The organism is Kocuria sp. NBRC 114282 (genome assembly GCF_030268385.1).
Lineage (GTDB): Bacteria > Actinomycetota > Actinomycetes > Actinomycetales > Micrococcaceae > Kocuria > Kocuria palustris.
The window spans coordinates 402,053-517,395 of record NZ_BSQO01000003.1; the positions used below are offsets into that span (position 1 = coordinate 402,053).

The 115,343-nt window shown below is 71.2% G+C and carries 90 protein-coding genes (2 of these 90 running past the window's edge); 27 read left to right on the forward strand and 63 right to left on the reverse strand.

Annotated features, from left to right (window positions below; all coding sequences use genetic code 11):
- The 3 genes from acnA to QSJ40_RS07935 all read right to left on the reverse strand — a co-directional run.
- Window positions 1-1,257, reverse strand: the beginning of a protein-coding gene (gene acnA / locus QSJ40_RS07925) for an aconitate hydratase AcnA (RefSeq protein ID WP_251715241.1). Its footprint begins 1,425 nt before the window's first position; only the first 1,257 of its 2,682 coding nucleotides appear in the window; its start codon is at window positions 1,255-1,257; the stop codon falls past the left edge of the window.
- A 184-nt stretch (window positions 1,258-1,441) separates the two neighbouring features.
- A complete protein-coding gene (locus QSJ40_RS07930) occupies window positions 1,442-2,911 on the reverse strand; it encodes a class I SAM-dependent RNA methyltransferase (RefSeq protein ID WP_058872221.1) in 1,470 nt (489 codons plus the stop codon).
- A complete protein-coding gene (locus QSJ40_RS07935) occupies window positions 2,908-5,073 on the reverse strand; it encodes an APC family permease (RefSeq protein WP_235586834.1) in 2,166 nt (721 codons plus the stop codon). Before QSJ40_RS07935 ends, QSJ40_RS07930 begins: the two co-directional genes overlap by 4 nt.
- A gap of 58 nt (window positions 5,074-5,131) precedes the next feature.
- Between QSJ40_RS07935 and QSJ40_RS07940 the strand changes: the two genes are divergently transcribed.
- Window positions 5,132-5,860: a potassium channel family protein gene (locus tag QSJ40_RS07940; RefSeq protein ID WP_024290333.1), complete on the forward strand. Its 729-nt coding sequence runs from the start codon at window positions 5,132-5,134 to the stop codon at window positions 5,858-5,860.
- Window positions 5,857-6,606 (forward strand): potassium channel family protein, encoded by a 750-nt coding sequence (locus QSJ40_RS07945; protein WP_058872219.1) that lies wholly within the window; start codon window positions 5,857-5,859, stop codon window positions 6,604-6,606. Before QSJ40_RS07940 ends, QSJ40_RS07945 begins: the two co-directional genes overlap by 4 nt.
- 21 nt (window positions 6,607-6,627) lie before the next feature.
- Here the strand turns inward: QSJ40_RS07945 and QSJ40_RS07950 are convergent, their stop codons facing one another.
- The 4 genes from QSJ40_RS07950 to dut form a co-directional block, all read right to left on the reverse strand.
- Entirely contained in the window at window positions 6,628-7,440 is an 813-nt protein-coding gene (locus QSJ40_RS07950) for a DUF3159 domain-containing protein (RefSeq protein WP_058872218.1), read from the reverse strand.
- The gene (locus QSJ40_RS07955) at window positions 7,437-7,910 is read right to left on the reverse strand and encodes a hypothetical protein (protein ID WP_006214891.1); all 474 of its coding nucleotides are present in this window, start codon (window positions 7,908-7,910) and stop codon (window positions 7,437-7,439) included. Before QSJ40_RS07955 ends, QSJ40_RS07950 begins: the two co-directional genes overlap by 4 nt.
- Window positions 7,907-8,671 carry a DUF3710 domain-containing protein gene (locus QSJ40_RS07960; protein WP_024290331.1) on the reverse strand — a complete coding sequence of 255 codons (765 nt, stop codon included), beginning with the start codon at window positions 8,669-8,671 and terminating at the stop codon, window positions 7,907-7,909. The genes QSJ40_RS07955 and QSJ40_RS07960 overlap by 4 nt, the downstream gene beginning before the upstream one ends.
- A 100-nt stretch (window positions 8,672-8,771) precedes the next feature.
- Window positions 8,772-9,200, reverse strand: coding sequence for a dUTP diphosphatase (gene dut, locus QSJ40_RS07965; RefSeq protein ID WP_036307953.1), 429 nt, complete (start codon window positions 9,198-9,200; stop codon window positions 8,772-8,774).
- Between the two features lie 148 nt (window positions 9,201-9,348).
- Between dut and QSJ40_RS07970 the strand changes: the two genes are divergently transcribed.
- Window positions 9,349-9,795: a DUF3093 domain-containing protein gene (locus QSJ40_RS07970; protein WP_006214888.1), complete on the forward strand. Its 447-nt coding sequence runs from the start codon at window positions 9,349-9,351 to the stop codon at window positions 9,793-9,795.
- Window positions 9,796-9,922: 127 nt separating this feature from the next.
- On the opposite strand, the gene QSJ40_RS07975 is transcribed toward QSJ40_RS07970, so the two are convergent.
- A complete protein-coding gene (locus QSJ40_RS07975) occupies window positions 9,923-10,225 on the reverse strand; it encodes a DUF4193 domain-containing protein (RefSeq protein WP_006214887.1) in 303 nt (100 codons plus the stop codon).
- 389 nt (window positions 10,226-10,614) lie between these two features.
- Here QSJ40_RS07975 and sepH point away from each other — a divergent pair, with 389 nt between their 5' ends.
- Window positions 10,615-12,231, forward strand: coding sequence for a septation protein SepH (gene sepH / locus QSJ40_RS07980; RefSeq protein WP_285730013.1), 1,617 nt, complete (start codon window positions 10,615-10,617; stop codon window positions 12,229-12,231).
- An 83-nt stretch (window positions 12,232-12,314) separates the two neighbouring features.
- Here sepH and QSJ40_RS07985 read toward each other — a convergent pair whose 3' ends face one another.
- From QSJ40_RS07985 to QSJ40_RS08000, 4 genes are all read right to left on the reverse strand, one after another.
- A complete protein-coding gene (locus tag QSJ40_RS07985; RefSeq protein WP_206390643.1) occupies window positions 12,315-13,544 on the reverse strand; it encodes an alkaline phosphatase family protein in 1,230 nt (409 codons plus the stop codon).
- A complete protein-coding gene (locus QSJ40_RS07990; RefSeq protein ID WP_204781852.1) occupies window positions 13,541-14,131 on the reverse strand; it encodes a DUF5998 family protein in 591 nt (196 codons plus the stop codon). The genes QSJ40_RS07985 and QSJ40_RS07990 overlap by 4 nt, the downstream gene beginning before the upstream one ends.
- A gap of 94 nt (window positions 14,132-14,225) precedes the next feature.
- On the reverse strand, window positions 14,226-16,055 hold the full coding sequence (locus tag QSJ40_RS07995) for a serine/threonine protein kinase (protein WP_081609523.1): 1,830 nt from the start codon (window positions 16,053-16,055) through the stop codon (window positions 14,226-14,228).
- A 7-nt stretch (window positions 16,056-16,062) separates the two neighbouring features.
- Window positions 16,063-18,807 (reverse strand): bifunctional acetate--CoA ligase family protein/GNAT family N-acetyltransferase, encoded by a 2,745-nt coding sequence (locus QSJ40_RS08000; protein WP_006214882.1) that lies wholly within the window; start codon window positions 18,805-18,807, stop codon window positions 16,063-16,065.
- A gap of 118 nt (window positions 18,808-18,925) precedes the next feature.
- Between QSJ40_RS08000 and QSJ40_RS08005 the strand changes: the two genes are divergently transcribed.
- The gene (locus QSJ40_RS08005) at window positions 18,926-21,475 is read left to right on the forward strand and encodes a DNA gyrase/topoisomerase IV subunit A (protein WP_285730023.1); all 2,550 of its coding nucleotides are present in this window, start codon (window positions 18,926-18,928) and stop codon (window positions 21,473-21,475) included.
- The gene (locus QSJ40_RS08010; RefSeq protein WP_006214880.1) at window positions 21,472-22,029 is read left to right on the forward strand and encodes a GNAT family N-acetyltransferase; all 558 of its coding nucleotides are present in this window, start codon (window positions 21,472-21,474) and stop codon (window positions 22,027-22,029) included. The genes QSJ40_RS08005 and QSJ40_RS08010 overlap by 4 nt, the downstream gene beginning before the upstream one ends.
- Before the next feature lie 59 nt (window positions 22,030-22,088).
- Here QSJ40_RS08010 and cydC read toward each other — a convergent pair whose 3' ends face one another.
- The 5 genes from cydC to QSJ40_RS08035 form a co-directional block, all read right to left on the reverse strand.
- Window positions 22,089-25,931: a thiol reductant ABC exporter subunit CydC gene (gene cydC, locus QSJ40_RS08015; protein WP_285730026.1), complete on the reverse strand. Its 3,843-nt coding sequence runs from the start codon at window positions 25,929-25,931 to the stop codon at window positions 22,089-22,091.
- A 55-nt stretch (window positions 25,932-25,986) separates the two neighbouring features.
- Window positions 25,987-27,057: a cytochrome d ubiquinol oxidase subunit II gene (gene cydB / locus QSJ40_RS08020; RefSeq protein ID WP_058872210.1), complete on the reverse strand. Its 1,071-nt coding sequence runs from the start codon at window positions 27,055-27,057 to the stop codon at window positions 25,987-25,989.
- A gap of 11 nt (window positions 27,058-27,068) precedes the next feature.
- On the reverse strand, window positions 27,069-28,634 hold the full coding sequence (locus QSJ40_RS08025; RefSeq protein WP_058872209.1) for a cytochrome ubiquinol oxidase subunit I: 1,566 nt from the start codon (window positions 28,632-28,634) through the stop codon (window positions 27,069-27,071).
- A gap of 247 nt (window positions 28,635-28,881) precedes the next feature.
- Window positions 28,882-29,922 carry a malate dehydrogenase gene (locus QSJ40_RS08030; protein ID WP_285730030.1) on the reverse strand — a complete coding sequence of 347 codons (1,041 nt, stop codon included), beginning with the start codon at window positions 29,920-29,922 and terminating at the stop codon, window positions 28,882-28,884.
- 182 nt (window positions 29,923-30,104) lie between these two features.
- Window positions 30,105-32,213 carry a DNA gyrase/topoisomerase IV subunit B gene (locus QSJ40_RS08035; RefSeq protein ID WP_058872207.1) on the reverse strand — a complete coding sequence of 703 codons (2,109 nt, stop codon included), beginning with the start codon at window positions 32,211-32,213 and terminating at the stop codon, window positions 30,105-30,107.
- Window positions 32,214-32,594: 381 nt separating this feature from the next.
- Here QSJ40_RS08035 and QSJ40_RS08040 point away from each other — a divergent pair, with 381 nt between their 5' ends.
- Window positions 32,595-32,792, forward strand: a complete 198-nt coding sequence (locus QSJ40_RS08040; protein ID WP_006214873.1) for a DUF7455 domain-containing protein — start codon at window positions 32,595-32,597, stop codon at window positions 32,790-32,792.
- Window positions 32,793-32,890: 98 nt separating this feature from the next.
- Here QSJ40_RS08040 and QSJ40_RS08045 read toward each other — a convergent pair whose 3' ends face one another.
- The 7 genes from QSJ40_RS08045 to QSJ40_RS08075 form a co-directional block, all read right to left on the reverse strand.
- A complete protein-coding gene (locus QSJ40_RS08045) occupies window positions 32,891-33,424 on the reverse strand; it encodes a GyrI-like domain-containing protein (RefSeq protein WP_006214872.1) in 534 nt (177 codons plus the stop codon).
- 138 nt (window positions 33,425-33,562) lie between these two features.
- Entirely contained in the window at window positions 33,563-34,270 is a 708-nt protein-coding gene (dhaL, locus tag QSJ40_RS08050) for a dihydroxyacetone kinase subunit DhaL (protein WP_285730038.1), read from the reverse strand.
- Between the two features lie 10 nt (window positions 34,271-34,280).
- Window positions 34,281-35,276 carry a dihydroxyacetone kinase subunit DhaK gene (locus tag QSJ40_RS08055; RefSeq protein ID WP_271403692.1) on the reverse strand — a complete coding sequence of 332 codons (996 nt, stop codon included), beginning with the start codon at window positions 35,274-35,276 and terminating at the stop codon, window positions 34,281-34,283.
- A 159-nt stretch (window positions 35,277-35,435) separates the two neighbouring features.
- The gene (locus QSJ40_RS08060) at window positions 35,436-37,055 is read right to left on the reverse strand and encodes an RNA polymerase sigma factor (protein ID WP_271403693.1); all 1,620 of its coding nucleotides are present in this window, start codon (window positions 37,053-37,055) and stop codon (window positions 35,436-35,438) included.
- Between the two features lie 237 nt (window positions 37,056-37,292).
- Window positions 37,293-38,591 (reverse strand): hypothetical protein, encoded by a 1,299-nt coding sequence (locus tag QSJ40_RS08065; RefSeq protein WP_285730042.1) that lies wholly within the window; start codon window positions 38,589-38,591, stop codon window positions 37,293-37,295.
- Window positions 38,592-38,690: 99 nt separating this feature from the next.
- The gene (locus QSJ40_RS08070) at window positions 38,691-39,923 is read right to left on the reverse strand and encodes an MFS transporter (RefSeq protein WP_239546386.1); all 1,233 of its coding nucleotides are present in this window, start codon (window positions 39,921-39,923) and stop codon (window positions 38,691-38,693) included.
- A gap of 59 nt (window positions 39,924-39,982) precedes the next feature.
- Entirely contained in the window at window positions 39,983-40,903 is a 921-nt protein-coding gene (locus QSJ40_RS08075; protein ID WP_006214866.1) for a PAC2 family protein, read from the reverse strand.
- Between the two features lie 327 nt (window positions 40,904-41,230).
- Here QSJ40_RS08075 and QSJ40_RS08080 point away from each other — a divergent pair, with 327 nt between their 5' ends.
- The 4 genes from QSJ40_RS08080 (at window position 41,231) to QSJ40_RS08095 (ending at window position 47,262) form a co-directional block, all read left to right on the forward strand.
- On the forward strand, window positions 41,231-42,874 hold the full coding sequence (locus QSJ40_RS08080) for a leucyl aminopeptidase (protein WP_285730047.1): 1,644 nt from the start codon (window positions 41,231-41,233) through the stop codon (window positions 42,872-42,874).
- Window positions 42,875-43,075: 201 nt separating this feature from the next.
- Window positions 43,076-44,443, forward strand: a complete 1,368-nt coding sequence (gene lpdA / locus QSJ40_RS08085) for a dihydrolipoyl dehydrogenase (RefSeq protein WP_271403696.1) — start codon at window positions 43,076-43,078, stop codon at window positions 44,441-44,443.
- 90 nt (window positions 44,444-44,533) lie between these two features.
- Window positions 44,534-46,747 carry a 2-oxoglutarate dehydrogenase, E2 component, dihydrolipoamide succinyltransferase gene (gene sucB, locus QSJ40_RS08090; protein WP_285730051.1) on the forward strand — a complete coding sequence of 738 codons (2,214 nt, stop codon included), beginning with the start codon at window positions 44,534-44,536 and terminating at the stop codon, window positions 46,745-46,747.
- A 167-nt stretch (window positions 46,748-46,914) separates the two neighbouring features.
- Complete coding sequence (locus QSJ40_RS08095) at window positions 46,915-47,262, forward strand: hypothetical protein (protein ID WP_006214862.1); 348 nt, start codon at window positions 46,915-46,917, stop codon at window positions 47,260-47,262.
- Between the two features lie 138 nt (window positions 47,263-47,400).
- Here QSJ40_RS08095 and QSJ40_RS08100 read toward each other — a convergent pair whose 3' ends face one another.
- Window positions 47,401-49,266, reverse strand: coding sequence for a hypothetical protein (locus QSJ40_RS08100; protein ID WP_285730054.1), 1,866 nt, complete (start codon window positions 49,264-49,266; stop codon window positions 47,401-47,403).
- Window positions 49,267-49,338: 72 nt separating this feature from the next.
- Here QSJ40_RS08100 and lipB point away from each other — a divergent pair, with 72 nt between their 5' ends.
- The 3 genes from lipB to QSJ40_RS08115 all read left to right on the forward strand — a co-directional run bounded on the left by lipB (window position 49,339) and on the right by QSJ40_RS08115 (window position 52,106).
- Window positions 49,339-50,043 carry a lipoyl(octanoyl) transferase LipB gene (gene lipB, locus QSJ40_RS08105; RefSeq protein WP_024290309.1) on the forward strand — a complete coding sequence of 235 codons (705 nt, stop codon included), beginning with the start codon at window positions 49,339-49,341 and terminating at the stop codon, window positions 50,041-50,043.
- An 86-nt stretch (window positions 50,044-50,129) separates the two neighbouring features.
- Complete coding sequence (gene lipA / locus QSJ40_RS08110; RefSeq protein ID WP_006214859.1) at window positions 50,130-51,140, forward strand: lipoyl synthase; 1,011 nt, start codon at window positions 50,130-50,132, stop codon at window positions 51,138-51,140.
- Window positions 51,141-51,320: 180 nt separating this feature from the next.
- Window positions 51,321-52,106 carry a DUF4191 domain-containing protein gene (locus QSJ40_RS08115; RefSeq protein ID WP_285730058.1) on the forward strand — a complete coding sequence of 262 codons (786 nt, stop codon included), beginning with the start codon at window positions 51,321-51,323 and terminating at the stop codon, window positions 52,104-52,106.
- A 68-nt stretch (window positions 52,107-52,174) separates the two neighbouring features.
- Here the strand turns inward: QSJ40_RS08115 and QSJ40_RS08120 are convergent, their stop codons facing one another.
- Window positions 52,175-52,615 (reverse strand): RDD family protein, encoded by a 441-nt coding sequence (locus tag QSJ40_RS08120; protein ID WP_053447494.1) that lies wholly within the window; start codon window positions 52,613-52,615, stop codon window positions 52,175-52,177.
- 227 nt (window positions 52,616-52,842) lie between these two features.
- On the opposite strand from QSJ40_RS08120, the gene glnA reads away from it, so the two are divergent.
- On the forward strand, window positions 52,843-54,267 hold the full coding sequence (glnA, locus tag QSJ40_RS08125) for a type I glutamate--ammonia ligase (RefSeq protein WP_285730061.1): 1,425 nt from the start codon (window positions 52,843-52,845) through the stop codon (window positions 54,265-54,267).
- Window positions 54,268-54,424: 157 nt separating this feature from the next.
- On the opposite strand, the gene QSJ40_RS08130 is transcribed toward glnA, so the two are convergent.
- The gene (locus tag QSJ40_RS08130; protein WP_285730063.1) at window positions 54,425-57,736 is read right to left on the reverse strand and encodes a bifunctional [glutamine synthetase] adenylyltransferase/[glutamine synthetase]-adenylyl-L-tyrosine phosphorylase; all 3,312 of its coding nucleotides are present in this window, start codon (window positions 57,734-57,736) and stop codon (window positions 54,425-54,427) included.
- 20 nt (window positions 57,737-57,756) lie between these two features.
- A complete protein-coding gene (locus QSJ40_RS08135) occupies window positions 57,757-59,100 on the reverse strand; it encodes a glutamine synthetase family protein (protein ID WP_053447497.1) in 1,344 nt (447 codons plus the stop codon).
- A gap of 143 nt (window positions 59,101-59,243) precedes the next feature.
- Between QSJ40_RS08135 and panB the strand changes: the two genes are divergently transcribed.
- A complete protein-coding gene (gene panB, locus QSJ40_RS08140; protein WP_053447498.1) occupies window positions 59,244-60,155 on the forward strand; it encodes a 3-methyl-2-oxobutanoate hydroxymethyltransferase in 912 nt (303 codons plus the stop codon).
- Window positions 60,156-60,290: 135 nt separating this feature from the next.
- Here panB and QSJ40_RS08145 read toward each other — a convergent pair whose 3' ends face one another.
- A complete protein-coding gene (locus tag QSJ40_RS08145; RefSeq protein ID WP_285730070.1) occupies window positions 60,291-60,503 on the reverse strand; it encodes an SPOR domain-containing protein in 213 nt (70 codons plus the stop codon).
- 214 nt (window positions 60,504-60,717) lie between these two features.
- On the opposite strand from QSJ40_RS08145, the gene map reads away from it, so the two are divergent.
- Both map and ppgK read left to right on the forward strand, forming a co-directional pair.
- Entirely contained in the window at window positions 60,718-61,626 is a 909-nt protein-coding gene (map, locus tag QSJ40_RS08150) for a type I methionyl aminopeptidase (RefSeq protein ID WP_137802314.1), read from the forward strand.
- A gap of 29 nt (window positions 61,627-61,655) precedes the next feature.
- On the forward strand, window positions 61,656-62,564 hold the full coding sequence (gene ppgK, locus QSJ40_RS08155; RefSeq protein WP_231861258.1) for a polyphosphate--glucose phosphotransferase: 909 nt from the start codon (window positions 61,656-61,658) through the stop codon (window positions 62,562-62,564).
- Window positions 62,565-62,766: 202 nt separating this feature from the next.
- On the opposite strand, the gene nrdR is transcribed toward ppgK, so the two are convergent.
- The 24 genes from nrdR to dinB form a co-directional block, all read right to left on the reverse strand.
- Complete coding sequence (nrdR, locus tag QSJ40_RS08160) at window positions 62,767-63,375, reverse strand: transcriptional regulator NrdR (RefSeq protein WP_053447501.1); 609 nt, start codon at window positions 63,373-63,375, stop codon at window positions 62,767-62,769.
- A 2-nt stretch (window positions 63,376-63,377) separates the two neighbouring features.
- Window positions 63,378-64,826: a histidinol dehydrogenase gene (gene hisD / locus QSJ40_RS08165; RefSeq protein ID WP_285730076.1), complete on the reverse strand. Its 1,449-nt coding sequence runs from the start codon at window positions 64,824-64,826 to the stop codon at window positions 63,378-63,380.
- A gap of 62 nt (window positions 64,827-64,888) precedes the next feature.
- A complete protein-coding gene (dnaE, locus tag QSJ40_RS08170) occupies window positions 64,889-68,440 on the reverse strand; it encodes a DNA polymerase III subunit alpha (RefSeq protein ID WP_006214845.1) in 3,552 nt (1,183 codons plus the stop codon).
- 125 nt (window positions 68,441-68,565) lie between these two features.
- Window positions 68,566-69,516 (reverse strand): RluA family pseudouridine synthase, encoded by a 951-nt coding sequence (locus tag QSJ40_RS08175; RefSeq protein ID WP_259870221.1) that lies wholly within the window; start codon window positions 69,514-69,516, stop codon window positions 68,566-68,568.
- Complete coding sequence (gene lspA / locus QSJ40_RS08180) at window positions 69,513-70,178, reverse strand: signal peptidase II (RefSeq protein ID WP_251715353.1); 666 nt, start codon at window positions 70,176-70,178, stop codon at window positions 69,513-69,515. The genes QSJ40_RS08175 and lspA overlap by 4 nt, the downstream gene beginning before the upstream one ends.
- Before the next feature lie 127 nt (window positions 70,179-70,305).
- Window positions 70,306-70,986 carry a DivIVA domain-containing protein gene (locus QSJ40_RS08185; protein WP_259870225.1) on the reverse strand — a complete coding sequence of 227 codons (681 nt, stop codon included), beginning with the start codon at window positions 70,984-70,986 and terminating at the stop codon, window positions 70,306-70,308.
- 286 nt (window positions 70,987-71,272) lie between these two features.
- A complete protein-coding gene (locus QSJ40_RS08190) occupies window positions 71,273-71,569 on the reverse strand; it encodes a YggT family protein (protein WP_006214841.1) in 297 nt (98 codons plus the stop codon).
- A gap of 5 nt (window positions 71,570-71,574) precedes the next feature.
- Entirely contained in the window at window positions 71,575-72,216 is a 642-nt protein-coding gene (locus tag QSJ40_RS08195; protein WP_259870231.1) for a cell division protein SepF, read from the reverse strand.
- 275 nt (window positions 72,217-72,491) lie between these two features.
- On the reverse strand, window positions 72,492-73,208 hold the full coding sequence (locus QSJ40_RS08200; protein ID WP_259870233.1) for a purine nucleoside phosphorylase YfiH/LACC1 family protein: 717 nt from the start codon (window positions 73,206-73,208) through the stop codon (window positions 72,492-72,494).
- A gap of 358 nt (window positions 73,209-73,566) precedes the next feature.
- Window positions 73,567-74,823 carry a cell division protein FtsZ gene (gene ftsZ, locus QSJ40_RS08205; protein WP_285730089.1) on the reverse strand — a complete coding sequence of 419 codons (1,257 nt, stop codon included), beginning with the start codon at window positions 74,821-74,823 and terminating at the stop codon, window positions 73,567-73,569.
- A 249-nt stretch (window positions 74,824-75,072) separates the two neighbouring features.
- The gene (locus QSJ40_RS08210) at window positions 75,073-76,086 is read right to left on the reverse strand and encodes a cell division protein FtsQ/DivIB (protein WP_285730090.1); all 1,014 of its coding nucleotides are present in this window, start codon (window positions 76,084-76,086) and stop codon (window positions 75,073-75,075) included.
- A complete protein-coding gene (murC, locus tag QSJ40_RS08215; protein ID WP_082330944.1) occupies window positions 76,086-77,543 on the reverse strand; it encodes a UDP-N-acetylmuramate--L-alanine ligase in 1,458 nt (485 codons plus the stop codon). Before murC ends, QSJ40_RS08210 begins: the two co-directional genes overlap by 1 nt.
- A complete protein-coding gene (gene murG, locus QSJ40_RS08220) occupies window positions 77,533-78,666 on the reverse strand; it encodes an undecaprenyldiphospho-muramoylpentapeptide beta-N-acetylglucosaminyltransferase (RefSeq protein ID WP_278857003.1) in 1,134 nt (377 codons plus the stop codon). Before murG ends, murC begins: the two co-directional genes overlap by 11 nt.
- Before the next feature lie 48 nt (window positions 78,667-78,714).
- On the reverse strand, window positions 78,715-80,091 hold the full coding sequence (ftsW, locus tag QSJ40_RS08225) for a putative lipid II flippase FtsW (protein ID WP_285730095.1): 1,377 nt from the start codon (window positions 80,089-80,091) through the stop codon (window positions 78,715-78,717).
- Window positions 80,088-81,617, reverse strand: a complete 1,530-nt coding sequence (gene murD, locus QSJ40_RS08230) for a UDP-N-acetylmuramoyl-L-alanine--D-glutamate ligase (RefSeq protein ID WP_006214832.1) — start codon at window positions 81,615-81,617, stop codon at window positions 80,088-80,090. Before murD ends, ftsW begins: the two co-directional genes overlap by 4 nt.
- The gene (gene mraY / locus QSJ40_RS08235) at window positions 81,614-82,780 is read right to left on the reverse strand and encodes a phospho-N-acetylmuramoyl-pentapeptide-transferase (RefSeq protein ID WP_053447509.1); all 1,167 of its coding nucleotides are present in this window, start codon (window positions 82,778-82,780) and stop codon (window positions 81,614-81,616) included. Before mraY ends, murD begins: the two co-directional genes overlap by 4 nt.
- Window positions 82,777-84,249 (reverse strand): UDP-N-acetylmuramoyl-tripeptide--D-alanyl-D-alanine ligase, encoded by a 1,473-nt coding sequence (locus tag QSJ40_RS08240; RefSeq protein ID WP_285730097.1) that lies wholly within the window; start codon window positions 84,247-84,249, stop codon window positions 82,777-82,779. Before QSJ40_RS08240 ends, mraY begins: the two co-directional genes overlap by 4 nt.
- A complete protein-coding gene (locus QSJ40_RS08245; protein WP_285730099.1) occupies window positions 84,246-85,925 on the reverse strand; it encodes a UDP-N-acetylmuramoyl-L-alanyl-D-glutamate--2,6-diaminopimelate ligase in 1,680 nt (559 codons plus the stop codon). The genes QSJ40_RS08240 and QSJ40_RS08245 overlap by 4 nt, the downstream gene beginning before the upstream one ends.
- A gap of 207 nt (window positions 85,926-86,132) precedes the next feature.
- Window positions 86,133-87,986 (reverse strand): peptidoglycan D,D-transpeptidase FtsI family protein, encoded by a 1,854-nt coding sequence (locus QSJ40_RS08250; RefSeq protein WP_053447511.1) that lies wholly within the window; start codon window positions 87,984-87,986, stop codon window positions 86,133-86,135.
- The gene (gene ftsL, locus QSJ40_RS08255; RefSeq protein ID WP_285730102.1) at window positions 87,983-88,801 is read right to left on the reverse strand and encodes a cell division protein FtsL; all 819 of its coding nucleotides are present in this window, start codon (window positions 88,799-88,801) and stop codon (window positions 87,983-87,985) included. Before ftsL ends, QSJ40_RS08250 begins: the two co-directional genes overlap by 4 nt.
- Window positions 88,798-89,787 carry a 16S rRNA (cytosine(1402)-N(4))-methyltransferase RsmH gene (rsmH, locus tag QSJ40_RS08260; RefSeq protein ID WP_285730104.1) on the reverse strand — a complete coding sequence of 330 codons (990 nt, stop codon included), beginning with the start codon at window positions 89,785-89,787 and terminating at the stop codon, window positions 88,798-88,800. The genes ftsL and rsmH overlap by 4 nt, the downstream gene beginning before the upstream one ends.
- 380 nt (window positions 89,788-90,167) lie before the next feature.
- Window positions 90,168-90,599 (reverse strand): division/cell wall cluster transcriptional repressor MraZ, encoded by a 432-nt coding sequence (gene mraZ, locus QSJ40_RS08265; protein WP_024290281.1) that lies wholly within the window; start codon window positions 90,597-90,599, stop codon window positions 90,168-90,170.
- 584 nt (window positions 90,600-91,183) lie between these two features.
- A complete protein-coding gene (locus QSJ40_RS08270; RefSeq protein WP_006214824.1) occupies window positions 91,184-91,582 on the reverse strand; it encodes an SCO2097 family morphological protein in 399 nt (132 codons plus the stop codon).
- 120 nt (window positions 91,583-91,702) lie between these two features.
- Window positions 91,703-92,992, reverse strand: coding sequence for a DNA polymerase IV (gene dinB / locus QSJ40_RS08275; protein ID WP_285730106.1), 1,290 nt, complete (start codon window positions 92,990-92,992; stop codon window positions 91,703-91,705).
- Window positions 92,993-93,127: 135 nt separating this feature from the next.
- Here dinB and QSJ40_RS08280 point away from each other — a divergent pair, with 135 nt between their 5' ends.
- Window positions 93,128-94,264: a polyprenyl synthetase family protein gene (locus QSJ40_RS08280; RefSeq protein WP_006214822.1), complete on the forward strand. Its 1,137-nt coding sequence runs from the start codon at window positions 93,128-93,130 to the stop codon at window positions 94,262-94,264.
- 111 nt (window positions 94,265-94,375) lie between these two features.
- Here the strand turns inward: QSJ40_RS08280 and QSJ40_RS08285 are convergent, their stop codons facing one another.
- Window positions 94,376-94,759 carry an Rv2175c family DNA-binding protein gene (locus QSJ40_RS08285; protein WP_024290277.1) on the reverse strand — a complete coding sequence of 128 codons (384 nt, stop codon included), beginning with the start codon at window positions 94,757-94,759 and terminating at the stop codon, window positions 94,376-94,378.
- Between the two features lie 150 nt (window positions 94,760-94,909).
- Here QSJ40_RS08285 and QSJ40_RS08290 point away from each other — a divergent pair, with 150 nt between their 5' ends.
- Window positions 94,910-96,064, forward strand: a complete 1,155-nt coding sequence (locus QSJ40_RS08290) for a lytic transglycosylase (RefSeq protein ID WP_285730107.1) — start codon at window positions 94,910-94,912, stop codon at window positions 96,062-96,064.
- Window positions 96,065-96,158: 94 nt separating this feature from the next.
- Window positions 96,159-98,507: a protein kinase domain-containing protein gene (locus QSJ40_RS08295; protein ID WP_285730108.1), complete on the forward strand. Its 2,349-nt coding sequence runs from the start codon at window positions 96,159-96,161 to the stop codon at window positions 98,505-98,507.
- Between the two features lie 79 nt (window positions 98,508-98,586).
- Here the strand turns inward: QSJ40_RS08295 and QSJ40_RS08300 are convergent, their stop codons facing one another.
- Both QSJ40_RS08300 and QSJ40_RS08305 read right to left on the reverse strand, forming a co-directional pair.
- Entirely contained in the window at window positions 98,587-99,948 is a 1,362-nt protein-coding gene (locus QSJ40_RS08300; protein ID WP_051452783.1) for a class II 3-deoxy-7-phosphoheptulonate synthase, read from the reverse strand.
- A 210-nt stretch (window positions 99,949-100,158) separates the two neighbouring features.
- On the reverse strand, window positions 100,159-100,863 hold the full coding sequence (locus QSJ40_RS08305; RefSeq protein WP_024290273.1) for a lysophospholipid acyltransferase family protein: 705 nt from the start codon (window positions 100,861-100,863) through the stop codon (window positions 100,159-100,161).
- A 196-nt stretch (window positions 100,864-101,059) separates the two neighbouring features.
- Between QSJ40_RS08305 and QSJ40_RS08310 the strand changes: the two genes are divergently transcribed.
- The 3 genes from QSJ40_RS08310 to QSJ40_RS08320 are packed head-to-tail and all read left to right on the forward strand — an operon-like array spanning window position 101,060 to window position 105,019.
- Window positions 101,060-101,536: a hypothetical protein gene (locus tag QSJ40_RS08310; protein WP_285730109.1), complete on the forward strand. Its 477-nt coding sequence runs from the start codon at window positions 101,060-101,062 to the stop codon at window positions 101,534-101,536.
- A gap of 57 nt (window positions 101,537-101,593) precedes the next feature.
- Window positions 101,594-103,651, forward strand: a complete 2,058-nt coding sequence (locus tag QSJ40_RS08315; protein WP_285730111.1) for an AMP-dependent synthetase/ligase — start codon at window positions 101,594-101,596, stop codon at window positions 103,649-103,651.
- A 9-nt stretch (window positions 103,652-103,660) separates the two neighbouring features.
- Complete coding sequence (locus QSJ40_RS08320; protein WP_285730113.1) at window positions 103,661-105,019, forward strand: MFS transporter; 1,359 nt, start codon at window positions 103,661-103,663, stop codon at window positions 105,017-105,019.
- A 205-nt stretch (window positions 105,020-105,224) separates the two neighbouring features.
- On the opposite strand, the gene QSJ40_RS08325 is transcribed toward QSJ40_RS08320, so the two are convergent.
- Window positions 105,225-106,679, reverse strand: a complete 1,455-nt coding sequence (locus tag QSJ40_RS08325; protein WP_006214813.1) for a mycothione reductase — start codon at window positions 106,677-106,679, stop codon at window positions 105,225-105,227.
- 140 nt (window positions 106,680-106,819) lie between these two features.
- On the opposite strand from QSJ40_RS08325, the gene QSJ40_RS08330 reads away from it, so the two are divergent.
- On the forward strand, window positions 106,820-107,629 hold the full coding sequence (locus QSJ40_RS08330) for a ParA family protein (RefSeq protein WP_006214812.1): 810 nt from the start codon (window positions 106,820-106,822) through the stop codon (window positions 107,627-107,629).
- A gap of 168 nt (window positions 107,630-107,797) precedes the next feature.
- Here QSJ40_RS08330 and QSJ40_RS08335 read toward each other — a convergent pair whose 3' ends face one another.
- The 5 genes from QSJ40_RS08335 to QSJ40_RS08355 form a co-directional block, all read right to left on the reverse strand.
- The gene (locus tag QSJ40_RS08335) at window positions 107,798-108,364 is read right to left on the reverse strand and encodes a MerR family transcriptional regulator (RefSeq protein WP_040560965.1); all 567 of its coding nucleotides are present in this window, start codon (window positions 108,362-108,364) and stop codon (window positions 107,798-107,800) included.
- A 167-nt stretch (window positions 108,365-108,531) separates the two neighbouring features.
- The gene (locus QSJ40_RS08340; RefSeq protein WP_053447522.1) at window positions 108,532-109,071 is read right to left on the reverse strand and encodes a bifunctional nuclease family protein; all 540 of its coding nucleotides are present in this window, start codon (window positions 109,069-109,071) and stop codon (window positions 108,532-108,534) included.
- A gap of 43 nt (window positions 109,072-109,114) precedes the next feature.
- Window positions 109,115-109,900, reverse strand: a complete 786-nt coding sequence (ftsR, locus tag QSJ40_RS08345; protein WP_006214809.1) for a transcriptional regulator FtsR — start codon at window positions 109,898-109,900, stop codon at window positions 109,115-109,117.
- Between the two features lie 78 nt (window positions 109,901-109,978).
- Window positions 109,979-110,437, reverse strand: coding sequence for an FHA domain-containing protein (locus tag QSJ40_RS08350; protein WP_053447523.1), 459 nt, complete (start codon window positions 110,435-110,437; stop codon window positions 109,979-109,981).
- A gap of 141 nt (window positions 110,438-110,578) precedes the next feature.
- On the reverse strand, window positions 110,579-111,220 hold the full coding sequence (locus QSJ40_RS08355) for a TetR/AcrR family transcriptional regulator (RefSeq protein ID WP_206390608.1): 642 nt from the start codon (window positions 111,218-111,220) through the stop codon (window positions 110,579-110,581).
- Window positions 111,221-111,342: 122 nt separating this feature from the next.
- On the opposite strand from QSJ40_RS08355, the gene QSJ40_RS08360 reads away from it, so the two are divergent.
- Window positions 111,343-112,704, forward strand: a complete 1,362-nt coding sequence (locus QSJ40_RS08360) for a YhgE/Pip domain-containing protein (protein WP_285730122.1) — start codon at window positions 111,343-111,345, stop codon at window positions 112,702-112,704.
- Between the two features lie 97 nt (window positions 112,705-112,801).
- Window positions 112,802-113,437 (forward strand): DNA-3-methyladenine glycosylase I, encoded by a 636-nt coding sequence (locus tag QSJ40_RS08365; protein WP_285730124.1) that lies wholly within the window; start codon window positions 112,802-112,804, stop codon window positions 113,435-113,437.
- A 73-nt stretch (window positions 113,438-113,510) separates the two neighbouring features.
- Here QSJ40_RS08365 and QSJ40_RS08370 read toward each other — a convergent pair whose 3' ends face one another.
- On the reverse strand, window positions 113,511-115,343 hold the 3' portion of the coding sequence (locus QSJ40_RS08370; protein ID WP_285730126.1) for an ATP-binding cassette domain-containing protein. The gene runs 576 nt beyond the window's last position; the window shows 1,833 of its 2,409 coding nt (coding positions 577-2,409); its start codon lies beyond the right edge, outside the window; it ends in the stop codon at window positions 113,511-113,513.

The window sequence follows — 115,343 nt, forward strand, 5'->3', positions numbered from 1 at the left end:
GTTCTCCAGCTCGAACTCGCGGCCGTCCTCCATGGAGACGCCGGCCGACTCGGGGGTCTTGTCCGAGACGTAGTTCTTCACGTCGCGCTCGAAGGTGCCCTTGGCCTTGTCCAGCTCGATGCGGTCCTGCGGGCGCTTGGGCCCGGAGATCGACGGCACGACGGTGGACAGGTCCAGCTCGAGGTACTCGGAGAAGCGGGTCTCCTCCTGCGGGTCGTGCCACAGGCCCTGCTCCTTGGCGTAGGCCTCGACCAGGTCGATCTGCTCCTGGGGGCGGCCGGTCAGGCGCAGGTAGTCCATGGTGACGTCGTCGATCGGGAAGATCGCGGCGGTCGAGCCGAACTCCGGGGACATGTTGCCGATGGTGGCGCGGTTGGCCAGCGGCACGGCCGCCACGCCCTCGCCGTAGAACTCGACGAACTTGCCGACGACGCCGTGCTTGCGCAGCATCTCGGTGATCGTGAGCACGACGTCCGTGGCGGTGGCGCCGGCGGGGATCTCGCCGGTGAGCTTGAAGCCCACCACGCGCGGGATCAGCATGGAGATCGGCTGGCCGAGCATGGCGGCCTCGGCCTCGATGCCGCCGACGCCCCAGCCCAGGACGCCGATGCCGTTCTCCATGGTGGTGTGGGAGTCGGTGCCCACGCAGGTGTCCGGGTAGGCGCGATTCACGCCGTCGACCTCGCGGGTCATCACGACGCGGGCCAGGTTCTCGATGTTGACCTGGTGCACGATGCCCATGCCCGGGGGCACGACCTTGAAGTCGTCGAACGCGGTCTGGCCCCAGCGCAGGAACTGGTAGCGCTCGCCGTTGCGCTGATACTCGATGTCCATGTTGCGCTCGATCGCATCGGCGTTGCCGAAGGAGTCGATCTGCACGGAGTGGTCGATGACCAGCTCGGCGGGCGAGAGCGGGTTGACACGGGCGGCGTCGCCGCCGAGGTCCTCGATGGCCTCGCGCATGGTCGCCAGGTCCACGATGCAGGGGACGCCGGTGAAGTCCTGCATGATCACGCGGCCGGGCGTGAACTGGATCTCGGTGTTCGGCTGCGCCTCCGGATCCCACTCGGCCAGGGCCTTGATGTGCTCCTGCGTGACGTTGGCACCGTCCTCGGTGCGCAGCAGGTTCTCCAGCAGGATCTTGAGGCTGTAGGGAAGGTTCTCGGCCCCCTTCAGCGCCTTGAGGCGGTAAATCTCGTACTGGGTGCCATTGACGTCAAGGACGTCCTTGGCCCCGAAGCTGTCCACGGTGCTCATGTGCCCGGAACTCCTCTCGCCGCGGTGGTGGATCGCCGAGCGCGGAACGCTGTCGGAGCCTCGGTCGAGGGCCGGACAGCTGCAGCGCGGGTTCGGCGGACTCCTGCCAATATATCCCCATCCGGACACGGATTTCTCGCCGAACCTCCCGTTCGGGCTCGATCTATGGTAAGTAAGGCGACCCTCAGCTGCGCTCGAGGACGGTCACGGTCTCGAGGTGATGCGTGTTCGGATACAGGTCCAGGCCGCGCAGGCTGCGCACCTGCCAGCCGCGGTGGCGGAACCGAGCCAGATCGCGCGCGGCAGTGGCCGGATCGCAGGACACGCTCACGATCCGGCGCGGCTCGAGGGCTGCGATCGCATCCACCACGACCTTGCCGGCACCGGCGCGCGGCGGATCCAGCACGACGACGTCCGGTCGCCGCGAAGGCACCGACGACGCTGCGCCGCGCCGGCCCCGCGACGGACGGCCGCCGCGTCGCCTCCGCTGCGGGATCCGCACCAGCTCCGGCCAGCGGCGGGCCAGGACGTCCTCGACGGAGCCGGTGACCGCCTCGACCTGTGGGTACTCGCCGAAGCGGCGGGCCGCATCCGTGGAGGTCAGCGGGGAGCCCTCGACGGCGAGCACCGAGCCGGCCTCCCCCACGGCCTCGGCCAGGGCAGCCGTCAGCAGCCCCGCGCCCGAGTAGAGATCGAGGGCGTCCTCGCCCGCGCTCAGCCCGGATTCCTGCTCGACGAGCCCCAGCAGATGCTGGGGCGCACTGCGGTGGACCTGCCAGAATCCGCCGGCGGAGACCTCCCAGGTGCGCTGCCCGATCCGTTCGATGGTGCGTCCGGTCCCGCTGAGCACCAGGGGCTCGCGGCGCGGGGAGCCGGCGGAGGTGTCGGCGCTGAGCACGAGTCCGATCTCCCCCTCCCCGCCGGCCCGGGCGTGGGCGACCTGCAGAGCCGGCAGCGCGTGCTCGCGCAGACGCCGGACGAGGTCCTCGTCGAACGGGTGCGCGGCGGTGACGACCACCGTGGGGGCGTCTGCAGAAGGACCCGCCAGATCGAGCCGTGTCGCCCCGGACCAGTCGATCTCGCCGATCCGCAGGGCGCTCAGCGCGGGAGTCATCAGGGGGAAGTCCTGGACTGGCACGAGCTCGTCGCTGCGGTGGGGATGCATGGCGGCCCGGCCGTGCTCATCGACCGCGAAATGGGCGCGCGTGCGCCAGCCCAGTCCGTCGTCCGTCTCCCCCGGCAGGGCTTCGACCCTCGGGTCCAGCGCCTCGAGCTGCTCTGGCTCGAAGCCCCCGATCCCGCCGAGCAGCTCCCGCAGGACCTCGGTCTTCAGCCGTCGCTGCAGCTCGAGCTCCAGGTGCCCGAGCTCGGCCCCGCCGACGGGAGCGCGCCCGGAGGCCCAGCTCAGCATCGAATCTGCCGGCTCCCAGGGATGCCGCGCCCGGCGCCCCTGCACCGGGGAGAGCACCTCGACCACATCGCCGCGCCAGAACCGCGCCTCGTCCTGGGCCTCGCTCAGCCGCACGCGCACCCGCTCGCCGGGGGCCCCGTGACGCACGAACACCACGCGTCCCTCCTGGGTGCGCGCCACGGTGTGCCCGCCGTGGGCCAGCGGTCCCAGCTCGAGCTCGAGGTGCTGAGGGCTGTCGGTCATGCGTCGTCTCCATCGGTCGGTGCGGTGCGGGAGCTGGCACCCGGGGTCTCGCGGTCGGCTGGGCGGCGGCGCCGTCGTCGTGGGGTGCGGGAGCGGGCGGCCAGGGCCTCACGGTCGGCCCGGCGCCGGCGTCGGCGGCGGGCGGCGCGCCGGGTGACTTGGGCGGGGGCCTCTGATGACTGCTCGTGCGGGGCGTCCTCGTCGGAGGAGACCTGCGCGCCCAGGGTGTTCAGGTGCCAGGGCACGGAGGCGATCATGACGCCCCGCTCGTGGCGCAGGCGGCTGCGCAGCGCTCCTGTGGCCTGGTTGTGCAGGAAGCGCTCCCAGGAGGTGGAGACCACGTACTCCGGCAGATAGACCACCACCAGATCGCGCGGCGAGCGCCTGCGGACCCGGCGCAGGTGGTCGATGACCGGCTGGGTCGAGCTGCGGTAGGGCGCATCCAGCACCCGCAGCGGCACGGGGATCTCCAGGCGCTGCCACTGCTCCAGGATCCGGGCGGTGCGCGCGGCGGAGACATCCACCACGAGCGCCTCGAGCGTGGAGGGCCGCGAGGCCCGGGCATAGGCCAGGGCGCGCATGTCCGGCTTGCGCACCGACGGCACGATCAGCATGGCGTGCACCCGCGAGGGCAGCGCCAGCACGGGTGAGTCGGGAGCCAGCTGGAGGGCGTCGTCGACGGCGTCGTAGTGCCGTCGGATGCCGCTCATGAACAGCGACAGCGCCACGATGCACACCACGGTGATCCAGGCGCCCTGGGTGAACCGCGTGGTCATGACCACCACCAGCACGGCGGCCGAGATCACCGCGGCCAGCACGGCCAGCCCCAGCGAGGCCACGATCCGGCGCCGCCCGGAGACCGTGGGCTCGGCGCGCCGGTGGCGCCGCCAGTGCCGGACCATGCCGAACTGGGTGAGCGTGAAGGACACGAACACGCCCACCACGTAGAGCTGCACGAGGGCGTTGACGTTGGCGCCGAATACGGCGGTCAGCACCGCCGCCACCACCAGCAGCACCACGATGCCGTTCGTGAACGCGAAGCGATCGCCGCGAGCGGCGAACTGCCGCGGGAGGCTCGAATCCCGTGCCAGCCGCGAGGCCAGCGCCGGGAAGCCCGTGAAGGCGGTCGAGGCGGCCAGCACGAGCACGAGCACGGTTGCCAGGATCACGACGTAGTACAGCGGCGTGTCCAGGCCGAAGATCGCCCGGGCGAGCTGCCCGAGCACGGGGTTCTGATAGAAGTCCGCCTCCGGGGCGTGGCCGTCCATGCGCAGCTGGCGCTCGGGATCCAGCACGAGCTGGACCCCCGTGGCGCGTGCGAGGTACACGGTGCCCAGCAGCAGCACGACGGAGAGCACGCCCATGACGGTCAGGATGATCCGGGCGTTGGCGGCCCGCGGGCGGCGCAGGAACGGCACGGAGCCAGCCACCGACTCCACGCCGGTCACCGCGACAGCACCCGAGGAGAACGCCCGCAGCACCAGGATCGCCAGGGCCATGCCCGTCCAGCCGCCGTCGGGGACCTCCACCGGCAGGACCTCCCAGTCCGCGGAGGCCGCGCGGTCCAGGGTGCCGGTGGCCGACTGGTACAGGCCGGTGCCGATCATGGCGAGCAGCACGGCCACGAACAGGTACGTGGGCACGGCTGCGGCGCGGCCCATGAACCGCAGCCCGCGCAGGTTCAGGAGCCCGGCGATCAGGATCCCGGCCAGCGCGATCTCGAGCCGGAAATCGATCAGCCCCGGGAACGCAGCGGCCAGGTACTGCGCCGCGGCGGACATGGACACCGCGACCACGAGGGTGAAGTCGATCATCAGCGACGCGCCGACCACCACGCCGGCGCGATCGCCCAGGTTGGAGGTCGCGATCTCGTAGTCGCCCTGTCCGGACGGGTACGCGCGAAGGTTCTGCCGGTAGGCCAGCACGATGATCACGGTCACGACGACGACGGCCAGGCCGACCCACGGCGAGAGCAGCACGGCGGAGGCCCCGGCCAGGGCCAGCGTCAGCACGATCTCGTCCGGGGCGTAGGCCACCGAGGACAGGGAGTCCGCCGAGAACACCGGAAGCCCCGCGCGCTTGGACAGGGCCGTGTCCTCGTAGCGCTCGTTGTGGTAGGGCCTGCCCACCAGAGCGGTCCGCAGCGCGCGCAGTTTCGTCACGGGGACAGGTTAGTGGCTCGGCAGGCCCGGCCCGCCCGCGTGACCTACCCTTGGCCCCATGCCGCATTTCGTGATCATGGGCGCCGGACGCGTCGGTGCGATGACAGCCCGGGCCCTCGAGGACTCCGGGCACACCGTCGCCCTGATCGACCAGGACGAGCAGGCGTTCCGCAAGCTGCACGGCTCCTTCGGCGGCGAGTCCATCACCGGTCACGGCTTCGATCGCGACGTCCTGCGCCGGGCCGGGATCGAGCGCGCCTACGCCTTCGCGGCGGTGTCCTCGGAGGACAACTCGAACATCCTGGCCGCCCGCGTGGCCCGCGAGACCTTCGACGTGGCCCACGTGGTCGCCCGCATCTACGACCCCGCCCGCGCCGAGTTCTATCAGCGCCTGGGCGTGCCCACGGTGGCTGCCGTGCGCTGGACCGCCGATCAGGTGCTGCGCCGGCTGCTTCCCGAGCAGTCGATCTCCGGGGACTTCCAGGAGGCCTCGGGCCGCCTGCAGCTCGGCGAGCTGACCCTGCACGAGGGCTGGGCCGGGCTGCGGCTGTCGGCCATCGAGAAGGCCGTAGACGTCCGCGTCGCGTTCATCACCCGCTTCGGCGAGGGCGTTCTGCCCGGCGCCCGCACTACCTATCAGAAGGGCGATCTGGTCCACGCGATGATGCGAGTCGATGAGATCGACGACATCGTGCGCGTCCTGGCCGCGGAGCCCTCCCCCGAGATCCGCGATGCCGGCCAGGAGGGCCTGCTCGGACCCGTCGATTCAGCGGAGGCACGACGATGAAGGTCGCCGTCATCGGAGCAGGGGCCGTGGGCTCCTCGATCGCCCGCGAGCTGGCGCGCAGCGGTCACGAGGTCCTGATCATCGACGAGAAGCCGGAGGCCGTGGGCCGGGTCGATGCTCCCGGCGCCAGCTGGAGCGTGGGCGATGCCTGCGACCTGCGCGTGCTGGCCGATGCCGGGCTGGACGAGACCGAGGTCGTGGTGGCCGCCACCGGCGACGACCGCGTGAACCTGGTGGTCTCGCTGATGGCGCGCTCGGAGTTCGGCGTGCCCCGCACCGTCGGGCGCGTGAACAACCCCCGCAACGAGTGGCTCTTCGACGACTCCTGGGGCGTCGACGTGGCCGTGTCCACGCCGCGGCTGATGACCGCGCTCGTGGAGGAGGCCGTGGAGATCGGCGACGTGGTGAGCGTGCTGACCATGCAGCAGGCCTCGGCCTCGTTCAGCGCCTTCACGGTGCCTTCGGATCACCCCTCGATCGGCTCCCGCGTGGGCACCGTCCCGTGGCCGGCCCAGGCCGTGCCCGTGGCCATCCTGCGCGACGGCCAGCCGCTGGCCCCCAGCCGCGACGACGTCATCGAAGCCGACGACGAGCTGTTCTTCCTGGTCTCCGGGACCGGTGAGGACGAGCTGAGGCAGCTGCTGGGCTCGGCGACGCACTCCCGCGCTCAGCAGCTGCCCTGGGCCCCCGAGGACCCGTTCGAGGAGGAGATCCCTGGCGAGCCCTCCGGCCCCGCGCTCCAGTGACGCGGGCCGCGCCCGCCGTCCTCAGCGGGTGATGTCGGGATCCTTCGGCTCGCGGGGCTCGGAATCGGAGCGCTGCAGCGCGTCCTCCGGAACATCGGGAACCACTGCCGCCGGGCGCGAGATCAGCCACGCGATCCACAGCACCGCCGCGTACAGCGGCACGCCCATGGCCAGCCGGGCGATGCCCAGCCCGGTCACGTGATCGGTCAAGTACAGCGGCACCTGCACGATGAGGCGGGCGGCGAACATGGCCACGAGCAGGCCGGTGGCGAGCCGGTAGCCGCGCATCCGGTGCGGGTCCTGGCGCCAGTCCATCCCCTCGCCGCGCACGAAGCCGAAGAGCACGCCCAGCAGCGGCCACCCCACGACGATCGACAGGGCCAGGCCGAGGAAGTACGCCAGGTTGATCCACAGTCCGGTCACGTAGTAGTCGATCGCATCGCCGCTGCGCCAGGCGAAGAAGGCGCAGACCAGCACCCCGATCAGACCGGCCAGCGCCTGGATGAGCGTCTGGCGCTGCACCAGGCGGGCGATCGTGAACAGCGCGGCAGCGCCCAGCGCGCAGATCAGCGCGGCGGCCAGCGACTGGCTGAAGATGTAGACGCCCAGGAAGACGGCACCGGGCACGATCGCCTCGGCGAACCCGCGCCAACCGCCCACGGCGTGCAGGACGTCGAGCTGACCCGTCTCGCCGCGGCGTACGCGGGATCTCTGGGCGTAGGCCGTCATGGACTGCGCCAGCGTGGGGCGCTGCTCGGGCGTCGGGTCCTGATCGCGGGCCTGCTCCGGTTCGTGCTGCGGGTCCTGCTCGGGACCCGGGGCCGGCGTGGTCATGACGAGGTCCTCCGGGCGATGATCTCGAAGCGCGGGTTGAAGATGGTGGGCTGGTCCCCGGCGCTGCACAGCAGCCCGGAGCACGACAGCTCCGTTCCGGCGCGCACGCCGGGCACGGAGCGCTGGCCCTGCCAGACCAGGCGCAGCAGGGTGGGCCGGCCCTCCGGGTCGCTGCGGTCCTGGACCAGCAGCAGGGCCTCGCTGGCGGGACGCTCGGTGGCCGCTGCCACGCGGATCTCGGCGACCCGCCCCGTGGCGCGCACGCGTCGGCGCGCGCCGCCGCGCGAGGCGCGGTCCTCGCCGCACGCCGCCCGAGCCTCGGCCAGCGAGGCCGCAGGCTCCTCCAGCGCCACGATGCGCGGGTGCGAGGCCGTGACCGGTGCCGGACCGGGGTGCAGGCAGTCCTCGGCAGCGGTCTCGTGATCGCTGCCGAGCCGGGAGTCGGCGTCGCCGGTGGCTTGGGTGCTCATCGCGTCTCGGTGATCTCCGGCCCGCGCTGTGGCGGCGCCTTCGGAGCGGGACCGCCTGCGGCTGAGCCGGTGCCCTGGGACTGACCCTGGCCCGAGGCCTGCCGGCGGACGGCGCGCCGCTTGGCCACGGCCTTGGGCTCCACGCCCTCGGGGACCTGCAGCGGCAGCAGATCGCGCGGGGGCATGGGGTCCCCGCCGCGACGCACGATCACGGTGCGGATCAGCTCGTCGAACTCGGCGGAGGCCGTGGGCTCGATCGCCGCCGGACCGGAGATCACGGCGCGCAGGAACCAGCGGGGGCCGTCGATCCCGATGAAGCGCGCCGGCCGGTAGCCCTTGGTGCCGTCGCTGGTGGTCGCGGGGAAGCGGGCTCGCAGCTCGGTGCCGAACGGGCCCTCGACGGCCTGCGGGGCGCCGTCGCTGCGCTTGAGCGAGTCCACGAGGTCCTTGCGGATCTCCGCCCAGATCCCGGTCGTGCGGGGGGCGGCGAAGGCCTGCAGCTGCACGGTCGAGCCCTTGTGATCCAGGTTCACCGCCCGCGGGCGGTTGCCCTTCTCCGTGACCTCCAGGCGGATGCCGATCCCCTGCTGCTGCTGGATCAGCAGCGAGCCGAAGTCCATGCGCCCCTCGCGGTCCTCGATCTCCGAGATGTCCCACGGCCCGCGGGCGCGCACGTCGTCCTGCGCCTCGGCGCCGTCCTGCTCGACCTGCTCCTCTGCCGGAGCCGTGGGCTCGGCGTCCTTCTTCTTGCGTCCGAACACGTCGGTGCCTCCTCGATGCGTCATGCGCCGCCCGGTCGGGGCGGCGGTGCCCGGGAACGGCCCGGAGCCTGTCAGTGGCCGCGCGGGGCGCGGCGCGTACTCAGCGGGTCCCGGAGGACCCGAATCCGGTCTCGCCGCGGTCGCTGTCCTCGAGCTCGTCGACCTCGACCAGCTCGACCGTGCCGACGCGCTGCAGCAGCAGCTGGGCGATGCGGTCGCCGCGCTCGATGCGGAAGGGCGTGTGCAGATCGGTGTTCAGCAGCGTGACCATGATCTCGCCGCGGTACCCGGAGTCCACCGTGCCCGGCGCGTTGAGGACGGTGATGCCGTGCTTGGCGGCAAGTCCCGAGCGCGGATGGACCAGGCCCACCCAGCCGACGGGCACGGCGATGGCCAGCCCGGTGCCGATCAGGGCGCGGGCACCGGGATCGAGCACGGCATCGGAGCTGGCGCGCAGGTCCAGCCCCGCATCGCCGGGCTTGGCATAGCGAGGCAGCGGCAGATCGGCGTCCAGCCGGCGCACCTGCATCCGCAGCGCGGCGGAGTCGTCGTGGTCCTGGGGGCGTGAGGGGTCGGTCAGCACAGTGCCCCACTGTAGACGCCGCGCCGCCTCCAGCCACTCGGGAACGGGACCCGGTCGTCCGGCCGAGCCATCCGCTCATGGGATGATGGTGCCCATGACTGACGACGAGGTGCTCTACCGGGAGAAGCTGAACCCGGCGTGGTGGATGTGGCTGCTGTTCCTGGGCCTGGCCGGCTCCGTGGTGATCGCCCTGGCCCCCATCGCGACCTGGCTCGGGATCCTCGGCGGTGTCATCGCGCTGATCCTGGCCCCCGTCATCGTCTACTCCCGGGCCTCCTCGATCGTGGTCACCGAGGATCTCCTGCGGGTGGGCCGGGCGAGCATCGAGCGCCGATTCGTGGGTGAGGTGGAGGCCTTCACCGATCCCGACGACGTCCGCCGCGTCCGCGGTCCCGAGCTGGATGCCCGGGCCTACATGAACTTCTCGGCCTCGGCCTCGGGAATGTGCCGCATCGAGATCATCGACCCCGTGGATCCCACCCCGTACTGGCTCACCGCCACTCGCCATCCGCACGAGCTCGCCCAGGCCCTGGTCGGCTGAGGCCCTCGAGCCGACGGGCGCGCAGACGAAACAGCCCTCGACCGCCGCGGCGGTCGAGGGCTTCTTCTGTCCTGTGCGGGTCTCAGGCTTCAGCGGCCTGCGATCCGGCAGTCAGTCTTCGTCGGATTCAGCCTGCGCACTCCACGCAGATCTTCATCCCGTCCTTCTCCTCGGCGATCTGGGAGCGGTGGCGCACCAGGAAGCAGGACCCGCAGGTGAACTCGTCCTCCTGAGCCGGAAGCACCACGACGGAGAGCTCCTCGTGGGACAGATCGGCACCGGGCAGCTCGTAGCTGTCAGCGGCCGTGGCCTCATCGTCCTCGTCCGCATTGGGGTGCTGGGTCTCGTTGCGGCGAGTCTTCAGCTCCTCGATCGAGTCTTCCTTGAGCTCCTCCTCCTGCTTGCGGGGAGCGTCGTAATCAGTTGCCATATGTGATCCCTAATCCTTGCAGTGAAGACGTCGACATGAGGCGCGGCGACAGCCGGCCGCGGTCCGTGGAGGGCGGGCTCGCGGGCGCATACCTGCCTCACGTGAGGAGGATTGTTCACTATGGGCCTCGGAAAGACCAATGCGTCCGCTCACGACAGAATTGTTGCCGGTCGGTTGCCTCTGTGCGGCTTCCAGCCGGCTCCGAAGGGTCCGTGGAGTCCGGGCGCAGCGCGCCGTGCAGGCCACCGATGCGCGCAGTCTGCCCACGACCACTAGACTCTGCGCAGATGCGGACCGGGACGCGTCCGCCGGCTGGGCCGGCACCGGCTCCCCCGAGAGGCGGAGCCGACCACGGCGTCCCCCGGAGCAAGAGACCTGCGGAAGGCTGGATGAGCATGGACGAGCTGCGCCTGGAAGGCGTCCACGACGACGGCGAGCACCTGGTGCTCAGCGACTCCTCCGGACGCCGCAGCCTCCTGGCAGTGGATCAGCAGCTGCGCCAGGCGGTCCAGCGAGCACGCCGCGTCCCGGCGCGCCGCCAGCGCCAGGGCGCTGACTTCGGCCCCCGCGACATCCAGGCCCGGTTCCGTTCGGGCGCGTCCGTCGAGGAGATCGTCGAGGAGTCCGGCTGGGAGCCGGAGCGCGTGCGCCGCTACGAATGGCCGATCATCGCCGAGCGCTCGCACATGGCCCGAGAGGCCCAGAAGGTCGAGCTCGGAGCGCGCCGCACCGAGGGCTACCGCTCCGCCTTCGACAGCGCGCCGCTGAGCCTGGCCCAGACGCTGCAGTCCCGTGCCCCTCAGCTCGGGATCGCCCCCACCTCCTTCGACTGGGATGCCTGGCAGCGTCCCGATCTGCTGTGGACCGTGGCCGTGCGCTTCCGGGTGGTCGATCCCGCCAAAGCGCCGCAGGACCTCGTGGACCAGCAGTCGCTGGCGCAGTGGGTCTTCAACCCCGCCAACCTCTCCGTGAGCCCTGAGCCCGGCTGGGCCCAGCACCTCACCGGGGACGACGAGCCCGAGGCCCCGCGCGACGATGTCTTCGGCCAGCGCCGCCCGGCGGCTTCGGCAGCCGCTGTCGGCACCGCGAGCGACGACGCCGCCCGTCCGTCCGCCTCGAGCCAGACTGCCGCCCCCACGGCCTCCTCCACCGAGGACGCCCATCCGGGCACCTCCGACGGCGACGCCTCGTCAGCTCCGAGTGCCGACGAGCCCGCCCCGGCGGCGCAGGGCGGATCGCACCCGGGTGCCGATCGCCTGCACCGCGAGGACGAGGCCCGCACCACCGAGGAGCTGCTCGAGGTCCTGGAGACCCGCCGCGGCCAGCGCCTGGGGGCCGACGAGGGCTCCGACGACCAGCTCGCAGAGATCCTCGGCCGCTCCATGGGCCACGTGGACTCCCGCCCGCGCCCGATCTCCGCACCGGACGATGCTCGGCTCTTCGACCGGACGATCCAGCCGGGCCACCGTGCCCAGCCCGAGTCCTCCGCCGGCGGCGACCCCGTCGAGCCGGCCGAGTCGGCGGACCAGGACCGCAGCGCCTCCCCCGCCGAGTCCCAGGAGGACGCGCGCATCCAGCGGCCGGTCGATCAGGACCGGCCGTCGGAGCCGGTCGAGGACTCGGATCCCACGCACCACCACGAGGCCACGATCCACCACCTGGGCCGGGCGGATGCCGGTGCCCCGCAGCACCACGCCGACATCGTGGAGATCACCGACGAGGACACCGAGCCCGCAGCGCCTCGCTTGAGCACCGTGCGGTCCGAGCCTGCCGCTGACGATCACGAGGACTCCGCCTCCGCTGCCGACGATCGGCGCGACGCTTCTCGGGAGCAGCCCACCCAGGCTGCGGCCTCCCCGCAGGATCAGCCCGAGGACGAGTCGCAGGTCAGCCAGCAGGACGGCGATCGTCGTCCTCGCCCGCGCGGTCGGGTCGGCGGCGCCAAGCGCACCCGGTCGTCCGTGCCCAGCTGGGACGACATCGTCTTCGGCGCCAAGAACGACTGAGGACCCTCCCGGGATGCGCATCGGCCCCCTGTCTCCTCGAGGAGGAAGGGGGCCGAACGCCTGTCGGAAGCTCGTCTGCGGCCTCAGGCCAGGCGCAGCAGCGGGACCCTGGTCTCGGCCGGCGTCACGGCGCCGTGCTGACCGACCATCTGCAGCGTCTGCGGACCGATGCGGGAGAGGTCATGCAGCGCCAGGTCATCCTCCAGCGGCGTGATCACCAGGTCGCCGATGCGTCCCACGACCTCGGGGCGCAGGTCCTCGACGGGGCCGAACCAGCCGCCGTCGAGCAGCTCCTCCCGCGTCTGAACACGCACCCGCTCCCCCAGCTCCGAGGCCTCCCAGCGCTGACGGACCCGCTCCTGCAGCTGCTGACGCTGCTGCGCGGACTCGCAGGGCTCCAGGTGCAGCTGGAGGCAGCGGGGCTCACCGGCGCTGGTGCGGACGTCGTCGAGCAGACCGGGCACCTGGGTGAGATCCACGCGGCCCTCTCGGGGGACGTCGACCATGCCGTGATCGGCGGTGAGCACCACGGAGGTGGACCCGGGAAGGCGCGCGCACAGGCGGCGCAGGGAGCTGTCGAGCTCCTCCAGCTCGTGGATCCACTCTGAGGAGCCCCAGCCGTGGCGGTGCCCCGTCTTGTCCAGGTCGTCCCAGTAGAAGTACATGAGTGCGCGCTGACCGGCCCGCAGGTTCTCCTGGGCCGCCTTGGTACGGGCGAACACGCCGTCCGCTGCCACGAAGCGCCCGCCGCGCAGCGCCGCTCGCGTCAGAGCCGAGTCCTGGAACTTGCCGCGACTGACCGTCACGGCGTCCAGGCCCTGCGCCTCGAGGCGCTGCAGCACGGTGTCGCGCGGCTGCCACACGAGCGCATCCACCCGCGGATCCCAGCCGCCGAGCATATTCACCGTCTGCCCCAGCTGCGGGGAATAGGAGTCGTAGCCGGTGAGACCGTGCACGCCCACCGGCAGCCCGGTGCCCAGCGCCGCCAGCGACGAGGCGGTCGTGGACGGGAAGGCGGCGTCGAGCTCGCCGAGGTCCTCGGCACCGCGCAGGAACGGGGCGTACGAGCTGCGGGCCTCGAGCTGCTCCAGCCCCAGCCCGTCCACCAGCACGACCACCATGCGCTGGGAGGCCGGCAGCCCCAGCACGTCCTCGAAGCCCTCGGCCCCGATCGCTGCGGCCGCCGAGGTCATGACGTCGGCGATGCTGCGGGATCCGTAGCGAGGAGGGCGCGCGATCGCGGCCTGAGGCTCCTGCTCCGGCGGGACGGCCCAGAAGTCCGCCCCGGCTGAGTCGCCGGCGGAGCCGGTCATCGTCCGACCCGCTCCACGGCGCTGCGGCGCAGGCTGCGGGCGAACTCGCGGGCGCCCTCGACCGCCTCGACGCCGTCGGCCTCCGCGCTGATCCGCAGAGCGACGTCCTGCACGGCGCTGACTCCCGTGTAGCCGTGGTCGGCCTCGCACTGGGGGTCCTCGCAGCCGGCCGGCTGCAGATCGATGTTCCGGGTGCCGGTCCAGGCGATGTTGAGGTTGACCTCGCTGATCGGGTGGCCGGTGCGGTACTGCTGCGGCTTGTAGTACGCGTAGGTCAGCGTCACGGAGTTCACCCGGGAGGCGGCCACGGACTCGGTCGAGGCCAGGGCCAGCACCTCCTGGCCCTCCTGGTCGTACTCCTGATCATCGACGTGCGTGATGTGCAGCAGGCCCTCTGCGAGCACGAGCACTGTGATGTGGCGGTGGACCTCATCGCGGTCGAAGGTGGTCTCCAGCTGGACCAGGTGCGACTCCGGGGCCGCCCCGTCCAGGGCGTCGGCCATCACGTCGATCACGAGCTGCGGGTAGTAGCCGGCGCGCTCGATGTCCTGGCGCAGCTGCTCGCCGCGCGGTCCTGACTGCGTCATCTGCCTGGTTCCCTCCTGAAGGGACGTGTCTGCGAGTTGCGAGAAGGGCGCTGCTCGTGCTGTGGATCCTCGCCCTGTCACCGCCTGCCGGGGATCAGCCGCCGAAGGAGTTGCCGCCGGAGCCGCCGAGCTGCGTGCCGCCCATGCCGCCGTCCTCGGGGTCCTGGGTGACGTACGTGGTGGGAACGCCGGTGGACTCCTCCGTGCCGCTCGAGGTGGGATCGGTCGGGGGCGGGTCCTCACTGCCCCCGGGGCTCATCAGCACCACGATCAGGATCGCGGCCGCGAGGAGCACCGCGCCCACGCAGCCGATGACGACCCAGCCGCCGGCGCCGTTGACTCCCATGAACGACAGCGGACCGCTCTTGGCGCCGGAGCCCGACGACCCCGCGGCCGGGCTCCCTGAGGCACCCCCGGAATAGGCCGGCGCCGCCGTGTAGCCGGTGGTCCGGGAGGCGCCGCCAGCAGGGGCGCTGCCCAGGGACGCACCGCCGAGCGGCACCTGCGCCCCGGGGGCGGTGCTGGGGCTCGAGGGCTGCTCGCGCAGGGTCGCCCCGGCGCTTCCTCCCGCAGCGCCCGGCACGTGGGCGGGCTGATCCTGCGGGCGGACGGGGACCGAGGCCGGCGTGTGGGCGCCGGCCCACGAGATGCTGCGCTGAGGGGCCGTCGCACGGCCCGAATCCGCGACCGGGACGGTGCCCAGCAGGGCCGCTCGGCTGTGCTGGCCCTGCGGCAGCGGACCCAGCACGGCAGCGCTCGCCGTCCCGCCGCCCACGGGCGGGGCCTGCGCCGGGACTTCGCGGCCATCGCCGCCCAGGCCCGAGGGCATGCCGCTCAGCGCCGTGCCGGCCGGGCCTGAGCTGGGGCCGACGAGCGGCACGCCACCGGGCGGAGGCGTGCCGAAGCCTCCGCTGAGGCGGCCGCCCGCGGGGGCATCGATCTGCTGGGCGCCGGGCTGCTGCGGGACGAGCGTGGTGCTCGGGGTGCGCTCTCCGGCCTCACCGGACTGCGAGATGTTCTCCCCGGTGCGCTCCTGCTTGGGCGGCTCGGCGTGGCCCGAGACGATGTCCTGCCAGGCCTCCGGCAGCGGGTCCAGGGTCTGGAAGATCTCGAAGGTCTCGCCGTCGCGGGTGGTCGCCTGCCCGAAGTCCTCCTCGGCAGAGGACTCGAGCCGCTCCATCAGCGACAGGGCGCCGTCGTGGCGCACCGCGGGATCGGGGTCCAGCAGCGCCGCCACCTCGGCACCCAGCAGGGAGTCCTCGCCGAAGGCCTCGAGGGCATCCTCGGGGGTGGGGGTGATGCCGCGCTCGGCGTCCGGGCGGACCATGCGCATGGCCACCACGCCGGCGGCGAAGAGGTCCTGCGAGGGATCCGGATCCGCTCCCCCGAGCAGCTCGGGGGCGATGTAGCCGGGTGTTCCCACGACCGTGCCGATGCGGGTCAGGCGGGCGTCCTCGCCCTGCGTGGCGATGCCGAAGTCGGCCAGTCGAGCCAGGGGACGCCCCGTGCCCGTGGCATCCATCATGAGGTTGGCGGGCTTGACGTCGCGGTGGATCCAGCCCTCCGCGTGCACGAACTGCAGGGCCGAGATCAGCTGGCGCAGGATCTCCTCGGCCACCTTGTCCGAGAAGGCGCCGTGGTCCTGGATCGCGTTCTCCAGGGTGCCGCCGTCGCTGAGATCCATGGCGATCACGACGTGCTCGTCCTCGGCCGCCCAGCCGTAGGGGGCCAGCACATGCGGGTGATCGATCTTCACGGACTGCTCGCGCACGAAGCGCAGGAGGTCGGCGGAGTCGCGCTGGCGCAGGACCTTTGCGGCGCACACGTGGTTGCGCCGCTGGTCCCAGGACCGCCAGACCGTCCCGGAGCCGCCGCGGGCGATGGGATCGATGAGCGTGTACCGGCCGGCGATGGTATCGCTCATGGCCCGCTCACCTCCGCATCGCTCGTCGTGCACTGTCCGTTCGGTCCTGGGCGTTGCCCAGTCGGATGTCGGCATCCAGCACCGTCAGCCGCTGACTGGACAACAGTACCGGGTTCAGCTCGAGCCGGGCGATCTGCGGGTGGCGATCCTTCAGCAGCGAGACCCGCATGATCAGCTCCTCGAGCCGTGCGACGTCCAGCGGCGGCTGTCCCTCGTGGCCGAAGAGCTTCCGCGCGGCCTTGGGCTCGCGCACCATGCGACGGATCTCCAGATCGGTCAGCGGCGGCACGCGATGGGCCAGGTCATCCAGCAGCGACACGGCGTCTCCTGAGACGCCGAAGGAGAGCACGGGGCCGATCAGCGGGTCCTCCGTGGCCGTGAGGACCACGGCCTGGCCGGTGGGTGCCATGGCCTGGACGTCCAGCTGCTCGGTGCCCGCGCCGACCTCCCTGCGCATGGAGGTCGCAGCCTCGCGCAGCTGCTCGGGCGTGTCGATGCTCAGACGCACGCCGCCCAGATCCAGGCGCCTGCGCAGATGCTCGTCGGCGGCCTTGAGGACCACGGGGTAGCCCATCCGTGCCGCGGCGGCCAGGCCGTCGTCGATGTCCGTGAAGCGCGCGGTGGGCAGCACCGAGATGCCGTAGGCGCCCAGCAGCTGCGCCGTCCGCTCCCGGTCCAGGCGCAGCAGCATCTCGCCGCGCACCTCCTGCGACCAGCGCTCGATCATGGCCTCGGCGCCCTCGGCGTCGATGTCCTCCGGGACGGTGACCAGATCGTCCTCCTCGTCGCGCCAGCGGGCCCAGCGCTGCAGGCCGTGCAGCGCGGAGACGGCCGTCGACGGCGCCTGGAAGACCGGCAGCGTGCGGCCCTGCGGGTCCGTGTGCACCCGCGAGGAGGCGCCGCCGGCGATATCGCCGGTGACGGCCAGCACCACGGGCTTGGCGGCGCGCTCGTCGTCCTCGCCCCGCTGCGCGATCGCGGCGCACACGGCGTCGGCGAGCTCGTCGCCGGAGATGCCGCGGATCGGCATGGTCGCGACCACCACGGCGTCGCTGCGCGGATCCGCCACGGCCTCGGCGACCTCGCGCACCAGGGCCTGCAGGGCCTGCTGGCCGCCCATGGAGGTGTCCACGCGGTCGCGCAGGCGGGCCAGCGGCATCTGCAGCCCCGTGGCGGTGTCCTCCATGAGCCTGGCCAGTGCCATGGCGTTGGAGACCAGGGAGGTGCGCTGACCGCGCGGCAGCGGCTGGGAGGTGCCCACCACCGCGGTGTCCATCAGCAGATCGGAGGTGGGCACCCGGATGACCCCGGCCTGGTCGAGCATGGCATCCAGCGCCCCAGCGGGGGCCTCGGTGGTGCGGCCCGTGTGCCCGGGCGGCAGGCGCAGCCCGGCGACGTCCGACTTGGCGACCACGACCGGCTTGGTCAGGGCCAGGCGACGGGCGATGCGCGAGAACTTGCGGGGGTTGCCGAAGGACTGCAGGGTCAGCCCGCACACCGCGGTGGCCTGGTCGTCCTCCCAGAACTGCATCATGTCGTTGCCGGAGACGTCGCCGCGGTTGCCGGCCGAGACCATGGTCGACACGCCCACGCGATGCCGCAGCGCAGCCGAGGTCTGCAGCATGCCCAGAGCGCCGGACTGGCTGAACAGCCCCAGGGTTCCCTCCCCCGGCACGGCCGGCAGCACCGTGGCGTCCATGGAGATCTCCGCGCTGTGGTTGACCACGCCGAGCGAAGCCGGCCCGACGACCCGCATGCCGTGGCGGCGGGCGACGGCCACGAGCCGCTGCTGGCGCTGGGCGCCCTCGCGGCCGGACTCCGCCCAGCCGCCGGTCATCACCACGACCGCGTGGGCACCGGCGCGCCCGCACGCCTCGACGACCTCGAGCACCGCGTCCATGGGCACCGTGACGATCGCCAGGTCCAGCTCTCCGTCGATGTCCTCGAGGCTCGCAGCGTACGTCATGCCCTCCTGCTCGAAGGGCGTGGGGTTCACGCCGTAGAGCCTGCCCGTGTACCCGCCGGCCACCAGGTTCGCCACGACCGTGTGCCCGCCGTTCGTCGGATCCGACGACGCGCCCACCACCGCGATCGAGCTCGGGGTGAGCAGCCGGGCGGTGGAGCGGGCCTCGGCGCGGTGCTCTCGCGAGGCCATCACGGACAGGGACCGCTCCGTGGGGTCGATCGAGAAGTCGAGGGCCACCACGCCGTCGTCGAAGCGCCGGGCGACGTCGTAGCCGGCCTCCACGAACACGTTCAGCATCGAGCGGTTCTCGGGCAGCACCTCCGCCGTGAAGCGGTCGATGCCGTTCTCCCGGGCGGCGGCCGCCAGGTGCTCGAGCAGGATGGATCCGATCCCGCGGCCCTGGTGCGCATCCGAGATCAGGAACGCGACCTCGGCCTCCGGGGCGCTGCCCGCACGGTCGTAGCGGCCCACGCCGATCAGCTGCGTGCCCAGCAGGATCACGAAGCACACGCGGTTGCGGTGATCCACCGTGGTGTAGCGGGCCAGCTCGCGGCGGGTCAGCGTGGTCTTGTGGGAGAAGAACCGCAGGTAGATCGTGTTCTCGGACTGCTGGTGGAACATGTCCAGCAGCAGCTGCTGATCCTCCGGGCGGATGGGCCGCAGGTGCGCGGTGGCGCCGTCGCGAAGGACGACGTCCGCCTCCCAGTGCTTGGGATAGCCCGGGTCGGGCGCGGCCTGCTGGCCGGAGGGCTGGGGGCTGTCGGCGGGTGCGGTATCCGGGACCATAGACTGAAGGCTACAGAGGATGCGCTCCCGAGCACTGGTCTCGGGCAACAGTTCCGCGCGCGGTCTCCGCGCGCATCGATCGCGGCGCCGGACCGCGGCTGAGGAGAAGCACCACCCCATGGCCCCACGCAGGAGCAAGGCCCAGAAGTCCGCGCTCGACGAGCTGCCCGCGGACTTCGAGGGCAACGTCGTCGACATCGACGTCACGCGGGAGATGGAGGACTCGTTCCTCGAGTACTCGTACTCCGTGATCTACTCCCGGGCCCTGCCCGACGCCCGCGACGGCCTCAAGCCCGTCCAGCGGCGCATCCTCTACATGATGGATGAGATGGGCCTGCGCCCGGATCGCGGTCATGTGAAGTCGGCCCGCGTGGTCGGCGAGGTCATGGGCAAGCTGCACCCCCACGGCGACTCCGCGATCTACGACGCCATGGTGCGCATGGCCCTGCCCTTCGCCCAGCGCATGCCCCTGGTGGACGGGCACGGCAACTTCGGCTCCCTTGACGACGGCCCGGCGGCCTCGCGCTACACCGAGGCCCGGCTGGCGCCGGCGGCGCTGCAGCTCACGGCGGATCTCGGCGAGGACGTCGTCGACTTCGTGCCCAACTACGACAACCAGTTCATGCAGCCCTCCGTGCTGCCGGCCGCCTACCCGAACCTGCTGGTCAACGGCACCACCGGCATCGCGGTCGGCATGGCCACGAACATGGCCCCGCACAACCTGCGCGAGGCCGTCGCCGGCGCGCGCCATCTGCTCGAGCACCCCGAGGCGAGCCTCGAGGACGTCATGAAGCACATCCCCGGACCCGATCTGCCCTCCGGCGGTCAGATCGTGGGCCTGGACGGGATCCGCGACGCCTACCGCACCGGCCGCGGCTCCTTCAAGACGCGGGCCGCCGTCTCGATCGAGCAGGTCACCCCCCGCAAGCAGGGCATCGTGGTCACCGAGCTGCCGTACATGGTCGGCCCGGAGAAGGTCATCGACCGGATCAAGTCCGCGGTGCAGTCCAAGAAGCTCACCGGCATCTCGGACGTGGTGGATCTGACCGACCGGACCAAGGGGCTGAACCTGGTCATCGAGATCAAGAACGGCTTCAATCCGCAGGCGGTGCTCGCGGCGCTGTACAAGCACACGCCGCTCGAGGAGTCCTTCGGCATCAACAACGTGGCCCTGGTCGACGGCCGCCCGCAGACGCTAGGGCTGCTCGAGATGCTGCGCGTGTACAACCAGCACCGGCTCACGGTCGTGCGCCGTCGCACCGCGCACCGCCTGGGCAAGCGCCGCGACCGGCTGCACCTGGTCGAGGGCCTGCTGATCGCGATCGTGGACATCGACGAGGTCATCCAGATCATCCGCGGCTCGGATCAGACTGCCGAGGCCCGCGAGCGCCTCATGACGATCTTCGATCTCACGCAGCTGCAGGCCGATCACATCCTCGAGCTGCGCCTGCGCCAGCTCACGAAGTTCTCCCGGATCGAGCTCGAGCGGGAGAGGGAGGAGCTGGAGCGGGAGATCGCAGAGCTCGAGGCCATCCTGGCCTCCGAGGACCGGCTGCGCGAGGTCGTCTCCGGCGAGCTCGCCGCCGTCGCCGAGCTGCTGGGCGACGACCGCCGCACCCGCCTGCTCGAGGCCGATGAGGCTCCCGCGCTGCTGGCCGCCCCCGCCGCCAAGGCCGCGGCCGGGCCCGCGCTGGAGATCGCCGACGACCCCTGCTGGGTCTTCCTCTCCAGCACCGGGCGCATGGCGCGCACGAACGACCGCACGCCGCTGGCCGAGCCGGGGCGCCGGCTCAAGCACGATGCCCTCCGCTCCGTGGTGGCCACCTCCGCCCGCGGGGAGATCGGCGCGCTGACCTCGAGCGGTCGGATGATCCGCGTGCCCGTGATGGACCTTCCGGCGCTGAGCTCCTACGACGGCGCGCCCCGGCTCGAGGAGGGCACCGCCGCCAAGGACTTCCTGTCCCTGGCCAAGGGCGAGCGCCTGATCGGACTCGCCGCGCTGAACGAGATCGTGGCCATGGGCACCCGTCAGGGTGTGGTCAAGCGGCTGAACGCGGATCACCCGCTGAACCGCGACGACTGGGAGGTCATCAACCTCAAGGACGGCGACGAGGTCGTGGGCATGGGCCCGGCTCCCGACTCGGCCCAGCTCGTGTTCATCACCGCGCAGGCCAAGCTGCTGACGTTCTCCGCCGAGCTGGTGCGCGCCCAGGGCCGCACCGCCGGCGGCGTCGCGGGCATCAAGCTCGCCGACGACGACTCCGTCGTGTTCTTCGGGCCGGTGGCCTCGCAGGATCCCGACGCCCGCGTGGTCACCTACGCGCGCTCTTCCGAGGCCCTGCCAGAGATGGGCGGCTACTCCGTGAAGGTCACTCCCCTGTCCGAGTACCCGTCCAAGGGCCGCGCGACCGCCGGTGTGCGCTGCCAGCGGCTGCTCAGCGGAGAGACCGGCCTCGTGCTCGCCTGGGCCGGGCACGGGCCCGCCAAGGCGGTCTCCGCCGCCGGCGTGGCCCGCAGCCTGCCCACCGAGTTCGGACGCCGCGACGGCTCCGGCGTGGGCGTGGAGCAGCTGCCGGACGCGATCGGCCCTGCGTGGAGCCCGGTGTCCTCCGCCGCGTCCGCTGCCGAGGGCGCCGACGGCGATGTCGAGAGCGAGGAGCAGGCTTGAGCCCCGAGCAGCCCCAGGTCGTGATCGAGCGCGCGGAGCTGGACGATGCCGCCGCGCTGCACGAGATCGCCCGGCGCACCTTCGTGCACGCCACGCCCGAGGATGCCGACCCGGCCGCGATCGACGAGTTCGTGGCCACGAGCCTGTCCGAGGAGGCCTTCCGCGGCCACCTGGACGCTGCGGCCAGCCGGGTGCTGATCGCCCGCCAGGAGCGCACGCCGATCGGCTACGCCCTGCTGCTGCTCGACAAGGCCCTGCCCGATGACGACGGCCTGGACCGCTCCCAGCCGCTCGTGCAGGGCAGGGGCCTGTTCCTGTCCAAGTTCTACCTGCTGCCCGAGGCGCGCGGCACGGGAGCCTCCACCGCCATGATGCGGGAGTGCTTCGAGCTGGGGCGGCGGATCGGCGCCGATTTCCTGTGGCTGCAGGTCAACGACCGCAACGAGCGCGCCAACGCCTTCTACGAGCGCGCCGGGCTGCAGCGGGTAGGGACGGCCACGTTCCAGCTCGGTGCTCAGGTGCACAGCGACTTCCTGCGCGCCGCGCGGCTCTGAAGCCCGTCCGAGGCGGCCTCGTCTGAGCCCTGCCCCTCCCAGGACGAGCAGAGCCCTGCTCAGCTCAGCCGGGTCAGGGCATCGCAGCGGCGCACGTCCTCCGGCCGGTGCGAGATGATCACCACGCCCTGGGCGTCGGCCGCATGCGCGCCATCGTGCAGGGCGGCCATGACCTGACGTGCTGTGGGCGCGTCCAGGTGCGCCGTGGGCTCGTCCAGCAGCAGCACCGGCGAGCGCGTGAGCATGGCGCGGGCCACGGCCAGTCGCTGGCGCTGTCCCCCCGAGAGCCGCTGGCCGCCTGCTCCCACCTTCGTCTCGAGGCCCTCGGGCAGACCGGCCGCGAATCCGCCCAGGCCCACCCTCTCCAGCGCCTCGAGCATCTGCGCGTCGGTGGGGGCTTCCGCACGCTCCCGGGCCAGGGAGAGGTTGCCGCGCAGGGTGGAGTCGAAGATGTATGCGTCCTGCGGGCACCACGCGGAGACACCGCGCAGACGCTGCGACGGCATCGGCTGCCCGTCGAGGCGGATCGTCCCGGAGCTCGGTGGGAGGAAGCCCAGCAGCACGGCCAGCGCGGTGGACTTGCCGGAGCCCGACGGCCCCGTGATGCCCCACCAGCGTCCCGGACGGATCTGCCCGCTGAGCCGCGAGAAGGCATCGCGGTGCATCCCGGGCCACCGAGCGCTGAGCCCCTCCAGCTCCAGGCGCTCGAACCCGTCCACGATGCCGTCCCGCGCCCCCGGCTCGTCCGTCTCCTCCGGCCGAGCGAGATGCGCAGCAGGCTGGGTCCGTCCGACCGCCCGCACCAGTGCTGCGAAGTGCGGCCACTGGCGCGCCGCCTCGAAGCCCTGGGCGACCGGCTCCACCATGGCGGTGCACAGCAGCACGGGGATCGCGGCCACGGCGGCCGAGACCTCCCCCGAGGCCACGGGCCCCCAGGCCAGGGGCACGACGGCGATCGCGGCCGCGAACCAGATCAGCACGGCGAGCCCCTCGCCCAGGCCGCTGACCCAGGCCGCGCGCTGGGCGGCGCGCCGCCCCCGGTCGTCCTGGGCTCGCACGGCGGCACCCACGGCGGCGCCCAGCTGCGCGACCCGCAGATCCGGTGCGGCCTGCAGCGCCCGTGAGCTCAGGCGCAGCGCGGCCGCCGCGGCCTCGTGCTGACGGGCCTCCGCGCGCGCGTCGAGCCCGCGCAGCAGCGTCGGCCCCGCCGCGGCGCTGAGCACCGCCGCGCCGGCGACGGGTGCCACGGCCTGAGGGACCGTGAGCAGGCAGACGACGACGGCTCCCGCGAGCACCGGGCCCAGCGCGGCGAGGGGAAGCAGGATCCGGGGCAGCGCATCGCGCAGGTCCTCGATATGGGTGATCAGCCGGTCCAGGAAGACCTCCCCCGTGAGCATGGCGCGCAGCCCCAGCGCTGTGCGGCCGGTGGCCTCCCATGCCCCCAGGCGCAGGCGCCCGGCTGCCCGGAGGGCGACGTCGTGGCTCATGAGCCGCTCGAGGTAGCGCAGCACGGCACGCCCCAGACCGAAGAAGCGCACCCCGGTGACCGCGACCAGCAGGTACATCATCCCGGGCTGCTGTGCCGCCCGCACGATCAGCCAGCCCGACAGCGCGGTCAGCGCGGCGCCGAAGCCGATCGCGGCCACGGCGAGGGCTGCGCTGAGCACGGCCCGGGACCAGGAGATCCCGCTCAGGCGCAGGACCGTGCGCACCGTGGCGAAGGGTCCTGGCAGCCGCTGCCCGCGGTCGTCCGGCTGCTCGCCCGGCGCGTCCGCCTCCGCAGCGTGTCCGCGCTGCACTGCGTTGGTCTCGACGGGGTCCGCGTTCTCATGGGGTCCGGAGCACGACGGCCGCCGATCGGAGTCCGGGAGGACCCGGGCCCCCCGTGCCGAGAGCTCGAGGCGGTGATCGGCGTCGCCGATCAGGCCCTCGTCGTGCGTCACGACCACGACGATCGCACCGGCCCGTGCCATCCCCCGCAGCCCGGCGGTGATCATGCCGGCGGCGTCCTGGTCGAGGTGGGCGGTCGGCTCGTCGACCAGCACGGTGACGGTCTCCCCGGGGCTGGTGCGCTCCAGCGCCTCGACGGAGGCCATGCAGCGGGCGACGGCCAGACGCCGGGCCTGGCCCGCGCTCAGAGCCTCCGGGGCGAGCTTTTCCAGACCGGACAGCCCGACGCCGGCCAGCAGCGACGCCGCGCGCGTGCGGCCTGCGAGCACCGACGGTCCGCTCGGCCCCTCCGTCAGGGCATGCTCGGAGGAGCCCGGCTCCGGCTGCGCACCGCGACTCGGGATCGTGGGCTGCGCCTCGAGGAAGGCCGCCGCGTGCTCGGGCGCCAGGCACAGGGCGATCTCATCGAGCGCCGTCCCCGCCACGAAGGCCGGCGCCTGAGGCACCAGGCGCACCGGGCCGGGCAGCACGATGCGCCCGTCGATCACGCCGGCGGCCGCGGGGTCCTGGTGCCCCGGCTCGGCGCCCGAACCGGACCGGTCGCGCCGATCGGCGCCACGACGAGGAGCCCGAGGGATCAGCCCGGCGATCGCCGAGACGACGGTGGTCTTGCCGGCCCCGGACGGGCCGCTCAGCGTGGTGATCCGCCCTGCCGAGGCGCTGAGATCCAGCGGCCCGATCGTCTCGGCGCGGCCGTCGTGGCGGACTCGCAGCCCCTCCACCAGCAGCTGAGCGGGCTGCCCCTCAGTCGCGACCGCTGCGGTGCCTGCCGATTCCGGCCGCTCGGCCGCGGAGGCCCGCTCGGTCGCCGGCTCTCCGGACGGGCTCGACAGCAGCCGTTCGGAGCGGCGCAGGGCCTCGACGCCCTCCTGCGACTGGTGGTAGGCGGTGCCGACATCGCGCAGGGGCTGATAGCACTCCGGGGCCAGCAGCAGGACCATCACGGCGGTGTCCAGGCCCATGCCGCCCTCGACCAGCCGCACGCCGATGAACACGGCCACCAGAGCTACCGACAGCGTGGTGATCAGCTCGAGGGCCAGCGAGGACAGGAAGGCCGAGCGCAGGGTCTGCATGGTGCTGCGACGGTGCTCGTCGTCCAGATCCGCGAGCGCGCGGGCCTGGGCGCGGTCGCGGCGCAGGCCCACGAGCACGGGCAGCCCGCGAGCCAGCTCCACGATGTGGCGCGACAGGCGCAGCTGGGCGTCCTGCGCGCGCCGCGTCTGATCCTGCGTGGTGCGCCCGATGAGGATCATGAACACGGGCACGAGCGGCAGCGTCAGCGCCACGATCAGGGCGCTGACCCCGTCGTGCAGCAGGATCCACAGCCACAGCACTGCCGGAGCGACCCCGGTGGCGACCATGGCGGTCACGGCGCGGACGTAGTAGTCGTCGAGCGCCCCGAGCCCGCGCGAGACCAGCACTGCGGCAGCCCCCGCGTGGTCCTCGGGCCCGGCCGACGGGGCCTCGGAGCCGGTGGTCGACGATCCGCTCTCGAGCAGGCGCAGGATCAGGCGCGAGCGGATCTGGGAGATGGTGCCGGCAGCGCCACGACGGGCTGCCACCGCGGTGCCCCACTGCGCCAGTGCCCGCAGCGTCGCGCCGAGCGCGGCGAGCCAGAGCCCGGGCCAGCTCCACCACGGGCCGTCGCCGAGCCAGGCTCCCGGAAGCAGTCCGTCGATGCGGACCAGGCCGGTGCCGATGAATTCGGCCAGTCCCTGCGAGCTGGTCGTGCCCTGCGCGGCCTGGGCGGCGAAGCCGTCGGCGGCCAGGGCCGCGATCAGGGCGCCGAGCCCGGTGGCGAAGGCGATCATGCCCAGCGTCCGGACCAGGCTCAGCGCACCCAGCAGCGGCAGGATGCGACGGGCCTGCGGGCCCAGCGGCGGGCGGCCCGAAGCGCGGCGCGCGGCTCCCGGCTGCTCAGGGCCCAGCCCGCCGTCGCTCGGATGCTGCACACCGGGCTGCTCGGGAGAGCTCGCCCCGGCAGCGGTGTGCTGCGACGCGCTGCGTTCAGGCACCGGCGCGCGTGGGCATGGTGGTCAGATCCGCATGATCGCCGCCGGAGGGCAGATGCTCGGCGCGCAGGCGTCGTCGGAAGACCCAGTACGTCCAGCTCTGATACGCCAGCAGGAACGGGACCCCGAAGCCGGCCACCCACGTCATGACCGTGAGCGTGTACGGCGAGGAAGAGGCCGAGGTGATCGTCAGATCGGGCGCGCCGGCCAGTGTGGTGGGCAGCACAGCCGGGTACATGGCAGTGAACACGGCCAGCAGGCCGAGAGCCGCGAACCCGGCCATCCCGGCGAAGCTCCAGCCCTCGCGCCGGCGCGTCCCCGCCAGCCAGGCCGCCGCGACCGACATCACCGCCAGGCAGGTGCACAGCCAGGACAGCGTCGAGCCGGTGGCCAGCTGCACCACGACGACCAGGGCGGCCAGCGGCAGGACGCCCGCGGGCAGGGCGCGCACCAGGAGCGCGCCGGCGCGCTCGCGCACGGGCCCGTCCGTCTTCAGGGCCACGAAGGCCAGGCCGTGGATGAGGCAGAAGCCGACCATGCCGAGCCCGCCGAGCACCGCCTGCCAGCTCAGCCACGACAGCAGCCCGCCTACGCGGTCGCCGTTGTCGTTCAGCGGAAGCCCGGTGGCGGTGATGCTCAGCAGCGCGCCGATCAGGAACGCGATCGCCAGGGAGGACCACGCGGTGATGGCGTTCCAGCGCCGCGACCACGCCTCCGAGGAGCCCTTGCCGCGGTACTCGATGGACACCGCGCGCAGGATCAGCGCGATCAGGGCCAGGGTCAGAGGGAGGTAGAGCCCGGAGAACAGGGCCGCGTACCAGTGCGGGAAGGCGGCGAAGGTGGCCGCTCCGGCGGTGACCAGCCAGACCTCGTTGCCGTCCCACACCGGCCCGATCGTGTTGAGCAGCACGCGCTGCTCCCGGTCGTCACGGGCAAAGATCCGCCCCATGAGCATGCCGACGCCCAGATCGAAGCCGTCCAGGACCACGTAGCCGATCCAGAAGAAGCCGATGACGAGGAACCACGCCGTGGCCAGACCCGGCTGTCCCGCGAACTGCTCGAACATCTCTCGTCTCCTCAGTAGGCGAAGGCCAGGACGTCGTCCCGGGAGCCGTCGTCGTCGTGGTCCTCGTGCTCGACCAGCTCGGGCATGGCCGCGACCACGCCGGTGCGCACGTACTTGGCGATCAGCGCGACCTCCACGACCATGAGCACCCCGTACAGCAGCAGGAGGCTGCCGAGCGAGAACAGCAGCTCCCCGGCCGTGACGTTCGGCGAGACCGCGGCTTCGGTGAACATGAAGATCCGCTGATCCAGCGGCAGGTCCGGATTGGGTGCGACGACGAAGGGCTGCCGGCCCATCTCCGTGAAGACCCAGCCCGCCACATTGGCCCCGAACGGGGCCAGGATGCCCACGACGCCCAGGCCCATCAGCCCCTTCGACAGGGGCACCGTGCCCTTGCGCGTGAGCCACCAGGCACCGGCGCAGGCCACGGCCGCCAGACCGCCGAAGGTGATCATCAGGCGGAAGCCCCAGTAGGTGACCTCCATGAGGGGCTGGTACTCGATCTGCTCACCGGCTCGGTCGCCGTAGAGCTCGTCGTCGGCCAGGTTCGTGCCGTACTCCTGCTCGTACTCGGGCTGCAGCGTGTTCAGCCCCGCCACGTCGGTCGTGAAGTTGTTGTAGGCCAGGAAGGACAGCAGGCCGGGCACTTCCAGGAGGGTGTGCACGTTGTCGCAGGACGCGTCGCCCGGCGAGCCGATCGTGAGCACCGAGAACGCGGTGCCGTCGTGGCAGGCCGCTTCCGCGGAGGCCATCTTCAGGGGCTGCTGGTGGATCATCAGCTGCGCCTGCGCATGTCCGGAGAACGCCGTCCCCAGGAAGCCGATGATCCCGATGAGGATCCCCACGCGCAGCGAGCGCCACCACACCCGGTAGTCGGTGCGGTCGCGTCCCCCGGTGGGCAGCTCCCCCACGACGACGACGCCGTCGGCATCCACGGTGTCGAGGCCGTCCGCCCGGCGGCGCCACAGCTTGTACCAGGCGATGCCCAGCAGGAAGGACCCGGCCACGGCGATCGCCCCGAACAGGGTGTGGATGATCGCCACCACCGCTGTCGAGTTCGTCAGCACGGCGCCGATGTCATTCAGGATGGGGCGGCCGTCGATGATCTCGTAGCCGACCGGATGCTGCATCCACGAGTTGGCCACGATGATGAAGAACGCCGAGAGCCACGAGGCGATCACCGCCATGGCGAGGCAGGCCGCGTGGACCGCCGGGCGCAGCTTGTCCCAGCCGAAGATCCACAGGCCCAGGAACGTGGACTCCACGAAGAACGCGAGCAGTCCCTCCATGGCCAGCGGGGCGCCGAAGACATCGCCCACGAAGCGCGAGTACTCCGACCAGGCCATCCCGAACTGGAACTCCTGGACCAGGCCCGTGGCCACGCCCATGATGAAGTTGATCAGGAAGAGCTTGCCCCAGAACTTGGTCAGCCGCAGGTCCTCCGGGCGGCGCCTGCGCACCCACTGCAGGTTGAACCACACCACGACGGCGCCGAGTCCCAGCGTCAGCGGGACCATCATGAAGTGGTAGACCGTGGTGATCCCGAACTGCCACCGAGCGATCTCGACGATGTCCATGCGACTCCTCGCGGGGCCCTGCCGGCGGAGCGCCGGGCGGAGACGGGCCTCGCCTCAGATGCTCCACAGTCTAGGCTCGCCGATGGTTCGAGCGGTCCGCGAGCCGGGCTCTGAGGCTGTCTCGTCGCTCACACCCGCGCCGTCCCAGGTCAGGGCATCGTCGGTCGTCCCAGGCGCGCCATCGCCGTGGCAGCTCCGGCACTCTTCATGCGCCGCAGCCGTCCCGGCGCGCGGGTCCAAGCGCGGCTCAGCTGCGAGGACCCAGCAGTCCCGCTGCCGCCACCGCATCGCGCTCTGCGACCAGCTCGGCCACCGAGCGGTCGATGCGCTCGCGGGCGAAGTCGTCGATCTGCCAGTCGGGCACGATGGACCACTGCCCGTCGGCGCAGGTCACGGGGAAGGAGCTGACGATCCCCTCCGGGACGCCGTACGAGCCGTCCGAGGCCACGGCCATGGAGGTCCACGAGCCCTCCGGGGTGCCCTGGCTCCACAGGCGGACGTGGGAGATCAGGGCATGGGCGGCCGAGCCCACCGACGAGCCGCCGCGCACCTCGATGATCTCGGCGCCGCGCTTGGCCACCGCCGGGATGTACGTCTCGGCGACCCACTGCCGGTCCAGACCCCGATCCGCCAGAGCCTGGACGGCAGGGCTGCCGGAGACGACGGCGCGCGAGAGGTCCGCGAACTGGGTCGCGGAGTGGTTGCCCCAGATCGCGACGCCGTCGATGTCGGCGGCCGCCCGGTCGCAGGCCTGAGCCAGCTGGGCCTGGGCACGCAGGTGATCCAGCCGCGTCAGGGCCGTGAAGCGCTGGGCCGGCACCTCAGGAGCATGGGAGGCGGCGATCAGCGCATTCGTGTTGGCCGGATTGCCCACGACGACGGCGCGGAAGCTGTCCTGCGCCCCCGCGGCGATCGCGCGCCCCTGCTCCGAGAAGATGCCGGCGTTGGCCTCCAGCAGATCCGCGCGCTCCATGCCCTTGCTGCGCGGCCGGGCGCCGATCAGCAGTCCGAGCTCGCTGCCGTCGAAGGCCTGCACGGGATCGTCGAACACGTCGACGGAGGCCAGGAGATCGAAGGCGCAGTCGCTGAGCTCCATGGCCACGCCCTCGGCGGCCCGGGCCGCCTGCGGCAGCTCGAGCAGGCGCAGCCGCACCGGCTGCTGCGGCCCGAACAGGTCCCCGGCACAGGCGCGGAACAGCGCGGCGTAGCCGATCTGCCCGGCGGCACCCGTGACGGTGACGGTGATCGGGCGGGGGTCCTGGGTGGTCTCGGGGCCGGTCGTGTCCATGGCTGCTCCTGCACTGGGCTGGGTCGGTGTGGCTTCAGCGTAGGTCGCGGGAGCATCGGCAGGCACGGCGTTGCACGATCTGGGCAGCGAGGTCTTGCAGACCGACCCCGCCATGCGGCGAGCCGAGGGCGCAGCCGCGCTCGCCCGGTCGGGCTGCGGCCCGGCCAGGCCGCCGGTCGTGCTCAGGCGTCGATCTGCTCGGCATCCAGTCGCGCGGCGCCCTCGATGATGAAGTCCCGGCGCGGGGCCACCTCCGAGCCCATCAGCAGCGCGAAGGCGCGCTCGGCCTCCTCGGCCTGGCTCATGGTCACCCGGCGCAGCAGCCGGTGGCGGATGTCCATGGTGGTCTCCGCCAGCTGATCGGCATCCATCTCCCCCAGGCCCTTGTAGCGCTGGATCGGCTCCTTGTAGGAGCGGCCCTCCGACTCGAGGCGGGACAGCAGGCGGTGCAGCTCGGCCTCCGAGTAGGTGTAGACCATCTCGTTGGCCTTCGAGCCGCGGTTGATGATCTCCACACGGTGCAGCGGGGGAACGGCCGCGTAGACCTTGCCGGCCTCCACGAGCGGGCGCATGTAGCGGTAGAACAGCGTCAGCAGCAGCGTGCGGATGTGGGCGCCGTCCACGTCGGCGTCGGTCATCATGATGACCTTGCCGTAGCGGGCGGCGTCGAGATCGAACGTGCGCCCCGAGCCTGCGCCGATGACCTGGATCAGGGCCGCGCACTCGGCGTTGGCCAGCATGTCCGGCAGCGACGCCTTCTGGACGTTGAGGATCTTGCCGCGGATGGGGAACAGCGCCTGGTAGGCGGAGTCACGAGCCATGCGGGCGGTGCCCAGCGCGGAGTCGCCCTCCACGATGAAGACCTCGGAGCGCTGCACATCGGTCGAGCGGCACTCGACGAGCTTGGCGGGCATGGACGAGGTCTCCAGGGCGTTCTTGCGCCGCTGCGTCTCCTTGTGCAGGCGAGCCGAGATGCGGGACTTCATCTCACCGACGACCTTCTCCAGGACCTGCCCGGCCTGGTTCTTCTGCTCCCGCTTGCCCGACGTCAGCGCCGCCGTGAGCTCCTTCTCCACGACCTTGGAGACGATCTGGCGCACCGCCGGGGTGCCCAGCACCTCCTTGGTCTGGCCCTCGAACTGCGGCTCGGCCAGGCGCACCGTCAGCACGGCCGTGAGCCCGGCCATGATGTCGTCCTTCTCGATCTTGTCGTTGCCGGCCTTGAGCTTGCGCGCGTTCGCGGCGATCTGCTTGCGGAAGACCTTCACCAGCGCCTGCTCGAACCCGCTGACGTGCGTGCCGCCCTTGGGCGTGGCGATGATGTTCACGAAGCTGCGCAGCTCGGTGTCGTAGCCGATCCCCCACCGCAGGGCGACGTCGACCTCGCACGTGCGCTCGACGTCCTTGAGCCGGGACTGACCGGAGTCATCGAGCACGGGCACCGTCTCGGTGAAGGTCCCCTCGCCCTGGAAGCGCCAGACATCGGTCACGGACTCGTCCGAGGCCAGGAACTCGGCGAACTCGGAGATGCCGCCGTCGTGCTGGAAGACCTCCTCGTGGGAGCCCATCTCACCGGCCGTGCCCGGAAGGCGGCGCTCGTCGCGCACGGTGAGGCGCAGCCCCGGGATCAGGAAGGCGGTGGTGCGGGCGCGGCGGACCAGCTCCTCATAGGAGAACTGGGCGTCCGGGGTGAAGATCTGCTTGTCCGCCCAGTAGCGCACGCGGGTCCCGGTCACGCCGCGCTTGGCCTTGCCGACGACGTCGAGCTCGGATCCCGAGACGAACGGCTCGAAGGGCGCCTGGGGGCTCGGGGCGCCCTTGTCCTCGAAGCGCCCGGGCTCCCCGTGGCGGAAGGACATCTGGTAGGTCTTCCCGCCGCGATCCACCTGGACGTCCAGGCGCGAGGACAGGGCGTTGACCACCGAGGCGCCCACGCCGTGCAGACCGCCGGAGGCCGTGTAGGAGCCGCCGCCGAACTTGCCGCCGGCATGCAGCTTGGTGAACACGACCTCCACGCCGGACAGCCCGGTGCGCGGCTCCTTGTCGATGGGCACGCCTCGGCCGTCGTCGTGGACCTCGACGCAGCCGTCCTTGTGCAGCACCACCGTGATCTGCTGGCCGTAGCCGGCCAGGGCCTCGTCCACCGAGTTGTCGATGATCTCCCAGAGGCAGTGCATGAGCCCGCGGCCGTCGGTCGAGCCGATGTACATGCCCGGGCGCTTTCGCACAGCCTCCAGGCCCTCCAGCACCGAGAGGTGGCGGGCGTTGTACTCGGAGGTCGAGGGGGTCACGACGGGAGAGCTCCTGCGGTTCGACGGCATCGATCGTGCCTGCGGCTGCCGGCCGCGGCCGGGGGTGGGGCGGCCGCCCGGCGGCGCACGGGCGACCCCACTCTAGACCGGCTCGGCGACACCGCGCGGGCCGCTGCCGTTGCGATCGACGACGGGTCCCCACCGTGACGCGGCGCTCACCGGATGCGCGGTGGGCGAAATCGCGTGCCGCTGGGAAGCTTCCGGGGGCTCGGCGTGGTTCTATAGTCCGAACCGCCGCACCCCCGCCTCGGAGGACCGAGCGCATCGGATGCGCGGTATCGGCCCAGCGTCGATGCTGGACCAGACGAATCCGTCGCGGACATCTCACGATCCGACGGACTCCGAGCACGAGGAGGAATCGTGAACACCACGCTTGAGACCCCAGAACTGAACGCCACCCACCGCTGCGACGCCTGCGGCGCCCAGGCCTACGTCCGTGTGGTCCTCGAGTCCACCGGCGGCGAGCTGCTCTTCTGCGCTCACCACGCCCGTGCCAACGAGGACAAGCTGCGCCCCATGGCCGCCCAGTGGCAGGACGAGACCGAGCGCATCTCCTGAACGCTCAGGATCCCCTGCGGCGCGGGCGCTGAGCCGGCACGAGGGCCCCGTTCACCGGTCGGTGAACGGGGCCCTCGCCTGTGCCGGAGGCCTCGGGCTCAGCCCAGCCGCGTGAACAGGTCGGTGCGCAGGTCCACCGGATCCATCTCCGGGCTCGGCTCGGTGACGTAGACCTCCCAGAACGGCAGCTCGGGGGTCTCACCGGCGGAGGCGACCTGACCCATGAACCCGGCCCAGGCGGTCGACAGCTGGTCGAACCCGCCCAGGTGGGAGATCCGCGCCGCTCGTCCTCCCGGCAGCCACGACGGCTCCAGCCGCACTCCGTCCGCGGCCTCGATCACGGACTCGCTCGGCTCGGTCAGGGGCATGCCGACCTCGAAGTCCGCGGTCTCGTCCGGGGCGCGGTGGTACAGGGCGAACGCCGGTCCGCTGGGGGTCAGCCCGTGCTGCGCCATGGCCGGGAAGATCGCGCGGAAGGCGGTGTCGAAGACCTCCGGCATCCGGTCCATCGGCTGGCCGTGGACCTTCAGCACCAGCGTGGGGACCTGCTGGGCCTCGAAGACCTCGAGGCTGGTCACGGGCTCCTGGCTCAGGCCCATGGGCGATCCGAAGGGGGTGGATTCCTGCGTCATGGGTCTCTCCTGTATCTCGTGCCCCCACAGCGCGGGCGGCTTCCGGATGCGGCGGGGTTCTGGGCTCATGCTAGGTCGTCGTCCCGGTGTCGCAGGAGAGGGCCCTCCCCCTGCGTCTGCGCCGGAAAGGCCCGTCCCTCAGACGAGCCAGGCGGTGTCGACCTCCCGCGGGTGCTGCTCGCCCCGACCGGCGTCAGCGGCGGCACGAGCCGCGCCCAGCACCAGTGCCATGGCCGCGGCGCCCGGGTCGATCACCCCCTGCGAAGCCTCTCCCACATAGCTGGCTCGACCGCGTCGGGCGAGGCTCTCAGCACTGCTGCGAGCGCCCTCGACCGCAGCGGCCTCGCCGGCTTCGAGGACGTGCTGCGAAGGCTCGCCGTCGTGCAGACTCCGGCGCATGGCCTCCACTGCGGGAGCCAGGGCATCGACCATCGTCTTGTCCCCGACCTCGGCCTCGCCGTAGCGCTGCACGATCGCCTGCCCCGCAGCCAGGGCCTCGACGAGCTCCTCCACCTGCGGAGTGCCGTCCGCCTCACCGGCCTTGGCCAGCTCTCGGAAGAACACGCCGAACAGCGGACCGCTGGTGCCGCCCACGGCGAGCCAGCCGCGATACAGCGCGCTCAGCCACTGCCGGTAGGTGCTCGGCTGCTCCTGCTCGGTCTCCCTGTCCAGCTGCGACAGCGCGCTGCGCACGCTGGTGCCGAAGTCGCCGTCGCCTGCTCGACGGTCCAGCTCGCCGAGGGCTTCGGCGTTCTCGCCCAGCAGCCGCTGCACGCCCTGCACGAATCGGCGCCCGAAGTCCTCGCCCAGGCCCTGAGCCGTCCCGGAACTCTCCTGCTCGGTCATCTTCTGCTCCTCACCAGGTCAGGGCGGGGGTGCGCACGGGGGCGTCCCACAGCTGACGGGTCTGCGGATCCAGCGGCATCAGCGTGATCGACACGCCGTGCATGTCCAGGCTCGTGACGTACGAGCCCACGAGCCAGCGCCCGACGGACAGTCCTTCGCCGCGGAGGCGATGGTGCGCCGCTCGCGCCACGAGGCTCAGCTCGAGCTGCGTGGCCGAGCCGAGGCCGTTGACCACCACGAGCAGCTCCTGCCCCTGCTCCAGGCCCAGCTGCTCGAGCAGCGGGTCGAGCAGCTGGTCCGTCAGCCCGTCGGCGTCGGTGAACTCGCCACGGCGGGCCGCGCGCTCGCCGTGGATGCCGACGCCGAGCTCGACCTCGTGGTCCTCGAGCTCGAACTGGGGGCGCCCGTCCGCCGGCGGGGTGCCCGCGGACAGCGCCAGGCTCATGGTCCGCGCCGAGGCTGCGGCGCGGCGGCCGATCTCGGCGACCTCGCTCAGCTCGGCTCCTTGCTCGGCTGCGGCCCCGCACAGCTTCTCCACGATCAGGGTGGCGGCGGTCCCCCGGCGGCCCGGTCCGCCGTCCGGGGAGTCGGTGGCCAGGTCGTCGTCGACCAGCACGATCTCGGTCTCGATGTCATCGTCGCCGGTGATCTCGTCCGCGATCCGGAAGTTCAGGACGTCGCCGGTGTAGTTCTTGACGATCTGGACGACGCCGCGGCCCGAGTCGGCGGCGCGCGTGGCCTCCAGGACCTGCAGCGCGGTGGGGCTCGTGAACACGGCGCCCGCAACGGCCACGTCCAGCATGCCGCGCCCGACCATCCCCGCGTGCAGCGGCTCGTGCCCGGAGCCCCCGCCGGAGACCAGTCCGACCTTGTCCTGAGCGGGCTCGCGGCGGCGCACGTAGCGGTGCTCGGCCTCCAGCTCCAGCAGCTGCGGGTGGCTGAACACGAGGCCCTCGAGGGCCTGCGGCACCAGCTGATCGGGATCGTTGACGATGCTTCGGCGCATGGCCGCTCCTCACCTGAGGTGTTCTCTCGGTGCTGCGGATCCTACGGGCGGCCTCCGACGGCGCAGCGCCCGGGGGATACCACGACGGCCCCCTCTCCGCCGCTGGGGCAGCCGGAGGGAGGGCCGTCGGAAGGACGCTGCGCGCTCAGCGCAGGAGGATCAGTCCAGGTAGTCGCGCAGGACCTGCGAGCGCGAGGGGTGGCGCAGCTTGGACATGGTCTTGGACTCTATCTGGCGGATCCGCTCGCGGGTCACGCCGTAGACCTTGCCGATCTCGTCCAGGGTCTTGGGCTGGCCGTCGGTGAGCCCGAAGCGCATGGCGACCACCCCTGCCTCCCGCTCGGAGAGTGTGTCGAGCACCGAGTGCAGCTGCTCCTGCAGCAGCGTGAAGCTCACGGCGTCGGCGGGCACGACGGCCTCGGAGTCCTCGATCAGGTCTCCGAACTCGGAATCGCCGTCCTCGCCCAGCGGGGTGTGCAGGGAGATGGGCTCGCGGCCGTACTTCTGGACCTCGACGACCTTCTCCGGCGTCATGTCCAGCTCCTTGGCCAGCTCCTCCGGGGTGGGCTCGCGGCCCAGGTCCTGGAGCATCTGGCGCTGGACGCGGGCCAGCTTGTTGATGACCTCGACCATGTGCACCGGGATGCGGATGGTGCGGGCCTGATCGGCCATGGCGCGGGTGATCGCCTGGCGGATCCACCAGGTGGCGTAGGTCGAGAACTTGAAGCCCTTGGTGTAGTCGAACTTCTCGACGGCGCGGATCAGGCCCAGGTTGCCCTCCTGGATCAGATCCAGGAAGAGCATGCCGCGGCCCGTGTAGCGCTTGGCCAGGGAGACGACGAGGCGCAGGTTGGCCTCGAGCAGGTGGTTCTTGGCGCGCTTGCCGTCGTGGATGACCCAGCGCAGGGCCTTGCGGTCCTCCTTGGACAGCTTGTCCGCTTCCTCGCCCTTGTACTTGTGCTCGGCGAACAGGCCGGCCTCGATCCGCAGGGCGAGATCGACCTCCTGCTCGGCGTTGAGCAGCGCGACCTTGCCGATCTGCTTCAGGTAGTCCTTGACGGGATCGGCGGTCGCGCCCGCGGAGACAACCTGCTGCGCGGGGGCGTCGTCATCGTCGTTGTTGGACAGCACGAAGCCGCGGACCTTGTCCGACTTGGACTCGGTCTCCTTGCCCGTGGGCTTGGCGATGACCTCGGTGCCGGAGCGGGCCTTCTCGGCGTCGTCGCCCTGGACGACGACGTCCTCGCCCTCCTCCGCGGAATCATCGGCCTCATCGGCCGAGTCGAGGTCCTCTCCCGAGGCGTCCTCGTACTCGTCCGCGCTGTCCTCCGGCTCGGCCTGGGCCGCCTTGCGGCGGGTGGTCTTGGGCGCGGCCTTGGCGGCGGTCTCGTCGGACTCGGCGGCCTTGGCCGCCGTCTTGCGCGTGGTCGGCTTCTTGGCGGCGGTCTTCTTGGCCGGAGTCTTCTTGGCCGGGGCCTTCTCAGCCTCCTCCAGCGACTCGGTCTTGGCCTCCGCCTCAGCACCGGTCTCCGGGACCGAGGCCTTGGTGGCCGTGGAGCGGGACGCGGTCGACTTGGAGGCAGCCGACTTGGCGGCGCTCGACTTCGCCGCGGACGAGGTTGTCTTGCGCGCGGCGGTGGTCTTCTTGGCCGCAGTCGTCTTCTTGGCGGCGGACTTGGCCGGGGCTGCGCCCGTGGACTCCGCACCCGCGGTGTCGACCTCAGCGGGGTCGCTCGCGCTCGCAGCGGCAGCCGACTTGTTCTGGGCAGCAGGGGACAATGTTGACCTTTCCTCACTAGACGAAGCGCCCGACTCACCGTCAGAACGCCTATGACCCTGTCAAGCCCTCGGCTCGCACACACACGCGCTGCCAAGGATCCTGAAGGGCCTACCGTGGGATCCAACCAGAGGTCGCTGCCTTTTGTTCCGTGAATCGCGGATGTCGCAGATCTTTTTTCTGACATCGCTGGAGCGCGCCCCACGGCTTCCGTCCGAACACCGGCAGGACCTCGGGGCTCAGCTGCGACGATGCCAGCTGCGCTGCGGATCTCCCGCCCAGCTGGGCAGCGGATGCTGGGTGCCCAGAGCGCGCAGTCGTGCCACGCCCAGGTGCCCCGGCACGGCCTCCGCAGCCAGCTCGAGCCACTGGGTCGCCCGCGTCCCCCGGGCGCGAAAGCGCTCCAGATGCGCGGTGGCCACCCACAGCCAGGCCTCGGCATCGGCACCGGCCGGCGATCCGGGCCCCGCTTCAGCGGCGCCGTGCAGCAGGTCCAGCAGCAGCTCGAGCACGCCCTCGCACTGCTCGACCCGCTCCCAGTCGGGCGTCCCGTCCCACTGGCCCTTGAGCACCTCGATCATCCAGCCGAAGTCCTCGCCGTGGCTCGACCCGTGCACCATGGCCTGCAGCTGCCACCAGGCCCTCAGGGCGCGTCCGTGCTGGCCGGTGAGCACGGACACCGCGAGCGCGTCCGATCCCAGCGGATCCGCCAGGCAGACCAGCAGCTGCGCCTGCGCGGCCGAATCCAGCACCGAGGCCCGTTCGGCGGCCGTGCCCGGGGAGCGCTCATCGAACAGGCGCTGCCAGGCCTCCAGGGAGTCGGCCACCTGGGGTCCGACGTCGCGGTGGAGGCACTGGGCGGCACCAGGTCCGGCCGCGCCGCGGCGCAGGCTCCATCGCCGCTGGAACTCTCGGACCAGGCCCCGGCAGTCCTCTACCCGCAGCTCGCTGCGCTCCGGCTCGGCGCGGACGGACCGAGTCGGGGCCGGCTCGTCGACCGTGCTTCCGGTGACCACCAGCGCCGTCCACACCGCGCTCGAGCGGATCTCCTGCACGTCGCGGCCGATCCGGGGCTCGGAGTCCTCCAGATCGAACCACTGCCGCGGCCCCACCTCCCAGCACCCGGCGATGCTGTGCCCGGACAGGGCCGCGGCCTCCCCCACGGCGTCGACGACCTGCTCGCACTGCCGCGCGTCCAGGGAGGACCCGTCGGTGAACAGTGCTAGGTAGAGGCGGTCGCCCACCGGATCGTGCTCCAGCAGGCGGCACAGCTCGGCGATCCATTCGAGCAGCGTGAGCTCATCGGCGAGCACCCGCTCCTCGGGCAGGTCCACGCGCAGGCACGGGCCGGGCTCCGAATCGGTCGAGGTCAGCAGCACCGCCGAGCGCTTGGGCCACTGCCCCAGCGTGTGCGGCATGATCGCGAGGATGTCCGCGGCGGTGCGCGCCACGGGCGTGAACGGGTCGCGGCCGACGTCCTGCCCGGAGTCGGCGCGGGAGGAGGGAGTGGGATCGCTGTGCGCGGCGTCTGTGCTCATGGGCCCAGCGTCGCCGTCGGGGCCGGCCACCGGGTCCGGAAGCCGACGACCGTGGAGATCCCGCCCCGCGCGGCTGCGCAGACGGAGGCTGTGGAGCCCTCAGACCGCGCTGGCGCCGTACTTGCTGCGGACCCGGCGGGTGAACAGCAGGCAGAAGGCCGAGCCCCCGGCCGTCACCAGCAGCTGCGTGGCCATGGCCACTCGGAACGACGCCGGCGAGTACAGCTCGTCGGTGATCCCCAGCGCCAGCTGCAGATCCAGCGCGGCACCGATGAGGAAGATCGCGATCAGGGCCGCCACGAAGCCGCCGACATTCGCGATCCCGGTGGCGGTGCCGGCCCGGCGCACGGGGATGAACGACTGGATCACGTTGAAGGCGAGCATGGAGGCCGGCAGCGAGATCGCGATCAGCACGACCGCCGCGACCACCACCAGGAACGGCGCATGCCCGGGCCACAGCAGCAGCACGAGCCACGCGGTCGCACCCAGTCCGATGATGGTGAAGGACAGGCGCATCCGGCGATCGGGCGCACGCGAGACGATCCCGCCGAGCACGAGGCCCACGACGATGTTGGCCAGCACGAAGAACGTCATGACGAACGACGCCTCCCCCATCGACAGGCCCTGGGCGTGCTGCAGATAGGGGTAGCCCCACATCAGTCCGAAGACGTTGCCGGTGAACTGGATCGTGAAGTGCAGCCAGAACGCGAGTCCGATGGAGGGATCGCGCAGGCAGCGCTGCACCTGGATGCGCACCCTGCGCAGGGTCGTGGGCCGCTCGCTGCGGGCCGAGCCCTCCGGGGAGTCGCGCAGGAAGGCCAGCACGAGGACCAGCGTCAGCACGGACAGTCCTGCCATCGACAGGAACGACGGGACCCATCCGGCCGCCGAGAGCAGCAGGCTGAACGGCACGACCGACAGCAGCTGGCCCAGGTTGCCGACCGCGCCGACGGCCATGGTGACCATGGGCGAATAGCGCAGCGAGAACCACGCCGGGACGATCTTCAGCACGCACACGAAGGTCATGGCATCGCCGGCGCCGACGAACACGCGAGCCAGAACGCCCACGCTGATCGACTCGGCCACGGCCAGGATGAGCTGTCCGACGATCATCAGCCCGGCGCCGATGGCGACCATCCGCCGGCTGCCCAGCCGATCGACCAGCACGCCGACGGGGATCTGCATGCCGGCGTAGATCAGCACCTGCAGCATCGTGAACAGGGACAGCTCGGAGGCCGCGGCGCCGAAGCGGTCCGCGGCCTGGGTCGAGGCCACCCCGAAGCTCGTCCGCTGCGCCACGGCGATCATGTAGGCGAAGACGCCCACCCCCATGACGAGGAAGGCTGTGCGCGAGTCGCGCTGCGGGAGGGGACGACCAGACGCAGCGCCCGTCACAGGTCGTCAGACTCCGAGCGCTGCGCCAGGAAGGCCTCGGCGGCCGCCCCGATCTCATCGGCATCGGGCAGCTCGTCGGCGTCTCCGGCCAGCAGGGAGCGCGGCTGCGCGCCCTCGACGGCCTCGTCGTAGCGCTGCTCGAGCTGGGAGATCACGGCCTGGATCTCCGGCGACTCGGCCACCTGCTCCTCGATGCGCTGCAGGGCATCGCGGGAGTCGTCGCGCAGGGCGTCGGTGGGCAGGGTCAGGGCCGTGGCCGCGGAGAAGTGCTCGAACGCGGTCACCGCGATCTGCGGCAGGACGGCTTCGGCCATGTACTGCGGGACGTGCACCGAGAAGCCCACGTGGTCGATTCCGGCCTCGGCAAGGCGGATCTCGAGCTGCTGGGCGACCGAGGAGCTCATCTCGATGATCGGCAGCTTGGAGAAGCCCGAGCCCACCAGATCCGTGCGCGAGCCGTGCGGGGTCACCAGGAAGGGTCGGGTGTGCGGAACGGGCATGGGGAATCCCGTGACGTCGGTGACGATCGAGGTCTCCATGCGCTGCACGAGGTCCATGACCGCGTCCAGGAAGCGCTCCCAGTGCAGGTCCGGCTCCGGCCCGGAGAGCACCGTGAAGTGCTGGCCCAGAGGGTCCGTCACCAGGTGCAGGGCCAGCTCCGGGCCCTCGATGCGCTCGAAGTGGTCCTGGACGAAGCGCACGTGCGGGCGCCGGGCCCGGTAGTCGTGCAGCTGGTCGGAGTCGAACCTGGCCAGGACCTCCGAGGGCAGTCCCCCCAGCAGGGTCTCGCGGACTTGCTCGGCCAGGTGCCCCGCATCGGCGTAGCCGGACAGGGCCACGATCATGGGAGCGCCGTGCAGCCGGGGGTCATCGAGCAGGCTCCCGTTCGCCATGTACAGCTCGGATGCATCAGCCACAGTTGCTCCTCCATCGACGTGCCGTGCGCCGCGCCCCTCCACGGGCACGGGCGCTTCAGCAGGATGCAACGGCCCCGCAGGCGTTTTCTATTCCGTGCGACGGCCGAGCCACCAGTCTCGCACCCCTGAGGAGCAGCGCCCATTCGCCGTGCCCCGTCCGAGGCGCCCGCTACCCTCGAGCACATGACGCAGCGGCTGGACGCTCCGGCCCCGCTCCGGGCATATCGCCCGGAGGCAGGCCAGGCGCACCGCACCGCTGCAGGAACCGATCCCCGCCCCGATCGCGCGCCGCGCGCCGATCACCCTCCAGAGGAATGAGGACAGTCCATGGCCCGCACCCCCTCCAGCTCTCCCGCCCGCCGACGCCCCGGCGCCGAGACCCCGCCCGCGCTCATCGACCTCGTCCCCCCGGGCGGGCTGAGCCTGACCAGCAGCACCAAGAAGCTGTCCTCCCTGTCCGCGGACGCTCTGGTGCTCGGCGTGGAGAAGACCCCCGATGGCCCCGTCGTGGCCCTGCCGCTGGAGGCCAAGGGCCTTCCCGCCGATCTGCAGCTGCAGGCGGAGGCGCTGCGCGTCTCCGGCGCCGCAGATGAGGTCCGCACCCTGCCGGCCCCGTCGGGCTCGGCCTGGCCGGTCATCGTGCTGAGCGGGCTGGGCGACGGCCGCGAGACCGACTCGCGCGCCGAGTCGCTGCGCCGCGCCCCCGGTGCGGCCGCACGCGCCCTGACCGGTCGCGAGCACGCCGTGTTCGCTCTGCCGGCCCAGGACGTGGCAGAGGCCGCCGCCGTGGCCGAGGGCGCAGCGCTGGGCGCCTTTACGTTCACCGCCCAGAAGCACGCGACCCGCAAGCCCAGCGACTCCCCGCTGCGCCGTGCCACGATCGCCGCGGCGGGCCTTCCCACGGACGAGCTCGCTCCCGCTCTGACCCGCGCGGAGAACCTGGGGCGGGCCGTGGCACTGTCGCGCACACTGACCGATCTGTCCCCGGACACGGTGTATCCGCACAGCTTCGCCGAGCTGGCCCGCGATCTCGCGGCCGCGACCTCCACCGGGGCCAAGGGCCGGCTCTCGGTCGAGGTCCTGGCCGAGGACGAGCTCGCCGCCGGCGGCTACGGCGGCCTGATGGGCGTGGGCCAGGGAGCCGCGCACCCGCCGCGCCTGGTGCGCATCGGCTGGGAGCCGGCCAAGCCCGTCGACCATGTGGCGCTGGTGGGCAAGGGCATCACGTTCGACTCCGGCGGCCTGTCGCTGAAGCCCGGGGCGTCCATGATGACCATGAAGTCGGACATGTCAGGGGCCGCCACCGTGCTGGCCACGGTGCTGGCCGCCGCCGAGGCAGGGCTTCCCGTGGCCACCACGGGCTGGCTGTGCCTGGCCGAGAACATGCCCTCGGGCACCGCCACCCGCCCCGGCGACGTCCTGCGCATCCGCGGCGGGCGCACCGTCGAGGTCCTGAACACCGACGCCGAGGGCCGGCTGGTGCTGGCCGACGGCCTCGTCGCCGCCCGCGAGGAGGATCCGGGCCTGCTCATCGACATCGCCACGCTGACGGGTGCTCAGATGATCGCCCTCGGCAAGCGCACCGCGGGAGTCATGGGCGATGACGATGCCGTCGAGGCGCTGCTGTCGGCCTCGGTCGACTCGGGCGAGTCCCTGTGGCCCATGCCGCTGCCGCATCACCTGCGCGCCTCGCTGGACTCGCACGTTGCCGATCTGAAGAACATCGGCGATCGCGAGGGCGGGATGCTGGTGGCCGGGCTGTTCCTGCAGGAGTTCGGCGGCGCCGAGCACACCGACTCGGCCGATGATCTGCGCCCCGAGGGCCCTGCCGGCCCCTGGGCGCACCTGGACATCGCCGGACCGTCGTTCAACGAGGACTCCCCGTGGGGCTATACCCCTCGCCAGGGCACGGGCATGGGTCTGCTGACCCTGTTCCGGACCCTCGAGCTCGTGGCCGGACGACCGGTCTGAGCAGACTCGAGCACGCTCGCCGTGTGAGCAATGCCGCTCGGCCTCCGGGCAGGCCGTGCGGCACGGTCGTCACCCGCATGGCGCGCGCGTGCGACGGGGCTAGACTGACGAACAGAACCGAGGCCTCTGCACGGCATGTCAGGGGCACGCACGGCGACGACGCCGGGCGCACGTGGAACAGATCGCAAGGGAGCGTCATCCGTGGCAGACAACGAATTCGACATCCTGGTGCTCGGCGGAGGCTCCGCCGGCTACGCCGCAGCTCTTCGCGGAGTCCAGCTGGGCTTCAGCGTCGCGCTGATCGAGAAGTCCAAGCTGGGCGGCACCTGCCTGCACTGGGGCTGCATCCCCACCAAGGCGTACCTGCACTCCGCCGAGCTGGCCACCGAGGCCCAGAACTCGGAGAAGTACGGCGTGAGCATCGGCGAGGTCTCCGTGGACATGGCCAAGGTGCGCGAGTACAAGGACAGCATCGTCGCCGGCAAGTTCAAGGGCCTGCAGGGACTCATGAAGTCCAAGAAGGTCACCGTCGTGGACGGCTTCGGCAAGCTCACCGGTGAGAACACCATCGACGTCGACGGCACCACCTACACCGGCAAGCACATCATCCTGGCCTCGGGCTCCTACTCGAAGACCATGGGCATCGAGATCCGCGATCGGGTCATGACCTCCACCGAGGCCCTCGAGATCGACTGGACCCCCAAGTCCGCGATCGTGCTGGGCGGCGGCGTCATCGGCTCCGAGTTCGCCTCCATGTGGAACTCCTTCGGCGTGGACGTCACCGTCATCGAGGGCCTGGATCACCTGGTCCCCAACGAGGACCCCGCCATCATCAAGAACCTCGAGAAGGAGTTCAAGAAGAAGGGCATCAAGACCAACCTGGGCACCTTCTTCGAGAAGGTCGAGCAGGACGACAACGGCGCCAAGGTCACCCTCGCCGACGGCAAGGTCTTCGAGGCCGACGTCGTCCTGGTCGCCGTGGGCCGCGCCCCGCGCACCGAGGACATGGGCTACGAGGACCTCGGGATCCCCATGGACCGCGGCTTCGTCACCCCGAACGAGCGCCTGCACACCGGCGTGGGCAACATCTACGCGATCGGCGACATCGTCCCGGGCGTGCAGCTGGCCCACCGCGGCTACCAGCAGGGCCGCTTCGTGGCCGAGGAGATCGCGGGCCTGAACCCGATCCCCGTCGAGGACATCAACGTCCCCAAGGTCACGTTCACCGAGCCGGAGATCTCGTCGGTGGGCTACACCCAGCCCAAGGCCGAGGAGAAGTTCGGCAAGGAGAACATCGAGACCTTCGAGTACAACCTGCTCGGCAACGGCAAGTCCTCGATCCTGGGCACCGGCGGCATCATCAAGCTGGTCCGCGAGAAGGACGGCCCGATCGTCGGCTTCCACGCGATCGGCAAGCGCATCTCGGAGCAGATCGGCGAGGGCCAGCTCATCGTCAACTGGGAGGCCTACCCGGAGGACGTCGCGCAGTTCGTCCACGCGCACCCCACCCAGAACGAGGCCCTCGGCGAGGCCGCCATGGGCCTGGCGGGCATCCCGCTGCACGGCTGATCAGGCCACCTCGGCCGGCGACGCTGCTGACAGCGTCGCCGGCCGATCACCAGCACTGCATCGACCTGACGTCAGAAAGAGAATCTGAACATGTCTGAAACCGTGAACCTTCCTGCACTCGGTGAGTCCGTCACCGAAGGCACCGTGACCCGCTGGCTCAAGGAGGTCGGCGACGAGGTGGCCGTCGACGAGGCCATCGTCGAGATCTCGACCGACAAGGTGGACACCGAGGTCCCCTCCCCGGTCGCCGGTGTGATCGAGGAGATCCTGGTCCAGGAGGACGAGGACGTCGAGGTCGGCGCTCCGCTGGTCGTCATCGGCGACGGCTCCGGCTCCGGCAGCTCCGACGACTCCAGCGACTCCGCGGATGACTCCGCCGAGAAGGAGGAGCCGAAGGCTGAGGAGAAGTCCGAGGAGAAGCCCGCCGAGGAGGCCCCGAAGGCCGAGGCCAAGAAGTCCTCCGGCGGCTCCGGCACCGAGGTCACCCTGCCCGCCCTGGGCGAGTCCGTGACCGAGGGCACCGTGACCCGCTGGCTCAAGGAGATCGGCGAGGAGATCGCCGTCGACGAGCCCCTGCTCGAGGTCTCCACCGACAAGGTCGACACCGAGGTCCCCTCCCCGGTGGCCGGCACCCTGCTCGAGATCCGCGTCCAGGAGGACGAGGACGCCGAGGTCGGCCAGGTCCTGGCCGTGATCGGCGACGCAGACGCCGCCGAGTCCGCCGACGACTCCAGCGACTCCGCGGATGACTCCGCCGAGAAGGAGGAGCCGAAGGCTGAGGAGAAGTCCGAGGAGAAGCCCGCCGAGGAGGCCCCGAAGGCCGAGGCCAAGAAGTCCTCCGGCGGCTCCGGCACCGAGGTCGCCCTGCCCGCCCTGGGCGAGTCCGTGACCGAGGGCACCGTGACCCGCTGGCTCAAGGAGATCGGCGAGGAGATCGCCGTCGACGAGCCCCTGCTCGAGGTCTCCACCGACAAGGTCGACACCGAGGTCCCCTCCCCGGTGGCCGGCACCCTGCTCGAGATCCGCGTCCAGGAGGACGAGGACGCCGAGGTCGGCCAGGTCCTGGCCGTGATCGGCGACGCAGACGCCGCCGAGTCCGCCGACTCCTCGGATGACTCCTCCGATCAGGGCAAGAGCGAGGAGAAGTCCGCCGAGGAGATCGAGGACGCCGCGACGTCGTCGTCGACCCCCGAGGCCACCGACAAGGCCGCCGAGGACAAGACCTCCGGCGAGGCCAAGAAGGACGAGAAGTCCGCTCAGGACCAGAGGTCCGAGAAGGCGCAGGCCGCCAAGACCGAGTCCGCGCAGCAGAAGGCTCCGAAGCAGGAATCCTCCGCCGCCTCCGGCTCCGGTGAGGCCTCCGGCTACGTCACCCCGCTCGTGCGCAAGCTCGCACGCGAGAAGGGCGTGGACCTCGCCTCCGTGAAGGGCACCGGCGTGGGTGGTCGCATCCGCAAGCAGGACGTTCTGGCCGCTGCGGAGTCGGGCGCCCAGTCCCCGGCCTCCTCCGGCTCGGCCCAGCAGGGTGGTGCGCAGATCGCCGACAACGGCGAGCCGACCACCATCCAGCCCGTCTCGGACAAGCGCGGCACCACGGAGAAGGCACCGCGCATCCGCATGACGATCGCCAAGCGCATGCGCGAGTCGCTGCAGGAGTCCGCTCAGCTGACGCAGGTCACCGAGGTCGACATGACCCGCGTGGCCGCTCTGCGGAACAAGGCCAAGGCCCCGTTCCAGGCGAAGCACGGCGCCAAGCTGACCTACCTCCCCTTCTTCGCCCAGGCCGTGGCCGAGGGGCTCAAGGCCAACCCGGCCCTGAACGCCACGTTCAAGGAGGACGAGAAGGAGATCGTCTACAACGGCTCCGAGAACCTGGCGATCGCAGTGGACACCCCGCGCGGTCTGCTGGTCCCGGTCATCAAGGAGGCTGGCGACATGCAGCTTCCGGGCCTGGCCCAGAACATCGCCGACCTCGGCTCCCGCGGTCGCGACGGCTCGCTCAGCCCTGACGACCTGACCGGCGGCACCTTCACGATCACGAACCTGGGCTCCTTCGGCGCGCTGTTCGACACCCCGATCATCAACCAGCCCCAGGTCGCCATCCTGGGCACGGGCACGATCGTGAAGCGCCCCATGGTCATCCAGGACGCCGACGGCAACGACGTCGTGGCCATCCGCCACATGTGCTACCTGTCGCTGACCTACGATCACCGCATCGTGGACGGCGCCGACGCCGGCCGCTTCCTCCAGGGTCTCAAGGCCCGTCTGGAGGAGGGCCGCTTCGAGGGCTCGCTCGGCCTGTGAGCTGAGTCCGCCCCCGCTCGGCAGCGCGTCGAGCGAGCGTCTCCTGCAAGGCCCCGCACCGTCCCACGGTGCGGGGCCTTCCCGCATCGCGACGGGTGGCTGAGATCACCGGCTGCCTCGAGGAATCGGTGACAGGGTGTCGTCAAACTGCGGTTAGTGTGGATTCCATGGCATTCGTGTACTCCCTCCTGGTCCTCGTCCATCTCTTCGGCGCCGCCGTGATCATCGGCACCTGGATCGCCACGTTCCGCAAGCCGACGGTGACCGGCTGGCAGTTCTGGTCGTCCGTGGCCATGCTCGTCTCCGGTCTGCTCCTGATGGGGCTGCTCGAGATGGGGGACGGCCCCGTGAACCACCTCAAGCTCACCATCAAGCTGATCATCGCCATCGCGGTCTTCGCCGCGGCCCTGATCGGTCGCCGGAAGATCGCCAAGGGCGAGCCGGTCTCGACCGGCATCGCCCACGGCGTGGGCGGCTCGGCCCTGATCAACATGGTGATCGCCGTCCTCTGGTGAGCCGCACGCGGGCACACGAGCCCCGCTGAGCAGTGCACCCGTGAGCCGGGACCGAGCAGATCGGTCCCGGCTCGCCGTCATCACAGGGTCGCCGCCGCCTCCGGCTCGAGGCGATCTCGGGCCTCCGACATCTCCGGCTCACATCGGCGTGACGTCGAGGAGGCGCCAGGCGCCGTCGTCGCCTGCCACCATCTCGATGCTCACGTCCTGGCGCAGCGTGGCCTCACCGGCGGCCTCCGGATCCAGGCCGCTGCCCGTGGCCTCCACCGTGCCGGTGACCGTGGCGGTTCGCTCGGATGGACTGGCTTCGGCGCGGTCGGCGCTCGGGTCCGAGGCCGACGGCTGCGCATCGGCGAGCGCCATCTGCAGGTCCTCGAACGCTCCCGAAGATCTCGCCTGGTCCAGGGTCTCCAGGTCATCGGCCAGATCGGCCGCTTCCGGGAGGTAGACCGATTCCAGCAGGTCGCGATCTCCCGTGCGCAGCGCATCGGCGCGCAAGGCGATCAGCGCGGCCGCGGCGTACTCCGGACTGTGCTGAGCGCTCACAGCTTCCGGCTCGGTCGCCGCTCCGGTCTCGGACGAGACGGACTCCCCCGGTGCTGCCTGCGTCGGGTCATCGCCGCCGGCAGCCGGCTGGTCTCCGACAGCAGCGCCCGGAACCTGCTCGGCCGAGCCGACGGCGCTGGGGATCTCGTCTGGCGGCCCGGTGACGACCTGCCACCCGGCCAGGGCAGCGGCACCGATCACGACCGCGGCCGCTCCGGCGAGCACGCGACGCGGGCGTCGCGATTCCTCAGACGCGGCGGCTGACGGACGCGCACGACCTCGGGCCGGACGAGCCCTGCCCCGGTCCGCACGATCGCTGCTCACGAGCTGAGGCCCGCCGCCCCTGCCCTGCTCCCCGCCACCTCGTCGAGTGCTTCCTCGGAGACTTCGAGCGCTGCGCCGCCATCTCTCCGGCTCACGTGCCTCGGCACGCAGCAGCCGGACGGTGGGATCATCGCGCTCCTGTCCTTCCGGGAGGGGCTCGGCTTCATCTGCGGACAGAGGGCCGAAGTCGCCCGCGCCCTTCGCCGCAATCGGTCCTTCGACAGCGGGCCGGCCCATCCGCGTCACGTCGGCAGGCCCGGCCCCTGTGGGGCCGGAGCGCGCTGGCTCATCCCCTGTCGCCTCGGCCTCCGTCGCCTCGAACCCCGCCGAGCACGACGCTGCAGGCCGCAGCAGCAGCTCCAGCTCCGAGGCCGTGAGCATCCCCGAGCCGGTGGCCATCCCGGTACCGGCACGAGCCGTCGGCCCGGCGCGCTCCCCCGTCCCGGCTGAGCCCTCCCCCTCCTGCTGCGCCGCCCGGTCGAGCACGAGGTCCAGGGCGTCGGCGGCTTCCGGATCGAGCAGCGGGTGGGTGCTGCGCAGCGGCGCACGAGTGCGCGCAGCGCTGGGTCGTCGCCCGGTGAGCACCGTGACAGCGGCCGAGGCGAGCAGGACCACGTCGGCGCGGCTGAGCCGCGCCAGCTCAGCCCCAGCCGCCGTGTGGGCGCCGGAGGACGGAGAGACCAGCAGCGCCCACCCTCCGTCACCGGACCTGAGCACGTCCTGCAGCCGCAGACGCCCGAGCACTGCGCCGGAGGAGTGCAGCCGCCGCAGGGCGAGGGCGAGATCGGCTGCCATGCGCACGGTCTCATCCTGCTCGACCATCCCAGAAGCCTCCAGCAGGCTCGCAAAGGATTCACCGAGGTCGTCGGGCCCGGAGTAGAGCACGGCGGTGCCGTCGTCGATCACCGCCCGCGGGAGCACGAGCCGCTCGCTGTCCAGGTCTGCAAGTGCGTCCACGAGCTCGGCCCAGCCAGAGGCGTCGTGCGCGTCCGCAAGCGCGAGCCGTCCGAAGGACTCTCCGGTCTGCAGGTGCGTGAGCCGCTGCCCGCCGGCCGGCGCCCACGGGCCATCGAAGCGCAGAAGCTCCCGGAACGGATCGTGGTCCTGAGCGGTGCCCGTCTGGTTCTCATCCATGCGCCCAGCATGCTGTCAGCGAAAGGGCGTCTCGAGTTATCCACATCCGAGCACCAGGCGTACCCTGGTGACATGTCCCTTTCCATCGAGTCTCTCGGCATGGCTCCGGACCTGGTTCCGTACCGACCCGCGCTGGAGCTGCAGCGGATCGTCCACGGCGACGTCGTGGCGGGCACCCGGGCCAACACGGTCCTGCTGTGCGAGCACGAGCCGGTCTACACGGCAGGTCGGCGAGCCGCCGCCGAGGAGTACCCCACGGATGGGACCGAAGTGGTCGAGATCGGCCGCGGAGGCAAGATCACCTGGCACGGCCCCGGGATGCTCGTGGTCTACCCGATCATGAAGCTGACCACCCCGATCGACGTCGTGAAGTTCGTGCGGAACATGGAGCAGCTCGTGCTGTCCGTGCTGCGACGGCTCGGGCTGGAGGCCGTCACGGTCGAGGGCCGCTCCGGAGCCTGGATCCTCGCCGACGAGCGCGGCGGCGATCGCAAGATCTCGGCGATCGGCGTGCAGGTCTCCAAGCGCACCACCATGCACGGCATCGCGATCAACTGCAGCAACGACCTCGAGGCGTTCCGCAGCATCATCCCGTGCGGGATCTCGGACGCCGGCGTGACCACGATCAGCCGCGAGCTCGGCCGGACCGTGACGCCGTCGGAGGTCAAGGACCTCGTGATCGACGAGCTGATCCTCCGCGAGGCCGATCTGTGCGAGGTCTCCGAGATCCCCGCAGACGCCGCACCCCTGCCCTGGCCCGCCGCGAGCGCGGCCTGAGACGCATCAGCCCGCGCCACCGCGCGGACCGAGCACCGACAGACTGACCCGGTCCTCACCCAGGACAACAGACGAGGAGAACGCCGATGACCATCGCCCCCGAAGGCCGCCGCCTGCTGCGCGTCGAAGCCCGCAATGCCGAGGTCCCGGTCGAGAAGAAGCCGGACTGGCTCAAGAACACCGCGCGCACCGGTCCGGAGTACACCAAGCTGAAGTCCATGGCCCGCAGCCAGGGCCTGCACACGGTGTGCGAGGAGGCCGGCTGCCCCAACATCTACGAGTGCTGGGAGGACCGCGAGGCCTCGTTCCTCATCGGCGGCTCGGTGTGCACCCGTCGCTGCGACTTCTGCGACATCTCCACCGGCCGTCCCGAGCCCCTGGACCCGGAGGAGCCCCGCAAGGTCGCGGAGTCCATCCGCGACCTCGACCTGCGCTACGCGACCGTCACCGGCGTGGCCCGCGATGACCAGGAGGACGGCGCGTCGTGGCTCTACGCGGAGACCATCCGCGCCGTGCACGAGATCTCCCCGAACACCGGCATGGAGATCCTGATCCCCGACTTCAAGGGCCGCCCCGAGTCCCTGCAGGAGGTCGTCGACGCCCAGCCGGAGGTCTTCGCCCACAACCTGGAGACCGTGCCGCGCATCTTCAAGAAGATCCGCCCGGCCTTCACCTACGAGCGCTCCCTCGAGGTCCTGAACTTCGCCAAGGACCAGGACCTGATCACCAAGTCCAACCTGATCCTGGGCATGGGCGAGACGGACGAGGAGATCTACGAGGCGCTGTGCGACCTGCGCGACTCCGGCTGCGACATCATCACCCTCACGCAGTACCTCCGCCCGTCCAAGCTTTTCCACCCGATCGACCGCTGGGTCAAGCCCGAGCAGTTCGTGGAGTACAGCGAGATGGCCGAGGAGATCGGCTTCCTGGGCGTCATGGCCGGGCCCATGGTCCGCTCCTCCTACCGCTCCGGGCGCCTGTGGGCCCGGGCCATGAAGAAGCTCGACCGCGAGATCCCCGAGCACCTGGCCCACATCACCGATGAGGGCTCCGCCGCGCAGGAGGCCTCGACCCTCATGGCCAAGCTCGGCCGCTGAGTCCGAGCTGTCGGTGCCTGCAGCGCACCGTCGGTCCGGCAAGGGCCCGCCGACGCATCGCGTCGGGCGGGCCCTTGCCGCCTCCCTCAGCCGCTAGACTGGCCCCGCTCCGCCGCCCCTCGCGCACCAGCGTCACGACCGGGCGGCCATCCGCAGCATCCCGACCACGAGGAACCATCCGTGTCTGATCGCACTCCCTCCCGCAGCAAGGGCGCCTCCGCTGCCGATCCCAAGGCCGCCAAGGCCAAGGCCAAGCAGGAGCAGCGCGAGGCCAAGGCCAAGCGGAAGGCCGAGCGCGGTCCCGGGCCTTTCGCCCAGATCAAGCAGGTCTTCCAGATCACCAAGGAGCAGGACCCGAACATCACCCTCAAGCTCATCGCCCTCGGGCTGGGCGTGCTGGTGGTCTTCCTGCTGCTGGGCCTGCTGCTCAACAACTGGATCACCTGGCTGCTGATCGGCATCCCGTTCGCCATCCTGGTGTGCTTCTGGTTCCTGTCCCGACGGGCGGAGAAGGCCGCCTTCGCCCGCATCGAGGATCAGCCGGGCGCCACGGGCGCGGCTCTGTCCACGTTGCGCCGCGGATGGATCGTCGAGGAGCAGCCGGTGCAGATCGATCCGCGCAATCGCGACCTGGTCTTCCGCGCCATCGGCCGCCCCGGTGTGGTGCTGGTGACCGAGGGCCCCACCGGCCGCGCCCGCAAGCTCGCCGAGAAGGAGCGCCGCCGCGTGGGACCGCGCGTGCGCAATGTCCCGATCCACATCATCGCCGCCGGCCCGCGTGAGGATCAGGTGCCGCTGAACCAGGTCTCCAAGCACATCCGCAAGCTGGAGAACAAGCTGACCAAGCAGGAGGTCTCGACGGTGCACCAGCGCCTGTCGACCCTGCGCTCCGACCAGCTGCCGATCCCCAAGGGCGTGGACCCCATGCGCGCCCGCCCCGATCACAAGGCGCTGCGCGGCCGCTGATCCCGCTCCGAACGCGCGAAGAGGCCCCGGATGTCACCGACGTCCGGGGCCTCTTCGCGTGGTCGTGCTCAGCGGATGCGCACCAGCACCGTGCCGATCAGGCGATCGTTGAGCCCGCGCTGGTCGCGGTCCATGATCAGCGCCGGGATCACCAGGGCGAGGAGCACGGTGCGCACGAACGCCCTGGCGAAGCCGATCGGGCGGCCATCGAGGGTCTGGACCTGCATTCCCAGGACCAGGTGGCCCACCGAGTGGCCCATGAACCCCACCGCCAGGATGGTGAGCACCAGCCAGATCCCGGTGATGCCGAGGTTGACCCACTCGTAGGGCAGCAGCGCCCAGGCCAACGCCACCGCGATGCCCCAGTCGATGCACAGGCCTCCCACGCGGCGGATCAGGCTGGGAATCGAGCCGGGCCCGTCCTGGGGTCGCCCCAGACCCTGTCCCGGGTAGCCCGTCTCTGCGTCGGCAGGGGCGCTGGGGCGGCGGACGTCGTCGTGCTCGGTCATCCGCTCAGCCTACCGGGGCAGCCGCGGCGGCTCCGGCGGATCCTGCGCGCTTCGGGCGTGCTCGGAGGCTCGGCCGATAGGATGAGATCCGAAACACCCGCGAAACACGAGGGTCACGGCTGGGCAACGGCGCCTCCGTAGGGTCGAAGACGATCCGCTAGGGGCTCGGCCCGTCGTGCGGAAGACCGCTGACAGGGCGGCCGCCCCACACCATGAAGGAGTACGCAGTGTTCAAGACAGCAGAAGAGGTCCTCGCCTTCATCAAGGAGGAGGACGTCGTCTTCGTCGACGTCCGGTTCACCGACATGCCGGGGGTCCAGCAGCACTTCAACCTCCCCGCCAAGGCCGTCGACGACGACTTCTTCGTGAACGGGCAGCTCTTCGACGGCTCCTCGATCCGCGGTTTCGCCGGCATCGCCGAGTCCGACATGCAGCTCATCCCGGACGTGGCCACGGCGTTCGTGGACCCGTACCGCATCGAGAAGACGCTCAACGTCACCTGCTCGATCGTCAACCCCCGCAGCGGCGAGCCCTACCACCGCGATCCCCGCGGCGTGGCCGAGCGCGCCGAGGCCTACATGCGCTCCACCGGCATCGCGGACACCGCGAACTTCGCCTCCGAGGCCGAGTTCTTCATCTTCGAGGACGTCCGCTACGACGTTCAGCCGCAGGGCTCCTTCTACGCCGTGGACTCCGACGAGGCCCCGTGGAACTCCGGTCGCCGGGAGGAGGGCGGCAACCTGGCCAACAAGACGTCCCTGAAGGGCGGCTACTTCCCGGTCTCCCCCACGGACAAGCAGGCGGATCTGCGCGACGCCATCTCCGTGACCCTGGACGAGGTCGGTCTGGAGGTCGAGCGCGCCCACCACGAGGTCGGCGCTTCCGGCCAGGCGGAGATCAACTACCGCTTCGACACCCTGACCCACGCGGCCGACGACCTGCAGAAGTTCAAGTACGTCGTGAAGAACACCGCAGCGGCCTGGGGCAAGACCGCCACCTTCATGCCCAAGCCGGTCTTCAACGACAACGGCTCCGGCATGCACTGCCACCAGTCGCTGTGGAAGAACGGCGAGCCGCTGTTCTACGACGAGAAGGGCTATGCCGGGCTCTCCGACCTGGCTCGCTGGTACATCGGCGGGCTGCTCGAGCACTCCTCGTCCGTGCTGGCCTTCACCAACCCCACGGTGAACTCCTACCGCCGCCTGGTGAAGGGCTTCGAGGCCCCGGTCAACATGGTCTACTCGCAGGGCAACCGCTCCGCCGGCATCCGCATCCCGATCACCGGCACCAACCCCAAGGCCAAGCGCCTGGAGTTCCGCGCCCCGGACCCCTCCTGCAACCCGTACCTGGCCTTCGCCGCGCAGCTGATGGCCGGCCTGGACGGCATCCGCAACCGCATCGAGCCGGCGGATCCGATCGACAAGGACCTCTACGAGCTGCCGCCCGAGGAGGCCAAGGACATCAAGAAGGCTCCGGGCTCGCTCGAGGAGGCGCTGCAGGCGCTGGAGGAGGACCACGAGTTCCTGCTGCAGGGCGATGTCTTCACCGAGGACACTCTGTCCTCCTGGATCGAGTACAAGCGCGAGATGGAGCTCAAGCCGCTCTCGCTCGTCCCGCACCCGCTCGAGTTCAAGCTCTACTACGGAGTCTGATCCCTCAGCAGCACCACGGCAGGGGCCGCGATCGTCGAGGCGATCGCGGCCCCTGTTGCTTTCTGCGAACAAGCCGGCGCATCAGCTGCTGCTGAGGACCCCGCGGGCCCGACGGCCGACGGAGCTAGGCCCTCGCCGACGATCGGGTGCGGTCTGCTCAGAGGCCGTAGAACAGCCGCTCGAAGACAGCGCGGGCCTGGCGCGTGGTGCGAAGGTAGTCATCCTCGAGCAGCTCGGAGCTGCCCGGCGGATAGCCGCACCACCGCGCGACGGCCTCCATGTCCTGGCCCGCCGAGGGCAGCACGTCCGAGGCCCGGCCGGTGCGCAGCACGTTGCCGTTGCGGATGGCCGTGCACAGCTTCCAGGCCTTGGCCAGGGCGTGGGCGTCCTCCGAGTCCATCAGCTCGGCCTGCACCGCGGCCTCGAGCCCGTCCAGGGTGGAGGTGGTGCGCAGGCCGGGATGCTGGTGGGCGTGCTGCAGCTGCAGGGTCTGCACGAGCCATTCGACGTCCGAGAGACCCCCGCGACCCAGCTTCACATGCCGGGACGGGTCGGCACCGCGCGGCAGGCGCTCGTTCTCCACCCGAGCCTTCATGCGTCGGATCTCATTGAGCTGGCGCTCGGTGAGCTCCGCCGGGTAGCGGTAGGGATCGATCAGCTCGGTGAACCGCTCAGCGAGCAGATCCGACCCCGCCATGGGCCGGGCTCGGGTGAGCGCCTGGAACTCCCAGGTGTCCGCCCAGCGGCTGTAGTACTCGGCGTAGGACTCCAGCGACCGGACCATGGGACCGGAGCGCCCCTCGGGACGCAGATCGTTGTCGATCTCCAGCACGCGCTCGGCCACGATCGGCGGGTCGCAGGGCCGCTTGAGCAGCTGGACCATCCGCTCGATCACCCGCGCCGCCTGCGCCCCCGGTTGCTGCGGCGGGGCATCCTGGGCGGCGGCTTCGGAGTCCGGGGCGTCATCGGAGGCCGCAGCCTCGTCGGAGGCGCCCGACAATGCATCGTCGTATTCCGCGGTGTCGTCGGTGCTCGCGTCCTCCGCGTCCTCCGCAGCATCGGCCGCCTCGGGGGCCGCGGCATCGTCCGGTCGGGAGATCAGCCCGTGCTCATGGCGGTCAGGATGCTCGTGGCCGTCTTCGCAGGGGACGTAGACGTAGAGGACATCAGCGTCGGAGCCGTAGCCGATCTCGCGACCGCCCTGGCGCCCCATGGCGACCACGAGGACGTCGGCCGCCCAGGGCACTCCCTGCTCGCGGTGCAGCTCCCGCTCGGCGGAATACAGGGCGCCGAGCACCGCAGCGCGGTCGATGTCCGACAGCGCCGCGACGACCTGCTGGACATCGATCAGCCCGGCGGTGTCGGCCAGCGCCACGCGCAGCGACTCCCTGCGCCGCATCAAGCGGATCATGCGCACTGCGGACTCGGCATCCGGGTGACGGCCCATCTGCGCGTGCGTCTCCGCCCACAATGTGGCGAAGGTCCGGGGCTTGAGCTCGGCGTCCGTGCCCAGCCACGCGGTGGCCTCCGGCAGCGTCTCCAGCATGTCCGAGATGTAGCGCGAGGAGGAGAGCACGTGGCACAGGCGCTGCGCCCCGGTGTTGGAATCGCGCAGCATCCGCAGGTACCAAGGCGAGGTGCCCAGCTCCTCCGACACGCGCCGGAAGCCGAGCAGCCCGGCATCCGGATCCACGCCTTCGGCGAACCACTCGAGCAGCACCGGAAGCAGCGTGCGCAGGATGCTGGCCCGGCGGCTGACGCCCCGAGTGAGCGCCTCGAGGTGACGATGGGCAGCCTTGGGGTCGCGGTAGCCCAGCGCCTTGAGGCGGTCTCGGACCTGGTCCTGGTTCAGCTCGACGCCCTCGAAGGAGGTGTTGGTGATCGCGGCCAGCAGCGGGCGGTAGAAGATCCGCTCGTGCATGCCGCGCACGGCCCTGCGCGTCTTGTGCCAGCGCTCCATCAGGTCGTCGCCGCCGGTGCGGGCACCCGTCCTGGGCGGGTGCATGGCGGCGGCGATTACGGCCAGCTCCGCGGTGGAGGTCGGCATCAGGTGGGTGCGACGCATGCGGAAGAGCTGGATGCGATGCTCGAGCAGGCGCAGCCACCGGTACTGGGCGCCGAACTCCTCGGCATCCTCACGGCCGATGTACCCGGCGTTGGCCAGGGCCGCCAGGGAGTCCGTGGTGGCACGGGTGCGCACGGACTCGTCGCCGCGGCCGTGCACCAGCTGCAGCAGCTGGACGGTGAACTCGACGTCGCGCAGGCCGCCGGGGCCGAGCTTGACCTGGCGGTCCCGCTCCTCGGAGGGGATGTTGTCCATGACGCGCCGGCGCATGGCCTGCACCGAGGACACGAAGCCCTCGCGCTGGCTCGACTCCCACACCATGGGCGAGATCGCCTCGGAGTAGCGGCGGCCGAGCTCCTGGTCCCCCGCCATGGGCCGGGCCTTGAGCAGCGCCTGGAACTCCCAGGACTTGGCCCACTTGCGGTAGTAGCGCACGTGGGAGTCCAGTGTGCGCGACAGCGGCCCGTCCTTGCCCTCGGGGCGCAGGTTGGCGTCGAGTTCCCACAGCGGGGCCTCCGGGCCGTTGGACATCACAGCTCGGGCGGTCCCGCTGGCCAGGGCCGTGGCCAGCACGGCTGCGCGGTCGTCGTCGATCGGCTCGTGGCCGTCCTCGCCGCCGAACGGGTCGACGATGTCGTGGACGTAGACGACGTCCACGTCCGAGATGTAGTTCAGCTCCCGGGCCCCGCACTTGCCCATCCCGATGACGCTGAGCCGGATGCGCTCGAGCTCCTCCGGGTCCGCCTGGGTGGACCCGCTGCCGGCGTGGATCTCAGCTCGGGAGACGGCCAGCGCGGCCTCGATGGCCGCTGCGGCCAGATCCGCGAGCTGCCGCCCGACGGCCGGCAGGTGCTCGACGGGATCGGCGGCGCCCAGATCGCCCAGGGCGATGCGGATGAGCTGGCGGCGGTACTCGACGCGCAGGGCTGCCGCGCCGTCATCGCCTATGGACTGCGCGACGGGCGTGTCCGCCTCCGGGTCGGCGCCCACGCTGCGCAGGAGGCTCGAGCGCAGCTCGTCGGCGGAGATCTCCTCCGGCTCGGGGTCGAAGGGACCATCGAGCAGGTCCAGGTGCTGCGGGTGCGACTCGAGGAAGCCGCCGAGGGCCTCGGAGCAGCCCAGCAGGCGGATCAGCGTCTGCGCCTGCTGCGGGTCCTTCAGACGGGCAGCGGCCCGGGGCTCGGCCTCGATCAGTCGCACCAGGCAGCGCACGGCGGCGTCCGGGGAGCCGGTCTGCTCGAGCTGCCCGAGCAGGGGCTCGAGCTCCACGCCCTTCAGCTCGCCGAAGCCGAGCCAGCGCCGGGCCGTGCGCACGTCGTCGAACCCGGTCTTGACCAGGCGCCGGTCCGCGAGCTTCTCGAGCGCCTCCGGAAGGGCGGTGGGAGCGTCCTGTTCCTGGCTCATGTGCGAGCGCCTTCCGTTCTTCAGAGCAGGCCGAGATTGGTCTCGAGCTCGTAGCGGGTGACCACCGTGCGGTAGGAGTCCCATTCCGCGCGCTTGTTGCGCATGATGTGCCCGAAGACCTGCTCGCCGAGCAGATCGGCCATGAACTCGGACTCCTCGGCCAGTCGGATCGCCTCGTGCAGGGAGCCCGGCATGGGCTCGTGCCCGGCCACGCGGCGCTCGGCGCTGGACATGGCGCTCAGATCGTCCGACTCGACCTCAGGCAGCTCCAGCTCGTCCTCGATCCCGCGCAGGCCGGCGGCCAGCACGCCGGCGTAGGCCAGGTACGGGTTGGCCGCCGAGTCCAGGCCGCGGTACTCGATGCGCGCGGACTGCACCTTGTCCGGCTTGTACAGCGGCACCCGCACGAGTGCGGAGCGGTTGTTGTGGCCCCAGGAGACGTAGGAGGGAGCCTCATCCCCGCTCCACAGCCGCTTGTACGAGTTCACGAACTGATTGGTCAGGATCGCCATCTCCGGGGCGTAGCGCAGCACGCCGGCGATGAAGTGCCCGGCCACGCGCGAGAGCTGGAACTCGGCACCCGCCTCGAAGAACGCGTTGGTGTCGCCCTCGAACAGGGAGAAGTGCGTGTGCATGCCCGAACCGGGGTGATTGCCGAACGGCTTGGGCATGAAGGTCGCGTACGACTCGTGCTTGAGCGCCGACTCCTTGACGATCGTGCGGAACGTCATGATGTTGTCCGCGGTCTGCAGCGGATCGGCGTAGCGCAGGTCGATCTCGTTCTGGCCCGGGCCGGCCTCATGGTGGGAGAACTCGACGGAGATGCCGACCTCCTCGAGCATGAGCACGACGTCCCTGCGGAAGTTCTGCACCACGCCGCCCGGGGTGTGATCGAAGTAGCCCTCGCTGTCCACCGGCGTGGGCTCACCCGTGGCAGGATCCAGGCGCGAGGACTCCAGGAGGTAGAACTCGATCTCCGGGGAGGTGTAGCAGGTGACGCCCTGCTCGGTGGCCTTGGCCAGCACGCGCTTGAGCACACCGCGGGGATCCGCCATGGACGGCTCGCCGTCCGGGGTGAGGATGTCGCAGAACATGCGGGCCGTGGGCTGATCCTCACCGCGCCACGGCAGGATCTGGAAGGTCGAGGGATCCGGCTGAAGGAGCATGTCCGACTCCGTGACCCGCGAGAAGCCTTCGATCGAGGAGCCGTCGAAGCCCAGTCCCTCCTCGAAGGCCGACTCGACCTCCGCCGGGGCGAGCGCCACGGACTTGAGCGTGCCCGTCACGTCCGTGAACCACATGCGCACGAAGCGGACGTCGCGGTCCTCGATGGTGCGCAGCACGAACTCCTGCTGACGGTCCATGGGGTCTCCTTAGGCTCGAGAGCTCGCCCGCGAAGGCGAGGGGCCGTCGCCGATGACGACCCGGTGCGGTGCCGGATCACAGCATATCGGCCGGCTCGGACGGCGATGGGGGCGCGCCGTGTCCTGCGCGTACCCTGAGTCGCATGACTGATGCAGCTTCCTCGGATCACGCCGCAGATCGCCCGGACACCGCGCCCTACCCCAACAGCGCTTCCGTTCCCGCGGGCGCCGCCGAGCGCAGCGCACCGGGGCTGCGCAGCGTGGGCCGGGTGCGCACCCGGCACCTGCAGGAGGCCAAGGAGACCGGCGAGCGCTTCACGATGCTCACGGCCTACGACGCCATGCTCGCCGAGATCTTCGACTCCGCGGGCATCGACACCCTCCTGGTCGGCGACTCGGCCGGGAGCACGGTCTTCGGGGAGTCCTCGACCCTGCCGGTGACACACGAGCAGATGATCATGCTCTCGGCTGCGGTCTCCCGCTCCGCCCGTCGTGCCCTGGTGATCGCCGACCTGCCCTTCGGCTCCTACGAGGAGTCCCCGCAGCAGGCCGTGCGCTCGGCGGTGCGGCTGCTCAAGGAGGGAGGGGTCCACGCGGTGAAGATCGAGGCGGACGTCGCGCTGGCCGAGCACGTCCGCGCCGTGGTGCGCGCGGGGATCCCCGTGATGGGCCATGTGGGCTTCACCCCGCAGTCCGAGCACGCCCTGGGCGGCTACCGCGTCCAGGGCCGCGGCGAGGCGGCCCGACGGGTCCTCGACGACGCTCTGGCCCTCCAGGAGGCCGGGGCGTTCTCCGTGCTGCTCGAGATGGTCCCGGCGCAGACCGCGCAGGAGGTCGACGCCGCTCTGGACGTGCCGACCGTGGGCATCGGCGCAGGGGCTGCGACCACCGGGCAGGTGCTCGTGTGGCAGGACCTGCTGGGTCTCAACGGCGGACGCGTCCCGCGGTTCGTGCGTCAGTACGCCGCTCTGCGCTCCACGATCACCGACGCCGTGACCCGCTATGCCGACGACGTCCGCGACGGTTCCTTCCCCGGCCCCGAGCACACCTTCTGAAGCTGCCCCTGAGCAGGTCCGAGCCGGCCAGGCACGTGGCCTGAGAGCTCAGCTGCGAGGCACGGGACGACGAGGGCCCCGACGGCAGCGCTGCCGTCGGGGCCCGTCCACGTCCTCGGAGCAGACGAAGCCCGCTCAGTCGTCGCGGAACTCGCGCTCCTTCTCGTCCCAGGCCCTGGACTTGGCCGCCGCGGTCTCCAGCGCCTTGCGCGCCTCGGCCTCCGAGGCGTACGGGCCCAGCAGCTGGCTGTAGTCCGACTGCTGGCCCTGCTCGATCTGACCGCTGCTGAGGTTGTACCAGTACTCCATGAGGCGACCCGCCTTCCCGGTGTCGTCGTGCGGCCGCATGGCTCCAGGGCCCTGCGGCCGGCTCGCTGCGCGAGCACTTCCGCTGCCAGTATCCCCCACCGTGATCCGCACGGCCTGCTCCGTCCGCGGCACGCCGCCCCGTTGCCCGGTCGACCGGTCCCGCAGCGGCGTCGGCCCGGAGAACTAGGCTGGGAGGAAGACCACCCGACGCAGCGCCGTCGAGAACCCCTGACCAGAAGGAGCGCCGATCCCCGTGTCCAGCCCGTCCCACAACCTCCCCGCCGAGCCCGGCGCCGCCCCGCTCGGACGCCTGCGCCCCGGAGCCATCGGGAAGTCGCGCCAGGTGCCCGGCGGCATCGTCCGGCCCGAGTACGTGGGCAAGAAGGATCCCGACGAGGGCAAGTGCTCGAACATCTACACCCCGGAGGAGATCGAGCTGGTGCGGGCCGCCGGCACGATCGCCGCCGACGCCCTGCAGGAGGCCGGGAAGGCCTGCGTGCCGGGCACGACCACCGATGAGCTGGACCGCATCGCCCACGAGTACATGTGCGATCACGGGGCGTATCCGTCCTGCCTGGGCTACCGCGGCTTCCGCAAGTCGATCTGCACCTCGCTCAACGAGGTCATCTGCCACGGCATCCCGGATTCCACCGTGCTCGAGGACGGCGACATCATCAACCTCGACGTCACGGCCTACAAGGACGGGATGCACGGCGACACGAACGCCATGTTCCTGGTGGGCGAGGTCGACGAGCAGTCCCGCCTGCTCGTGGAGCGGACACGGGAGTCGCTGAACCGCGCCATGAAGGCAGTGCGTCCGGGCCGCGAGATCAACGTCATCGGACGGGTCATCGAGAAGTACGCCCAGCGCTTCGGATACGGCGTGGTCCGCGACTTCACGGGCCACGGAGTGGGCCACGAATTCCACACCGGGCTGATCATCCCGCATTACGATGCCGCGCCCTCCTATGCCACGGAGATCGTTCCGGGCATGATCTTCACCATCGAGCCCATGCTCACTCTCGGATCCATCCAGTGGGAGCAGTGGGACGACGACTGGACGATCACCACCGCCGACAGGCGGCGCACCGCCCAGTTCGAGCACACCATGGTGGTCACCGAGGACGGCGTGGATGTCCTGACGCTGCCCACGGCCGCCTGAGCCTGCACCGCCCATCGAAGGGAGCCGACATGGCCGCCAAGAAGACCCCCGCCAAGCCCGCGGAGAAGATCACCGCCGAGGACGTCGTCAAGGACTCGGGAGTCCGCGACGATGACACCACTCCCCCGGCCCCGTCCGCGGGCTCGGCCTCGAGCGCGCGTCGCTTCATCGGGATCGATGTCGGCGGCACCGGCATCAAGGGCGGGATCGTCGACCTGGAGGTCGGCGATCTGATCGGGGAGCGCTACCGCATCCCCACGCCGCAGCCGGCCACGCCGGAAGCCGTCGGCAAGGTCATCGGCGAGATCGTCGCCGTGCTGCAGGACCGCGAGGGTGCCCCGGAGCCGGGATCGCCCATCGGCGTGATCGTCCCGTCGATCGTCAAGAACGGCGTGACCAAGCTGGCGGCCAACATCGACGAGTCGTGGGTCGGGGCGAACATCGCCGAGACCTTCTCCGAGACGCTGGGCCGTCCGATCGCCGCCCTCAACGACGCCGACGGCGCCGGCCTGGCCGAGGCCCGCTACGGCGCCGGCAGGGGCGTCGACGGACTGGTCATCATGCTCACCCTGGGCACGGGCATCGGTGCCGCCCTGATCATGGACGGGCATCTGGTGCCCAACGCCGAGCTCGGGCACCTGGAGCTCGACGGCCACGACGCCGAGACCCGGGCCTCGGCCGTGGCGCGCGAGCGGCAGGAGCTGTCCTTCAAGAAGTGGGCCACGCACCGCCTGCAGCCCTATTTCGAGCACGTGCAGATGCTGTTCTCCCCCGACCTGTTCGTGGTCGGCGGCGGCGTGTCCAAGAAGTCGGACAAGTTCCTGCCGCTGCTCGAGCTCGAGACCCCCGTGGAGGTGGCTCAGCTGCGCAACAACGCGGGCATCGTGGGCGCCGCCCTGTGGGCCGAGGAGGATCAGCGCCGCCACGCCGCGGGCTGAGTCCGGCTCCCTCCCGACAGCGCTCGGGCCCCGGCAGCATCCGGGCATTGCAAAGGCCCGTCAGGGTTCGCGGCTTCCCCTCCGCAACCCCTGACGGGCCTTATGCATTGACTATACAGGCCGTCTCCGGTCCCCTGCAAGGCGGTGATCGCCGAGGGCGGAACCCGCGGCGCAGCCCCAGGTCAGGCCCGGGATGCTCCCGTCACAGCAGCCGCTCCTGCTCGGGGCTCTGCTCGGTCTCCGGAGGCTGAGCGGCCCGCCTGCGCTCGGCCGACGTGCGCCGCTCGGCGGAGGCGCGCCGCTTGGAGCGCCGCGGCGCGGCCACCCCGTCATCCACGAGCGCCTGCTGGCCGTTGGACTGGGCGGCGCGCTCGGAGCGCAGCACCTCGATCGCGTTCTCGAAGTCGTCCAGGTCGCTGAAAGCCTGGTACACGGAGGCGAAGCGCAGATAGGCCACCACATCCAGGCGGCGCAGCGGCTTGAGGATGGCCAGCCCGACCTCGTCGGCCTCGATCTCGGCGATCCCGGCCCCGCGAACCGACTCCTCGACCTCCTGAGCCAGCTTGGCCAGGTCGTCCTCGTTCACCGGCCGGCCCTGGCATGCCTTGCGCACGCCGGAGACGATCTTCTGGCGCTCGAACGGCTCGGTGACCCCCGAGCGCTTGATCACCGAGATGGTGGTGGTCTCCATGGTGGAGAATCTCCGCTTGCACGCGGCGCACTGGCGGCGGCGCCGGATCGCGGCGCCGTCGTCGGTGGTGCGCGAGTCCACGACCTTGGAGTCGGGGTGGCGGCAGAACGGGCAGTGCATGCTCAGCCCTCCGTGTCGGCGGCGGGCTCGGCGGAATCCTGCGCGCGCACCGTGACGGCCACGCCGTGGTTGGGCAGGTCCTCTGCCTCGGCCAGCGCCGAGATCGCCGGCTCCAGGTGCAGCAGGGCGTTCCGGTCGTACTCGATGATCTGCACGGCCTTCATGAAGCTCGTGGTGCACAGTCCCTGGGCGTGCACGGCAGAGCCACCCGTGGGCAGCACGTGGTTGGAACCGGCCGCGTAGTCCCCCAGCGGCACCGGGCTGTACGGGCCCACGAAGATCGCCCCGGCATTGCGCACCCTGGCCGCCACGGCGCGCGGATCCTCGGTGTGGATCTCGAGGTGCTCGGCGGCGTAGGCATCGGCCACGGCGATCGAGGCCTCGAGGCTGTCGGTGAGCACCACGCCGGACTGCTCGCCCTCCAGCGCCGTGCGGATGCGCTCGGCGTGGCGCGCCGTGCCGGCCAGCTCCACGATGGCCTCTGCGACCTGCTGCGCGATCCGCGGGCTGTGGGTGATCAGCACCGACCCGGCCAGCGGGTCGTGCTCTGCCTGGGAGATCAGATCGGCGGCCACGTAGCGCGGCTGAGCGGTCTCATCGGCGATCACGGCGATCTCGGTGGTGCCGGCCTCGGCATCGACGCCCACGACCGAGCGCAGCTGGCGCTTGGCGGTCGCCACGAACAGGTTGCCCGGCCCGGTGATCGTGTGCACGGGCTCCAGGACGTCACGGCGGTCCTCGCCCTCGTCGACCACGCCGTGGGCCATGGCGGCCAGGGCCTGGGCCCCGCCGATCGCCCAGACCTCGTCCACGCCGAGCAGCCCGGCGGCGGCCAGGATCGTGGGATGCGGCAGGCCGCCGAACTCGGCCTGCGGCGGCGTGCACAGCACGACCGACTCGACGCCGGCGGCCTGCGCGGGCACGACGTTCATCACGACCGACGAGGGGTAGACGGCCAGACCGCCCGGGACGTAGAGGCCCACGCGCTGCACCGGGGTCCATCGGTGGACCAGTCGTGCTCCGGGAGCGACCTCGATCTCGGCATCGGCCGGGCGCTGAGCGGCGGCGAAGGCGCGGCAGCGCTCGATGGCCGATTCGAGACCCGCGCGCACGGCCGGATCGAGCTCGCGCACGGCCTGCTGGATCTGCTCGGGATCCACCTTGAGGCGTTCCTGGGCGACCCCGTCGAAGCGCTGGGCGTAGTCCCGCAGGGCCTGCGCGCCGCGCTCGCGCACGTCCGCGATGATCGCCCGGACGGTGTCGTCGGCGTCCTGACGGGCGACGTCGGTCTGCCGAGGCACGACGGCGCGCAGCTGCGCCCAGGCCAGGTCCTGGCCGCGCAGATCGATCGTGCGCAGGACGGGACCGGCCCCGTTCCCGGCGCGGTCCTGGGACGAGGCCGCAGCAGCGGGGTCGGCGGAGGGCACGGGGTTCTCAGGATTCGCGTTCACGGCGTCCATTCTAGGCCCCGGCGATGATGGCCCCGGGAGCACCGGCCCCCTCTGCGACGGGCTCAGCCCTCCAGGCAGGCGGGGCCCAGCAGGACCTTCAGATCGCCGAAGAACGCCGGTCCGGCCTCGACCCGGTACTGCGGCGGCAGCTGCCAGACCTGCGTGGCCCGCTGGGTGCCGACCCGAAGCCGGACCTCGGAATCGCCGCGGTGGCTGCGCAGCACCGAGGCGAGCTCCCCGACGGTCTGCTCGTTGAGCCGGCGCTCCGGCACCGTGATCGTGACCGGACCGGCGTGGCCCTCCGGGTGGATCTCCGGCAGGGTCAGCTCCATGGCGGACATGGACACGGAGCCGTCGTCGCGCTTCTGCACGCGGCCCTTGATCGAGCAGATCAGGTCCTCGGCCAGCACTCCCGCGATGGGGGCGTAGACCTTGCCGAAGAACATGATCTCGACGGAACCGGACCGGTCCTCGAGCTCGATCCGGGCATAGGCGTTGCCCGAGGACTTGGCGATCCGGCGCTGGACCGAGGTGATCATGCCGGCGACCGTGACGATCGCCCCGTCCGGCTTGCCGCCGTCCTCGGAGAGCACCTGCTGCACCGAGGTGTCCGAGTGCTCGGCCAGCGCCTGGTCCAGCCCGCGCAGGGGGTGATCCGAGACGTAGAGCCCGAGCATCTCGCGCTCGAAGGAGAGCATGTCCTTGCGCTCCCACTCCGGCAGGTCAGGGACCTCGACCTGCAGCCCCTCGCCCTCCGACTCGGCGGTGTCCCCGCCCATGGCGAAGATGTCGAAGGTGAACTCGCCCTTGGCCTCGTTCTTCTTCTGGGACACGACGTCGTCGATGGCCTGCTCGTGGACGTCCACGAGCGCCCGGCGGGTGTGCCCGAGCTGATCGAAGGCCCCCGACTTCACGAGCGACTCGATCGTTCGCTTATTGCACACCACGAGCTCGACCTTGGAGAGGAAGTCGTTGAAGGACGTGAAGGCCCCCTCCGACGTGCGAGCGCGCACGATCGCCTCCACCACGTTGGCGCCCACGTTGCGCACCGCGGCCATGCCGAAGCGGATGTCCTCCCCCACGGGCGTGAAGTTCACGACGGACTCGTTGACGTCCGGTGGCAGCACGGTGATGCCCATGCGGCGGCACTCGTTGAGGTAGAGCGCGAGCTTGTCCTTGTCATCGCCCACCGACGTCAGCAGCGCGGCCATGTACTCGGCCGGGTAGTGCGCCTTGAGGTAGGCCGTCCAGTAGGAGACCAGTCCGTAGGCGGCGGTGTGCGCCTTGTTGAACGCGTAGTCGGAGAACGACTCGAGGACGTGCCACAGGGTGTCGGCGGCCTCCCGGGAGTACCCGTTCTTCTCCATGCCGCCGAAGAAGAAGTCCTTCTGCTTGTCCAGCTCGGACTTCTTCTTCTTGCCCATGGCCCGGCGCAGCAGATCCGCCTGGCCCAGGGTGTAGTCGGCGACCTTCTGCGCCACGGCCATGACCTGCTCCTGATACACGATCAGGCCGTAGGTCAGGTCCAGGATCTCGGCCAGCGGCTCCTCGAGCTCCGGGTGGATCGGGGTGATCTCCTGCTGGCCCGTCTTGCGCAGGGCGTAGTTGATGTGCGAGTTCACGCCCATGGGGCCGGGGCGGTAGAGCGCCAGCACAGCGGAGATGTCCTCGTACTGGTCCGGGCGCATCATCTTCAGCAGCTGGCGCATGGGGCCGCCGTCGAGCTGGAAGACGCCCAGCGTGTCGCCGCGGGCCAAGAGGTCGTAGGAGGCCTTGTCGTCGAGAGCCAGCCCCTCGAGGTCCAGGACGAAGCCGTCGCGGTTGTGGGTGATGTTCTCCAGGGCGTCGGAGATGATCGTGAGGTTGCGCAGCCCCAGGAAGTCCATCTTGATCAGCCCGAGCCCCTCGCACGTGGGGTAGTCGAACTGGGTGATGATCTGCCCGTCCTGCTCGCGGCGCATGAGCGGGATGATGTCGATCAGCGGGTCCGAGGACATGATCACGCCGGCGGCGTGCACGCCCCACTGGCGCTTGAGCCCCTCGAGGCCCTGGGCCGTCTCGAAGACCTTCTGCGACTCGGGGTCCTCCTGCAGGACCTCTCGCAGCTCGGCGGCCTCCTCGTAGCGCTTGGCATCCTCGTTGTAGACATCCGCCAGGGAGATGCCCTTGCCCATGATGTCCGGCGGCATGGCCTTGGTGAGCTTCTCGCCCATGGAGAACGGGTAGCCCAGCACGCGCGAGGAGTCCTTCAGCGCCTGCTTGGCCTTGATGGTGCCGTAGGTGACGATCATGGCCACGCGCTCGTCGCCGTACTTCTCGGTGACGTAGCGGATGACCTCCGGGCGGCGACGATCATCGAAGTCGATGTCGAAGTCCGGCATGGAGACGCGCTCGGGGTTCAGGAAGCGCTCGAAGATCAGCCCGTGCTCCAGGGGGTTCAGCTCCGTGATGCGCATGGCGTAAGCGACCATGGAGCCTGCGCCGGAGCCGCGCCCCGGACCCACGCGGATCCCCTGGGCCTTGGCCCAGGTGATGAAGTCGGCCACCACCAGGAAGTACCCGGGGAAGCCCATCTGCAGGATGATCCCCTTCTCGTACTCGGCCTGATCGCGCACCTCCGAGGGGACGCCGTCCGGGAAGCGGAACTCCAGGCCGCGGTCGACCTCCTTGGCGAACCAGGACTCCTCCGACTCGCCCTCCGGGACCGGGAAGACGGGCATGAACTTGCCGACGGTCTCGTCGAACTCGACGTGGCAGCGCTCGGCGATCTCCAGCGTGTTGTCGCAGGCCTCCGGGTAGTCCCGGAACAGATCCCGCATCTCCGCGGCCGACTTGAGGTAGAACTCGTCGGCATCGAACTTGAAGCGCTTGGGATCGGCCAGCGTGGAGCCGGACTGCACGCACAGCAGGGCGGCGTGCGCCTTGGCGTCCTCGGCATTCGTGTAGTGGAGGTCGTTCGTGGCGACCAGGGGCAGCTGGAGGTCCTTGGCCAGCTTCATGAGGTCCTGGTGGACGTCCTTCTCGATCCCCAGGCCGTGATCCATGATCTCGCAATAGAAGTTCTCGGGGCCGAAGATGTCCCGGAACTCGGCGGCGGCGTCGATCGCCTCCTTGTACTGACCCAGCCGCAGACGGGTCTGGATCTCCCCGGACGGGCAGCCGGTCGTGGCGATCAGGCCCTTGCCGTAGCGGTTGAGCAGATCCCGGTCCATGCGGGGCTTGTAGAGCTGGCCCTCCAGGGAGGCGTAGCTCGAGGCCCGGAACAGGTTCTGCATGCCCTCGGTGGTCTCGGCCAGCAGGGTCATGTGGGTGTAGGAGCCGGCGCCGGAGACGTCGTTGCGGCCGCCGTCGGCGAACTTCACGCGCGTGCGATCGGCGCGTGCCGTGCCCGGGGTCAGGTACGCCTCCACGCCGATGATCGGCTTGATCCCGGCCTTGTTGGCCCGCGACCAGAAGTCGTAGGCGCCGAAGACGAAGCCGTGGTCGGTCGTGGCCAGCGAGTCCATCCCCTGGGCGTGGCAGGCCTCGAACAGATCGTCGAGTCGAGCGGCGCCGTCGAGCATGGAGTACTCGGTGTGCACGTGCAGATGCGTGAATCCCTTGCCCTGAGTCATCGCGAGGATCCTATCCGCAGCCTCCGACGCGACAGGGGCCGACACCGGTGCCGCTGATCACGCACCCCTCGTGCGGCGCCGCCCCGGACGACGACGGCCCCGCCGAGGCAGGAGGCCAGCAGGCCTCAGCGCGGTCCGCCGTCGCGCAGGGTCTCCAGCGCCCAGCTCAGATCCGCGGGAGGCTCGGACGTGAACGTGACCCGCTCCCCCGTCCCCGGGTGCTCGAAGCCCAGACGGCGCGCGTGCAGCCACTGGCGGGTCAGGCCCAGGCCCGCCGACAGGGCGGGATCGGCGCCGTAGGTGAGGTCCCCGGCGCAGGGGTGCTTCAGGGCGCTGAAGTGCACGCGGATCTGGTGCGTGCGCCCCGTCTCCAGGTGGACCTCCAGCAGCGTGGCGCGCCCGAAGGACTCCAGCGTCTCGTAGTGGGTCACGGAATCGCGCCCGCCCTCGATCACCGCGAAGCGCCACTCGTAGTCGGGGTGCCGGGCGATCGGCGCCTCGATCGTGCCCCTCATGGGATCGGGCATGCCCTGCACGACCGTGTGGTAGATCTTCTCGACCGTGCGCTCCTTGAACGCCCGCTTCAGCGCCGCGTACGCCCGCTCGGAGCGGGCTACGACCATGAGACCTGAGGTCCCCACGTCCAGGCGATGGACGATGCCCTGGCGCTCTGCCGCCCCGGAGGTGCTCACGGTGATCCCGGCGCCGGCCAGGGCGCTGAGCACAGTGGGGCCGGACCATCCCGGCGACGGATGCGCGGCGACGCCTGCGGGCTTGTCGATCACCACGATGTCGTCGTCCGCGTGGATCACGGAGAAGCCGTCGACGGTCTCCGGCACGATCACCGACAGGTCGATCTCCTCGGGCATGAGGACGTGCACCGCAGCTCCCTGAGCGAGCTTGCGGGACTTGGCGATCGGCGCGCCGTCGACCTCGACCTCCTGGGCCTCGAAGAGCCTGCCGGTCGCGGTGCGCGACAGCCCGCTGAGCTGGGCCACGATCGCATCCGCCCGGGCACCGGCCAGCTCCTCGGGGACCTGGAGGACGCGCTGCTCGCGCTGGGGGGCCGCGCTCATCGGCTCGTCTCCCGTCCGGGAGCATCGGTCCTCGACGTCTCCTGACCGACGGCGCCGTCCTGGGTCGCACCGGTGCGGGGATCCGCGGCTGGACTCGTCTCCCCGTCGGAGGCGGTGCGGTCGCGGCCGGAGCTAGTGCCGTCGGGCTCACGGCCGAAGAGGATCAGCGCGGCGACAAGGATGACGCCCACGACCACGCCGGAGTCGGCGACGTTGAACACCGCGAAGCCCTGGACGTGGATGAAGTCGACCACGTGCCCGTTGGGGAACCCGGGCCAGCGCAGCAGCCGATCCGTGAGGTTGCCGGCGGCGCCCCCGAGCACCAGGCCGAGGCTCAGCGCCCAGACCAGCGAGCGGACTCGCGGCAGATAGATCAGGATGCCGATCGAGACGATCGCCATGATCGCCGTGAACACCCAGGTGAAGCCCTCGCCCATGGAGAAGGCGGCACCCGGGTTGAGGATGTAGTGCCACTGCAGCAGCCCGTCGATCACGGGGATCTGCTGGCCCAGCGTCATGGTCCGCTCCACGAGCGCCTTGGTCCCCTGATCCAGCCCGTAGACCGCAGCGGCGCACAGCAGCGCCAGGATCAGCGCAGCCCCCCGGCCCCGCGTTCGTGCGGCGGTGCTGCGTGGGCGCTGCCCAGAGGCGGGTGAGGACATGGGTTGTGCACCGGGCTCTCTCGCGGGAGGCGGATCGGGGACGGTCCGGGGTCAGCCGGACGGGTACGACGACGAGCAGACGCCGCGCACCATCCCCGTGCGGGGAGGTGCGCGGCGTCTGCTCGGATCAGCGCAGGTCGGAGGAGGACTCGGGGGCCAGCGACGGGGCGGTCCTGATCTCCTCGAGCTGCCCGCCGATGAACTCGGCCAGACGCTCGCGGTAGGACGACTCGAAGCCGCGCAGGTCCGAGACCTTGACCTCGAGATCGCGGCGCTCCTCCTCCAGGGAGGAGAGGACCTGGGACTTGGTGGTCTCGGCCTCCGAGACGAGCTCGTCGGCGCGGGTGCGGCCCTCGTCGATCAGACGATCGCGCTCGGCGCGACCCTCGCTGACGTACTGGTCGTGCAGCTTCTGGGCCATGGCGAGCACGCCGGCCGCGCTCTCGGCCGGGGCGACGTAGGGATCCTCAGCGGGCTGGGCAGCAGCCGGGGCCTCCTTGGCCGGGGCCGCAGCGTCGCCGGGGGCCTCGGGCTGCTCGGCGACCGGAGCGCTGACGGGCTCGACGGTCTCCTGCTCCTGCGCGGAGTCCTGAGCCGAGACGGCGCTCGAGGTCTCAGCCTCCGATGCGGCCGTCGGGGCGTCCGCACCATCCAGGCGCTCGCGCAGCTCGGCGTTCTCCTGATTCAGCCGACGAAGCTCGACGACGATCTCGTCCAGGAAGTCATCGACCTCGTCCTGGTCGTAGCCCTCGCGGAACTTGGTCGGCTGGAAACGCTTGTTGATGACGTCTTCCGGGGTCAGAGCCATGGAATGTGCCTCTCCTCATAGCAATGGGGTCGAGTTCCGCCGCACGAGCCGGGGAACCCGCTTTCGGACAACGAGATCCGCGGGTCCGGTACCTGCTAGCCCTGCAGGAGATGCCTCAGCGCGACGTGCCCCGACACTGGGGGCCTTCGACGGATCAGACTACATGCTCGGCAGGGCCCGGAGACTGGTAGACCCGTCCACGGTTGTGATTGTGGCCCAACTGTCAGCTGAGCCCGAGCTGCGGCCTATCTGAGCGCACTCGAGCGGCGACGCGAACCGGATGATCTCAGGCCGACACCAGCAGGGAGATGCAGACGCTCTCGAGGATGACCAGCCCGAAGATGAGGATCATCGACGACAGATCCAGGGCGATCCCGCCGAGGCGCAGCGGCGGGATCAGCCGCCGCAGCGGGTTCAGGATCGGATCCGTCACGGCGTAGATGCTCGAGGCCAGCACCAGGGAAGCCCCCTGGGGGCGCCATCCGCGCGCGAAGGACTGGATCATGTCCACGGCGAACCTGCCGAGCACGACCAGGATCAGGACATGCACCAGCAGGTAGAGGATCGCGAAGACGACCGTCATGGCGCTCAGGCCTCTGCGGCGTCGAGGTCCTCGTCCGGGCCGACCGAGGAGTCGACGACCTCGACGTAGGACGGGGTGAGCAGGAACACCGTGGCGGTCACGCGCTCGATCGAGCCGTGGAGGGCGTAGACCAGCCCGGCGGCGAAGTCCACGAGGCGCTTGGCCTCGGCCTCGGCCAGATCGCTCAGGTCCATGATGACGGGAGTGCCGTCGCGGAAGGACTCGCCCACCGACTTCGCGTCGTTGTAGGAGCGCGGGTGGACGGTGGTGATGGTGCGCATGTCGTCTGCATCCTCTCGGGATGTCGAGGGGGCACGCTTGATCGGCGTGACGGGGGCTCGGTACTCGGAGTCACGGCGATGCTCGCGCGCGGGCCGGGTGCGCGACTGCTCGGCACCGCGGAGCTGCGACGCGGACTCGCCGTCGCGGGGACCGCGATCGGCGGGCTCGCTGCGACCATCGGATCCGCGGTCCTCGGACGCGCGGCGGGGACCGTCGTCCAGGGAGGGGCGGTCCTCGCGCGGCTGCGCCGGGGCGGAACGGCGCTCGGGCCGCTGCGGGGCGGGCGATCGGTCGTAGTCCTCGTCGTGGCCCTCGGGCTCGGCCAGGCCCAGACGGATCATGGCTCGGCGCATCGACTGGCTCACGCGCGACCCTCCTCGCTCTGATCTGCACCGCGGTGCAGATGATGGTCTTCGACTCCGACCGTCCCGGCGGTCCGCATCGGCAGGGCGCGGTTCGCGTCCTGCGGGGGGCTCGGCCCGATGCCGCCGGACCCGGAAGGATCAGCGGCGGGGAGGTCGACCGCCAGGCTACCCGACTCCCCTGCAGCGCCACGTCAGACGTGCCGGTCGGATGCCCGGAGTGCGACCCAGGACACGGCCAGCGCCGCCCAGTGCGGCGAGGCTGCGTTCAGCCTGGCTCAGGACACGGGGACGACGATGCCGGCGATCCGGCCGCTGGAGGGATCGCGGCGATGGGAGGACAGTCCCTCGTTCTCGAGCGTGCAGCGCGGGCTGTCCTCGGCCACGACCTCGACCTGCACTCCGAGCTGCTCCAGCTGGCGCGCGGCAGCGCCGGGCAGGTCGAGCCCCGGGGTGCCCCAGCGGGTCGTGGTGCGGATGCCGGGAAGGCTCTGCTCCGACTCCTCGGCCATCTGCTCGGGCACCTCATAGCACTGCGCGCACACGCACGGGCCGATCTGCGCGCTGATGCGCTGGGCCCCGCGCGCGCGCAGAGCCTCGACGACCGCCGGAAGGACACCGTCGAGCAGCCCGCGCCGACCCGCATGGGCGACGGCGGTCAACGGCGCGGTGCCGGCGCGCCCGGGCTCGCCGACCAGCACCACGGGCACGCAGTCGGCGACCATGACGGCGAGCGGGCGTCCTGCGGTGGAGACCGCGGCGTCGCCGGTGCAGACCTCGCCCGGGGCCGCCGCATCGGCATCGACCACGTGGGTGCCGTGCACCTGATCCAGATAGAGCACGGAGGCGGGATCCACGCCGAGATCGATGGCCGCGCGGTCACGACGAGCGCGCACCGCCTGGGGGTCGTCGGGGACATGAAGGCCCAGATTGCCGAGGTCCCTGTCGGTGAACACGGTGCGGACGCCGAGGCGCTGAGACGAATGCCAGTACATGGGCCCGACCCTAATCGCACGCACCTGACGACACGGTGGACACCGAGTGGCCGCTTCGTCACAGCAGCGAGAGCTCGACCCCGCTGCGCCCATGCCCCTCGACGGCAGAGGGAACACCAGAACGCCACTTGACGGGCGGCGGCATCTCCCGCGGAGGTCCGGCGGCTGTTTCGCGGAGCCCAAGTGCCACAAGTGGCCGACCCCCCCAGGTGGGCTCTCGGGGACCTCAGCGGGCCGCGGCGACTCTGCTGACCGTGCGACGGCTCGGGCCGGGACAAGACGAGGGCGGCGCCCCGACCGACCGGTCGGGGCGCCGCCCTCCTGCTCACGACATCGCGGGATCCGCGATGTCAGGACCTCACTTGAGGAAGTCCGGGAAGTCCAGCGAGTCCTTGCGGCCCGAGGACTTGGGTGCACCGGTCTCCGGCGGGAGGTCGACGTCGAAGCCGGCGTCGTCCGGGACGTCGTCGTTCGACGGGGCAGAGGACGCCGGGCTGGAGCCCCACGAGCCCGACTGCGAGCCGCCGAAGCCCGAGCTCTGGCCGCCGCGCTGAGCGGAGGAGCTGGAGGCGGTGGACGGAGCGCCGGCACCTGCACCGAAGGCGGCGCGGGTCGAGGCGGCCTGCTGCGCGGCCGGCGAGTTCGCGTTGGCGTTGGTCTCCTGCGACAGGGAGTCGAACCCAGCCGCGATCACGGTGACGCGGGCGCTGTCGCCCAGGGCGTCGTCGATGACCGCGCCGAAGATGATGTTGGCCTCCGGGTGGGCGACCTCCTGGACCAGGCGAGCGGCCTCGTTGATCTCGAACAGGCCGAGGTCCGAGCCGCCCTGGATGGACAGCAATACGCCGTGGGCGCCGTCGATCGAGGCCTCGAGCAGCGGCGAGGCGATCGCCAGCTCCGCGGCCTTGACCGCACGGTCCTCGCCCTGCGCCGAGCCGATGCCCATGAGCGCGGAGCCCGCGCCCTGCATGACGGACTTGACGTCCGCGAAGTCGAGGTTGATCAGACCCGGGGTGGTGATCAGGTCGGTGATGCCCTGCACGCCCGACAGCAACACCTGGTCCGCGGACTTGAACGCATCCAGCATGGACACGTTGCGGTCCGAGATGGACAGCAGGCGGTCGTTCGGGATGACGATGAGGGTGTCGACCTCGTCGCGCATGGTCTCGATGCCGTTCTCGGCCTGGTTCGAGCGGCGACGGCCCTCGAAGGTGAACGGACGGGTCACGACGCCGATGGTCAGCGCGCCCAGCGAGCGGGCGATGCGCGCGACGACCGGAGCGCCGCCGGTGCCCGTGCCGCCGCCCTCGCCGGCGGTCACGAAGACCATGTCGGCCCCCTTCAGGACCTCCTCGATCTCCTCGTGGTGGTCCTCGGCGGCCTGACGGCCGACATCCGGGTTGGCGCCGGCGCCGAGGCCGCGGGTCAGCTCACGGCCGACATCGAGCTTGACGTCGGCATCCGACATCAGCAGCGCCTGGGCATCCGTGTTGATCGCGATGAACTCCACACCGCGGAGTCCCTCCTCGATCATGCGGTTGACGGCGTTGACGCCGCCGCCGCCGATGCCGACGACCTTGATGACGGCCAGATAGTTCTGGGGCGTGGTGTCCATGATCACCCTGTCTTGATTCGGGGCCGCCGACCTGTATCGACGGTGGGGTCCGCGCTGACCCCTCAGTCTCAACCTTCGATCCAAGGTCGAGATATATGCCTGAGGGCTCATGCTCTGATTTCCTAGTCAGCCTAACAACCGAGGAGGCGTCGCCACGAGTTCGCGGCGCGTGTTGTGCGCATTGAGTCCCCGATTCGGGGACACCCCTTCAACACTCACCTGAGGGTCGAAGGAAATCACTCCGGACGACTACTCCAGCACCGGATGACGGGGAGCGGAGACGTCGTAGACATCGACCGCGCCGGTGGCCTCCGAGGCATCCACGAGCTCGGCCAGGACCTCGGCCTTCAGGGCGCTGTCGGTGTCATCGCCCCAGCGCACCGTGACCCCGTCCTGCAGCTCGAGCATCACGACCCCGCCCGATTCGGCGCGGGCCGTCTGGACCTGCTCGAGCAGCGACGAGGGCAGCGAGGCCAGCACCGAGCTGACCGTGTCCCAGTCCTCGCTGCCCAGCACGTCGGTGCCGCCGGCGATCACCGGGACCTGGCTCTGCTCGCTGTCGGTGAGCTGCTCGAGCTGTGTGCCCTCGCGGTCCACGAGCTGCCAGCCGTCGCCGTCCTCGACCGCAGCGACCGGGATCCGCTCCTGGACCTCGACGCGCAGGGTCCCGCTGCCGCTGGCGCTGGTGTCCACCGAGGCGACTGCCGGGAACTGCGTGAGCAGGGACTCGACCTCCTCGGAGGAGATGCGGGTCATGGACTTGCCCTCCAGCGGCTGCAGCGCCTCCTCGGCGGCCCCCTGGTCGGTCAGGGAGAGGCCCTCGACCTGCAGGGAGCGCACCGAGAACAGCGGGGAGAAGAACACGCCCCACACGATCAGGACCACGATCAGCACGGCCACCGCCAGACGCACCAGGCGGCGCAGCGCCGGGGACAGCCGACGACTGTCATCGCCGTCGTGCCCGTCGCGCGCCGAGCCCCCGGATCCCGAGCGGGACGAGCCCAGCTGCAGCGTGCGCCGCCAGTCGCTGAATCGCCCGCCTCCTGTGGGCACGGGCTCGAACTCGGACTCGCGCTGCTCGTCGAGCGCTGCGACCTTGTCCCGGCTGTTGACGCGCACGCGCGGGGTCTCGGCACCGGCGGACGACGGGGACTCAGCGCCGCCGGCGGTCTCGACCGGCTCCTGCTCGCGTCTGCGCTGCGTGGAGGGGGAGCCGGATGTGCCGCCGAAGCGCGGCTGGCGGGGTCGGGGTCCGCCCGCCATCAGGCCGAGGCCCCGGCCTGCCCGGAGTCCTCCAGTGCGCTGAGCAGGCGGGGGCCGAACGCGGTGACGTCCCCGGCGCCGACCGTGAGCACCAGATCTCCCTCCCGTGCCTGGGCCGCGATCTGAGCGATCGCCTCCTGGGGGTCGAAGGCGCTGCGCACCGAGTCCCCGGCGGCATCGGCGATCAGATCCGAGGAGACGCCCTCGACCGGGTCCTCGCGCGCTGCGTAGATCGGCAGGACCCAGGCGTCGTCGGCGATCTCGAGGGCCTGGGCGAACTCGCCCGCGAAGGCCTGCGTGCGGGAGAAGAGGTGGGGCTGGAAGAGCACCAGGACGCGGTCCTCCCCCGCCACGCGCCGTGCGGCCGTCAGCGCGGCGCGGACCTCGGTGGGGTGATGGGCGTAGTCGTCGATGACCCGCACGCCGCGGGCCTCTCCCTTGAGGTCGAATCGGCGGTCGGAGCCGTGGAAACCGGCCAGGCCCCGCAGGGCGTCCTCCGCGGGGACCCCGACGATCTGGGTGACGGCGAAGGCCGCTGCCGCGTTGAGCACGTTGTGCTCGCCGGGGACCTCCAGGCGCATGCGATGGCTGCGGAGGTCGGCGCCCTCCCCCAGGCTCAGCTCGGCGGTGGCGCCGATGCCCTCGGTGCGGATCTCGCTCACGCGGATCTGCGCGGAGGCATCGGTGCCGTAGGTGACCACGCTGCCGCCGCGGCGGCGCACGGCCTCGGCCAGCCGGCGCGAACCGGAATCGTCCTGGCATGCCACCAGGGTGCCGCCGGGGCGGAGGGTGTCCGCGAAGTCCTCGAAGGCCTGGAAGAAGGCCTCCTCGGAGCCGTAGTGATCCAAGTGGTCGGGCTCGATGTTCGTGACCACGGCGATCGTGGGCGCGTAGGAGAGGAACGAGCCGTCGGACTCGTCGGCCTCGGCCACGAACCAGCGGCCGCGGCCCAGGTGGGCGTTGGTGCCCAGATCGGCCACGTGCGCGCCGATGGCCCACGACGGCTCCTGCCCGCACTCCTGCAGCGCCACTGCCGCCATGGACGACGTGGTGGTCTTGCCGTGCGTGCCGGCGACCGCGACCACCTGGGAGCCGTGCATGGCCACCCCGAGGGCCTGGGAGCGGTGCAGCACGCGCAGCCCGGCCTCCCGAGCCGCGGCCAGCTCGGGGTTGGTCTCGCGGATCGCGGTCGAGACGACGACGGTCCGGGCGTCGGCGATGTTCTCGGCCGCCTGCCCGATGCTGATGCGGGCCCCGCGCTCGCGCAGCGCGGCGAGCCCGCGGGACTCCTGGGCATCCGATCCGGAGACGCTCACCCCGTGGGCCAGCAGCAGGCGGGCGACGGCGGACATGCCGGCGCCCCCGATGCCGATCAGGTGGGTGGGCCCCAGCCCGGCGGGATCGGTGTCCACGCCCATGGACTCGTTCGGGGACCCGGTTCCGGGATCAGTGCTCACGTCGTGCCTCCTGCAGGATCAGTTCAGCCATGGTCGCGTCCGCATCGCGCACGCCTGCCCCTCGTGCCGCACGGGTCATCTCGGCCAGGCCCTCGGGGGCCGTGAGCAGAGGCAGCACGTTCGCGCGGTACCACTCGGGGGTGAAGTCGGAGTCCTCGACGAGCCGGGCGGCGCCGGCCTCCACGAGGGAGCGGGCGTTGAGCGCCTGCTCGCCGTTGCCGATCGGCAGCGGCACGAAGATCGCGGGCAGTCCGACGGCGGCCACCTCGGAGACGGTCGCGGCCCCGGCGCGGGCAATCAGCAGATCGGCGGCGGCGTAGACGTCCTGCATGCCGTCGACGTACTCCACCTGCCGATAGCCCTCGGCCTCCAGCGGGCGCAGGTCCGGGGTGAGCACGGGCTTGTCGCGGCCGGTGATGTGCAGCAGCTGGTAGCCCTGCTCGGCGATCCCCGGCACGATCCCCTGGATCGTGCGGTTGATGGCCACCGCCCCGGAGGAGCCGCCGGTCACGATCACGGTGGTGCGCTCCGGGTCCAGGCCGAGGCGCTGCCGGGCCCCGCTCTGGGCGGCCGCGCGGTCGAGCTGCGAGATCTCCCGGCGCATGGGCATCCCCACCGTGCGGGCGCCCTTCAGCGGCGTGTTCGGGAATGCGGTGGCCACGACGGCGGCGAAGCGGGCTCCGACGCGATTGGCCAGCCCGGGGCGGGCGTTGGCCTCATGGATCACGACAGGGACGCCGCGACGGCGGGCCGCCAGGTACACGGGGGTGCAGACGTAGCCGCCCACGCCCACCACCACGTCGGCGCGGCTCTCGTCGATGATCCGCCCGGCCTGGCCGATCGCCCCGCGCAGGCGCACGGGCAGCTTGAGCAGATCCACGGAGGGTCGGCGAGGCAGCGGAACGCGGTCGATGGTCTCCAGCGGCAGACCGGCGGCCGGGACCAGGCGGGTCTCCATGCCCGAGGCGGTGCCGACCGCGGTGACCTGCGCTGCGGGCTCGGCGCGGCGCACCGCCGCTGCGATCGCCAGCAGCGGCGAGACATGCCCCGCGGTGCCTCCGCCGGCCAGCACCACGTTCACGGGGCGCTGGGACTCGGTCGGGTGGGCGTCGTGGTCGCTCATGCGGCTGCTCCTGCGGTGTACGGGACGTGCGTTCGGGTGTCTGGGGGCTCACGAGTCGCCGCGGCTGCGGAGGACCCTTCCGCGGCGGATGTCGTGGACCTCGGCGATGGGCTCGCGCTCATCGTCCATGAGGTCGTCGTAGCGGCCCTCGTGGTCGTAGGCATCGTACGCATCGTCGCCCGGCAGCGGCCGTCGGGCGGCGACGGGGCGCGAGCGCGGCTGCGGGATCGCCTCGACCATCCCGACCGAGGGCTGCCTGGCGAAGGACATCACGACGCCCACGGCGGACAGGCACATCAGCAGCGACGAGCCGCCGTAGCTGATGAACGGCAGCGGCACCCCGATCACCGGCAGCACGCCGGTGACCATGCCGATGTTCACGAAGGCCTGCCCGATCAGCCAGGCCAGGACGCCGCCGGTCACGATGCGCTCGAAGCCCGAGGTGGAGCGCATCAGGATCCGGGCCATGGCCACGGCCATCACGGCGAACAACACCAGGATGGTGACGGTGCCGAGCAGTCCGAGCTCCTCGCCGATGATCGCGAAGATGAAGTCGTTGTGGGCCTCGGGGACGTAGTTGTACTTGGAGCGCGACTGCCCCAGCCCGACTCCCCACCAGCCTCCGGTGGCCAGCGCGGAGAGCCCGTGCATGGCCTGGTAGCAGCCCGCGGAGGGGTCGCAGTCGCCGGTCAGCCAGGAGGTCACGCGCTCCATGCGGTGGGGCGCGGAGATCACGAAGAGCACCGACACCGCGGCACCGGCGGCGAAGGCCGTGAGGATCCAGCGGATGGGCATGCCGGCGAAGAACACGGCGGCCAGGTAGATCAGCAGGAAGATGCCGGCCGTGCCCATGTCGCGGCCGTACATCACGAACAGCACCGGCACGACGACGGCCACGGCCGAGGGCCACAGCGCGTCCTTGAGCGTGCGGATGCGCCCCGCCACGCGACCGAGCCACACGCCCAGGGCCAGGATGCAGGTCAGCTTGGCGATCTCCGAGGGCTGCAGCGTGAAGCCGCCGACCGACAGCCAGTTCCGGTTGCCGCCGACCTCGACGCCGAACGGCACCACGAGCGCCAGGATGACCGCCGAGACCCAGAACGCCAGGATCGCCAGCCGCCGCATGACCCGGGCCGGGACGCGCGAGAGCGCGAACATGGCGATCAGCCCCAGCGCGCCGAAGATCAGCTGGCGCACGAACAGGCCGTAGGCCGACTGCTCGGCGGAGATCGACTCGACCGCAGAGGCGGAGAGCACCATCATGGCGCCGATCGCGAAGAGCAGCACCGCGCACACGGCCAGCGCGTAGTACGACTGCAGCAGCGGGCCCCTGCGGACCCGGTGCTCGACCCCGCGCAGCGGGCCCGATCGCTCGTCGATCCGGTCCCGCAGCCGGGTGGCCGCGGCTGCGGTCCGCGGGCTCACGACAGGCGCTCCACGAGATCGGCCACGCTGCGCGCGAACGCGTCCCCGCGGTGGGCGTAGTCCCGGAACTGGTCCATGGAGGCCGCGGCCGGGGCCATCAGCACGGTGTCCCCGTCCACGGCCACGCGGTGGGCGGCTTCGACGGCGGCGCGCATGACGGCCTCGCCGTCGGAGGCGTCCTCGAGGCCGTCAGCGGCGCGCAGGATCGGCACGTCGGGAGCAGAAGCGGCCAGAGCGGCCTCCAGCCGGTCGTTGTCGGTGCCGATCAGCACCACCGCCCGCAAGCGGCGCGCGTGGGCGGCGACCAGGGCGGAGCTGTCCGTGCCCTTGGCCAGGCCGCCGGCGATCCACACGACCGGGTCGAAGGCCGACAGCGAGGCGGCGGCGGCGTGCGGGTTCGTGGCCTTGGAGTCATCGACCCACACCACCCCGAAGGTCTTGGCCACGGGCTGGATGCGGTGCCCGCCAGGCTCCCATGCGGCGAGACCCTTGGCGATGTCCTCGCCGGAGACGCCTGCGGCTCGGGCCAGGGCGGCAGCCGCCAGCGCATTGGTCACGCCGTGCGGGGTCGGCACGGGCTTGATGGACTCCACCAGCCCGACCTCCAGCGCCTGGTTGCGGCGGTCGTCCAGGAAGGCCCGGTCCACGAGCAGGTCCTCGACCACGCCCAGCATGGAGACGTCCGGGTTGCCCGCGGTGAAGCCGATGGCCCGGCAGCCCTCGACGACGTCCGCCTCCTCGACCATCTGCCGGGTGCGGGGATCGCTGACGTTGTACACGGCGGCGACCTGGCAGTTCTCGTAGATCCGCGACTTGTCCGCCACGTAGTTCTCGAAGCCGCCGTGCCAGTCCACGTGGTCCTCGGCCACGTTGAGGCACACCGCGGCCAGCGGGGACAGCGAGTGCGCCCAGTGCAGCTGGAAGCTCGACAGTTCGACGGCCAGGACGTCGTAGTCCACCGGATCGCGCAGGGCGTCGAGGATCGGGGTGCCCACGTTGCCCACGGCCAGGGCCTTGAGCCCGCCGGCCTGGAGCATGGCCTCGGCCATCTGCACGGTGGTGGTCTTGCCGTTGGTGCCGGTGATGCACACCCACGCAGCGGTGGGGCGCCCCGCGCGCTCGCGGATGCGCCAGGCCAGCTCGACGTCGCCCCAGATCTGGATGCCGCGCGCGACGGCCTCGGACAGGACGGGATCATCGGGACGGAAGCCCGGAGAGGTCACCACGAGCTGCGGGTCCTGGCCGTCGACCTGCGGCAGCCCGGCCACGGCCTGGGCGCCCAGCAGGACGTCGGCGGAGCCCACGATGCCCAGCGTCTCGGCCTTCTGCCGGTTGGCCTCCGAGTCCCGGCCGTCGATCACGACCACGCGCGCGCCGAGCTCGATCAGCGTGTCCGCGGCGGCGAAGCCCGAGATGCCGATGCCCAGCACGACCACGCGCAGGTCGGCCCAGTCGGCGTCCCAGCTGGTCAGCGACGCCAGCCGGGGATCATCCAGGATGGGGTTGTCATTGCTGGCATGGATCACAGGAACGCGCCTCCGTTGGAGATGAGCCACTCGCCGTAGAACACCGCGAGCGCGATGGCCGTGAAGAGCCCGGCGATGATCCAGAAGCGCACGACGATCGTGACCTCCTGCCATCCCTTGAGCTCGAAGTGGTGCTGCAGGGGCGCCATCTTGAAGATGCGCTTGCCGCCGGAGAGCTTGAACCAGCCCACCTGGAGGATCACCGAGACGGTGATGAGCACGAACAGCCCGGCGATCAGCACGAGCAGCAGCTCGGTGCGGGTGAGGATGGCGAACGCCGCCAGGGCGCCGCCCAGGCCCAGCGAGCCGGTGTCGCCCATGAAGATCTTGGCGGGGGAGGTGTTCCACCACAGGAAGCCGATCAGCGCGCCCACCAGCGCCGCCGCCAGGACGGTGAGGTCCGAGGGGTCGCGCACGGTGTAGCACAGCCCGGGCCCGCCCTCGCCGCACAGGTGGTCGGACTGCCACAGGGTGATCAGGAGATAGCCGGAGAACACGAGGATCGACGCGCCCGTGGCCAGCCCGTCCAGCCCGTCGGTGAGGTTGACGGCGTTGGTGGTGGCGGTCGCGATGAGGTTGACCCACACGACGTAGAGGATCAGGCCCAGGATCACGAGGACGATGGTCCGCTCGGAGGTCAGGGCCTCGACGAGCCCGCCTCCCAGCTGCCCGAGGCCCAGGTCGAGCCCCGTGTCGCGGGTGAGCGAGACCTCGGTGGAGCCGGGTGTGCGGCCCCTGGCATCGGGCAGCATCAGCGTGAGCAGCGCGAAGACCGTGCCGATCGTGCCCTGCAGGGCGATCTTCCCTCCCGGGCTCAGGCCCAGGTTCTGCTTCTTGGTGATCTTCTTGGCGTCGTCGATCCCGCCGACGAAGCCCATGCCGAGCATGAGGAACGCGGCCAGCAGCCCGGAGGCGGTGGGACCGGTCCACTCCCCCGTGACCAGGCCCACGACAGTGTGCGAGACCAGGTAGGCGATCACGGCCGAGCCCAGGATGGCCACGCCGCCCATGGTGGGCGTGCCGCGCTTGGTCTGGTGGCTCGAGGGCCCGTCCTCGCGGATGAACTGGCCGTAGCCGCGGCTGGCCAGGAAGCGGATGAACAGCGGGGTGCCCAGGATCGAGAGGATCAGGCCCAGCGCAGCGGCGACGATGATCTGGATCATGCTCGACCTCCCTGGCCCGCAGCGGCGACCCGATCGCCGAGCGTCTTGAGCCCCGCGGAGTTCGAGGACTTGAACAGGACGATGTCTCCGGCGCGCAGGTTCTCGGCCAGGAAGGCCTCAGCGGCCTCCAGGTCCTCGACCCAGGCGGCCTCCTCGCCCCAGGAGCCCTCGAGCAGCGCCGTGACGTAGGTGGGGCGGGCCAGCGGTCCCACGGCCAGCAGCCGGGAGATGTTGTAGCGCACCACGAGCGAGCCCAGGCGGTTGTGCTCCTCGACCGAGGAGTCCCCGAGCTCGTACATCTCGCCGAGCACGGCCCAGGTGCGGCGATGCCGCGGGGAGTCCTGCGGCCCGCCCATGCGCGCCAGCGTCTGCAGCGCCCCGGCCATGGACTGCGGATTGGCGTTGTAGGCGTCGTTGAGGATCGTCACGCCGTCGGGGCGCTCGGTGCGCTCCATGCGCCAGCGGCTGCCCGGGCCGAGGCCCTGCAGGACACCGGCGATCGTCTCGGACGGGACGCCGGCCATGAAGGCGGCCGAGGCCGCGGCCAGGATGTTGGAGACGTGGTGCTCGCCGATCAGCCCGGAGACCACCCGGTGCACAGTCCCGTCCGGGAAGTGCAGGTCCAGGGACGGGTGGCCGTCGTCGTCGGTGGAGATCCGGTCTGCCCATACGCGGGCGGCCGGGACCTCCGGGAGCGTGCTGGTCTCCCCCGTGCCGAAGAACACGACGGGCGCCTGCGTGCGCGTGTGCATCCGGCGCACGCGGTCGTCGTCGTCGTTGAGGATCGCCACGCCGTCGGCGGACAGCGACTCGACCATCTCCCCCTTGGCGATCGCGATGTTCTCCACGCCGCCGAACTCGCCGGCGTGCGCGGAGCCCACGCACAGCACGGTGCCGACGTCCGGGGAGACCATGCGGCACAGGTACGAGATGTTGCCGATGTGGGTGGCGCCCATCTCGACGACCAGGTACTCGGTGGTCGCATCCGTGCGGAACACGGTCAGCGGCACGCCGACCTCGCCGTTGTAGGAGCCCTGCGGGGCCACGGTGGGGCCCATCTCGGAGAAGATCGCGCGCAGCAGGTCCTTGGTGGTCGTCTTGCCGACCGAGCCGGTGACCGCCACGACCTTGAGGCCGTTGTCCTGGCGCATCTGCCGCACGACCCAGCTGGCCAGCGTGCCCATGGCCTCCACGACGTCCGGCACGCGCACCGAGGGGTGCACGGAGCCGTCGTCGGCTGCGACCTCGCGCTCCACGAGCGCCAGCGGGGAGCCGGCGGCGAAGGCCGCGGCCACGAAGCGGTGGCCGTCCGTGACCTCACCGGGCTTGGCGACGAAGAGGGTCGCCTCCCCCGCCTCCCGAGAATCGGTCGTCACGTGCTCGATGACGGGGCCGTCCTGCTGCGGATCCAGCCCCAGCAGCTCGCCTCCGACGACCTCGGCGATGCGCCTGGCATTGAGAGGGATCACGAGCGCCCCCACCGTCCTTCCTGCGTGTCGTGGAGCGCGTCGCGCAGCTCCTGCCGATCATCCAGGGGATGGTCGACTCCTGCGATCTCCTGCGTGGTCTCGTGGCCTCGTCCGGCGACCAGGATCGAATCGCGCGGACCGGCCATGGCGGCCGCCGTGCGGATGGCCGTGGCCCGCGGGTGGATCTCCTCGATCTCGGTGGCCCGCGCCGCGCCCTCGTCGCGGGCCTGGCGGGCTCCGGCGATGACCTCGGCCCGGATCCCGGCGGGGTCCTCGTCGTGCGGGTCGTCGTCGGTGACGATCACCACGTCCGCACCCTGTGCAGCGATCCGGCCCATGAGCGGGCGCTTGGTGGTGTCGCGCTGCCCGGTGGCGCCGAAGACCACGATCACGCGGCCGTCGCCCTCGGGCGGATCGACCGCCTCCAGGGCGCGGGTCAGGGCGTCCGGGTTGTGCGCGAAGTCCACGACGGCGGTCGGCTCGCTGGCGATCAGCTGCATGCGCCCGGGGACATCGGTGGTCAGCGGGTCCTGATCGTCCAGCACGTCCTGCAGCACCTGCAGCGGCACGCCGGAGGCCAGCACCATGACGACGGCCAGTGCGGCGTTGGCCACGTTGAACTCTCCGGGCAGCCCGGTCGAGACGCGCAGCCGACGGCCGTCGCGGTGCACCAGCTCGAAGCGGTGCCCCACCCCGCGCCGGGCCAGCGAGCGCAGCGTCCAGTCGGCTCCGTGGCGCTGCGGGCCGGAGTCGCGATCCTCGACGATCCCGCCGCGCAGGGCGATGACCTCGACCTTCTCGGCGCCGAGCTCCTCGCGGGCTCGGCGAGCCATGCGCAGGCCCCACTCGTCCTGGTCATCGGCCACGACGATCACGGCGCGGTCGGTGCGCCGGGCGGTGAACAGCTGGGCCTTGACCTCGAAGTAGGCCTCCATGGACCCGTGCAGGTCCAGGTGGTCCTGAGTCAGGTTGGTGAAGCCGGTGACGTCGTAGTGCACGCCGTCCACGCGGTGGAACTCGAGCGCGTGGGAGGAGACCTCCATGGAGGCTCCGGTCATGCCGGCTTCGCGCATCACGGCCAGCAGGGCGTGCACGGACGGCGCCTCGGGCGTGGTCAGCAGCGAGGGGATGCGCTGATCGCCGGCCAGGATCTCGATCGTGCCGATCAGCCCAGTGGTGCGGCCCAGGGCCTTCTGGATCGAGTTGAGGAAGTACGTGGTGGTGGTCTTGCCGTTGGTGCCGGTCACGCCGAACAGCGGCATGCGGGCGCGCTCGTCCTCGCTGCCGCCGTAGAGAGCGGCGGAGATCTGCCCCATGTGCTCGCGCGGCACGGCCGCCACGATCGCCGGGACGATGAGAGGGCCCTCGTCGAGCATGAGCTGCAGTCCAGCCTGGTCGGTGAGCACAGCGGCCGCACCGGAGCCGATCGCGGCAGCGGCGAAGCCCGCGCCGTGGAACCGAGCACCGGGAAGGGCCGCGTAGAGGTCGCCCGGCTGCACGGATCGGGAATCGATGCTGATGCCGCGCACGGAAGCCGGCTCCTGCGCACCGCCGTGCGCCTCCGGGAGCTCCAGTCGCGCGCCGATCAGCTGCGCCAGCTCGGCGGCCGGCAGCGAGGCAGCGCTGCGGGGCCGCAGACGGGCCGCGTCGAGACCGGGCTCGGGCAGGTTCTGCATGTCATCCTTCCTCGAATCGGCCGGTGGGAGCCGGCCGTTCCCTCGATGCGGGCCACGTTCGGGACCCATCGGTCGCGGAGGCAGCGCTTCCCCTGCCCGCCGAGGACGCCCGACCTCGAGGACGGCGGGGAAGAGCCGTATTCCGGACGTGGCGAGTCTAGTCCGGCAACCGAAGCAGCAGGACGAGATCGACCGCGCGGCGTCCACTCAGGCGATGCCGGTCGGCGTGTCCGGCAGCTTCTCGTTGCGGTCCTCGTCCTTCCCGTAGAACTTGGGCAGACCGACCGCGCCGCCGGTCGAGGGCTGCACGCCGTAGTGGCGCAGCACCTGGCCCATGATCTGCGAGAAGGCCGCCGACGCCCCGATCGCGGCGACGGCGCCCTGCGGCTTGTGGACGGTGGCGGCCACGACGAACTGCGGGTCCTCCATGGGACCGATGCCCGCGAACGAGGTCGTGTAGCCGTCGTAGCCGCCGTCGGCGCTGGCGGCCTCGGCCGTGCCGGACTTGCCGCCCACGCGGTAGCCGTCGGTGGCCGCATCCGGAGCTCCGCCGACGGTGATCACGGACTCCATCATCTCGCGCAGCTGCTCGGCGGTCTGCGCGGAGAAGATCTGACGGCCCTCCGGGCGCTCGATCTCGGTGCGGGTGCCGTCGGGGTCGATGATCGCCTGGAGGAGGCGCGGCTCGATCTGCAGGCCGTCGTTGCCGACCGCCTGGAAGATCGTGGCGGTGCGCAGCGGCGACTGGGAGACTCCCTGCCCGAACAGCACCGTGTACTGCTGCCGGATGTCCCAGTCCTCCCACGCGGGGAGCAGCCCCGGGGACTCACCGGGCAGCTCGATACCCGTGAGCTCGCCCACGCCGAACTTCTTCATCCAGTCGTAGCGGCCCTGCCGATCCAGGCGCGAGCCCACCAGCACGGTTCCGGTGTTCATGGAGTCGGCGATGACGCCCGCGAAGGTGCGGTCCTCGTCCTCGTGCTCGAAGGCGTCGGTGATCGTCTGCCCGTCGATCTCCAGCTCCGAGGGCACGGCGACCTCGGAGAGCTTGTCGGCGTTGCCCGTGTCGATCGCAGCGGCCGCCGTCAGGATCTTCTGGGTCGAGCCGGGCTCCACAGCCGAGGCCACGCTGCGCGGCTGGAAGTCGCCCTCGTCCTCGGTGCGCCCGGTGTCGTTGGGATCGACCATCGACGAATCCGCGAGCGCCAGCACCGCGCCGTCGGAGATCCGCATCACGATCGCCGTGCCCCACTCGGCGCTGAGCTCCTCCACGCGGCGGGCGATGGCCTGCTGGGCGTAGAACTGGACGTCGCGGTCCAGGGACAGCTCGATCGACGAGCCGTCCTGCGCGGCCGTCTCGTCCTGGGGCGCCACCGGGATGCGGACGCCGTCGGCGCCGATCTCGAAGCTGCGCTCGCCGTCGATGCCCCGCAGGTGCTCGTCCTGGGTCAGCTCGATGCCGCCGAGGGCCTCGCCCTCTCCCCCGACGAACCCGACGACGGAACCGGCCAGGGAGCCGTTGGGGTAGCTGCGCTGGGACACGGGCTCGCCCGTCACGTAGCCCACGCGCAGGTCCTCGATGCGGCTCCACTGCTCGGGGGTCGCGTCCCGGAACAGGTACTCGAAGTTCTTGCGCTCCCCCACCGGGACGTCCGCGTCCCCCTGCAGCTTGTCCTTGACCTCCTGATCCGGCATCCCCAGGATGTCGGCCAGGCTGCGGATCGCCTCCAGGACGGTGAGCTCCTCGGTCGAGCCGTCCGGGTTCTGCACGACCAGGTCCTGCACGATCGTCTGATCCACCGCGATGTCGTAGCGCTGGATGCTGCGCGCGAGCACGGCCCCCGTGCGATCGAGGATCTCGCCGCGCCGGGCCGGGATGACCTGGACGCGCAGACGACTGGCCTCGGCGCTGGCCGCCTGCCCGCGCAGATCCAGTCCCTGGACCCACACGAGGCGCAGCGCCAGCAGCACCAGGGCCAGCAGGCCGATCAGCAGGCCCACGAACTCGCGACGGCCCATGCCGCCTGCGCTGCCGCTGTCATCGCGCGTGCTGCCGCTCACTGATCTGCTCCTTCCTGTGCCGTGCCGCCCTGGGCGGTCCCGTCCTGCGCTGCGTCGTCGGCCGCGCCTGCTCCGGCGGCGTCTGCCGAGTCCGTCTCCGGGGTCTGCGCCGATCCGCTGAGCGGGGTGTGCCCTTCGGGGGCCTCGGGATTGCCGTCCCCGCTCGACTGCTCGTCCTGCGCTGCGTCGTCGGCCGAGCTGTCGCCGCGCTGCTGCGGTGCGGGGATCGTGCCGCCGTGCAGCTCGACGTCCGCCTCCGCCTTGCGAGCACTGTCGAGCTGGTCCTCCGCCTCGGACTCCGAGGAGGGCAGTGCATCGCGACGGGCGCGCTCCTCCTTCTGGGCCTGCTCGGCGGCCGAGGATCCCACCTGGATGGGCACCGGGATGGCCGTGTCGACCTCGTCGTCATCAGCCTTCGGAGCGGGCACGGCCTCCCCCGTCACCTCGCCGGTGCTCAGGTCGACCACGCCCTGCTCGGTCGGTGCGGGCACCAGGCCCTCCTCCTGGGCGCTGCGGGCCAGGTTCTGCGGAGCCTGATGGAACTCGAGGTCCTGGGTCAGCGACTCGTTCTCGAGCTCGAGGGCCTGCTCCTGGTTGCGCAGCTCGACCAGCCGGTACTGCCCGTCGGTGATCCGCACGGTCATCAGCAAGATCACCGCGAAGGTCCCGAGCACCGCCAGCACCGCCGCAGCGACCGGGAGCAGCCGCGACCACATGGCCCGACGGGACGCGCGCTGGCGGTCGGAGACCCTGGGACGACGACGCGGCAGGCGCAGCCGCCCGCCCCGTGCCGCCCTGCCCGCTGATGTGCTCATGAGTGCTTTCCGTGCCTGCTGTCCGATCTGATCCGCTCCGCGGCGCGCAGCCGCGCGGAGGCCGCTCGCGGGTTCGCCTCGATCTCCTCGGCCGTGGGCGTGTGCGTGCCGCGCGTGATCATGCGGAAGGTCGGCTTGTGCTCCTCCAGCTCGACCGGGAGGCCCTTGGGCGCCGAGGAGCGCGAGCGTCCGGCGAGCTCCTGCTTGACCATCTTGTCCTCGAGCGAGTGGTAGCTCATGGCAGCGACTCGCCCTCCGAGCCTGAGAGCATCCAGGGCGTTCGGCACAGCGCGGCTCAGGACCTCGAGCTCCTGGTTGACCTCGATGCGCAGCGCCTGGAAGGTCTGCTTGGCCGGGTGGCCCTTCTTGTGCAGGGCCGCCGCTGGCTTGGCGGCCCGGACGATCTCCACGAGCTCCCCGGTGGTCGTCAGCTCCCGCTGCTCGCGCGCCTGCACGATCCCGCGGGCGATGCGCTGGGCGAAGCGCTCCTCGCCCCAGTCGCGCAGGATCCGCCGCAGGTCCTGCTCCGAGTACTCCATGACGATGTCCCGGGCCGTGAGCTCGGCCGTGGAGTCCATGCGCATGTCCAGCGGAGCGTCGTAGGAGTAGGCGAAGCCGCGCTCGCGCTCATCGAGCTGCATGGAGGAGACGCCGAGGTCGAAGAGGATGCCGTCGGCAGCCTCGAAGCCGGCCTGGGCGAGGGCGGGCTCGATCTGGTCGTAGGTGGTGTGGACCGGGAAGAAGCGATCGGCCCACGGCTCCATGCGCCGCCCGGCCAGGCGCAGGGCCTGGGGGTCGCGGTCGATGCCCACCAGGCGGACGTCCGGGAAGCGGCGCAGGATGGCTTCGCTGTGCCCGCCCATGCCGAGCGTGGCGTCGATGACGACGGGGGCGGGGCCCTCCAGGGCGGGGGCCAGCAGGTCCAGGCAGGCTTCGAGCAGGACGGGGACGTGCCGGTCGCCGGCGGGGCGCTCGAGATCGTCCATGGCTCGTCCTCCTGGTGCTCGGCGATGCGCGCGGGGCGCGCCTCGTCCGGGTGCTCGTGCTGGCATCCCGGCGACCGCCCACCCTATCGGGCGCAGCGGCAGGCCCCGTCGCGGCGGGGCCGGGGACGGCGATGATCCGCGCCACCACGAGTCGCCCGACCGGCGCACCGCGCGAACGGGGCCGCAACGACGACGAGCACCGCATCTGGCGCTCCAGGGCGAGAACCCCAACCGCTGACCATCCCTCGAATCCGGCCTGGCTCAGGGGAAGGTGAGTCAGGACGGTGATGGCAGTGCGGGTGGAGATCCCATCCGGGAGATCCCGATGCAGTGCTCGTGGCGCCGCGTCTGCGGTCCGCCTCTCGGCGGTCCAGGTCGTCTCAGAAGAGTCCGGGGATGACCTCCTCCTCGGTGTTCGAGAAGGCCGCCTCCTGCTCCTCCAGGTACTGCTGCCATGCCGCGGCGTCCCAGATCTCGGCCCGGGAGCCCGCGCCGACGACGGCGAGCTCTCGATCCAGACCCGCGTACTGACGCAGCGGCACAGGGACGGTCACCCGACCCTGCTTGTCCGGCACCTCGTCCGAGGCACCCGAGAGGAACACGCGGATGTAGTCGCGAGCCTGCTTGGAGGACAGCGGGGCCGCCCTCATCTGCTCGTGCACCCTCTCGAACTCAGCTGCGCTGAAGACGTAGAGGCACCGCTCCTGGCCTCTGGTGAGGACCAGTCCGTCCGCCAGCTCCTCGCGGAACTTGGCCGGAAGGATCAGCCGCCCCTTCTCGTCCAAGCGGGGGGAGTGCGTTCCGAGGAACATGCCCACCGCCGTTCGGATCCGGAGACTTCTGAATCGCTCTCGTGTCCCCCACTTTACTCCACCTTCCTCCACCGTCAATCACGCTCGGTGGTTCCAGGCGCGTTCCGAGGCGATTCCGAAGAGATCCTGCCCACAGGATCAGCCGCGTTCGCCCTTGTCATTGCGGGGTGGAGGCGACCTGGGAGGCGAAGTGGGGCGATGGGGAGGGGATTTCTCTGACCGCTGCCGCAGCCTTCGCCCTTCGCGTGGTCACGCGACAGGCCCACGGACCGCCGCCGCGCTGATCGGGCACGGAGATCCCCATGATCACGGGGATCCGCCCGCTTCTCAGCGCCGCCTCGAGGTAGCCGGCGTTGACCGTGGAGGGAAGTGGTGCGTCCTCGGGGAGAGGAATGGGGAGCGAAGTGGAGGCCGCCCGCAGTCCTCGCTCATGCTCGCGAGGAGTCGCCGGTGCGAACCATCGACGCGCGAAGACCGGCGCACGAGATTCCTCGCGGGCGGGAGCGGAGCAAGGCGGAGCCCGGGCATGACGAGGGCCCCCGTCCTGACGGAGCGGGGGCCTCGTTGACGTCGGTGCGCTGGGATCAGCTGCCGTTGCGGCGTTCGTCCCAGCGGTTCTCGAGATTGCGCATGAAGCTGGACTGCGGCTTCTTGGCAGCGGCCGGCTTGGCCTTGGCACCGCCGCGGGAAGAGCTCGACTCCCCCGCCTCCTTGGCGCCCGAGGAGCGGGTGGAGGCCCAGTAGACGCCGAACGACATGATCAGGAAGCCGAGGACGCCCATCAGGATCGAGTCCAGGGCCACGCCTCCGACCACGATGCCCAGGCCGACCACGCCGATCACGGCTCCGAGCACGAGCGCGCGCGTGGAGAACGTGGGCTTCACGGGTCGTGAGTCCATCTGGCTCACGAACTGCGGATCCTCCGCATTGAGCTGCTGCTCCAGCTGAGCCAGCAGCTGCTGCTCGCGCTCCGAAAGGGCCACGACGTCCCTCCTGGGGGTCTGCTTCAAGGTTCAGAGACACGTGCCGCGTCCCTGCGGTTGCTCCAGTCTACCCGCAAGGCCCCTTGCGGAGCACCCGGTCGTCACATGACGATCCGCCGCTCATCTGCGCGGCTGCGACCGGGCCCGCCCGGCGCCTCCCGGCGCAGGATCATCGCGGTGGCCGGCGCGCAGCTCGCTGCGCCCCACCGTGCCGCGCGGAGGCCTCAGCATGGAGGCCGGCCCCAGGATGGCGCCGCCGAATCGCTCGCGCGCCCGGTCCATGGCCGACTCGGCGGCGGCCCACTCCTCCTCGCGGCCGTCGATGCTCAGCTGCATGGCGGAATCGGCGTCCTCGAGGGACTCGGCGCGCACTCCGATCAGGCGCACGGCGCTGGGCAGCGGCAGCTCCGCCGTCAGCAGCTCCTCGGCATGCGTGTAGAGGTCGTGCCCGGAGGTGAAGGGATGACTCACCGTCCGCGAGCGCGAGATGGTGGTGAAGTCCTCCCACCGCAGCTTCAGTCCCACCCGCCGGGCCCGCAGCCTGTGGCGGCGCAGTCGCGCGGCGGTGCGATGGGACAGCCCGAGCAGTTCGCGGCGCAGGGCGTCGATGTCGCTGACGTCGGTCTGGAAGGTCTGCTCCGCCCCCAGGCTCTTCTCCTCGCGCTCCGGAGTCACCGGGCGGGGATCCACGCCGTGGGCCAGCGCATGCAGGTGCGCACCCGCAGCCGGGCCGACGACGCGGGCCAGCTGCTGCGGCGTGCGCTGTGCGATCTCCCCCACGGTGCGGATCCCCGAGCGCTGCAGCGTCTCCTCCGTGCGCCTGCCGACGCCCCACAGCGCCCCGACGGGCAGCTCCGCCATGAACGCCACGGTGTCCTCGGCGCGCACGAGCAGCAGTCCGTCCGGCTTGGAGCGGGTGGAGGCGATCTTGGCGACGGTCTTGGTGGCGCCGATGCCCACCGAGGCGGTCAGCCCGGTCTCCCGATGGATGCGGGCGCGCAGCTGCCGAGCGATGTGCACCGGCGAGCCCAGCCTGCGGATGGCTCCGGAGACGTCCAGGAAGGCCTCGTCCACGCTGATCTGCTCCACCAGGTACGTGAGGTCGTGGAACATGGCCATCACCTGCTCGGAGTAGCCCGGGTAGTCCGCATACGACGGATCCAGCAGGATCCCCTGCGGGCACATGGCTCGGGCGCGGGAGACCGGCATGCCGGAGCGCACCCCGAAGGCGCGCGCCTCGTAGGAGGCGGACAGGACCACCGAGCGCCCGGAATCCCGGGCCACGATCACCGGCTTGCCCACCAGATCGGGGCGCTCCAGCAGCCCGACGGCCACGAAGAACATGTCGAGATCGACGTGCATGATGGCCGCGCTTCGCCATTGCTCGAGCTGCTCGCCGCTCATGCTCATCCCCTCTCCTGAAGAAGCCTCTGCGAATGATCGCGGACCGGGTGCCGGTCCGCCGTCCGGAAGGCCGCGGGCTACCCTGACCGGAGACGCTGTCCCACCGGCCGCGCCGCGAGAACCGCCACCGTCAGGAGCCCCTTGACCGACCCCAGCTTCGCACCCGACTCCGACAGCTCGAGCCCCGAGCTCTCACGCGTGGCGGCCGCCGAGTCCGAGGCCTTCCGCTACGACGTCGACGCCGTCCTGCAGTCCTGGTTCCAGGACCAGCGCACCGTGGCCGACGGCATCTCCGAGGCAGCCGGCCCCATGGTCGAAGCCATCGCCGGGCTGTCCACGGGCGGCAAGCGCACCCGCGCCCAGCTGCTCTACTGGAGCTGGCGGGCAGCCGGCGGAGACGCGGACTCCCGCATCCCGCGCCTGGCAGGAGCCGGGATCGAGCTCTTCCAGACGGCCGCTCTGATCCACGACGACATCATCGACCGCTCGGCGACCCGTCGCGGCATGCGCTCGATCCACGTCCTGTTCGCCGATCGCCACCGCGACAGCGGCTGGAGCCAGGACAGCGCGCACTTCGGCACCTCTGCCGCCGTCCTGGCAGGCGATCTGGCCCTGACCTGGTCGGAGCAGATCTTCGGCGAGGCCGTCGCGCTGGCCGGGCACCCCGCCGGCGCTGCCGCGGACTTCACGCGCATGCGCACCGAGGTGATGCTCGGGCAGTACCTGGACATCCACGCGGAGGTCGCCGCGCAGACCCTTCCGCCGGACAAGGCCATCGAGCGCGCCTTCGAGGTGCTGCGCTACAAGTCGGCCAAGTACTCGGCGGAGCACCCGGCGGCCCTGGGGGCCCTGCTGGCGGCGGCGCCGTCGTCGTTCGTGGAGGCGTGCCGCAGATTCGCCCTGCCGCTGGGCGAGGCCTTCCAGATCCGGGACGACGTCCTGGGCGTGTTCGGCGATCCGGTCACCACGGGCAAACCGGCCGGCGACGATCTGCGCGAGGGCAAGCGCACCGTGCTGATCGGGCAGCATCTGCGCGACGCCGAGCCGCAGGACGCGCAGCTCGTGGCCCGGGCCCTGGGCGATCAGTCGCTCGACGACGCTCAGATCGAGGACCTGAGGGAAGCCCTGCGCCGCAGCGGCGCCCTCCAGCGCACCGAGCAGATCGTGGACGAGCTGTCGCAGCGCACCGAGCAGGCTCTGGCGCAGATGCGGATCGAGGACCTGCCGCGGGCCGGTCTGCAGCAGATGGCCGACGCCCTGGTCCGCCGCTCCCGCTGACCGGGAGGCCGCCCGGGGCCGAAGCCGCCGCTTCCGGACGCAGCTGAGCCTGGCAGACGAGCGCCCGCCCCCGATCGGGGACGGGCGCTCGTGCGCGTCACGGCGCCGCCGTCACCAGTCCAGGGTCTGCGCCCGACGACGGATCTCGGCCTTGCGCCCGGCGCGCAGGAAGTCGATGGGCCGACCCGGCAGGGACTCGTCCTCGGTGAACAGCCAGGTCACGGCCTCCAGGTCGGTATAGAGGTTGTCCCGCAGCACGGTCATGGTCCCGCGCAGCGCATCGATCGGCTGGCCGTCCATGAGGAACTCCGCCGGGATGCGGCGGACGCCGTCGCGGGGGTCGCGGAAGGCCACGAGCGTGCCGTCCTCGGCCATGGAGTGCACGCGGGTCACGATCATCCCGGTGGATTCGGCCACGTCCGGGAACGTGGTCCACTCGCCGACCAGGGCGTCGAGGGCCTCGAACTGCTCGAGGGTGGGCTGCGCGGGATTCATCTCAGACTTCTTCACGGATCCAGGGTGCCACGAACCGCCGTGATGCGCCGCCACCGATGCCCCGGCGCAGGCACCGGGTACCCTGCAGGCAGCAGCGCTTCAGCACTTCCCCCTGATCAGCGCATCTCCCAGCCCGAGGTCTTCGCCAGCATGCAGCACACCCCTCAGGATCCCCGCCCCCAGGACTCGGATCCGGCCCCCAGCGGCTCGCGCGCCCGCCGCTCCGCCGCGGCACTGGCCGCGCTGGCCGTGTTCGGCGCCTCCGGGACGCCCGCGGCCCACGCGGTGGGCCAGCCGGAGGGCTCGGCCCCGGATGAGCGCCCCGAGGCCGTCGACGGCCCCGCGCGCACCGTCCAGCCCGGCGACAGCATCTGGTCGGTGGCCACGGCCAACGGCCTGTCGGTCGAGGACCTCATGGAGTGGAACGGGCTGTCCGGCGATGCCTCGCTGGCCCCGGGCGACACCCTGCGCCTGTCGGCTCCGGCGAAGGAGGCCTCCTCCGCCAAGGCCGATGACTCCCCCAAGTCCGGTGACGAAGCCACCCGCGTCCAGGACCCCGCCGCCCCGGCAGCCGCCGCAGAGACCGCGCCGAGCAGCACCGAGCACCGCGTAGCAGCGGGTGAGAGCCTGTGGGCGATCTCGCAGCGCCACGACATCACGGTCCAGGCCCTGATCGAGGCCAACGACCTGGACGTCGCCGCCCCGCTGCGCGAGGGCGAGACGCTGCAGATCCCCGCAGCCGAGACGGCACCTGCCGCGCAGGACGACGCGGCCCAGGTCGCAGCCCCCGCCGAAGCCGCCGAGGCCCCGCAGATCCGCGACGACTTCCCCGGCTACGACTACGACGACGAGACCCTGGCCTCCGCGCAGAGCCATCTCGATCAGCTCTACGAGCGCCCGTCGCCCTCGGCCGAGGAGATGCAGCGTCTGGTGCGCACCACCGCTCAGGAGATGGGCGTGGATCCGGCTCTGGCCCTGGCCCATGCCGAGCAGGAGTCGGGCTTCGTGCACCGCAGCGTCTCACCGGCCGATGCCGTGGGCACCATGCAGGTGCTGCCGTCGTCGGGCGAGTGGGCCTCCGCCCTGGTGGGGCGCGATCTCGACCTGCTGGACCCCCAGGACAATGTCACGGCGGGCGTGGCCATCATCCGCGCGAACCAGCGCTCGGCGGAGGATCTCGACCGCGGGATCGCGTCGTACTACCAGGGCGCCTACGGCGTCGAGGAGTACGGGATGTACGACGACACGAAGACCTACGTCGACCAGGTGAAGGCCCGGATCTCGGCCTGGACGCACCTGCGCTGAGCCCGCCCGGACACAGGTCCCGAGGGCGTCACGATCGCAACCACGCCCGTCGTCATCCAGCCGCAGTCCAGTCCGCTCCCCTACTGTGGGGCTCGTGCACAAGCCCGTGGATGATCATCTGACCGGCTCGGTCCTGGAAGGCCGGTACACCGTCGGACCGCGCCTGGCGCGCGGCGGCACCGGCGGTGTGTATCGCGCTGTCGATCAGCGACTGGAGCGCACCGTCGCCGTCAAGATCCTGCACGCGCACCTGACGGAGGACCCCTCGTTCGTCGAGCGCTTCGCCCGGGAGGCCCGTGCGGCCGCTCGCCTGTCGCACCCGAACGTGGTCGCGGTGCTTGATCAGGGCCGCACCGATGACGGCCATGTCTTCCTGGTCATGGAGTACGTGGAGGGCGGGACCCTGCGCGACGTCCTGCGCCGCAAGGAGTTCCTGCGCCCCGGCGAGGCGCTGACCATCCTCTCCTCGGTGGCCGCCGGGCTCTCGGCGGCGCATCAGGCTGGGCTGATCCACCGCGACATCAAGCCCGAGAACGTGCTCATGCGCCCGGACGGCACGGTGAAGGTCGCCGACTTCGGCCTCTCCCGCGCCGCCGATCAGCACACCACCTCCGGGGCCGTGCTCGGCACGGTGGCCTATGCCTCCCCCGAGCTGGTCACCGAGCGGCGTGTCGACGCCCGCTCCGATCTGTACTCGCTGGGCATCATGGCCTGGGAGATGCTCACCGGCCGCCGCCCCTTCGACGGCAGCCCGTGGACGATCGCCCGCGCCCACGCCGAGAAGACTGTCCCCTCCCTGCTCGAAGCGGTCCCCGGGATCGATCCCCAGCTCGCCGAGGCCGTGGCCGGCTGGACCGCCAAGGACCCGCAGAAGCGCCCGTCGGACGGCGCTGAGCTGCTGGCCTCGATCGGCGAGCTGCGTCGCGAGCTGAGCCTCGATGCCCTGGACCACCTCCCGGAGGGCTGGGAGCAGGGACCGGGTCCGGCCGCGCCGCGGCCAGAGGATCCGGGGGCCACGACCCTGCCCAGCACCGCCCCGGCCACCGGGCCGATCGATCTGGAGGCCGTGGACGAGCTGCGCCGAGGAGGCTCGAGCGCAGCCCCGGTCTCCGATCAGCAGGACGGCACGGCGGAGGCCTCCCCCGACGGCTCCGCTCACGCCCCCGAGACCGCCGACGGCGAGATCCCGCCGACCACACAGGTGCTGCGCGTTCCGCTGGGCGCCGAGGGCGGGCGGGGCCCGGAGTCGGAGGATCCCGTCGACGAGGCCCCCACCGAGGCCATGCCAGGACCGGGCTCCGGCGCGGAGGGTCCCGATGCGCCCACGGACGCCATGCCGCGCTTCACCGAGACATCATCGGACTCCGCGTCCGCCGGATCCGCCCCGACCGAGGCGCTGCCCCGCTGGCAGGGGGCTTCCGCCGACCAGGATGACGATCAGCGCACCTCGGTGCTGCCGCCCATGCGCAGCGGCGCCGGTGCAGCGGGTGCCGCCGGCATCGCAGGGACAGCCGTCGCAGGCGCGGCGGCAGCTGCCGCGGCCCCCCGCACCGGCTCGACCGCCGTGGGTGCCGCAGGGGCAGGGACGGCGCTCGGTGCCTCGGTGGATCCGAACCTGCAGCGCAGGGGCCCCAGCGTGGACCGGCTGGCCGCCTTCGACGAGCCTTCGGACTCGGACGGCGAGACGGCCGAGCAGGAGACCGAGCCGCGTCGCGGTCGGCTGCACGAGTCGGCGCCGGTGGACCCGTCCAAGCCCACGGTGCGGCTGCAGCAGACCCATCCGCTGAAGGCGGCCGTCGCCGTGGTCCTCGCCGCGCTGCTCGTGGCGCTGGCCGGCTTCCTGGGATGGCTGCTGGGCTCCGGCAGCTTCCGCACCGCAGTGGTCCCGGAGGTCGTGGGCACCACCCAGCCGCTGGCCGTGGACGCGGTGGAGACCGAGGGCTTCTCCAACGTCACGGTGCACGAGGAGCCCAGCACGGAGGTCCCGGCGGGCAGCGTCATCGAGTCCTCGCCCGCCGCGGGCACGGAGACCCGAGTGGGCGAGCAGATCGTGCTGACGGTCTCCACCGGACCCGAGCAGGTCGAGATCCCCGCGGTCGAGGGCATGTCGCAGTCCGATGCCGAATCGCAGCTGAGCTCCGCAGGCCTCGACGTCGGCACCGTCTCCGAGCAGTTCGACGACTCGGAGGAGGGCAGCGTCGTCTCCGCGTCGCCCTCCCCCGGCGCCAGGGTCGAGGAGGGCAGCACCGTGGACCTGGTCGTCTCCGCCGGCGCCGAGCCCGAGGAAGTGCCGCGCGTGGTCGGCAGCAATGCCGATGACGCCCGCGAGCAGCTCGAGGACCTCGGCTTCACGGTCGAGATCGAGGAGGTCGCCGGTGCGAACCTCAACCGCGTCGTCACCCAGAGCCAGGACGGCACGACGATCACACTGCGCGTCATCTGAACCGGCAGTGCCTCGGCGCACGGACGAAGGGCCCGGCTCCTGCAGGAGCCGGGCCCTTCGTCGTCAGCGGATCAGCGGATCAGCTCTGCTCTCCGGAGAGGTAGCTGGAGACCAGGAACGCGACCTCGAGGGACTGCATGTGGTTCAGGCGCGGATCGCACAGCGACTCGTAGCGATCGGCGAAGTGCGCCTCCTCGATCGCGTCCGCCCCGCCCAGGCACTCGGCGACGTCGTCGCCGGTCATCTCCACGTGGATTCCGCCGGGGTGCGAGCCGATGGCGCGGTGCACCTCGAAGAAGCCGTTGATCTCGTCGATGACGTCGTCGAAGTTGCGGGTCTTGAACCCCGACGGCGTGGAGACCGTGTTGCCGTGCATGGGGTCGGTGACCCACACGACCTTGGCCCCGGAGTCCTGGACCGCCTGCACGACCGGGGGCAGCGCCTCGCGGATGCTCTTGGCGCCCATGCGGGTGATGAACGTCAGGCGGCCGGGCTCGCGGTTCGGGTCGAGCTTGTCGATCAGGCGCAGCGCGTCCTCGCCGGTGGTCTTGGGCCCGAGCTTCACGCCGATGGGGTTCTGCAGGCGCGAGAGCAGGTCCACGTGGGCGTCGTCGATCCCGCGGGTGCGCTCCCCGATCCACAGGAAGTGCCCCGACGTGCCATAGGGCCGGTGGGTGCGGGAGTCGATGCGGGTCAGGGCGCGCTCGTAGTCGAGCACCAGCGCCTCGTGGCCGGTGAACAGCTCTGTCGTGGACAGGGCGTCGAAGTCGGCGCCGCAGGCCGCCATGAACTTCACGGCGCGGTCGATCTCCTTGGCGAGCTTCTCGTAGCGGGCGTGGGCCGGGTTGGAGGCGAAGCCCATGTTCCACGAGTGGACGTGGCGCAGATCGGCGAAGCCGCCGCCGGTGAAGGCCCGGATCAGGTTCAGCGTGGACGCGGAGGTGTGGTAGCCGCGAAGCATCCGCTCGGGGTTGTGGGCGCGCGACTCGGCGGTGAAGTCGAATCCGTTGACCATCTCGCCGCGGAAGCTCGGCAGCGTGACGTCGCCGCGGGTCTCGTCGTTCGAGGAGCGCGGCTTGGAGAACTGACCGGCCATGCGCCCCATCTTCACGACGGGCATGGAGGCGCCGTAGGTGAGCACGGCGGCCATCTGCAGCAGCGTCTTCACCCGCGCGGAGATCCGGTCGGCGGTGGCGCCCTCGAAGGTCTCGGCGCAGTCGCCGCCCTGCAGCAGGAAGGCTCGGCCCTCGGCCACCTCGGCCAGGCGGCGCTTGAGGGTGTCGACCTCGCCGGCGAAGACCAGGGGCGGCACGGTGTTCAGCTCGCCCATGACGCGCTCGAACTCGGGGTGCTGAGCCCAGTCCGGCTGCTGGTCGGCGCTGAGGCTGCGCCAGTCGTCCAGGCCCTGATAGTCCTTCGTGCTCGGCTTGGGGCCGGGCATGAAGGGGGTGGGCTGGTCGGCGGACAGCGGCTGGGTCACGGTGATCGTCCCTCGTCTAGATCAGGTCGGCGGCGGCCCGGGCTTGCGCGGGTGCGGCAAGGACAGCCGGACAGGCGCCAGCAGCGTGGCTGCCGGGCACCGCACCGACTGCGGCCACCGCAGGCAACGCTATCGCAGGGCGGGAGATTCCCTGTGATCGGGGTCCTCGGCTCAGGAGGCCCCGCGCTCGAGGTCGCGGCGGGCGTCGGCGGCGTAGACGTCCACGTACTCCTGGTGGGACAGCTCCTGGATCGCCTGGATGATGCGGTCGGAGATCTCCCGGGCGGCCACGCGGTCGCCGGTGCGGCCCTTGTACTCGGAGAAGTCCAGCGGCTCGCCGAAGATCGTCTTCACGCGCTTGCCCTTCTGCCGCCACGGAGCGGGGAAGGGCGTGCCCAGGGGCTGGACGACGTCCGTGTTGATCATGGCGATCGGGATGACCGGTGCGCCGGACTCCATGACCAGGCGGGCGACACCGATCTTGGCGCGGTACAGGCGGCCGTCATGGGAGCGCGTGCCCTCCGGGTAGATGCCGAGCAGCTCGCCCTCGGCCAGCTTGCGACCGCCGGCCGACAGGGAGGCCGCGGACTTGCGCCCGCCGGAGCGGTCCATGGGGATCTGGTTGATCGCGCGGAAGAACGCGGCGATTGCCCGGCCCTTGAGCGTGCGGCCCGTGAAGTAGTCGGACTTCGCCAGGAAGAAGATCTGCCGCTGCACCGCGATCGGCATGAAGATGTGATCTGCGGCGGAGAGGTGGTTGCTCGCCAGGATCGCCGCCCCCTGGTCCGGGACGTGGTGGGCGCCTTCGACCTCCGGCCGGAAGGCGGCGTTGACCAGCGGGGTCACGATCCAGTCCTTCAGGAACATGTAGACCATGGCGTATTGCACTCCTCGTGGCCCGGTTCGCGGGCATCGTGACTGGATCTGGAACGGCCCGTGCGCGGTGCTCGACGGACCCCTGCAACGGCGGTGAGCCCCGCCGCGCAGTGATTGTCGCATGAAGGACAGCCGTGCGAGCGGTCGGCGCGCACCCGATGGGGATCGGGCGCGCAGACAGTGAGAGGATGACGCCATGACCCCGCCCGAGCGAGATCCGGACAGCGACGCCCGCGCCTGGGGCGACCTCGTCCGCCGGCTCCAGGAAGACGACGCCCCCGCCGACAGCGCGGCTGCCGAGGCGGCCCCGGCCCACGGCGCGCCCGTTGAGGAGGTCCAAAGCCACGAGGCTCCGATTGAGCTCGAGGACCGGGCCCGCGAACCCCGCGGCTTCGAGCTGGCTCCGGAGACGGACGAGCCGGAGCTCCTCGACGACGACTGGCAGCCGCAGGACCCCGGGCCGGTGACGGCAGGCATGCGCCCGGGCACGATCATGGCCTGGGCCGTGCTGCTCGGCGTCGCCGCAGCGCTGCTGGTCCTGGGGTTCCTGCTCGACGGCCTCCCCTGGTGGCTGTGGGTCCCCGGTCTGGCGCTGATCCTCGGCAGCCTGGTCTCGCTGTTCCAGGCTCTGCCCGAGGATCGCAGCGACTACGACGACGGCGCCCAGGTCTGATCCGCGGCACCTGACTCCCCCATCGACGAGATCACGAACGCGCACGAGCCCAGGAGGATGACCTTGACCATCGAAGCCGAGCCCGCCGTCGTCGCCGAGCTGCAGGCCCAGCGGATCACGGACCTGCTCGTCCAGCGCGCGGACTCCCCGCAGGACCCGGTGCTCTACGAGCGCCTCCACGCGCACGGATCCGTCGAGGTGACCGCGAGCGCCTTCCGCGACGAGGTCCGGGCCGTGGCCAAGGGACTGGTGGCGGCGGGGATCGAGCCCGGCGATCGCGTCGGCATCCTCTCGCGCACCCGCTACGAGTGGACACTGGTCGACTTCGCGATCTGGTGGGCCGGTGCGGTGCCGGTCCCGGTCTACGACTCCTCGTCGCCGGATCAGATCGCGTGGAACCTGGGCGATTCGCAGGCTCGCGCGGTCTTCGTGGAGGACGAGCGGCTCGAGGCCGCTGTCCGACAGGCCGCGGACGATCTGGCGGCGGGCAGCCTCCACGGCTTCGACGACGCTCCCGAGCTGGGCTCGAAGCTGAGCGCCGCCGAGCGGATCTGGCGCCTGGACGGCACCGGCGAGGACCTCTCGCGGCTGATCGGTGTGGGAACCGCCGTCGAGGACGACGAGCTCGAGCGGCGACGCACCAGCCGCGGGCTCGACGACACCGCCACGATCATCTACACCTCCGGCACCACCGGCCCGCCCAAGGGCTGCGAGCTCACGCACCGCAGCTTCGTGTTCCTGAGCGAGAACCTGCGTCCGTTCCTGCCCGAGGTCGTCCGCCCCGGCTCCCGCACCGTGCTGTTCCTGCCGCTGGCCCACGTGTTCGCCCGCATGGTCCAGGTGATCTCGGTCCACGGCGGCGTCGCCCTGAGCCACACCCCGGATGTGAAGTCGCTGATGAACGATCTGCAGCGCGTGCAGCCCACGTTCCTGCTGGCCGTGCCGCGGGTGTTCGAGAAGATCATGACCAGCGCTCGGCTCAAGGCCGAGGGCGGAGGGAGGCTGCGCGCCGGAATCTTCCAGCGCGCCGTCGAGGACGCGGAGGCCTTCTCCCGTCAGCGTCAGGACGGCCGCGTCTCCCCCGCGCTGAAGCTGCGCCACCGGCTCTGGGACCGCCTGGTCTACGCGCCGTTGCGCAATGCCATGGGCGGGCGCGTGCGCTGGGCGATCTCCGGCGGCGCGGCCCTGGGCGAGGAGCTCGCCCACACCCTGGCCGGCATGGGGATCTTCGTGGTCGAGGGCTACGGCCTGACCGAGACCACCGCCCCGGTGGCCGCGAACACTCCGCGCACCGCCGCGCTGGGCACCGTCGGGCGGCCCCTGCCCGGGCATGAGATGCGCCTGGGCGAGGACGGCGAGATCGAGGTCCGCGGGCCCCATGTGCTCGCCCGCTACCACGGCCGCCCCGACCTCACCGAGAAGGCGCTGCACGACGGCTGGTTCGCCACCGGAGACCTCGGAGCCTTCGACGAGCGCGGCATGCTGCGGATCACCGGGCGCAAGAAGGAGATCCTGGTGACGGCCGCCGGCAAGAACGTGATCCCCGATGTCCTCGAAGGCCCCATCCGCACCGCGGCGATCGTCAGCCAGTGCATGGTCATCGGCGACGGCCGGCGGTTCATCGCCGCTCTGATCACCCTGGACGCGGAGCTGCTGCCGCAGTGCCTGCGCGCGCTCGGCCTGGACCCGTCCATGACTGCCGCGCAGGCCTCCGAGCATCCCGCGGTGATCGAGCACGTGCAGGAGATCGTGGACTTCGCCAACCGCCGCGTCTCCCGGGCCGAGGGAATCAGCGCGTTCCAGATCCTGCCCGTCGACTTCACACCGGCTTCGGGGCACCTCACGCCCTCGCTGAAGCTGCGCCGCGCGGTGATCCTGCAGGACTTCGCCGAGCAGATCGAGGAGATCTACTCCCGGCCCGCTCCGGCCCCTCGCCAGGAGATGACGCGCGAGCGCGCCGCCCAGCTGCGCGAGGAGCTGCGCGGTCTGCGAGAGCGCGTCCGGGAGTCGTCGGAGGCCTCCCTCGAGCGGCTGCGCGAGCTGCGGCTCGGCTCCCAGGAGGTCGAGGACGACGGCGCTGACCAGCGCCGTGGGGAGGGTCCGCAGGGCGACTAGGCTGGGCCGATGCCCTCGCCCGCCGGATCCTTCCTCAGCCCAGAGCGTCTTCGGCGGGCCCGTCTGGGCGCGGCCCTGCTGTTCCTGGTCAATGGAGCGGTCTTCGCCAACCTCCTGCCGCGTCTGCCGCAGATCAAGGACGCCTTCGAGCTGTCGAACTCGGTCTACGGCTTCGTGGTGATCGCCTTCCCGCTGGGGTCGCTGCTGGCAGGCACGGCACCGGCTCCCATCATGCGGCGATGGGGCTCGGGGCGCACTGCGGTCATGGGCTCCGTGGCCATCGCACTCATGATCCTGCTCGCCGGCGTCTCCGGAGGAATCGGCGGCGGCCTGCTGGTGCTGCTGGCCTACATCGTGCCCCTGATGCTCGCAGGCATGCTCGATGCCATCACCGATACCGCTCAGAATGCGCAGGCCCTGGACGTCCAGCGCGCCATGGGCCGCTCGATCCTCAATTCCATGCACGCCCTGTGGAGCCTCGGCTCCGTGATCGGCGGGCTGATGGGCACGGCTGCCCTGGCGCTGCAGGCGCCCCTGGCCGTGCATCTGGCGATCAGCGGCATCCTCTTCTCCGCCGTGGCGGTGTTCGCCGGGACCCGGGTGCTCACCATGGAAGAGGTCGCCAGGGTGCGACCTCTCGCCGAGTCGTCCGCGCAGCAGGACGCCTTGCCGGCGGACGGCCCCGAGCCGGCCCAGGACCTGCCCGGGCTGTCCGAGCAGGACGCGCCGGGGGTGGCGGCTGCCGCACACGAGCCGTCATCGGGGGCGGCCTCGGCTGCGACGGCGTCGCCGGGCAGCGCCGGGCCCGCCCGCCGCGCGGTGCTGATGCTGCTGCTGATCTCGGTCGTGTCGATCACGGGTGTGATGGTCGAGGATCTGGGGCAGAACTGGTCGGCCCTGTACCTGAGCCAGGTCCTGGAGGCCTCGGCCACGATGGCCGGGCTGGGCCTGGTAGCGCTGATGTGTGCCCAGTTCATCGGCCGCCTGCTGGGCGATTGCATGGTCGATCGGCTGGGGCACGTGACCATGGCGCGCCTGGGGGCAGTGGGGATCGCGGCTGGCCTGGGCCTGGTCGTCGCCGCTCCGGCACCGGCTGCTGCCGTGGCCGGGTTCTTCCTGGCCGGGCTGGGCTCGGCCACGCTGGTGCCCTCCGCCTACCACGCCGCCGATCTGGTCCCCGGCCTGCGCCCTGGAACCGGTCTGGCGGTCGTGAGCTGGCTGATGCGCGGGGCGTTCCTGTCGCTGTCGCCGTTCGTGGGCGTCGTGTCGGATGCGCTCGGCCTGCGACTGGCCTTCCTGGTGATCCCGGTGGCGGCGGTGCTCGCCGTGCTCGCCGCCGGCCACCTCCGCCAGCCCGCCCGCACCTGACCCGTCCGACCCCGCCGAATCGACGCTTCGATGCCGCACAAGGCCCCGAAGCGCGCACGCAGGCGTCGACTCGGCCTGCCCCCGCTGGGGACCGGGACGTGCGGGGAACCGGACTGCCACACGTAAGGGATGGGCAGTGGGCCCCTCCGCAGACATCAAGCGAAGCAGTCAAGGGAGGGGGCCACCGCCCATCCAGTCCAGCAGCTCAGTGCTCGAGCGCCACAGCCTCGTCGACGTCGACATCCAGCCCGAGCAGCGCGTTCTCCACGACCTCCGCCAGAGCCGGGTGGATCCAGTACTGGCCGCGGGCCATCGAGGAGACGTCGAGCCCGAAGCTCATGGCCTGGATCAGGGGCTGGATCAGCGACGACGAGGACTCCCCGATCATGTGCGCGCCCAGCAGCTGGCCGGTGGACCGGTCGGCGATCAGCTTGCACAGCCCGTAGCGGTCCTCCATGGCCCAGCCGTAGGCCACGTCGCCGAACTCCTGGGCCTTCACGGCGATCTCGGTGCCGTTCTCGGCCGCCCAGGTCCGCGCCTGGCCCTCGGTCATGCCCACGGAGGCGATCTGCGGATGCGTGAACACCGCAGACGGCACGAAGCGGTGGTCGCTGCGCAGCAGGGAGTCCGGGTGCAGGAGGTTGTGGGCGACCACCCGGGCCTCGTGATTGGCCACGTGCTTGAGCTGCCAGGGGCTGCAGATATCGCCCAGCGCCCAGATGCCCTCGACCACCTCGCCCGTGGGCGACAGGACCCGCTGGAATTCGTCGACCTGCAGCAGATGCGTGCGCTCGTCGACCCCCAAGCCACCGGCGGCTGGGTCGAGCAGGTCGGTCGCGGGGCGTCGGCCAGTGGCCAGCAGGACGATGTCCGCGACGTCCTCGCGCACCTCGCCCGCCGGTGCGGAGCCGTCGCCGCTGGCGATCGAGCGGACGGTGACGGTGCCGTCGCCGTTGTCGACGATGGCCTCGATGCCCTGGTGCAGGGCCAGGTCCCACTGCTCGGAGGCCGCGGCGGTGAAGCGCTCGACGATCTCGGCGTCATGGGCGCGCAGCAGCCTCCCGGAGCGGTTGAGCTGCACGACCGAGGAGCCCAGTCCGTGGAAGATGTGCGCGAACTCCGCGGCGATGAACCCGCCGCCGACCACTACCACGCGCTGCGGCAGGTCGTCGATGCGCATCACGGTGTCCGAGGTGTGCACCTGCGGAAGGTCCTCGCCGGGCACCCCCGGGGTGGTGACGTGCGAGCCGGAGGCGATCACGATCTGATTCGCCGTGAGCTGCTCGCCCGAGGCCGTCATCAGCGTCTTGGGACCGGTGAAGCGGACCATCTCCTGGAACACGGTGACATTCTCCAGCGACTGCCGGTAGGCCAGCCCGCCCACGGAGATCGCGTCGATCCGCCCGAAGATGCGGTCCCGGATCTCGCGCCAGCGCACGTCCTGGATCGAGACGGAGACGCCCAGCCGGTCCAGCTCGCGCGCCGACTCGGAGATCTCCGCAGGGTAGACGTACATCTTGGTGGGGATGCAGCCCACGTTGATGCAGGTTCCGCCGAAGATCCCGCCGTCGATGAGCGCGACGTCCAGACCTTCGTAGGCCTCCGAGAGGATCGTGTTGCCCGAGCCCGAGCCGATGATGATGATGTCGAAGCGTCGCATGGCCCCCACTGTATCGGCGCGGCGGCGCGCTGCCGCCCTGCCGGTCCGGCGGCCCTCGCTGGGTACCATGAGGGCGCCCGCCTGTTCCCCCACATGGAGCATCCCCAGAGGCGGAGGCACCGACGTCGGAGGATCCCACTGTGCAGATCGTGAGCATCTCGAGCCTCAAGGGCGGGGTCGGCAAGTCCTCCGTGGCCCTCGGCCTGGCCTCGGCGGCCATGGACGACGGCCATCGCGCCCTCGTGGTCGATCTCGATCCGCACGCCGATGCCACCACCGGCCTCGGCGCCGTCGCCAGCAGCTCTGCGGATGCGGGCTCGGTGCTCAACGGCCGCGTGGCCCGCTCCGGCGCCCGTGCCGCCGCCGTGCCCTCGGCGTGGATCGAGCGCGAGCACGCGGCCGCCCGGGACACCGGCAGGACCTCCTCGGCCCGCCTGGACGTGCTGCCGGGGTCGTCGAACTCCTCGCGCCTGGACCGCTCGACCTTCCGCGGCAAGGACCTGGATCGGCTCTCCCGCGCCCTCGAGGGGCTGGACACGGACTACGACCTGGTGCTGGTGGACTGCCCGCCGAACCTCAACGCCCTGACCCGGCTGGCCTGGGCTGCCTCGGACAAGGTGCTCACCGTCGCGGAGCCGTCGCTGTTCTCCGTGGCCGGCGCGCAGCGCACCATGACGGCGATCGGTCAGTTCGAGACCAGCTCCAAGCGCGCCGTGCCCTCGGCCTCCGTGCTGGTCAACAAGGTGGCCGAGGACGATCCCGAGCATCAGCATCGCGTGGCAGAGCTGCAGGAGCTGTTCGGCGCCCTGCTGGTCTCTCAGGTCATCCCCGATCGCCCCGTGTGGCATCGCGCGCAGGGCGCTGCCTGGCCGATCCACCGCTGGCCGGGCGCCGATGCCGCGGACATGGCAGCGCGCTTCACCTCGATCCTGAGGGGCCTGCTGGACTGAGCCGTCTGGTTCCGCGCCGCCGAGCCGGGGGCGCTCCATGAGCCGGAAGTGACGAAGAGACCGCTCGAGGAATCGGCGGCCGAGAAACGGCTGCCCGATGCGGACGGTCGGAGTCGGATCGAGCCGTCGGCTCGGCGGACGGGCCGGATCAGGCGCTGAAGCCCGGGATCAGCTGACGTTCTGCTGGCGGCGCGCACGCCGGGCGGAGAGCTCGTCGCCGGGGAACTCCCCGGCCTCGGCATCTCCGTTGGCCGGGGGCATTCCGGCCAGGGAGCCCTCGACCTCGCGCCAGACGCGGCCCACGGCGATCCCGAAGACGCCCTGCCCACCCTGGACGAGATCGATGACCTCCTCCTGGGAGGTGCACTCGTAGACCGAGGCGCCGTCGCTCATGAGCGTCAGGCGGGCCAGATCCTCCACGCCTCGCTCCTGCAGCGCGTGGACAGCCGAGCGGATCTGCTGCAGCGAGACGCCGGTGTCCAGCAGGCGCTTGACGATCTTGAGCACGACGATGTCGCGGAAGCTGTAGAGCCGCTGCGTGCCGGAGCCCTTGGCGCTGCGCACCGTGGGCTCTACGAGCTCGGTGCGCGCCCAGTAGTCGAGCTGACGGTAGGTGATACCGGCGATCTTGCAGGCGGTGGCGCCGCGATAGCCGACGGTGTCGTCAAGAACCTGGCGCTCGTCGTCGAAGAGCACGCCCTGGGTGCCGCCGGTCAGGGATGTGAAGATCGGCAGGAGGGGGTCCTCGGAGAGGAGCTCGTCCGGGAAACCGGCGGAGAGGTGCTCGACGTGGTCGGTGTCCTTCACGCGCGTCCTCCCTTCCTGTGCTGCCGATGACGTCCCGCGGCAGATGCCGGAGGCGGAAGCGGGCCCGACGGACTCGCTTCCGGAAAGTCTACCCGTCAGCCCCGGAAATCCTCGGGATCCACCGTGTCCAGGAAGTCGCGGAAGCGCCTGACCTGCCGGTCGGCCTCCTCGGGGCCCGCAGAATCGCCGTCGCCGGGCGCCGCTTCCCCGGGTTCGCGCAGCTCGCCGTCGCCCGTCATGATCAGCCCGGCTTGCTCCAGCACCGACGACGCGCACAGCACCGGGCACTCGACGCGCACCGCCAGCGCGATGGCATCCGAGGCCCGGGAGTCCACCACGGTGCCGTCGTCGAAGACCAGCGCGGCGTGGAAGACCGTGTCCTCGACCATGTGCACGCGCACCCGCTCGAGGCTGCGGCCGAAGGAGGCGGCGACCGACAGCAGCAGATCGTGAGTCAGCGGGCGGGGCGGCTCGATGCCCTGCACGGCGAACACGATCGAGGTGGCCTCGGAGCTGCCCACCCAGATCGGCAGGAAGCGGCTGCCGCTGGATTCGCGCAGCATCACGACGGGCTGTGCGGAGGGCAGATCCATGCGCACACCGTCGATCTCCATGAGGTGGTCCTCCTGGGCCATGGCGGTCCTTTCCGAATCATTCGCGGCCGGCTGCGGTGCCGCCTCAGCCCTGCGACGGCTCCTCGGGGGCGATCCCCCGCTGCAGCTGCTCGAGGCGGCTGGATACGAGCGCGGCGTGCATCGACAGGCACAGCCCGGCGATCTCCTCGGCGCGCTGGGCGGCTCGGCGCGCCGACTCCTGGGTGCGCCGGGTCGCCTCGGTGGCCACGGCCTGCTCCACGAGCCCGGTCTCCCGGTCGGCGGCCTGCCTGAGGGTGCGCAGGTGCCGCGGCTCCACGCCGAAGGCCTGCAGCTCGCGGGCGGCGGCCGCCACGGCGATGTCGTGGCTGTCGAAGTGGCCCTCGCCGTCGCGGATCAGCCCGAAGTTCAGCAGCTCCCGCACCAGCGCCACGCCGGCACCGGAGCGCCGGCACAGCTCGCGCATGGTCAGGGAGTGCTCGCTGCGGCGGCTGATCATGGGCCCCGACGACGGCACATCCGACTGCTGCTGCTGCTCCGAGCTCTCGGCAGGCTCACGGTCCTTCGAGGCGACCGGTGCGGCAGGCTCCTGGAAGTCCAGCAGCCGCCCGGCGTCGGCGAGCTCGCGGATGACCTTCAGCGGCATGTAGTGCTCGCGCTGCAGTCGCAGCACCGCCTGCAGGCGCTCGAGGTCCTGGGCGCTGTACTTGCGATAGCCCGAGGCGGTGCGCTCGGGGTGCACGAGCCCCTGATCCTCGAGGAATCGGATCTTGGAGGCAGTGATGCCGGGGAAGTCCGGCTCGAGCGCACGCAGCAGCGGGCCGATGCTGACGCGGCGGACGGGCCGGTCGGCGGCGGGCTGATCGCTCACGGGCGTCCTCCCTTCAACGGATGCGACTGACTGCGTCGAGGACGACGCGCGCGGCAGGCTCCTGGTGCGGCCAGCGGCTCAGGCGCCCTGACCGGCGGTGCGGGCGGAGCTGTAGTAGACGAAGGTGAACTTGCCGATGCGGACCTCGTCGCCGCTGTCCAGGCGCACGGAGTCCACGCGGTCGCCGTTGACGTAGGTCCCGTTGAGCGAGCCCTGGTCGACGAGCTCGAAGCCGTTCTCCCGGCGCAGGAAGCCGGCGTGCTTGCGCGAGACGGTGACGTCGTCCAGGAAGACGTCCGAGCTGGGGTGGCGGCCAGCGGAGACCTCATCGGTGTCCAGCAGGAAGCGGGAGGCGCGGGCACCGTTCTCCACCGTCTCCACCAGGATCGCGGTGCGGGGAGGCAGGGCCTCGACGGCGGCGCGCTCCTCGGCGGTCAGGCGGCGGTTGGCCTCCCGCGACAGGACCTCCGTGACGACCTGGATGGTGGTGGTCTCAGGGCCAGCGGAGGGGGCGGTGCTCTCGGACGGCGTGCTCATGGCTTCCGTGCTCCTCGGTAGAAGTCGTGCTCGCGGGCCGTCAGGCCGACGAGAGGCGGTCGGCCCGTGAGCCGTCCGCCGGACGCATGCTCATCAGCCCCCGGCGCATGACGCAGATGCGGATGATCACAGACAGTCTAGTCATGCCCGAGACATGCGCTGATCATCACTGGGGATGATCGTGAACGCATCCCACACGGGATGCAGGAGGCTGTCGCCGACGGGTGCCTGCACGCGCATCTCCTCGCCGTCGCGCACGGCCACGAAGAGACGGGCCAGGACGTCGACGGGCAGCTGGAGCCGCACCCCATGGGACTGGGCGTGTCCCAGCGCCTCCTCGGCCGCTCCCAGCAGACGCTCGTACTGGTCCTCGACGACCCGGCGCATCTGCTCGCTGCGACGGGAGGCCAGGTGCATCTCGAGCCGGAACAGGTGCCAGTCGGAGCCGTTGGAGACCCCTGCGATCGCGTCGAAGACCTCTCGCAGGATCCTGCCGATGGCCATGCCCGATTCGAGCTGCTCGACCACGCGGTGCGAGAGCAGCTCGACCAGACCGTCGACGTGGTCCACGTAGATGGCTGCGGCCAGCTCCTCCTTGGACTCGAAGTTGCTGTAGAAGGCACCGCGGGTGAAGCCCGCTGCCGAGCAGATCTGCGCCACACTGGCTCCACCGATCCCGCGCTCCACGAATACCCTGGGTGCAGCCTCGATCAGGCGGCGTCGAGTCTGCGTGCGCGATCGCTTGGCGACCTCCGTGTCGGCATCCGCCCATGCGTCGTGCATCTCACGTCCCTTCGAGTTCCCGTCGAGTCCTATCAGTGCAGTGCTCGAGTGTAGCGTGGATACCAGACATTCAATACATCAGTGTATTGAGAATACCCGAAACGTCAAGCGAGGAGCACGAATTGACACCTTCTCACAAGCCAGACACGACTCGGCCGATCGTGCGAGCGCTGCCGCGGACCGTCCGCTGGGTGCTGCCGCCGCTGGCCGTCATGGCCATCGGCTTCCTGGGCGTCCTGCTCTACATGGGCGGGCTCGGCTCGCCCCAGCAGAACCTGCACGAGTTCCCGATCGCCGTGGTCAACGAGGACGAGGGCGCGCAGATGCCCGGGCCCGACGGCAAGCAGACCGACGTGCAGATGGGCCAGGAGATCGCCGACGCGATCGTGGCTCAGGGCGATGACAGCGACGAGGTGGACTTCCGTCTGCTCTCCCGCGAGGACGCCGAGGACGCCCTGCACCGCGGCGTTGCCTACGGCGCGATCGTCGTGCCCTCGGACTTCAGCCAGCGCTCGACCGCGCTGATCAGCGCCTCGCTGGGCGGCGACGGCGACGGCCAACAGCCGGTGATCGACATCGTCACCTCCCCTCAGGCCGGGTCCATGACCTCCCGGCTGGCCACGGGCGTGATGGATCCGGCCGTCTCGTCGGCGTCCTCGAACCTGGGCGAGCAGCTGCTGCCGAGCGCGCAGAGCCAGATCCAGCAGCTCGAGAAGGCCGACGGCCCGACCCCGAGCCTCACCACGGTCGCCGAGGGCACGCTCAGCGATCCCATCGTCGAGAACCAGACGGTCTGGGAGGAGCTTCCCGACGGCGCCGCCCTGGGCATGGGTCCCTTCTACTGGGCCATCGTGGCGCTGGTCGTGGGCCTGTCCGGCTCCGTGGCGGTGTCCACCCTCGTGGATGGGCTCAACGGCGTGACCCCCTGGGAGATGGGCCCCTCGCTGAAGTTCTACCCCCCCACCGGCATGTCCCGGCTGGCGACCTTCGCGCTCAAGCTCGGCATCGTGATCATCGGCGCCGCCGGGGCGTCGGGCCTGATGATGCTGGCCGGGGCAATGGTGGATGTCCCCATGCCCAACGGCGGCACGCTGTTCCTGGTGACCTGGCTGGGCATCGTGACCTTCGGCGCGGCGACCCTGTCGCTGATCACCGTGATGGGCAGCGCCGGGATGCTCGTGGCCATGTTCTACCTGGTCTTCATGGGCCTGCCCTCGGCCGGGGCCGTCTCCCCGCCCGAGGCGCTGCCCGGGTTCTTCCACGGGCTGTCCCAGTGGGAGCCGCTGCACTACCTGTGGCTGTGCACCCGCGACGTCTTCTTCTTCGACGCCAAGGCGGATGCCGGTCTCGGCACCGGTGTGCTCGGACTGCTGGGCGTCCTCGCCGCGTTCCTCGTGCTGGCCGTGATCGTCAGCCCGCTGTGGGATCGGATCTCCGGTCGCCGCGGGCTCATCCACGGCAAGGGCAAGCACGCCGCGGTCTGAGCCGCAGGCACCCCCGGCGGGTTCGCCGGACCGTAGGATCTCGGCGGGCGCGCAGCAGCGCGCCCGCCGTCTTCCGTCTCTCGAGCCGAGGAGCCCCATGAGCGATCCGAGCGCCGACCATCCGGGAGCCGCGCCCGACGAGCACGGGCTCGTGCGCGGCCACGACGGGCTGCTGCGCCCCGAGTGGGCGGCGGCCGGCCCGCTGCTGCAGCAGTACTACGACACCGAGTGGGGCATGCCGATCCGCGACGAGCAGGGACTGTTCGAGCGGCTGAGCCTCGAGGCCTTCCAGTCCGGGCTGTCCTGGGCCACGATCCTGCGCAAGCGCCCGGCCTTCCGCAAGGCCTTCGCCGGCTTCGACCCGGAGGCCGTGGCCGGATTCGGCGACGACGACGAGGCCCGCCTGATGGCCGATGCCGGCATCGTGCGCAATCGGGCCAAGATCCGGGCCACGATCACGAACGCTCAGGCCACGATCGCGCTGCGGGACGAGGGCGGGCTGGCGCAGCTGATCTGGTCCTTCCAGCCGGAGACCACACCGCAGCCGCGGACCATGGCCGAGGTTCCCACCCAGTCGCCGGAGTCGAAGGCGATGTCGAAGGCGCTGAAGAAGGAGGGCTTCGTGTTCGTGGGGCCCACCACCATGTACGCGCTGATGTCGGCGATCGGGATGGTCGACCTGCACCTGATGGGCTCCCACCGCCGGGGCGCCTCGGGGATGTGGCCGGCCTGAGCACGCTCGACGGCGGACAGAGGCCGACCGGCCCGTCATGGCTCTGGGGCCGATGCAGGGTCGGCCGCCGTCGTCAGTCCTGCACGTATTCCGCCAGGTGCTGCCCGGTCAGCGTGGAGGCGTCCTCGACGAGCTGGCGCGGGGTCCCCTGGAAGACCACGCGCCCGCCCTCGGTGCCCGCGCCCGGGCCCAGGTCGATGATCCAGTCCGCGTGGGCCATGACCGCCTGGTGGTGCTCCACGGCGATCACGGTGCGTCCGCCGTCCACGAGGCGATCGAGCATCTCCAGCATGGCGGCTACGTCGGCCAGGTGCAGGCCGGTGGTCGGCTCGTCGAGCACGATCACCCCGCCCTTCTCCCCCAGGTGCGCCGCCAGCTTGAGGCGCTGACGCTCGCCGCCGGACAGCGTGGTCAGCGGCTGGCCGATCCGCAGGTAGCCCAGGCCCACGTCCTGCAGCCGGGCGAGGATCTTCTGCGCGGCCGGGATCCTGGCCTCTGCGCCGGCGAAGAACTCCGCAGCCTCAGCCACCGACATGGACAGCACCTGGGCGATGTCCTTGCCGCCGAAGGTGTGCTCGAGCACGGAGGCGTCGTAGCGGCGCCCCTCGCACAGCTCGCACGGGCTGGAGACCGAGGCCATGACGGACAGATCGGTCTCGATCACCCCGGCGCCACCGCACTGCGGGCAGGCGCCCTCCGAGTTCGCGGAGAACAGCGCGGGCTTGACGCCGTTGGCCTTGGCGAAGGCCTTGCGGATGGGCTCGAGCAGACCCGTGTAGGTGGCCGGGGACGAGCGCCGCGATCCCCGGATCGGGGCCTGGTCGATGCTCACCACGCCGTGGGCCTGCGCGGCATCGGCCGGCAGCGAGCCGTGGACCAGCGAGGACTTGCCCGACCCGGCCACGCCCGTGATGACGGTGAGCACGCCCAGGGGGATGTCGACGTCGACGTCCTGGAGGTTGTGGGCATCCGCCCCGCGGATCTCGAGCGCGCCGCTCGCCCGACGGACGTCGTCCTTGAGGCGGGCGCGGTACTCCACGTGGCGCCCGGTCAGGGTCTCGGAGGCGCGCAGCTCGTCGAAGCCGCCCTGGAAGGTGATCCGCCCGCCGTCGGAGCCCGCCCCGGGGCCGAGGTCCACGATGTGGTCGGCGATGCGCATGACCTCGGGCTTGTGCTCGACGACCAGCACGGTGTTGCCCTTGTCGCGCAGGCTCAGCAGCAGGCGGTTCATGCGCTCGATGTCGTGCGGGTGCAGGCCGGTGGTGGGCTCGTCGAAGACATAGGTGACATCCGAGAGCGCCGAGCCCAGGTGGCGGATCATCTTGGTGCGCTGGGACTCGCCGCCCGAGAGCGTGCCGGTGGCTCGGTCCAGGGAGAGGTAGCCCAGGCCGATGTCGATGAACGAGTCCAGGATCTGCTGCAGCGACTCCAGCAGCGGACCGGCCGAGGGCAGGTCGCGGGTGCGGGCCCACTCGGCGAGCTCCGTGATCTGCATCCGGCACAGATCGGCAATGGACTTGCCGTCGATCAGCGACGACAGCGCCGCCTGGGACAGCCGGGTGCCGCCGCACTGCGGGCAGGTCGAGAAGGCGACGGCCCGGTCCACGAACTCCCGGATGTGGGGCTGCATGGACTCGCGGTCCTTGGAGAGCATGGAGGTGCGGATCTTGGGGATCAGGCCCTCGTACGTGGTGTTGATGCCCCGGAACTTGATGCGCTCGGGCTCGTGGTGCAGGAAGTCGTGCAGCTCCTGCTCGGTGTAGTCGCCGATCTTCTTGGTCGGGTCCAGGAAGCCCGACTCGGCGTAGTAGCGCACGGACCAGCCGCCGGCCTTGTAGCCGGGGACCTTGATGGCGCCCTCGTCCTCGAGCGACTTGGTCGGGTCGTAGAGCTCATGCGGATCCAG

Coding starts and splice junctions, on each gene's coding strand:
- QSJ40_RS07930 (WP_058872221.1), bottom strand. CDS start 2,911: ATGACCGACAGCCCTCAGCACCTCGAGCTCGAGCTGGGACCGCTGGCC.
- QSJ40_RS07940 (WP_024290333.1), top strand. CDS start 5,132: ATGCCGCATTTCGTGATCATGGGCGCCGGACGCGTCGGTGCGATGACA.
- QSJ40_RS07945 (WP_058872219.1), top strand. CDS start 5,857: ATGAAGGTCGCCGTCATCGGAGCAGGGGCCGTGGGCTCCTCGATCGCC.
- QSJ40_RS07950 (WP_058872218.1), bottom strand. CDS start 7,440: ATGACCACGCCGGCCCCGGGTCCCGAGCAGGACCCGCAGCACGAACCG.
- QSJ40_RS07955 (WP_006214891.1), bottom strand. CDS start 7,910: ATGAGCACCCAAGCCACCGGCGACGCCGACTCCCGGCTCGGCAGCGAT.
- dut (WP_036307953.1), bottom strand. CDS start 9,200: ATGCAGGTGCGCCGGCTGGACGCCGATCTGCCGCTGCCTCGCTATGCC.
- QSJ40_RS07970 (WP_006214888.1), top strand. CDS start 9,349: ATGACTGACGACGAGGTGCTCTACCGGGAGAAGCTGAACCCGGCGTGG.
- QSJ40_RS07975 (WP_006214887.1), bottom strand. CDS start 10,225: ATGGCAACTGATTACGACGCTCCCCGCAAGCAGGAGGAGGAGCTCAAG.
- sepH (WP_285730013.1), top strand. CDS start 10,615: ATGAGCATGGACGAGCTGCGCCTGGAAGGCGTCCACGACGACGGCGAG.
- QSJ40_RS07985 (WP_206390643.1), bottom strand. CDS start 13,544: ATGACCGGCTCCGCCGGCGACTCAGCCGGGGCGGACTTCTGGGCCGTC.
- QSJ40_RS07990 (WP_204781852.1), bottom strand. CDS start 14,131: ATGACGCAGTCAGGACCGCGCGGCGAGCAGCTGCGCCAGGACATCGAG.
- QSJ40_RS07995 (WP_081609523.1), bottom strand. CDS start 16,055: ATGAGCGATACCATCGCCGGCCGGTACACGCTCATCGATCCCATCGCC.
- QSJ40_RS08000 (WP_006214882.1), bottom strand. CDS start 18,807: ATGGTCCCGGATACCGCACCCGCCGACAGCCCCCAGCCCTCCGGCCAG.
- QSJ40_RS08005 (WP_285730023.1), top strand. CDS start 18,926: ATGGCCCCACGCAGGAGCAAGGCCCAGAAGTCCGCGCTCGACGAGCTG.
- cydB (WP_058872210.1), bottom strand. CDS start 27,057: ATGTTCGAGCAGTTCGCGGGACAGCCGGGTCTGGCCACGGCGTGGTTC.
- QSJ40_RS08025 (WP_058872209.1), bottom strand. CDS start 28,634: ATGGACATCGTCGAGATCGCTCGGTGGCAGTTCGGGATCACCACGGTC.
- QSJ40_RS08030 (WP_285730030.1), bottom strand. CDS start 29,922: ATGGACACGACCGGCCCCGAGACCACCCAGGACCCCCGCCCGATCACC.
- QSJ40_RS08045 (WP_006214872.1), bottom strand. CDS start 33,424: ATGACGCAGGAATCCACCCCCTTCGGATCGCCCATGGGCCTGAGCCAG.
- dhaL (WP_285730038.1), bottom strand. CDS start 34,270: ATGACCGAGCAGGAGAGTTCCGGGACGGCTCAGGGCCTGGGCGAGGAC.
- QSJ40_RS08055 (WP_271403692.1), bottom strand. CDS start 35,276: ATGCGCCGAAGCATCGTCAACGATCCCGATCAGCTGGTGCCGCAGGCC.
- QSJ40_RS08065 (WP_285730042.1), bottom strand. CDS start 38,591: ATGAGCACAGACGCCGCGCACAGCGATCCCACTCCCTCCTCCCGCGCC.
- QSJ40_RS08070 (WP_239546386.1), bottom strand. CDS start 39,923: ATGGGGGTGGGCGTCTTCGCCTACATGATCGCCGTGGCGCAGCGGACG.
- QSJ40_RS08080 (WP_285730047.1), top strand. CDS start 41,231: ATGGCCCGCACCCCCTCCAGCTCTCCCGCCCGCCGACGCCCCGGCGCC.
- sucB (WP_285730051.1), top strand. CDS start 44,534: ATGTCTGAAACCGTGAACCTTCCTGCACTCGGTGAGTCCGTCACCGAA.
- QSJ40_RS08095 (WP_006214862.1), top strand. CDS start 46,915: ATGGCATTCGTGTACTCCCTCCTGGTCCTCGTCCATCTCTTCGGCGCC.
- QSJ40_RS08100 (WP_285730054.1), bottom strand. CDS start 49,266: ATGGATGAGAACCAGACGGGCACCGCTCAGGACCACGATCCGTTCCGG.
- lipB (WP_024290309.1), top strand. CDS start 49,339: ATGTCCCTTTCCATCGAGTCTCTCGGCATGGCTCCGGACCTGGTTCCG.
- lipA (WP_006214859.1), top strand. CDS start 50,130: ATGACCATCGCCCCCGAAGGCCGCCGCCTGCTGCGCGTCGAAGCCCGC.
- QSJ40_RS08120 (WP_053447494.1), bottom strand. CDS start 52,615: ATGACCGAGCACGACGACGTCCGCCGCCCCAGCGCCCCTGCCGACGCA.
- QSJ40_RS08130 (WP_285730063.1), bottom strand. CDS start 57,736: ATGAGCCAGGAACAGGACGCTCCCACCGCCCTTCCGGAGGCGCTCGAG.
- QSJ40_RS08135 (WP_053447497.1), bottom strand. CDS start 59,100: ATGGACCGTCAGCAGGAGTTCGTGCTGCGCACCATCGAGGACCGCGAC.
- panB (WP_053447498.1), top strand. CDS start 59,244: ATGACTGATGCAGCTTCCTCGGATCACGCCGCAGATCGCCCGGACACC.
- QSJ40_RS08145 (WP_285730070.1), bottom strand. CDS start 60,503: ATGCGGCCGCACGACGACACCGGGAAGGCGGGTCGCCTCATGGAGTAC.
- ppgK (WP_231861258.1), top strand. CDS start 61,656: ATGGCCGCCAAGAAGACCCCCGCCAAGCCCGCGGAGAAGATCACCGCC.
- nrdR (WP_053447501.1), bottom strand. CDS start 63,375: ATGCACTGCCCGTTCTGCCGCCACCCCGACTCCAAGGTCGTGGACTCG.
- dnaE (WP_006214845.1), bottom strand. CDS start 68,440: ATGACTCAGGGCAAGGGATTCACGCATCTGCACGTGCACACCGAGTAC.
- QSJ40_RS08175 (WP_259870221.1), bottom strand. CDS start 69,516: ATGAGCGCGGCCCCCCAGCGCGAGCAGCGCGTCCTCCAGGTCCCCGAG.
- lspA (WP_251715353.1), bottom strand. CDS start 70,178: ATGTCCTCACCCGCCTCTGGGCAGCGCCCACGCAGCACCGCCGCACGA.
- QSJ40_RS08185 (WP_259870225.1), bottom strand. CDS start 70,986: ATGGCTCTGACCCCGGAAGACGTCATCAACAAGCGTTTCCAGCCGACC.
- QSJ40_RS08190 (WP_006214841.1), bottom strand. CDS start 71,569: ATGACGGTCGTCTTCGCGATCCTCTACCTGCTGGTGCATGTCCTGATC.
- QSJ40_RS08200 (WP_259870233.1), bottom strand. CDS start 73,208: ATGTACTGGCATTCGTCTCAGCGCCTCGGCGTCCGCACCGTGTTCACC.
- ftsZ (WP_285730089.1), bottom strand. CDS start 74,823: ATGGACACCACGCCCCAGAACTATCTGGCCGTCATCAAGGTCGTCGGC.
- QSJ40_RS08210 (WP_285730090.1), bottom strand. CDS start 76,086: ATGGCGGGCGGACCCCGACCCCGCCAGCCGCGCTTCGGCGGCACATCC.
- murG (WP_278857003.1), bottom strand. CDS start 78,666: ATGAGCGACCACGACGCCCACCCGACCGAGTCCCAGCGCCCCGTGAAC.
- mraY (WP_053447509.1), bottom strand. CDS start 82,780: ATGATCCAGATCATCGTCGCCGCTGCGCTGGGCCTGATCCTCTCGATC.
- QSJ40_RS08245 (WP_285730099.1), bottom strand. CDS start 85,925: ATGCAGAACCTGCCCGAGCCCGGTCTCGACGCGGCCCGTCTGCGGCCC.
- ftsL (WP_285730102.1), bottom strand. CDS start 88,801: ATGAGCACATCAGCGGGCAGGGCGGCACGGGGCGGGCGGCTGCGCCTG.
- rsmH (WP_285730104.1), bottom strand. CDS start 89,787: ATGGACGATCTCGAGCGCCCCGCCGGCGACCGGCACGTCCCCGTCCTG.
- mraZ (WP_024290281.1), bottom strand. CDS start 90,599: ATGTTCCTCGGAACGCACTCCCCCCGCTTGGACGAGAAGGGGCGGCTG.
- dinB (WP_285730106.1), bottom strand. CDS start 92,992: ATGAGCATGAGCGGCGAGCAGCTCGAGCAATGGCGAAGCGCGGCCATC.
- QSJ40_RS08285 (WP_024290277.1), bottom strand. CDS start 94,759: ATGAATCCCGCGCAGCCCACCCTCGAGCAGTTCGAGGCCCTCGACGCC.
- QSJ40_RS08290 (WP_285730107.1), top strand. CDS start 94,910: ATGCAGCACACCCCTCAGGATCCCCGCCCCCAGGACTCGGATCCGGCC.
- QSJ40_RS08300 (WP_051452783.1), bottom strand. CDS start 99,948: ATGCCCGGCCCCAAGCCGAGCACGAAGGACTATCAGGGCCTGGACGAC.
- QSJ40_RS08305 (WP_024290273.1), bottom strand. CDS start 100,863: ATGGTCTACATGTTCCTGAAGGACTGGATCGTGACCCCGCTGGTCAAC.
- QSJ40_RS08310 (WP_285730109.1), top strand. CDS start 101,060: ATGACCCCGCCCGAGCGAGATCCGGACAGCGACGCCCGCGCCTGGGGC.
- QSJ40_RS08315 (WP_285730111.1), top strand. CDS start 101,594: ATGACCTTGACCATCGAAGCCGAGCCCGCCGTCGTCGCCGAGCTGCAG.
- QSJ40_RS08320 (WP_285730113.1), top strand. CDS start 103,661: ATGCCCTCGCCCGCCGGATCCTTCCTCAGCCCAGAGCGTCTTCGGCGG.
- QSJ40_RS08325 (WP_006214813.1), bottom strand. CDS start 106,679: ATGCGACGCTTCGACATCATCATCATCGGCTCGGGCTCGGGCAACACG.
- QSJ40_RS08340 (WP_053447522.1), bottom strand. CDS start 109,071: ATGGCCCAGGAGGACCACCTCATGGAGATCGACGGTGTGCGCATGGAT.
- QSJ40_RS08350 (WP_053447523.1), bottom strand. CDS start 110,437: ATGAGCACGCCGTCCGAGAGCACCGCCCCCTCCGCTGGCCCTGAGACC.
- QSJ40_RS08355 (WP_206390608.1), bottom strand. CDS start 111,220: ATGCACGACGCATGGGCGGATGCCGACACGGAGGTCGCCAAGCGATCG.
- QSJ40_RS08365 (WP_285730124.1), top strand. CDS start 112,802: ATGAGCGATCCGAGCGCCGACCATCCGGGAGCCGCGCCCGACGAGCAC.